This is a genomic window from Spirillospora sp. NPDC127506 (assembly GCF_040302145.1).
Classification (GTDB): domain Bacteria; phylum Actinomycetota; class Actinomycetes; order Streptosporangiales; family Streptosporangiaceae; genus Spirillospora.
Window position 1 is genome coordinate 1 of sequence record NZ_JBEORG010000001.1, and the last position, 115,343, is coordinate 115,343.

Sequence of the window (115,343 nt, forward strand, 5' to 3'; positions counted from 1 at the left end):
AGGCTCAGATCAACGGCTTGACGAACCGCCGGATGCGGGCCCGCATGTCCGGTGGTGTGAGAGGAGGGCCGGGCGACCCGGCCCTCCTACTCGATTCAGGGGGCGGTGGTCTCCAGCGCCGTGCAGCGCCAGCGCCCCCGCGTGTGCTCCAGCCGCAGCGCCAGCGCGTGGACCCGCCCCGACACGGCCGCCACGGCGACGGCCTCCGCCACCGCCGGCGACGGCCGCTGCACCCTGCTGGACAGCACCCGCGGCGGAGCGATCCGGCCGCCGCCCGCCCCCGGGCGCCCGTGCGGGGCGACCGCCCGGCACACCGCCGGGACGGCGACGAGCGACAGCTGATGCGCGGGCCGCATCCCCGCCAGCACCTCCACGACGAGCCGCACGGCCGCGTCGGCGACGGCCCGGACCTCTGCGTCCACCCCGTCCCCCGGCCGCACGACCCGCAGGCCGGGCGCGCGCACCGGCGCCGCCGCGGGCCGGAGCGCCAGCGCGCCCCGCGTATCGCCCACCGGCCGATACCGGATGATCCGAACCACCGAAGACGCGACCGGACGACGCCCCATGAAGACCTCCCGACTCGTTTATGAACAGGAGTCAGAAGGGCTCCGGAAAATACATCCTGACCACCTCCGGCCGCCCCCGTAACGCGTACGGCCGCCCCGGACCGAAGCCGCCCACCGCGTCCGTTTCGCCGCATGCACGTCAAAGGCGGCGGGACGCTGGGGGAACGTCCCGCCGCCTTTGGGAGCAGGTCCCGGACGGTGCGGGGAGTCCGGGACCTCGGGAGCCGGGCCGGTGGGCTGGCCGGCCCTGAGGGCGGGGCGCCGCGAATGAGGGGTGAGGGGTTCGCGGCGCCCCTGGGGGGAGGTCAGCCGGCCGGGGCCTCCTCGGGCTCGGCCGTGCCGCCCTTGCGGCGCCGCTTCTTCCCGTCCTTCTCGCCGCCCGCCAGCTCGGGGTCGGCGGCCGGGTCCGCGACGGTCGACTCCTCGCCTTCGGGTTCCCGGCCCGGCGTCGCGAAATTGAACTTCGCGATCAGGAACCTGAAGATGAAGTAGTAGATGAAGAAGTACAGGACGCCCATGCCGATGATCAGCCAGAGGCCCTCGGTGTTGTCCTTGCGGGCGTTCAGCAGCATGTCGATGAGGCCCGCGGAGAAGCCGAAGCCGAGCTGCGCGCCGGCCGCCTCCAGGATGGCCATCGAGATGCCGGTGAGCACGACGTGCACGCCGTACAGGACGGGCGCGACGAACATGAACGCGAACTCGATCGGCTCGGTGACGCCGGTGATGAACGCGGTGAGCGCGGCGGAGATCATGATGCCGCCGACCGCGGGCCGCCGGTGCTTGGGCGCCGCGTGCCAGATCGCGAGGGCGGCGCCCGGCAGGCCGAACATGATGACGGGGAAGAACCCGGCCAGGAAGCCGCCCGCGTTGGGGTCGCCCGCCAGGTACCGGTTGATCTCGCCGTGGACGGCGCCGTCCGGGCCGTTGTAGGTGCCGAACACGAACCAGATGAGCGAGTTCGGGATGTGGTGCAGGCCGAACGGCAGCAGCAGGCGGTTGATGACGCCGTAGATGCCGGCGCCCGCGGCGCCCGCCCCGGTGATCCAGTTGCCGGCGTCGGTGAGCCAGTTGCCGAACACCGGCCAGATGAAGCCGATCACGATGCCGAGCGCGAGGCCGGCGACCGCGGTGATGATCGGGACGAACCGGCGGCCGCCGAAGAACGCGAGCCAGGTCGGCAGCTTGATCCGGTAGTAGCGCTGGTAGAGCAGCGCCGCGATGACGCCCATCAGGATGCCGCCGAGCACGTCGGTCGGGTTCTTGGCGCCCCAGTCGATGACCTGGGCCTGCGCGCCGTCCGCGACCTTGGTGATGAGGACGTTGCCCTTGAGCTCGTCGCTGTGCGAGAACATGATCTTCGAGACCCGGTCGAAGACCAGGTAGCCGACCACGGCGGCGAGCGCCGTGGAGCCGTCGGACTTCTTGGCGAAGCCGATCGCCACGCCGACGGCGAAGAGCAGCGGCAGGGCGGCGAACAGCGCGTTGCCGGCCTCGCCGACGATCTCGGCGACGCGGTCCCAGCCGAGGCCGTCCGCGCCGAGCATGTCGGCCTGGCCGAAGCGCAGCAGCAGCGCGGCGGCCGGCAGGACGGCGATCGGCAGCATGAGGCTGCGGCCGATGCGCTGCAGCACCGCGAGGGTGCTCGACCCTCGGCGCGGTGCGGAGTCCACTGTTGTCGCAGTCATCGCGAGGTTCCTCCTCAGGGGGTTCAGGAGTGCGGCGGGGGGTTTCCGAGGGCCGTGTGGATCTGGTAGCGGTCCGCCCTGTAGGTCGACACGCCCAGCTCGGCGCACACACCTCCGGTGTACGAGCGGCGTTGCAGGAGCAGCACGGCACTGCCCCGGGGGATCTGCAGGTGCCTGGCGTCCGTGGCGTCGGCCAGGCTGGCGTCGATGGTCTGGTCGCCCGCGTCGAAGACCAGCCCGTACACCGCTTCGAGGACGCCGTACAGGGAGCGGTCGGCGAGCCGGCGGTCGAGCAGGTCGGGGGCGAGGGAGGCCAGGATGTGCGCCCGTTCGAGGGCCATGGGCTCCCCGTCGGCGGTACGGAGGCGTTCGATGACGTGGATCTCGGTGCCGGGTTCGACATCGAAGATCCGGGCGAGCCGCGCGTCGGCCGGGACGGTCCGGCGGTCGAGGTCGATCGCACCCGGCCGCAGCCCGCGGGCCAGCATGTCCTCGGTGAACGAGACGAGCCGCAGCGGCATCTCGATCTTGGGACGGGCGACGAAGGTGCCCTTCCCCGGGACGCGGTAGAGCCGCCCCTCGGAGACGAGCTGGTCGACGCCCTGCCGGACGGTCATGCGGGACAGTTCGTACCGGGCGCACAGCTCGCGCTCCGACGGGATCGGGGCGTCGACGGGCAGTTCCGCGCTCTCGATGAGGTCGAGCAGGATCGCGCGGAGCTGGAAGTACTTCGGTACGGGACTGTGCGGATCGATGGTGGTCACGGGGGTCCTCGATGGCCGGAGGCCGGATCGACGGGGTTCGTCGGGTTTCGACGGTTTCGGTGGACGATGGAGGACTAGACGGTATGGGTTTCGGTTCGTACTGGTCTAGGCCGGACTAGACCACAGGTCCGAAAGGCATGTCAATGCACGAATTTGTAACAACCCGATTACGTGCCGACGACGGACAAGATCGAAGAACCCGCAGGTCAGGGCGGCCTCGCGGACACGGCGTCCGGTTCGGTTCCGGCGCCGTGGCCGCTGTAGGCCGCCGTCCGAACCCGCGGCGCCGGGCCGCCGCCCGCGACGGTTCCGGTACCGGACGAGTTTCGCCTCGCATCTTCTTCTCCATCCGATTCGTGGAGTATGGTGCGTACTGGTCTAGTCCGGACTAGACCAGTTGAAGTCGGAGGAAGCGACCCGCGATCATCGCGTCACAGAGAGCGCGCACCCATGGCATCACTCCTGATCACCGCCGACCGCATGATCATCACCCCCGCGGGCAGTCCTACCCGCGTCGTCTCCCCGGGATACGTCCGGGTGGCGGACGGGGTGATCGCGGAGGCGGGCGAGGGCCGCCCGGCCGGCGAACCCGACGTCCGCCTCGCCGGCGGCCTGCTCGCGCCCGGCCTGGTCGACCTCCAGGTCAACGGCTTCTTCGGCCACGACATGGTGGACGCCGGCGAAGAGGGCTGGCGCACCGTCGTCTCCCGCCTCCCCGAGACGGGCGTGACCGCGTTCCTCCCCACCTTCATCACCGCGCCGGTCGAGACCCAGGCCGCCGCCCTCCGCCGCACCCGCGACCTCCTGCCGAAGCTGCCGGACGGGGCGCGCGTCCTCGGCGTCCACCTGGAGGGCCCGTTCCTGTCCGAGAAGCGCAAGGGCGCCCACAACGCCGAGTACCTCACCGACCCGGCGCCCGCGGCGATCGCGACCCTGCTGGAGACGGGCCTCGTCAAGCTGGTCACGCTCGCGCCCGAACGCAGCGGCGCGCTGGACGCGATCCGCGCGCTGACCGAGGCCGGCGTCCTGGTCAGCGTCGGGCACAGCGACGCGACCGCCGCGCAGGTCAGGGCCGCGGCCGACGCCGGCGCCCGTAAGGTGACCCACATCTTCAACGCGCAGACCGGCGTCCACCACCGCGACCCGGGCGTCGCCGTGCAGGCGCTCATCGACGACCGGCTCAGCCCCGGCCTCATCCTCGACCTGCACCACGTCGCGGCCGAGGTCGCGCGGCTGGTGTTCCGCGCCGCGCCGGGACGGGTCGTGCTCGTCACCGACGCCGCGGCGTCCGCCGGGATGCCGCCCGGCACCTACGACCTCGGCGGCGAGCCCATCACGATGCCCGAGCAGGGCCCGCCGCTGCGCGCCGACGGCACCATCGCGGGCTCCGCCCTGCGCCTGGACGAGGCGGTCGGCAACGCGATCGGCCTCGGCCTCGACCCGGCGACCGCGGTGGACGCCGCGACCCGGGTTCCGGCCGACCTCATCGGACGTTCCGACCTGGGCCGTATCGCGCCCGGCGCCGCCGCCGACCTCGTCTGGCTGGGACCGGACCATCGGGCGCGTACCACGTGGGTCAACGGGCACAAAGTCTTCGGAGGGGGATCATGACCAGTCAGATGCGCGCCGAGATCGGTGAGCAGCCGGACGCGCTGCGCCGGACGATCGACGCGCTCCTCCCGCGCACCGCCGACATCGCGGCGCTCGCGCGGGAGACCCGGCAGGTGCTGTTCATCGCCCGCGGGTCGTCCGACAACGCGGCGGTGTACGGGCGCTACCTGGTGGAGTCGCACGCCGGGCGGCTCGCCACCCTCGCCGCCCCCTCCATCGCGACGGCCTACAAGCGCAGGCTGGACCTGGACGGCGTGCTGGCCGTGGCGATCAGCCAGTCCGGCAAGACCGAGGAGATCGTCGAGACCCTCGACTGGGCGAAGGACTGCGGCGCCCGGACCGTCGCGGTCACCAACGGCGCCGGCTCCCCGCTCGCCGAGGCCGCCGAGGTCGCGCTGGTCACCGACGCGGGCGACGAGATCGCCGTCCCCGCCACCAAGACCTACACCACGCAGCTCGCCGCGCTGTCGGTGGTCGGCCTCGGGCTCGGCGCCGGCGTCGCCGTGGACGACCTGCGCCGCGTCCCCGACGAGGTCGCCCGGGTGATCGGGCTGACCGAGGCGTCCCCGGCGCTGCCGGAGATCGTCGAGGAGCTGGCGGGCGTCCCGGGCGCGGTCGTGTCCGGGCGCGGCATCGCGTTCGGCACCGCGCTGGAGCTGGCGCTGAAGATCAAGGAGGCGTGCTACCTGCACGCCATGGGCCTGTCGTACGCCGACCTGCTGCACGGTCCGATCGCGGTCGTGGACGCGCAGACGCCGGCGCTGCTGGTCGCCGCCGACTCCGGGCCGACGCTGCCCGGCACCGTCGCGCTGGCCAAGCGGGTCGTCGGCGCGGGCGCCCGCGCCTACGGCGTCGGCGGCGGCGCGGAGCTGGCGGGCGCCTGCTCGGCCGCGCTGCCCGGCCCCGCGCTGCCCGAGTGGCTGGCGCCGCTCGGCCTCATCGTCCCCGGCCAGATCATGGTCGAGCATCTGGCCCGCAGGCTCGGCGTCGACCCCGACGTCCCCCGGGGCCTGAACAAGGTCACGCAGACGGACTGACCACACGCGGACCGACCCGACCCACCCCCACGAGAGAAGAGAAGGACATGGACAAGGCCGAAGCCATCGTCGCGGCGCTGGGCGGCGCCGACAACATCATCGAGATCGAGCCCTGCGCGACCCGGCTGCGCACCGAGGTCGAGGACGCCGGCAAGGTCGACGAGGCGGCGCTGAAGCGGGCCGGCGCGCACGGCGTCATGCGCGCCGGCACGGTCGTGCAGGTCGTCGTGGGCCCCGAGGCCGACACCATCGCGACCGACATCGAGGACATCCTCGACTGACCCGGAGGGCCCTCTGATGACCCGAGTACTGTCCCCGGTCGCCGGCCGGGTCGTCGGCCTCGCCGGCGTCCCGGACCCGGTCTTCGCCCAGGCCATGGTGGGTCCGGGCACGGCGGTCGACCCCGAGCGCGGCGCCGGCCACGCCATCGCCCCCGTCACCGGGAAGATCATCAAGCTGCATCCGCACGCCTACGTGGTGGTGGACGACGAGGGCCACGGCGTCCTCGTCCACCTCGGCATCGACACCGTCAAGCTGAAGGGCGAGGGGTTCGAGCTGCTCGCCGCGGAGGGCGACGAGGTCACCGCCGGGCAGCCGATCGTCGGCTGGAACCCCGCGGTGATCGAGGCGGGCGGCCGCTCGCCGATCTGCGCGGTGGTCGCGCTGGACGCGAGCGCCGACGCCCTGTCGGACGTGGTGGAGTCGGGCGAGGTGACCGCGGGGGCCGAGCTCTTCACATGGAACTGAGCACATGGCGGTGATCGGCCTCGGCGCGGCGGTGTTCGACCTCGACGGCACCCTGATCGACACCGAACCGCGCAACCGCGCGATGTGGTCCCGGCTGTTCGACGCCCACGGCGTGCCCTACGACGACGCGCTCATCGCGTCGTTCGCGGGCAGGCGCGGGCTGGAGGTGCTCCGGGACCTCGCGCACCTGTTCCCCGGCCGGACGGTCGAGGAGCTGTTCGAGGAGGTCGTCTCCTACGAGTCGCTGCCGGGGATGCCGGCGGCGGCGCCCGTTCCCGGCGCGGTCGACCTGGTCCGGTCGCTGGCCGACGCGGGCGTCCCGCTCGCGGTGGTGACCTCCGGCCAGCGCCCGTACGCGGAGCGGCTGCTGGGCGAGCTGGGCGTCCGCGGCCTGCTCGACCTGGTGGTGACCGCCGGGGACGTCGTCACCGGCAAGCCGCATCCGGAGGGCTACCTGGCCGCCGCCCGCGACCTGGACGTCCCGCCGGAGGAGGCGGTCGGGTTCGAGGACGCCCCGGCGGGCGTGCGGGCCGTGAAGTCCGCGGGCATGACCTGCGTGGGCGTCATCACCACGCAGCCGGCGGGCGCGCTCGCCGAGGCCGACCATGTGGTGGCCGATTTTCAGGAAGTCGACGTCGTCCCGGGCCCGGCGCTGCGCGTGCCGGGGTCCGGGGCACAACTAAGTAGGAGTGAGCGGTGAGCGAGCGCAACGTCAAGATCGAATCCAGGGTGGGGCTGCACGCGCGGCCGGCGGCCCTGTTCGTGCAGACCGCGGCCAAGGCCCCGATGGACGTGACGGTGGCCAAGCGCGGCGGCGACCCGGTGAACGCCAAGAGCATCCTCGCGGTGCTGGGGCTGGACGCGCGGCACGGGGAGGAGATCGTCCTGTCCGCCGAGGGCGACGGCGCCGACGAGTTGCTCGACGCTCTGGAGAAGGTGCTGTCCACGCCGGAGCCCGAGGGGGCGTGACCGGTGCCGGAGGTATTGCGGGGCACGGGAGTCAGCCCGGGAGTGGGCGCCGGGCCGGTGCGCGGCATCGCCGGGGCCGTCCCCGAGCCGCCCGCCGGTGACCGGCACGGTGGCGACGCCGCCGCCGAGCGCGACACGGCGCTCGCCGCGCTGGAGGCCGTCGCCGCCGACCTTGAGGAGCGCGGGGAGCGCGCCGCCGCGGCCGGCAACACCGACGGCCGGGACGTGCTGGGCGCGCAGGCGATGATGGCGCGCGACCCGGGCCTCGCCGACGGCGTCCGCGCCAAGGTCGACGAGGGCCTGGCGGCGGCCCGCGCGGTGTTCGAGGCGTTCGGCGTCTACCGGGAGATGCTGGCCGGGGCGGGCGAGTACCTCGCGGCGCGGGTCGCCGACCTGGACGACATCCGCGACCGCGCCGTCGCCCGGCTGCTCGGGCTGCCGGTGCCCGGCGTCCCGGAGTCGGACGAGCCGTTCGTGCTCGTCGCCCGGGACCTCGCGCCGGCCGACACCGCCGTCCTCGACCCGGCGAAGGTCGTCGCGTTCGTCACCGAGGAGGGCGGGCCGACCAGCCACACCGCGATCATCGCCCGGACGATGGGCGTGCCCGCCGTCGTGGCGCTGCCGGGCGCGGCGTCGCTCGCCGACGGCACCCGCGTCCTGGTCGACGGCACCGCCGGGACCGTGCGCCTGGAGCCGTCCGAGGAGGAGGTGGCGGCGGCGCGTTCGGCGGCCGCCGCCCGCCATTCCGCACTCGCGGAGTTCACCGGGCCGGGCGGCACCGCGGACGGGCACGCCGTGCCCCTGCTGGCGAACATCGGCGGCCCGAAGGACCTGGAGGCGGCGCTGGAGAACGGCGCCGAGGGCGTCGGCCTGTACCGCACCGAGTTCCTGTTCCTGGACCGGTCGGCGCCGCCGTCCGACGCCGAGCAGGAGGAGGCGTACCGGAAGGTGCTGGAGGCGTTCCCAGGCGGCCGGGTGGTCGTCCGGACGCTCGACGCCGGCGCCGACAAGCCGCTCGCCTTCCTGCCCGCGCCCGGCGAGGAGCCGAACCCGGCGCTCGGCGAGCGCGGGGTGCGGATGTCGGTCCGGCACCCGGACGTGCTGGCCGCGCAGCTCGCCGCGCTGGCCCGCGCCGCGGCCGGCCTGACCGCCGAGCTGCAGGTCATGGCCCCGATGGTGACGGACGCCGAGGACGCCGCCTGGTTCGCGGCGCGGTGCCGGGAGGCCGGCATCGCGCATCCCGGCGTCATGATCGAGGTGCCCGCCGCCGCGCTCCGCGCCCGCGACGTCGCGGCGGAGGTGGAGTTCTTCAGCATCGGCACCAACGACCTCACCCAGTACGCGTGCGCGGCCGACCGGCAGGTCGGCGGCCTCGCCCGCCTCCAGGACCCGTGGCAGCCCGCCGTCCTCGACCTGGTCGCCCCCGCGGCCGGCGCGGGCGTCCCGTGCGGGGTGTGCGGCGAGGCGGCCGGCGACCCGGCGCTGGCGTGCGTGCTGGTCGGCCTCGGGGTGACGTCGCTGTCGATGAGCGCCCCGTCGCTCCCGCTGGTGCGCGCCGCCCTGGCCCGGCACACCCTCGACCAGTGCCGGCGGGCCGCGGAGGCGGCCCGCGCCGCCCGCACGGCGGAGCAGGCGCGCGCCGCGGCGCGCGCCCATCTCCCCGCGCTGGCCGACCTCGGCCTGTGACCGCCCGCCCGTGACGGCCGGGCGGTGACGGCCGGGCGGTGACGGCCGGGCGGTGACGGTCAGGAGGTGATCTGCCAGTAGGGGCCGGTCTTGTGGAGGGTGAAGCTCTCCGTGAGCAGCCCGCCCGGCCGGGCGGGCTCGCCCTTCCAGGCGAGGTCCTCGAAGCGGACGGTGTAGTCGCCCTCGCCCGGCCCCGGCTCGCAGACCGGGACGGTCACGCCGCGCAGCGCCGCGAGGTCCTGCGGGCGCAGCTTCGCGCGGGCCTGCGCGAAGCCGGTGCGGCACGCGGCGGGCCCGCCGAACACCCGCCGCTGGTACGCGGGGGTCAGGAAGGCGCAGGACTTGGGATTCCCGGCGGCGATGCCGCGCAGGTACCTGTAGAGCGCCAGCCGCGCCGGGAAGCTCTCCTTCGCGGACGTCGTCTCCCTCGTGACGACGAACTGCGAGTCGCCCGGCTCGGGGGTGAGCGGCGGCATCGTCACCTCGTCCCGCCCGCCGCATGCGCCCAGCAGCGGGAGCACGACCAGGACGGCGGCGAGAAGGGGGCGGACGGGCACGGAGACCTCCCGGGGGGAAGAAGGCGGCCCGATTTTCCCAGGAGGCGGCCGTCCGCGTCCATCGAACGCCCGGCTACGAGTAGCCCAGGCCGTAGCCGACCGGCTTGCCGCCCGCGGGCACGGGGAGCTTGCCCGACGGGGCGGCCGCGCCGCTCAGCACCTTGGCCAGCGCGTCGATGGAGACCGCGCCGGCGGAGTAGGCGGCGAGCGCCGCCGCCGCGCCGCCCGCCGCGTCGAGGTCGTAGGGGCGGCCGAGCGCGGCGACGACGACCGGCTTCGGGCCGAGCGCCCGGATGCGCGCGGCGGTCGCCGAGCCCGCGTTCCGGGTGGTCAGCACGGTGACGTCCGCGGAGCCGGGGGAGGCGGTCGCGACGCCCTGGCGGCGCAGCGCGGCCCGCAGCCGGTCGCCGCCCGGCCCGGTCACCGCGACCTTCTTGCCCTTCAGCGGCAGCAGCCCGCCCTTGTTGCGGACGAGGGTGATCGAATGCTCGGCGACCCGCCGGGCCGCCGCCTTGTGCGCGGGCGTGCCGATCGACGCGGCCGCCTTCGCCGGGTCGACGGCCGTCCCCTGGAACAGGCCGCGCCGCTGCTTGAGCCGGAGGATGCGGGTGACCGACTCGTCCAGCCGCTTCTCGGTGATCTTCCCGGACCGGACGGCCTTCACCACCGCCCGGTAGGCGCGCGGCAGGCTCGGCGGCATCAGCAGCTGGTCGGCGCCCGCGTTGATCGCCCGGACCGGGACGACGGCGTCGCCGTACTTCTCCCGCACGCCCGCCATCTGCAGCGAGTCCGTCGTGATGACGCCCCCGTAGCCGAGCTTGCCGCGCAGCAGCCCGGTCAGCACGGTCTTCGACAGCGTGGAGGGATCACCGGACCTGTCGAGCTTCGGGACGACGATGTGCGCGGTCATGATGACGTCCACGCCCGCCGCGATCGCGGCCTTGAACGGGGGCGCGTCGAGCCGCGCCCACTGCGCCGGCGAATGCCTGATCACCGGCAGGCCGGTGTGGCTGTCGACGGCGGTGTCGCCGTGCCCGGGGAAGTGCTTGACGGTCGCGGCGACACCGGCGTCCTGGTAGCCGCCGACCGCGCCGGTCACCATCGTGGAGGCCAGTGCCGGGTCGGCGCTGAACGAGCGCAGCCCGATCACCGGGTTGCGCGGGTTCACGTTGACGTCGGCGTCCGGGGCGTAGTCGAGGTTGATGCCGACCGCGCGCAGCTCGGCGCCGGTGACGCGGGCGGCGGCGCGCGCGTCGGCCGGGTTCCGGGTGGCGCCGAGCGCCATGTTGCCGGGGAACCGGGTGATGAACGGGGTGCGCGACACGATGCCCTGCTCCTCGTCCACCCCGAGCAGCAGCGGGATCTTCGACGCCTTCTGCAGCGCGTTCGACTGCGCGGCGGTGCGGGCGGGGGAGCCGAAGTTCTCCGGGAAGTAGATCAGCCCCCCGACGTGGTACTTCTTGATCTTCTGCAGCGCGTCGGCTCGGCTGGAGAACGCCGGGACGAACAGCTGGCCCACCTTCTCGGCGACGCTCATCCGCGCGACGCGGCCGGGGATCCAGGCGTCCGGCGGCGTCGTCCGGGCGGGCGGCGAGCCCGACGGCGCGCCGGATCCGGCGGACGGCTTCCGCCCGCCCTCGCCGCTCCCGCCGCCGCAGCCCGCGACCCCGCTGGCCAGCAGGGCCGCCGCCGCGAGCGCGAGGGGACGTGAAGCACGCACCTGACCAGGCCCCCGCGGGGTCTCGGTTCCTCGCTCGCAATCGGACGCCCGCGACGCTAGCCGCTCCCCGTCCCGGTGTCGACTCGATCTACGGCGGTCGGGCCGGCGCGCCACGCCCGTGATCGGTGGTCCCGCCGGACACGGCTCCCACGGGACCACTCTGACGGACCTTCTGCCACCGTGGTAACAGCTTGATCACGATGGACCCCGGATTCGCAGCGATCGCGGATCTGGTGGGGTCCATCGCGATGGACCCGGACGGCCACGGTGCCGTCCTCCGGGTGGCCTCCGCCGCTCGGGGCGGGACGGCTCAGCCGGGCAGGGGGTGGCCGAGGCGGCGCAGCGCCATCCCGGCCGCGCCGACGGCTCCGTCGCCGGCGCAGCGCGGCGCCTCGGCGAAGCGGTCGCGCAGCCCGGTGCGGACGGCGTCGGCGACGGGGCCTTCACGGAGCACCGAGCCGTGCATCACGACCGGTGCGCGGGGGTCGGACAGGGCCGGGCGCACCGCGTCGACGTCGCGCAGCAGCCACTGCGCGGCCTCCTCGGTGATGCGCCGGGCCACGGGATCGCCGGCGGCCGCCGCGGCGGCGACCACCGGGCCGAGCCGGCCCAGGGCCGCGGGCGGGCGGCCGTACACCTCCTTGATGATCGCCTGGGCGAGCCGGGGGTTGGGCGGGGTTCCGGGCAGTTCGGGATGCCCCGGCGGACCGGGGGCCGCCGGGTGTCCCGGCGGCCCCAGCGAGCCGCAGGGCCCGGTATGGCCCGGCGGACCGGCGCCGTCGCCGGACGGGGGATAGGGGACGGACGGGGGGCGGGGGTCGTCGGGGACCAGGACGGCGGTACCCGTCCCGCCCCCGCGGTGGGGCGCCCCTCCGGAGGCGAGCGACGCGGCCTGCGGCAGCACGGAGACGCCCGGCGGCGGCGCCGGCGGGGCGCCCGCCATGGCGAGCGCCCGCGGGCGGCGGGGTCTTCGCCGCTCCGCGTCGATCTCCGCGACCACGGTGGCGCCGAGCAGCGCGCGGGGGACCGAATCGGTGAGCAGGGTCGGGGAGCCGCGGCCGTCGTAGGCGGCGAGCGCCGCCCGGACGGCCTCCTTCCCGAGCCAGACCGCCGAACCCTCGTCCCCGACGAGCCAGCCGTAGCCGTCCGCGCGCTGCACGATCGCGCCGTCGCTGATGACCGCCGCGCCGGCGCCCGTGCCGGAGAACACCACGATGCCCTTGGGCTCGCTCGTTCCCGCGGCGAACGCCACCGCGATGTCGGTCACCACCGCGGGCGAGCCGCGCAGGCCGACCGCCTGCCATGCCTGCCGCGCCGCCGCGACGGCGGCGGGCCGGCCGGCGGAGCCGGCTCCGGCGATGCCGAACACGCCGGTGAGGATGTGGGTTCGGTCCAGGTCCCCGAGCGCCTCCCGCAGGGCGGTGGTCAGCGCCCCCGCGGTGTCGCCTCCGGAGTTGGGGTTGGCCCCCGGGCCGGTGCCGGAACCGGCCAGGGCACCCCCTAACGTCAGCACGACGCAGCGGGTCTTCGTGCCACCCGCGTCGATACCGACCACGTAAGGACCGGCCAAATGGGTCAACACATGGCGACCGTAGCCTTTTCTACCGTTGACGTGACATCCTGTGCGTAAGAAAATTTCCTCCATGAGGAAACCCATCGGCCCTGACCAGGGCCCCGAGCGGGGGATCACGGGGGAGCGCGGCGCGGCGCCGGAACAGGCGGCGTCCGGCCGGGACGCCACGCCGCTGAGCACCGTGGTGCGGGTCCGCTCGCTGCTGCCCTCGCTGCCCCCCGCCGAACGGCGCGTCGCGCAACGCGTCATCGACGACCCCGAAGGGGTCGCCAACTCCACCATCACCGAACTCGCCCAGACCTGCGGCACGTCCGAGACGACCGTCATCAGGTTCTGCCGCGCGATCGGGTTCCACGGCTACCCGGAGCTGCGGCTGACCCTCGCGACCGAGGCCGGGCGGGCGCAGAGCGCGTCCGGCGGCCGGGTCATCGGCAGCGACATCAGCCCCGACGACTCGCTGGAGCAGATCGTCGAGAAGGTGACGTTCGCCGACGCCCGGGCCGTCGAGGAGACCGCCGCGCAGCTCGACATCAAGACGCTGGAGCAGGTCGTGGACGCGGTCGTCGCCGCCGACCGGGTCGACGTCTACGGCGTCGGCGCGAGCGCGTTCGTCGCGGCCGACTTCCAGCAGAAGCTGCACCGCATCGGCCGGGTCTGCTCGGCCTGGTCGGACGCGCACATCATGCTCACCAGCGCGGCCGTCCTCGGCAACGGCGACGTGGCGATCGGCATCTCGCACACCGGCGCGACGGTGGAGACCATCGACGCGCTGGAGGTCGCCAAGACCAGGGGCGCGAAGACCGTCGCGCTCACCAACTTCCCGAAATCCCCGATAGCGGACGCGGCCGACCTGATCCTGACGACGGCCGCGCGGGAGACGACCTTCCGCTCCGGCGCCACCGCGAGCCGGCTGGCGCAGCTCACCGTGGTCGACTGCGTCTTCGTCGGAGTGGCGCAGCGCACCTACGGGCCGACCCGCAAGGCCCTGGAAGCCACATTCGAGGCGGTCCGCGGGCGGACCGTGCGACCCGACCGGAGGCGTCGGTGATCGATTGCGAGCTCCCCACCGAGGGCCGGAACCCCCGGACCCTCGACGTCGACACGCTGCCGACCATGGAGGTGCTGCGCCTGATCAACTCCGAGGACGCGACCGTGCCGATGGTCGTCGCGTCCGTCCTGCCGGAGGTCGCCCGGCTGGTGGACCTCGCCGTGGAATCGCTGCGCGGCGGCGGCCGCGTGCACTACTTCGGCGCCGGCACGTCCGGCCGGCTCGCGGTGCTGGACGCCGCCGAGCTGCCGCCGACGTTCGGCATCTGGGGGCGGGTGGTCGCCCACCACGCCGGCGGGCCGGGCGCGCTGTCCCAGGCGGTCTCCGACGTCGAGGACGACACCGACCTCGGCCGCCGGGACGCCCGCGACGTCCGGCCCGGCGACATCGCCATCGGGATCGCGGCGAGCGGCCGCACCCCGTACGTGGTGGAGGCGCTGCGCGCCTCCGCCGCGGTCGGGGCGCGCACCGCGCTGATCAGCTGCAACCCGCGCACGCCGTACGGGCACGAGGTGGAGGTGCACATCGCGCTCGCCACCGGCCCGGAGGTGATCAGCGGGTCCACCCGGATGAAGGCGGGCACGGCGACCAAGCTGGTGCTGAACTCCTTCTCCACCACGCTGATGATCAGGATGGGGCGCACCTACTCCAACCTGATGGTCAGCGTGAACGCGCTGAACTCCAAGCTGCGCGCCCGGCTGGTGCGCATCCTCACCGAGGCGACGGGCATGGACGCCCGCACCTGCGAGAACGCGCTGGCCGAGGCGGGGGGGAACACCCGCGTCGCGCTGGTCTCGCTGCTCGGCGAGGTGCCCGCGGCGCGCGCGACGACGGTGCTGGAGGAGACCGACGGCGGCGTCCGCGAGGCGCTGCAGAGGCTGCGCTCCGCCTGACCGTCCGTCCGGCCCGCCCCGGACGGGGTCACCGCCGACGGCCGGGACGCGGACGACCGGGGGACGACGACCGGGGGACGCGGACGACGGGGGGACACGACCGACGGGGTGAGCGCCGACCGCGGCGGGTCCGGGGAACGGCGAGACGGAGACCGGGGCCGCCCGCACGGACGCGCGGCGCGCCGCCCGCGGCCGTGCGGGGCGAGGAGACGGACCGGCGGGGGGAGACGCCGGCCGAAGGGGGTCCGTGATCATGCAGGCGCTCCCGCACGACGCATGATCACGGACGCCTCCCGGCGCGGACGTCCCCCCGGCCGCGGGTGCGTCCGCCCGGGGCGGCGTCAGCTCTCGTAGCGGCGCAGCTCCTGGCGGGCGACGGTGCGGACGTGCACCTCGTCCGGCCCGTCGAAGATCCGCATGGCGCGGACCCAGGAGTACATCGCGGCCAGCGGCGTGTCGTCGGACACCCCGGCGCCGCCGTGGACCTGGATCGCGCGGTCGAGCACCTGGTGGGCGATGCGCGGCACGACCACCTTGATCGCGGCGATCTCCGACCGGGCGCCCTTGGCCCCGTGCCCGTCGATCAGCCACGCGGTCTTCAGGGTGAGCAGCCGGGCCTGCTCGATCGCCATCCGCGACTCGGCGATCTGCTCGCGCACCACGCCCTGTGCGGCGAGCGGGCGGCCGAAGGCGACGCGGTCGACGGCGCGCCGGCACATCAGCTCCAGCGCCCGCTCCGCCATGCCGAGCGCCCGCATGCAGTGGTGGATGCGGCCCGGTCCGAGGCGCGCCTGCGCGATCATGAACCCGTCGCCCTCCTCCGCCAGCAGGTTCGACACCGGCACCCGCACGTTCTCGAAGACGATCTCCGAGTGGCCGTGCTGGTCCTGGTAGCCGAACACCGGCAGATGCCGGACGATCTTCACGCCGGGGGTGTCGCGCGGGACGAGCACCTGCGACTGCTGCCGGTGCGGGGGCCCGTCCGGGTCCGTCTTGCCCATCACGATGAAGATCTTGCAGCGCTCGTCGGCGGCGCCGGTGATGAACCACTTGCGGCCGTTGATCACGTACTCGTCGCCGTCCCGGACGATCGAGGTCGTGATGTTGGTGGCGTCGGAGCTCGCGACCTCGGGCTCGGTCATCGCGAACGCGCTGCGGATCTCGCCGTTCAGCAGCGGCTCCAGCCACCGGCGCTTCTGCTCGTCCGTCCCGAACATGTGCAGGACTTCCATGTTGCCGGTGTCGGGTGCGGCGCAGTTGACCGCCTCGGGCGCGAGGTCGGGGGAGCGCCCGGTCAGCTCGGCGAGCGTGGCGTACTCCAGGTTCGTCAGCCCGGACACGTCGGGCAGGAACAGGTTCCACAGGCCGCGCTCGCGCGCCTCGGCCTTCAGCTCCTCGACGACCGGCGGCAGCGCGTGCGGGTCGTGCTCGGCCCGCCACGCCGCGTACACCGGCTCCGCCGGGTAGACGAACCGGTCCATGAACTCCTGGAGGCGGTCCCGGTACTCGCGTGCCTTCGGGCTGAGTTCGAAGTCCATGGGCGGCATTCTGGCAGAACGGGATTCGGTTATCGGTGCCGGGATCGCCTACGATCGGGCCGTGCCCTCCGAACGACCGGTCAAAGCCGTGATCACCGACTGGGGCGGCGTGCTCACGTCCCCCCTCGCCGACGCCGTCGCCGCCTGGCTCGCCGCCGACCGCATCGACGCCGAGCGCTACAAGGACGTCATGCGCGCCTGGGTGAAGCAGGCCTACGACGGCGCCGGGACCAACCCCATCCACGGGCTGGAGGACGGCTCCCTCTCCGTGGCCGAGTTCGAGCGCCTCCTCGCCGCCGAGCTGGTCACCGTCGACGGCGGCCCGGTCGAGGCGGCGGGCCTCATCGCCCGCATGTTCGGCGCCTTCACCCCCGTCGAGCCGATGTACGACGCGCTCCGCGCGGCCCGCGCCGCCGGGACCCGCACCGCGCTGCTGTCCAACTCGTGGGGCAACGAGTACCCGCGCGACCTGTTCGCCGAACTGTTCGACGCCGTCGTGATCTCCGCCGAGGTCGGCATGCGCAAGCCCGACGAGCGGATCTTCCGGCACGCCCTGGACCTGCTCGGCCTGGACGCCGCCGAATGCGTGTTCATCGACGACATCGAGCACAACATCCGGGCCGCCGAGGCCCTCGGGATCCGCGGCATCCACCACACCCGCCCCGACACCACGATCGCCGAACTGCGCGGCCTCGGCCTCCTGCCCTGACGGTCTGGCAGACTGCTGACCGTCATGCGCGTCTACCTGCCGTCCACGCTCACGCTGCTCGCCGGCGTCCACGCCGCGCGGGAGATCGGCCCCGCGCCGCTCGCCGCGCACGCGGTCACGCCCGCGCTCCGCGAGTGGTACGCGAGCGGCGACCTGGAGGAGCTGGAGTATGCGGCGATGTCGGCCGCCGCCCGCGCCTCCCTCCGGCTGCTCGCCGCCGACCCGTCCGCCCCGCGCCGCCGCGTCGTGCTGGCCGCCGAGGTGCCGGACGACGCGATCAGCCGGTCGAACACCGACCCCGGCGACGGCGACCGCGCCCTGGTCGAGGTCTCCGCGGCCGTCCCGTGGAAGAAGATCGCCTCCGGCCACGTGGACGCCCCGGACGCCGCCCCCGACATCGCCGAGGCGGCCGCGGCGCTCGCCGCCGCCGACGCCGGCGACGACGACGCCCGCTTCACCGTGGACGGCGCCGAGGGCCACGAGCTCCTCTGGTACGCGACCCAGGAACTCCCCCACCTCCTCGGCTGACCCGGGTATTTCGCCCGCCCGCAGGCGGGTAGGTCCTTCGGCACGTCGACAACGCCGTCGGATTCCCAGGGAGTCGTGAGATGGACGCCGTCACCACCGTGCCGGCACCGGCGAACGAGCCGGTGAAGGGCTACGCGCCGGGGAGCCCGGAGCGCGCCGCGCTGGAGGCCAGGATCAAGGAGCTGGGCGGGACCCAGACCGAGCTGAGCATGACGATCGGGGGCGAGCGGCGCATGGGCGCGGGCACCCCGATCGACGTCGTGGAGCCGCACGACCACGGGCACGTCCTCGGCCGGATGGGCGACGCCACCGAGGTGGACGTGACCGAGGCGATCGTCGCGGCGGAGGAGGCCGCGCCCGCGTGGCGGGCCATGGCGTTCGAGGACCGCGCCGCGATCTTCCTGCGCGCCGCCGACCTGCTGTCCGGGCCGTGGCGGGCCACGCTGAACGCGGCGACGATCCTCGGCCAGTCCAAGTCGGTGCAGCAGGCCGAGATCGACGCCGCCTGCGAGCTGATCGACTTCTGGCGGTTCAACGTCGCCTACGCCCAGCAGATCCACGAGATGCAGCCGATTTCGCCGCCGGGCGTGTGGAACCGGCTGGAGTACCGGCCGCTGGAGGGGTTCGTCCTCGCCATCACCCCGTTCAACTTCACCGCGATCGCCGGGAACCTGCCGACCTCGGCCGCTCTCATGGGCAACGTCGTGGTCTGGAAGCCGTCCCCGACGCAGCAGCTCGCCGCGCACTTCACGATGCGCCTCCTGGAGGCCGCCGGCCTCCCGCCCGGCGTGATCAACATGGTGACCGGCAACGGCCGCGCCGTGTCCAACGTGGCGCTGCGCCACCCCGACCTCGCCGGCCTGCACTTCACCGGCTCGGTCGCCACGTTCCAGACCCTCTGGCGGACGATCGGCGAGAACATCGCCGGCTACCGGAGCTATCCCCGGATCGTCGGGGAGACCGGCGGCAAGGACTTCGTCGTCGCGCACCCCTCCGCCGACCCGGCCGTGCTGAAGACGGCCCTCGTCCGCGGCGCGTTCGAGTACCAGGGGCAGAAGTGCTCCGCCGCGTCCCGCGCCTACATCCCGCGCTCGGTCTGGGACCGGATGCGCGACGACTTCCTCGCCGAGACCGAGTCCCTCACCATGGGCAACGTCGCCGAGGACCTGTCCACGTTCATGGGCGCCGTCATCGACGACCGCGCGTTCGCCAAGCACCGCGCGGCCATCGACCGCGCGCGCGGCATCGACGGCATGAAGATCCTCGTGGGCGGCGAGCTGGACGACTCGCGCGGCTACTTCGTCCGGCCCACGGTGCTGGAGTCGTCCGACCCCACCGACGAGATCTTCACCCGCGAGTACTTCGGGCCGATCCTCGGCGTGCACGTCTACGACGACGGCGACTACGACCGGGTCCTGACCCAGATGGAGGGCGTCTCCGAGTACGGCCTGACCGGCGCCATAGTCGCCGACGACCGCGCTGCGATCGCCGAGGCCACCGAGAAGCTCCGCTTCGCCGCCGGCAACTTCTACATCAACGACAAGCCGACCGGCTCGATCGTGGGCCAGCAGCCGTTCGGCGGCGCCCGCGCGTCCGGCACCAACGACAAGGCCGGCTCGGTCTTCAACCTGACCCGCTGGACGAGCGTGCGCTCCATCAAGGAGACCTTCGTCCCGCCGACCGACTACCGCTACCCGCACATGGGCACCTGACGGCCCGTCCCGCGGCGCCGGGGGATTGCGGACGGGCCGGGGCGCTCCTCGGGGACGACGAGAACGGGGGCCCGCCCGCTTCCCGGCGCCCGCGGTTGCGGCGGGGGCGCGGAGGCCGGACGATAAGCTCGCTGACCGCCGCGGGTGCCGGGAACGGCGCCCGTCCACGCTCCTCCGACCGCGCATGGGAACGGGATGTCGACGCTGAACCGTCTGGTGCTGTGGAACATCGATCACACCCTGGTCGACGTCGGGCGGGTCACCAGGGACGCCTACGCCGAGGCGTTCCGGCGGACGATCGGGCGGCCGCTCGTCCGGCTCGCGCCGACCCCCGGCCGCACCGAGTCCGAGATCATTTTCGAGACCCTCGCGTTCAACGACGTCGTCACCACCGACGACCACCTGCCCGCGTTCTTCGACGCGCTCGCCGAGGCGTTCGCGTCCCGCCGCGAGGACCTGCGCGCCCACGGCCGCGTCCTCGCCGGGGCCGCGGAGGCCGTCGAGGCGCTCGCGCACGTGCCCGGGGTCGTCCAGTCCGTGCTGACCGGCTCCATCCAGCCGAACGCCATGCTGAAGGTCCGCGAGCTGGGCCTCGCCGACCGCCTCGACCTCGGCGCGGGCGGCTACGAGAACGGCGTCTACAGCAAGGCCGCCCTCCTCGAACTGGCCCGCACCCGCGCGGGCGAGCGGCACGGCACGGCCTACCCCGAGTCCGCGACGGTCTACATCGCCGACTCGCCCCGCGACGTCCAGGCCGCGCACATCGCCGGCTCGCCGATCATCGCGGTCGCCACCGGCAGCGCCACCGAGGCCGAGCTGCGCGCCGCCGGCGCCGAGACCGTCCTCGCCACCCTCGCCGACACGAAGGCCGTGGTCACCGCCGTCGCCGACCTGACCCGCCTCTGACCGCTACCAGGCGCGCCCCTCGGGCAGCGCGTCCAGGCCGGGCGCGGACAGGTGCAGCACCCGGTAGCGCTCCGCCCCGGCCGTGTCGGGCGCGGCGTCCCGCCAGAGGACGAACCGCATCAGCTGCCAGCGGTGCGGGTCGACGGCCAGGGCCGCGGTGTGCACGCCGTCGCGGCGGGCCAGCTCGGCGAGCTCGGCCACCTGCCCGTCCAGCCATCGGGCCATGGCCAGGCCGGTGCCGCCGGGGTCGGGCGGGGCGGGCACCGGGGTGAGGAGGCGCGAGGCCGCGGCGGGGGACGCGCCGCGGGCGGGCCCGGCGTGGCAGGCGACGCCGGTCCAGTGGTGCACGGCCGGCCGGCCGAAGTCCCGGATGATGTTCTGGAAGCCGCCGCCGGCGAGGAAGTGCGCCATCGCGCCGGTGTCGTTCCACAGGTAGAAGGGCGCGTACTGGTTGACCGGCGAGCCGTCCACGCCGCGCTCGCGGACGGCGTACGCCTTCAGTCCCAGGCCGGCGCGGTCGTCGAGGACGTGGCCGCCGTCGGCGACCCGCTTCCGGATGATCCGCATGTCGTAGTCGGCGGGCAGGGTGATCTCGTACTGCTTCGCGTACACGGGGGTGGTGCCTCCGGGTCGTCAGGCGGACGCGGTCGGAGCGCGGTACTCGGCGTCGGTCACCGCGCCGCCGCGTTCGGCTTCGGTGCCGTCCTCGGCGACCTCCTGGACGGCCAGGTGCGTCATGAACGCGCCGGGGGAGGCCCCGTGCCAGTGCCACTCGTCCGCCGCGATCCGCACGACGTCGCCGGGCCTGATGGTCCGCACCGGGCCGCCGCGGCGCTGCACGAGCCCGGTGCCGTCGGTGACGATCAGCACCTGGCCGAAGGGGTGCCGGTGCCACACCGTGCGGGCTCCCGGCGCGAACCGGACGGTGTCGACGCGGAGCCGCGACGGGCCTTCGGGGGCGGCGAGCTCATCGGCCCAGGCGTCCCCGGTGATCCACTCGGGCGGTGCGGCGGCGGTGGACGCCGGAGGCGACACGTGCACGCTGGTCTCCTTCACTTCCGTACGGACGGGGAGCAGGCGGCGAGCAGGCTCAGCGCCCCCGAGACCGCCTGCTCGAAAGGCTCGGTGGACCGGGCCGCGCGGGCCGCCACGTAGCCGCCCTGCAGCACGGCGACCAGGGTCGCGGCGGTGGCCCGGGGATCCAGCGCGGGGTCGAGCTCCCCGCGCTCGCGCCCCTCCGCGAGCACCTCGGCGACGCGGTCCCGCAGCCAGGACAGGGTCGCCTCGACCGGCGCCCGCAGGCCCGGATCGGCCATGACCTCCGGGTCCTGGGTGAGGCGGCCGATGGGGCAGCCCTTCAGCACGTCCCGCTCCCTGCGCAGGTACGCGGTGATCCGCTCCACGGCCGTGCCGGGGCCGGCGAACTGCTCCTCGGCCATGGCGCGCATCTCCTCGGCGGTGCGCGAGATCGCCGCGAGCGCCAGCGCCCGCTTGCCGGAGAAGTGGTGGTACATGCTCCCCTGGCCGACGCCCGCCCGCCGCTGGATCGCGCTGGGGCTCGTCCCGGTGTAGCCGCGCTCCCACAGCAGGTCGCGCGTGCATTCGATGAGCCGATCGGCGGAACTCATGCTGTACATACTAGTAGGTACAGCAGCATGTGGGAAACCCGGACGGCCCGGGGTGCGATCATGTGGCCCGGCGATGTTGCGCCGACCAGCGGTTTCGGCGTGCGATGGGGTGGCCGCCGGGCGGGTACGCAAGGGGGCCCGGGGAAGTTGCGCGGTGCGCCGGGGCGGGCCGATATTGGGATGGCCGCGCGCCGTGGCGCGGCGGGAAGGGAGAACGATGGCCGGTGGGGTTTCCGAGGGTTCGGTGCTGTGGGAGCCGTCGGAGGAGGTCGTCGCGAACGCGCGGGTGACCCGGTTCGTCCACTGGCTGTGGGAGCGGGGCGTCCGCGCCGAGTCCTACGACGAGCTGTGGCGCTGGTCGGTCACCGAGGTCGACGCGTTCTGGGACGCGATCTGGTCGTACTTCGACGTCGTCGGCGAGCGCGGTGACGGCCCCGTCCGGACCGGCGGCCCCATGCCGGTGGACGGCCTCAGGTGGTTCCCCGGCGCGACCCTCAACTACGCGGCGAACGCGCTGCGGCGGGCGGAGGAGACGCCCGACGCGACCGCGGTGGTCTTCCGGTCGGAGGCCGGCGGGCACCGGACGCTGTCGTACCGGGAGCTGGCGCTGCACGTCGCGGAAGTCCGCGCGGGCCTCGCCGAGCTGGGCGTCGGCAAGGGCGACCGCGTCGCCGCCTACATCCCGAACATCCCCGAGGCGCTGATCTGCTTCCTGGCGACGGCGTCGCTCGGCGCGATCTGGTCGTCGTGCTCGCCCGACTTCGGGTCGTCCTCGGTCATCGACCGGTTCGCGCAGATCGAGCCGAAGGTCCTGATCGCCGTGGACGGCTACGCCTACAACGGCAAGCGGTTCGACCGGCGGGACGTGGTGAAGGAGATCGAGGCCGCGCTGCCGAGCCTGGCCGCCACGGTGCTGGTCCCCTACCTCGACCCCGCCGCGGCCCCCGACGGCCTGCGCGTCGGCATGCACTACGGTGAGCTGCCCCGCCCCGGCCACGACGCGCTGGAGTTCGAGGACGTCCCGTTCGACCACCCGCTGTGGGTCGTGTACTCGTCCGGCACGACGGGCCTGCCCAAGCCGATCGTGCACGGGCACGGCGGCGTGGTGCTCGAACACCTCAAGGCCCTGTCGTTCCACCAGGACCTCGGCCCCGAGGACGTGTTCTTCTGGTTCACCACCACCGGCTGGATGATGTGGAACTACCTCATCGGCGGCCTCCTGGTGGGCTCCGCCATCGTCATGTACGACGGCGCCCCGCTCGACCTGTGGTCGCTGGCCGCCGAGAACGGCGTCACCTACATGGGCGTCGGCGCGCCCTACATCACCGCGTCCGCCAAGGAGGGCCGCCGTCCCGGCGAGGAGCACGACCTGTCGGGCCTGCGCGGCATCGGCTCCACCGGCTCGCCGCTGCCGCCGGAGGGCTTCGCGTGGGTGTACGAGGCCGTCGGCAAGGACCTCCTGCTCGGCTCGTTCTCCGGCGGCACCGACCTGTGCACCGGCTTCGTCGGCCCGTCGCCGCTGCTGCCGCTGCGCGCCGGCGTCATCCAGTGCCGCGGCCTCGGCGCCAAGGTCGAGGCGTTCGGCGAGGACGGCAAGCCGGTCGTGGACGAGGTCGGCGAGCTGGTCATCACCGAGCCGATGCCCTCGATGCCCGTCTTCTTCTGGAACGACGAGAGCGGCGACCGCTACCGCGACTCCTACTTCGACATGTTCCCGGGCGTGTGGCGGCACGGCGACTGGATCAAGATCCTTCCGGACGGCGGCTGCGTCATCTACGGCCGCTCCGACTCCACCCTCAACCGCGGCGGAGTCCGCATGGGCACCGCCGACTTCTACCGCGTCGTCGAGGCGTTCGACGAGATCACCGACAGCCTGGTCATCGACACCGGCCGCCTCGGCCAGGAGGGCCGCCTGCTCCTGTACGTCCAGCTCGCCGAGGGCGCGGCGCTGACCGACGAGCTGGTGCGGGACCTGCGGCGGGAGATCCGCTCGGCGCTGTCGCCGCGGCACGTCCCGGACGAGATCACCGCCGTCCCCGGCATCCCGCGCACGCTGTCCGGCAAGAAGCTGGAGGTCCCCGTCCGCAAGATCCTCCAGGGCACCCCGGTCGACAAGGCCGCCAACCGCGACTCCATGGCCAACCCCGAGGTGCTCACCCACTTCACGCCGTAGTCGCCCCTCCGTCCGAGCGCCCCGGCCGCCCGGCCGGCGAACACGGTCGGTTTCACTTCTGTGACACCTGGCGCGGCCGCGCCGCTGTGAGAAGTAACGCCATTAGGGTGGTTCCACGGTCAGATCGCTCCGTAAGGTCGCAGGATCGGGTGAACTTCCCTCGGGTCTCGGGCGTCACACTGTCGGAGGGTGATCCGGGCCCGAACGACGCGGCTCGTCGGTCGAGAGAGGGACGGTTCCACGCATGGAGGTTGGGGCGCTGCGGTCCGGAGATCCGGATCGGCTGGGGTCGTACGCCCTGATCGGCCGGGTGGGCGAAGGCGGTCAGGGCACGGTGTTCCTCGGTGCGGCCGAGGACGGCCGGCAGGTCGCGATCAAGCTGCTGCACGCCGATCTGACGTCCGACGACAAGGCGCGCAGCCGGTTCCTGCGCGAGCTGGAGGTCGCCAAGCGGGTCGCGCCGTTCTGCACCGCCCAGGTGATCGACGCCGACGTGGACGGCGACCGGCCCTACATCGTCAGCGAGTACGTGCGCGGGCCGTCGCTGAACCAGCACGTCCTCGACGAGGGCCCGCTCGACGGCGCCGCCCTCGACCGGCTCGCCGTCGGCACCGCGACCGCGCTCGCCGCCATCCACCAGGCCAAGATCGTCCACCGCGACTTCAAGCCGCACAACGTGCTGCTCGGCCCGGACGGCCCGCGCGTCATCGACTTCGGCGTGGCCCGCGCGATCAGCGCCGGCACCACCCTCACCAGCCGGGTGATCGGCACCCCGTCCTACATGGCGCCCGAGCAGATCAGCGGGGACGAGGTCGGCACCCCCGCGGACGTGTTCTGCTGGGCCGCGACGCTGGTGTTCGCGGCGACCGGGGAGCCCCCGTTCGGGCAGGACACCATCCCCGCGGTGATCAACCGGATCCTGCACGAGGAGCCCGACCTCGGCGACCTCGACGGGTCGCTGCGCGAACTCGTCCTCGACTGCCTGGAGAAGGTGCCGGAGCAGCGGCCCGGCGCCCGCCAGGTGCTGATGCGGCTGCTCGGGCACGAGGAGGCCGCGGCCCCGGCGCGGCCCGCGGCCCGGTCCGGCGACACCGACGAGACCGCGATGCTCGCGGCCGGCTCCGTGCGGGCCGCCGAGGCCGCCGACGCCGAGGTCTTCGAGCCGGACCCGGTGTTCGGCGACGACCCCGTCTTCGACGACGCCGACCAGGACGGCCACGTCTTCCGCGACCCGGAGGCGTCCCCGGCGGCCGCCGCCTTCCACGACGCGGGCCTGCCCGACGACGCGGACCCGGCGGGCGACGACGACGGCCGGCCGCCCGCGTCCGCCGAGTGGGGCGCCGACACCACGCTGCCGCCCGACCTCGTCGTGGTCGGCGAAGGCGGCGGGGGCGGGCTGCGGCGCGCGCTCGCCGGGTCCGGGCGCTCCGCCCTGCTGGCCGGGGCGGCCGCGCTGTTCGTCGCGGTCGTGGTGGTCTCCTCCGTGCTCGTGCTCGGCGCCGGGGACAAGGGCAAGGCGGGGCAGAAGGTCAGCGACCCGAGCGCGCCGCCCGGGTCGAGCAGCGTCATGCCGAGCATGGCGCCGCCGGCGACGCACTCGCCCGCGGAGCAGTCGACCTCGCCCGGCTACACGCAGAACCCGACGGGCAGCGCGTCCCCGACGGGCAGCACGACGCCGTCCGGTTCGCCGACCCCGTCCGACTCGCCGGCCCAGCCGACGCCGACGAAGTCGACGACCAAGCCCGGGACGACGCCTCCGGAGACCCCGCCGGAGACCCCGTCCGACCCGTCCAACCCGCCCGGGACGCCGGGCACCGGCGGCGCCGGCGGCACCGACGGCCAGACCACCGGCTGACCCGGCACCGGCGGGCAGCGGCGGACGGCGGCGGCCGGCAGGCGCCGGCCGGCCGCGGGCCAGGCCGGCCGGGCGGCGGCCGGCGTCCCGTCGGATCCGTCCGGCATGGGAACCGGCGCGCGGGCCCGGCGGGCTGGCAGGGTGGCATAGGCCACGATGACCTTGCTGCATAGCAGGTCGGCTTTGCGGCGATTCCTGGCTACGCTCGTGCAGTGAGCGGCGCCACAACGAGGTGGCGAGAGGTCTCAAGGGGAGTTGTTGATGAGCGGCATGCTCGATCAAGCGAAGGACGACCTGCTCAGGCGGGCCGCTGAGACGTGCGCGCAGCGCCCGGGGGCGCGCGGCGGGGACGTGGAGGAGGACTTCGAGTACCTCCGGCTCTACTACCGGCAGGTTGCCCACGAGGACCTGATGGCGCGGGACCCGGCCGACATCTGCGGCCCGGCGATGGCGCACCGGTCCCTCGGCGAGGAGCGGCCGCAGGGGCGCGCGAAGGTGCGCGTCTTCACGCCGACGCTGGAGGAGTACGGCTGGGACCCCGGCCACACGGTCGTGCAGGTCGTCACCGACGACATGCCGTTCCTGGTCGACTCGGTGACGATGGAGCTGACCCGGCACCAGCTCACCACGCACCTGATCGTCCACCCGCTGCTCGGCGTGGACCGCGACGTCGCGGGCCACCTGAAGGCGTTCCGCCACAAGCTCGACAGCGACGCCGACGTCGACGAGTCGTGGATCCACATCGAGGTCGACCGCACCAGCGACCGCGCCGCCCTGGACGCCCTGGAGAAGGACCTCCTGCGCGTCCTTCAGGACGTCAGGGTCGCCTACGAGGACGAGCCCAAGATGCGCGCCCGCGCCGGCGAGATCGCCCGGGCGATCCAGGAGAAGCGGCCCCCGCTGCCGGACAAGGAGATCGACGAGGGCGTCGAGCTGCTCGACTGGCTGGCCGACGGGCACTTCACCTTCCTCGGCTACCGCGACTACACGCTCACCGACGACGGCACCGCCCTGCGCCCCGAGCCGGGCACCGGCCTCGGCATCCTGCGCAGCGACAAGCGCGAGTCCGACAGCTTCGCCGCGCTGCCGCCCGAGGTCCGCGAGCGGGCCACGGAGAAGCACCTGCTGGTGCTCACGAAGGCGAACTCGCGCTCCACCGTCCACCGCCCCCTGTACCTCGACTACATCGGGGTGAAGAAGTTCGACGAGTCCGGCGAGGTCGTCGGCGAGCGCCGCTTCCTCGGCCTGTTCACGCACGTCGCCTACAGCGAGTCGATCGCGCACGTGCCCGTCCTGAAGCGCAAGCTGGACGAGGTGCTGGAGCGCGCCGGGTTCACCCCCGACAGCTACGACGGCCAGGACCTCATCGAGGTGCTGGAGAGCTACCCGCGCGACGAGCTGTTCCAGATCTCCGTCGACGACCTGCTGAAGATCTCGCTCGGCGTGCTCCGGCTCCGCGAGCGCCGCCAGCTGAAGCTGTTCCTCCGCAAGGACCTGTACGGGCGCTTCATGTCGTGCATGGTGTACCTGCCGCGCGACCGCTACACCACCAAGGTCCGGCTGCGCATCCAGGCCCTGCTGAAGGAGGCGTTCAACGGCGTCAGCGTCGACTACAGCGCGAACGTGACCGAGTCCCTGCTGGCGCGGCTGCACGTCGTCGTCCGCGGCGAGCGCGGCCGCCCGCTGCCGGACGTGGACGTCGCCGAGCTGGAGGAGCGGCTCGCGAACGCCACCCGCTCCTGGGAGGACGACCTCGCCGACGCCATCGTCGAGCAGTGCGGCGAGGAGCGCTCCGGCACGCTCGGCCGCGCGTTCGGCGAGGCGTTCCCCGAGGGCTACAAGGCCGACTTCCCCGCCCGCACCGCCGTCGCCGACCTGCGCCGCCTCGACGAGCTCACCGGGGAGGGCGACACCTCCATCAACCTGTACGAGCCGTACAGCGCGGAGCCGGGCGAGCGGCGGCTGAAGATCTACCGGCTGGGCGAGCCGATCTCGCTGTCCCGGGTGCTGCCGCTGCTGCAGAACATGGGCGTCGAGGTGGTGGACGAGCGCCCCTACGAGATCGTCACCTCCGACGGCCGCCGGTTCTGGATCTACGACCTCGGGCTGCGGTACGTCCCGCCGGAGGACGTCCCCGAAGAGGCCATCAAGGACCTGTTCCAGGACGCGTTCACCGCGCTGTGGCGCGGCGACATCGAGAACGACGGGTTCAACGCGCTCGTCCTGCACGTCGGGCTGAACTGGCGCGAGGCGATGATCCTGCGCGCCTACGCGCTGTACCTGCGGCAGACCGGCATGACGTTCTCCAAGCGGTACGTCGAGCAGGTGCTGCTGCGCAACGCCGCCATCACCCGGCTGATCGTCCGGCTGTGGGAGTCGCGCCTCGACCCGACCCTGCAGGGCGGCGAGGAGGAGCGCAGCGCCGGCATCGCCGAGGAGATCACCGGCAAGCTCGACGACGTCGCCAGCCTCGACGAGGACCGCATCCTGCGCGCCTACCTCGCGCTCGTCCAGGCGACCCTGCGCACGAACCACTACCAGGGCAAGCCGTACCTGGCGATGAAGTTCGACCCGGCGCGGATCCCCGACCTGCCGCAGCCGAGGCCCATGTACGAGATCTTCGTGTACTCCCCGAAGGTCGAGGGCGTCCACCTGCGGTTCGGGGCGGTCGCGCGCGGCGGCCTCCGCTGGTCGGACCGCCGCGAGGACTTCCGCACCGAGATCCTCGGCCTGGTCAAGGCGCAGGCGGTGAAGAACACCGTCATCGTCCCGGCGGGCGCGAAGGGCGGCTTCGTCGGCAAGCAGCTCCCCGACCCGTCCGTCGACCGCGAGGCGTGGCAGAAGGCCGGCATCGCCTGCTACAAGGACTTCATCTCCGGGCTGCTCGACCTCACCGACAACCTCGTGGACGGCAAGGTCGTCCCGCCGCCGAACGTCGTCCGGCACGACGGCGACGACACCTACATGGTCGTCGCCGCCGACAAGGGCACCGCGACGTTCTCCGACATCGCCAACGGCGTCGCCGCCGAGTACGGGTTCTGGCTCGGCGACGCGTTCGCGTCCGGCGGGTCCGTCGGCTACGACCACAAGGCGATGGGCATCACCGCCCGCGGCGCCTGGGAGTCGGTCAAGTACCACTTCCGCTCGCTCGGCAAGGACGTCCAGAGCGAGGACTTCACCGTCGTCGGCATCGGCGACATGTCCGGGGACGTGTTCGGCAACGGGATGCTGCTCTCCGAGCACATCCGGCTCGTCGCCGCGTTCGACCACCGGCACATCTTCGTCGACCCCGACCCGGACGCGGCCGCCTCGTTCGCCGAGCGCCGCCGCCTGTTCGAGCTGCCGCGCAGCAGCTGGGCCGACTACGACACCGCGCTGATCTCCAAGGGCGGCGGGATCTTCCCCCGCACCGCCAAGTCGATCCAGGTCACCCCGCAGATGCGGGCGGCGCTCGGCATCGAGGACGGGGTGAAGGCGCTCACCCCGTACGAGCTGATCCGGGCCGTCCTCAAGGCGCCGGTCGACCTGCTGTGGAACGGCGGCATCGGCACCTACGTCAAGTCGTCCATCGAGAGCAACGCCGACGTCGGCGACAAGGCCAACGACCCGGTCCGGGTGAACGGCGCCGAGCTGCGCTGCAAGGTCGTCGGCGAGGGCGGCAACCTCGGCGTCACCCAGCTCGGCCGCATAGAGTTCGCGCGCGGCGGCGGCATCATCAACACCGACTTCATCGACAACTCCGCCGGCGTCGACACCTCCGACCACGAGGTCAACATCAAGATCCTGCTCGACCAGGTCGTGCGGGACGGCGAGCTGACCGGCAAGCAGCGCGACGCCCTGCTCTACGAGATGACCGACGAGGTCGGGCGGCTCGTCCTGCGCGACAACTACGCGCAGAACGTCGTGCTCGCCGCGTCCCGCGCGCAGGCGCCCGCGATGCTGCACGTCCACGCCCGGTACATGCGCAAGCTGGAGCGCGACGGCCGGCTGAAGCGGGACCTGGAGTTCCTGCCGGACGACAAGGCGCTCGCGGAGCGGCGGCAGTCCGGGCACGGCCTCACCGGCCCCGAGTTCTCCGTCCTGCTCGCCTACGCCAAGCTCGCGCTGGACGCCGAGATCGTCGCCTCCGACCTGCCCGACGACCCCTACCTGGAGTCGTGGCTGGTGGAGTACTTCCCGACCCCGCTGCGCGAGCGGTTCCGCCGCTACATGGACCGGCACCCCCTGCGCCGCGAGATCATCACCACGGCCGTGGTGAACGACGTGGTGAACGCGAGCGGCTCCACGTTCGTGTTCCGGATGAACGAGGAGACGGGCGCGTCGTCGCCCGACATCGCCCGCGCCTACCTGGTCGCCCGCGAGGTGTTCCAGATGCCGCGCTTCCGGGCCGCGGTGGAGGGCCTCTCCCACCAGGTGGAGGAGTCCACGCAGATCGCGATGCTGCTGGAGGCGCGCAAGCTGACCGAGCGCGCCGCCCGCTGGCTGCTGCACAACCGGCGGCCCCCGTTCGACATACAGGAGAGCATCGACTTCTTCAGCGGCGGCGCGGCGACCCTCGGCGCGCAGGTCTCGAAGCTGCTCGTCGGCCTCGACCTGGCCGCGTTCGAGCAGCGCCGCGACGGCTTCGCCGAGCTCGGGGTGCCGGACGAGCTGGCCGAGCAGTGCGCCGCGTTCGTGCCCGCCTACTCCACGTTCGACCTGGTGGGGGTCGCGCACGACACGGGCCGCCCGGTGGAGGAGGTCGCCGAGGTCTACTTCGACCTGGCGGACCGCCTCCAGCTGTCCCGGCTCCGGGAGCGGATCATCGCGCTGCCGCGCGACGACAAGTGGCGCACGCTGGCCCGCTCCGCGCTCCGCGACGACCTGTACGCGGCGCACTCGGCCCTCACCAGGGACGTCCTGATCACCAGCGAGCCCGGCGGCCGTCCCGAGCAGCGCCTGATCCACTGGGCGGAGAAGAACAAGCCGGCCGTCCAGCGCGCCCAGCAGACGCTGAGCGAGATCTGGGAGAGCGACAGCTTCGACCTCGCCACCCTGTCGGTGGCCCTGGGCGCGATCCGCACCCTGGTCACGGCCAGCTCGCTGCCTTCCAAGGAAGCCTGAGAGCCCTCCGGCGCCCGTCCCGTTCGCTCGGGGCGGGCGCCGGGTGCCTTCAGCGGGCGGCCGTCAGGGAGACCGACTCGCCGAGGACGCGGGCCTTGCCGGAGGGCGGCGCGTACCCGATGGCCAGCCACTGCCAGGACGTGCGAAGCGTCTTGCCCGGCTTGTCGTCGTTCTTGTCCAGGTAGTCGCGGACCTCCGCCGGAAGGGTGTCGTCCGCGCCGCCGGTGAGCGTCTGCTCCTGCTTCAGCCCGTACCAGACCAGCGACCCGCCGTCCTTGGTCCGCAGGGCGTAGGACGGGCCGGGGCCGGGCGTGAACCCGCCGGGCTCGGACGTCCAGTCGCCGATCTTCTTCGCCCGGGCGTTCCGCGAGTAGGCGTCGGGGACCACGGCGCTTTCGTCGCCGCTCGCGAGGTACTTCGCGTGCGCGGCCGGCAGGCCGCGGTCGGGCGCCGGCACCGCGTACCCCTCCTCGTCGTACGCGAGCTGCGGCGGCTGCCCCTGGAACGTCAGCCAGTGCGCGGCGCGCCAGCCGTCCCCCTTCTTCGCCTTCACGAAGACCCCGAGGATCTGCTGCTCCCCGCCGGCCGACCGCTCCAGCGCCGCGACGCCGAACCACTTGGGGAAACCGTCCAGGCGCGGCACGTAGAACACGGGGTTCGCCAGCGAGATCTCCGCCGTCTTGGGCAATTTCCCGTAGGTGTGCACCCGGGCGCCGACCGGGGCCTCCAGCGCACCCGTCACGGCCTCGCGCCACTGCCGCTCGTCACCCGAGGTGATGGCCTCGTTGTGCCGCGCCGTCCAGTCCTTGAGGACGTCGAGCGACTCGCCGGCCGTCACGGCGGGCTCGCCGCTCGGCTCCTTCGCGCCCGTCGCGGCGTCCGGCGCCGGCCGGGAGCACCCGGCCGCCGCGAGCAGGAGCGCGGCCACGGCCACGTGACGCACACGGAGCACGGCCCACCTCAGCGGACGAGTTCGTCGGACTTGCCGCGCCAGTCTAGAGCTTCGCGGAAGCCCAGGCCGAGACGCCGGGGAGGTGACCCGCCGGGTGCCGGGCGGCCCGCGCAGCGGTCGGAAGGCGGGGCCGCCCGGCACCCGGCGGAGTTCAGGCGCCGTGCACGGCGACGGCCTTGCGGTACATGCCGCTGACCGCGGCGCGGCCCTTGGCGGGAACGGTGGCCAGGTACTGCACGAGGACGGTCGTGTCCATGCGCGTCTTGGCGGCCCTGGCCGGGGCGAGCCCGACGAGATCCCCGCTGACCGCCAGCCTGCCCCGTTTCGCCGCGGAGTACGCCTCGTTCTGCTTCAGGACGTACCAGACGACCGCCCCGCGGTCCTTGGTGCGCAGCGCGAACACCTGGTACGGCGCGGGGGAGAACCGGGACGACAGCGTGACGCCGCGGCCCGCCAGCGCCTGCTCGCCCTGTTTGAGCGCCTTGTATGTCTCGTTGGTCTTCGCCCCGTCGGCCAGCAGCGCGGCGCCGGACGCGCGCGGACCGTCGGTGAGCAGCGCGGCGTGCGCCTGCGGCAGCTTCGCGGGCGCGACCGCGAGGTCCTTCGCGGCGGGGTCGACCGGTGCGGCGTACCCCTCCGGGTCGAGGGCGATCTCGCGCAGCGTCGGCGCGGACGGGTACGGGTCGGCCGCCAGCAGCCACGGCGCCCCCGCCTTGGCCTGCGTGAACAGCATCGCGTGCCGTACCGCCCGGTCGCCCTCGCCGGTGACGGTGTCGGCCGCGAACCAGTGCGGGTAGCCGGTGAGCCGCGGGATGTAGAACGCGGTGTCGCTGAAGGCCAGCTTCGGCGGGCGCCGCCGGACGGCCCGCCGGAGCTTCAGCGCGGCCGCGTCCATCGACAGCTGCGGGTCGGCCTCGACCGCGCGCAGCGCCTTGCCGCTGAGCCGCCTCCCCGCGCGGTTCGCCCCGTGCGCGTAGGACGCGAGCACCTGCTGCGCCTGCGCCGCGGTCAGCGCGGGCGCCCCCCTGGGCTTCGCGGCCTCGGCGGCGGAGCCGCCGGAGCAGCCCGCGGCGAGCGCCGCGGCGAGCAGGCCGGGCAGGAGGATCGGAACGAGTGTGCGTGCCATGAGGCCCCCGAATGGCGACGGTGATCCGGACCACGCGCCATCCTCGCAGAGTGACCGCGCAGTCACTCTGTGAATGCGAAACTCCGCGGAAGGTCACCGGCGGCCGCCGTGGGTCGGGCCGGGCCGGGCCGGGTCGGGCACGGGCCGGGCCGGGTCGGGCACGGGCCGGGCCGGGCCGGGGGCCGGGCGGCGGTCAGGCCGCGGGGGTCAGGAGGCCGTCTCCCGCTGCCGCATCCAGCGGATCTCGGCCTCGATGAACTCGTCGATGTCGCCGTCCAGCACCGCGGAGGGGTTGCCCGCCTCGACGCCGGTGCGCAGGTCCTTGACGATCTGGTACGGGTGCAGCACGTAGTTGCGGATCTGCGTGCCCCAGCTGCTCGTCCCCTCGCCGCGCAGCTCGGACATCTTCTCCGCCTCCTCCTGGCGCTTGCGCTCCAGGAGCTTGGCCTGCAGGACGTTCATGGCCGTGGCCTTGTTCTGCAGCTGGCTGCGCTCGTTCTGGCAGGACACGACGATCCCGGTCGGGATGTGGGTGATCCGCACCGCCGAGTCGGTCGTGTTGACGCCCTGGCCGCCCGGCCCGGACGACCGGTACACGTCCACCCGCAGGTCGTTCTCGTCGATGTCGACGTGGTCGCTCTGCTCGACCACGGGGACGACGTCCAGGCCGGCGAACGACGTCTGCCGGCGGCCCTGGTTGTCGAACGGGGAGATCCGCACCAGCCGGTGCGTGCCGTGCTCGCCGCGCAGCGTCCCGTACGCGTAGGGGGCCTTCACCGTGAACGTGGTCGACTTGATCCCGGCCTCTTCGGCGTAGGACGTCTCGTAGACCTCGGTGGGGTAGCCGTGCCGCTCGGCCCAGCGCAGGTACATCCGCTGGAGCTGCTCGGCCCAGTCGGCCGCGTCGACGCCGCCGGCCTGCGCGTTGATGGTGATCAGCGCCTCGCGCGAGTCGTACTCGCCCGACATGAGCGTGCGCACTTCCAGCTGCTGGATGGCCTTGTGCAGCGCCGCGAGCTCCTCGTCGGCCTCGGCCCGGGTATCGGCGTCGTCCATCTCGCGGGCCAGCTCGTACAGCGTGGCGGCGTCGTCCAGCCGCTGGCGCAGGCCCTCGACCCGGTTCAGCTCGCTCTCCAGGTGCGAGAGGCGCCGGGTCACCGATTGGGCGCGCTCCTGGTCGCTCCACAGGTCGGGGTCGGCCGACTGCTCGCGCAGCTCGGCGATGTCGCGGCGCATGCCGTCGAGGTCCAGCACCTGCTCGATGCTGGTGAGCGTCGCGCCGAGCTCCTTGAGCTGCTCTTCCGGATCCATGGCTGCCACGCTCCGAGCTTATCGCCGTCCCGGCAGTGCTCATCGCCGTCCCGACGCCGCCTGGTCGCGGGGGCAATATCATGTGGATGGCAGAATCACGGGCCGAGGAGGTCGGCCGAGGACGGCCGGCATTGATTCCGGTCCGGGGGACGGGTCTTTGCACAGGTTCCTGCGGGTGATCGCGGTCGCGGTGCCGCTCATCCTGGCGCTCACGGCCGCGGGCTGCGCCGAGGGCGAGTCGCGGGCGCGGCCCACCGTCAGCGTGCCCGAGACGTCGCCGCCCGCCCCGGTGCCGCTGACCCCGGACGTCGCGGAGCAGGCGTTCCGCACCTATGTCACCGACGAGGACGTGGCCCGCGCCGCCGGCGACGAGCGGCTGGCGCTCACCTGGACGTCCGACGGCCAGTCCCAGCTCACCGCCGCCGAGTTCCGCAAGGCCGCCTACGACGGCGACCCCGTGCGGCGGTTCGCCTACGGCAAGCCGAAGCTGTACGTTCCGAAACTGAAGGACGGCACCTACCCGCAGTGGTTCGTGGTGTCGGTCGAGCGCTCGGTGATGGGCAAGCCCAGGAGCGAGCACAGGGTGCTGATGGCGTTCGTCCTGCGCGGGCAGTCCGACCGCTGGAAGCTCACCCTCGCCACGGAGCTCCAGAAGAAGGCCAAGGAGCCGAAGGTCGCGATCGGCGACGACGGGTACGCGGAGGCGCTCAGCACCGACGACACGTCCCTGCTGATCCGCCCCCGCGACGTCGGCGGGATCCAGGCGACGATCGCCGCGGAAGGCGGCGGCAGCGTCGCCGCCAAGGTGATGAAGTCGAGCGACGTGACGACCGGCTTCTACCGGGACGACAAGCGCGCGAAGAAGAAGGCCAAGAAGAAGGACTTCAAGCTCCAGGTCGTCTACACGGCGACGCCGTTCCCCTACTTCGGGCTGCGGACGGAGAGCGGCGGCGGCCTCGTCATCTACTCGCTGTTCCGCAACACCGCGCTGGCCGGCGAAGACCCGGACGCCCCCAAGCCGGAGATCCCCGAGGACGCCGAGCACCTCCTGGACGGGACGGTCGAGGGCAACGAGGTCGACACGACCACGACGCTGCACTTCGCCGCCTACGACCCGCCGAAGGCGAAGAAGGGCAAGGCGCAGGCCAAGGCGCACATGATCGCCGACGCCGGCGCGGTCACCAAGGCCGCGACGCCCCCGCTCAAGAAGCCCTGACGGGCCGCGGGCCCGGCGGTACGGCTCAGCCGTACATGCGGCGCAGGACGAGCGCGGCGAACAGCAGGGCGACCAGCGCGGCCAGGACGAGCGCGGGCGGGATGGACGGACCGTGCCGGTGCATCTCCGACCGGGCGGCCCGGCACGTGGGGCAGCGCCCTTCGACCACCGGGTTCGAGCAGTGAGCGCAGATCAGGTGTTCGCAGCTCATGTCGTGGGCCCCAATCTCCCGGATCGGCGTGCGGGTCCGTGCGGGGAAGCGTCCGCTTCTTCGGTGTCCGTCCACTTATTAGGTATCTTTCGCCATCATCCAGCGTAGCCGGACTGTATGGTCGTTCCGGCAAGTCCGGGACCTGGACGGTAGGAATACGGCCGGACGTCGGGAGACGGATCACATGGCACTGATCGGACGGAACGCACCGATCGGGCTGAGTGACGCCCTCGAAAGCCCGTACCGCGCCGAGTGGGACGAGGTAGTTCCCGGTCCCCTCTACACTGCTCGAAGGCTCCGCGTCCCACCCGGTCGTGAAGCCGGGCGGCGCAGGCAAGTGCTCACGGACGCGTCCGTGGCCGCGGGCCGGGCCGCTCCCCAACCCCTACAGCGAACCGCCGTGATGCAGCCGTGATCCATTTCGACAACGTCACCAAGGTCTACCCGAGCCAGAACCGGCCCGCCCTGCAGCATGTGAACGTCGCCATCGAGAAGGGCGAGTTCCTGTTCCTGGTGGGTCCGTCCGGCTCCGGCAAGTCGACCTTCCTGCGCCTCATCCTGAAGGAGGAGCGTCCTTCCCAGGGTCACGTGCACGTGGCGGGCAAGGACCTGAGCAGGCTCAGCAACTGGAAGGTGCCGCACCTGCGCCGCAGGATCGGCTGCGTCTTCCAGGACTTCCGCCTCCTGCCCAACAAGAACGTCTTCGAGAACGTCGCGTTCGCCCTCGAGGTGATCGGCAAGCCGCGGCGCTTCATCGGCAAGGTCGTCCCCGAGGTCATCGACCTGGTCGGCCTGGAGGGCAAGGCCCACCGGATGCCGGACGAGCTGTCCGGCGGCGAGCAGCAGCGCGTCGCGATCGCGCGGGCGTTCGTCAACCGGCCGATGATCCTGCTGGCGGACGAGCCCACCGGGAACATCGACCCGGCCACCTCGATCGGCATCATGAAGGTTCTGGACCGCATCAACCGGACCGGCACCACCGTCGTCATGGCCACCCACGACGCCGCGATCGTCGACGCGTTCCGCAAGCGCGTCGTCGAGCTGGAGGACGGCCGCGTCGTCCGCGACCAGTCCCGCGGCGTGTACGGCCAGGCGTACTGACCATCTGAACCAACGATTCCCGCCGGGGCGTACGACAGCCAGAAGGCGGGGACCGCCCGCATCGGGCCGCGTTTCCTCGTGAGGCCGCCCGGGCCCCGGGCGGACCAAAGGCGATCAAGGACAGCGAGGCATGCGCGTACAGTTCGTTCTCCAGGAGATCTGGATCGGTCTCCGCAGGAACATGACGATGACGATCTCCCTCGTCATCACCGTCGCCATCGCCATGGCGCTCTTCGGCACCGGGCTGCTCCTGCGGCAGCAGGTCGACGCGTCCAAGAGCTACTGGTACGACAAGATCGAGGTCTCGATCTTCCTGTGCGCCAAGACGAGCTCCAACCCCAGCTGCCAGAAGCAGGACGTCACCGACCAGCAGCGGCAGACGCTCAAGGCGAGCCTGGAGAAGATGCCGCAGGTCTCCAACGTCGAGTACGAGAACAAGCAGCAGGCGTACGAGCGGTTCAAGGACCGCTTCTCCGGCTCGCCGGGCTTCGTGGAGAGCACCCGCGAGGGCGACATCCCCGACTCGTTCCGGGTCAAGCTGCGCAACCCCGAGGAGTACAAGGCGGTCGCGCAGGCGATGCTCGGCCAGCCCGGCGTCGACACGGTGATCAACGAGCAGGAGATCCTGAAGCGGTTCTTCCGGATCCTGAACGGCCTGCAGGTGGCCGCGCTGACGATCGCGCTGATCCAGGTGATCGCCGCGGTGATGCTGGTCGGCAACACCGTCCGGCTGTCGGCGTTCAACCGGCGCCGCGAGACCGGCATCATGCGGCTGGTCGGCGCGTCCAACACCTACATCCAGATGCCGTTCATCCTGGAGGGCGCCATCGCCGGCCTGATCGGCGGCATGTTCGCCTCGATCCTGCTGGTCTTCAGCAAGAAACTGCTGATCGACCGATTGGCCGGGGACGTCCAGCTGGTCAGCCAGCTCGGCTGGAGCACGGTGATAGCCGTCATCATCGTGTCGATCTGCTTCGGTGTGCTGCTCTGCGCCGTCGCATCGTTCCTGACGCTGCGCAGATACCTGAAGATCTGACGTGCTGAGCCGATCCGGGCGGAGTGCCCGGTCCGGGCGGTCCGTCCGCCCTACACTTGCCGCATGTCCAGGTCCGCGTCGCCCCTGAACCCGTGCCTCCGCTGAGGAGGCGGCCGGGACGGACGCTGCGCGGGCTGGCCGTCGCGGCGGCGATCGTCTGCGCCTACGCCCTCGGGGTGGTGAGCGGCTCCGGCTCGCAGCGGCACACGGCCGTCGCGGGCGGCGGGTCCGTGCTGGACGAGGCCGCGACGGAGATCGGCCGCCGGGCCGCGAAACCGGTCGGCCGCGGCGAGCTCGACCGGGCCGCCATAGAAGGCATGCTGCGCGGCCTCGGCGACAAGTGGGCGCACTACTACCCGGCCCATGAGTACGACGACGTCGAAGGGCGGCTGACCGGCCGCTACAGCGGCGTCGGGCTGTGGCTCGGCGGCTCGGGCGCCGGAGGCCGCGTGCTGGTCGCCAGCGTCCAGCCGGGAACGCCCGCAGCGCGCGCCGGAGTCCGCGCCGGGGACGCGGTCACCGCCGTCGGGGGCAGGTCCGTCGCCGGCTGGAACATGTCGCGCGTGGCGGAGGCGCTGCGCGGACGTCCCGACGAGTCCGTCGAACTGACCGTCGAGCGCGGCCGTCGAACCAAGCGGTTCCATCTCGTCCGCACACCGGTCCCCGGGGGAGACGTCACCGTGACCGATCTTCCGGAGCACGCGCGCCTGATCCGCGTCGGCGCATTCACGCACGGGACGGGACGGGAGGTCCGCGCCGCCGTCACCGGGCGGTCGCCGTCCGGCAGGCCGTCCGGCGGCGTCCTGCTGGATCTGCGCGGCAACCCCGGCGGGCTGCTGGACGAGGCGGTCGAGACGGCGTCGTCCTTCCTCTCCTCCGGCCCGGTCGTCACCTACGAGCCGCGCGGCAGGCCGGCGCAGCGGCGGACGGTCACCTCGCCCGGCGACCCGGACGTCCCGCTCGTGGTGCTCGTCGACGCCGGCACCGCGAGCGCCGCGGAGATCGTCGCGGGTTCCCTGCGCGACCGGGACCGCGCGGTGATCGTAGGATCGCGTACATACGGGAAGGGCTCGGTCCAGGAGCCGATCGAGCTCGCCGACGGGTCGGTCATCGAGCTGACCGTCGGTCGCTACCGCACCCCGGGCGGCCGTAACCTCGACGGGGTCGGGATCGAGCCGGACGTGGCGGTGTCCGCCGACCGCCCGCCGGAGGCGGCCGAGCGGCGCGCCCGGACGGTGCTGCGCGGCCTCCACGCGACCGTGCTCGACAGACGAACGCCGGACAAGGACTGAGGACGTGGCACGGGACACCGGGCGCAAGAAGGACAAGAAGGACACCGGGCGGAAGCTCATCGCCCAGAACAAGCGCGCCCGCTACGACTACCACATCGACGACACGTGGGAGGCGGGCATGGTGCTGATGGGCACCGAGGTCAAGGCGCTCCGCGCCGGGCGCGCCTCCCTCGTCGACGGCTACGCGCACGTGATGGACGGGGAGGTGTGGCTGGAGAACGTCCACATCCCCGAGTACACCCAGGGCACCTGGACGAACCACGCGCCCCGCCGGCGCCGCAAGCTGCTGCTGCACAAGCGCGAGATCCAGAAGATCATCGCCAAGTCGTCCGAGCCGGGCTGGACGCTGATCCCGCTCTCCCTGTACTTCAAGGACGGCAAGGCCAAGGTCGAGATCGGCCTCGCTCGTGGTAAGAAGTCCTACGACAAGCGCCAGGCCATCGCCAAGCGGGAAGCCGACCGCGAGATGCAGAAGGCGGCGGCGGCCCGGTTCAGGAGACGGTGAAGGGTGTCGATGAAGAACCGAGGCCGGCGGGGCGGACCGCCCAGGATCCCCCGGCGGGCGATCGCCGTCGCGGGCGGCGCCCTGATCGCCTGCGGCGCCGTCGGCGCGAGCATGATGCCGGGCGCCCTCGCCGAGCCGTCCGCGATGCCGGCCGTCCGCGACTTCCTGATCGCCTGGCAGGTCGGCAACTACGAGGCGGCCGCCGCGCGCACGACCGGCGCCGACAAGGAGGAGGTCGCCGACGCCCTCGCCCGCGTCCGCCAGCAGCTCGACGCGGCGTCGCTGCGGCTGGCCCTCGGCACCGAGGTGGAGGGCAGCGACGTCGACCAGATCGTCAAGAAGGGCGACGAGGCCGACGCGCGCTTCACCGTCAAGATCGACCTCGGTGAGAACGGCCAGCCGTGGGAGTACCCCGGCCTCATGCATCTGCGGCGCGTCGGCGGCGAGTGGAAGGTCGTCTGGAGCCCGTCCATCATCAACACCAAGCTGAAGCCGGGGCAGCGGCTCGCCGTGGTGACCGAGGTGCCGAAGCGCGCCCCCATCACCGACACGCGGGGCCGCCCCGTGCTGCGCGAGGTCGGCGCCTACAACGTCGGCGTGTACCCCGGCCAGCTCGCCGACCCGCAGAAGACGCTGGAGCAGCTCGCCAAGCAGACCAAGATGGACGGCGGGCGCCGCCTCGACGCCGAACGCCTCCTCGGCCGCGTCCGGTCCGCCCCGCCGCAGGACTTCCTGCCCCTGCTGACCCTCCAGGTGCCCGCGCACAACGCGCTCGTCCGGCGGCTCAACGCCATCCCGGGCCTGCAGCTCCGCCAGATCCGGGCGCCGATCGCGCCCGCCTACGCGCCGGAGCTCATCGGCGAACTCGGCCCCGCCACCGCCGACCGGCTCCAGCAGGTCGGCGCCCCGTACCAGCCGGGCGACACGATCGGAGTCAGCGGCATCCAGCTGCTGCAGCAGCGCCGCCTCGCCGGAACCCCCACCGTCCGCGTCGTCGCGCAGGACGAGACGGGCAAGAACACCGAGGAGCTGCGCTCCTGGCCGGGCCAGGAGCCGAAGGGCGTCCAGACCACCCTCGACCCCGCCTACCAGGCCCGCGCCGACTTCACGCTCCGGGCGCTGCCGTACCCGGCGTCCATGGTGGTGGTGCGGCCGAGCACCGGCGAGGTCCTCGCCGTGTCCAACCACGGGACGAACGGCGAGAACCGCGCCTTCGAGGGCCACTACCCGCCCGGCCTGACGTTCGGGATCGTGTCCGCGGAGGCCCTGTTCTCCCAGGCCGGCCTGGACGACGGCACCAAGACCACCTGCCCGGGCACCGTCACCGTCGGCGGCAAGACGTTCGCGAACCGGGCGGGCGGCGAGGGCTCCCTCGCCAACGCGTTCGCCGCGTCGTGCAAGACGTCCCTCGCGCAGCTCAGCGGCAAGCTCGACGCGCAGGCCCTCGTCCGGGAGGCCGCCCAGTTCGGCATCGGCAAGGACTGGGGCCTCATCGTCCCCGCGTTCACCGGTTCCGTGCCCACCCCCGCCAACGACGGCGAGAAGGCCGCCACGATGGTCGGCGAGAGCGGCGTCGAGGTGAGCCCCCTCGCCATGGCCCTCGTGGCCGCCGCCGCGCAGAACGGCACCTGGAAGCCCCCGTACGTCCTCAAGGACCAGGACATCACGAAGACCGTCCAGGCGCCGGCGCCGCAGTCCCTGCAGTCGGAGTCGATCGCCAGCCTGAAGCGCGTCCTGAACCGCACCGCGACCCGCGGCAACGCGAAGTCCGCCCGCGTCTCCGGCGACGTCGTCGGCGTCGCCGCCCTCGCCACCTACGTGCGCGGCGGCGACAACAAGACCGTCTCCTGGTTCGTCGGCTCCGCCGGCGACCGCGCCTTCGCCATCGCCGTCGAAGGCCGCGTCAACACCGCCAAGCTCGCCGCCAAGTTCCTGACCGGCCACTCCTGATTTGAGAATCTCTTTACACGCCGGACGCAACCATCCGCCCGCCCCCGGACGTCATTACGGGTGACTGAGACACCGCTTGGGGGGTTGCGGACTCAGTCGCCGTGATGAGACCAGAGCCTCGTCTCGGGGGAGGCTCTGCCGTCCGGACCGGCCCGACCCTGCCGGTCGACCCCGGTGGGCACCGCGCCCACCGGGGCTCACGGTCGTCTGCGGGGATTAACGTTGCCCGCGGGCGCGTTACCCTAGTAACGTCATCGTGCGGACGTCCTCGGACGCCCGCTTTGACAACTGAACATGGGGGTGACCGGCTTCGACTTCGGTCGTTCGAGCCAGGGGAAGCGGGTCGAGGGTTGCTGTCGTGACCTCGTAAATCCTGTGACAGCAAACAAATAACTGCCAACAAGAAGCAGTCCGAGTTCGCCCTCGCCGCCTGAGCGAGGAGCGAACTCTGTCAGCCCGGGAGCGTCTCCGGCCCGGGACCTGGCATCGTAAGGAGACTCCACCTACCGACCCGGTCGCGGGGCCGGTAGGGAAACCCAACAGCGACTGAGCCCGTCGGCGACACGCCTGCGTGAGCGCCGGGGCTGAGAAAACGCCAAGCAGGCTGCACCCGGAGAAGCCCTGACTCATCACCGAAGGACGCGGGTTCGATTCCCGCCACCTCCACTCTGGACGACGTGTGTTCGGCGACCGCCGAGCACACGTCGTTTTGTTATGCCATCCGAAAGGCGCCCCTAGCCCCCGACGCAGGGACTCCGCCCCCGCCTTCTCCCGGCTGAGCCCATCGCCCACCCTGCGGCAACAACGCGGCGAGGCCACAGCAGACACCGGAACCCGTATGCCGGGTCCACGTCCGGGACAGCTGGTCGCGGTGCTCTCGGCGGTGGGCGTGCTGGCCGGGGTCGGATAGGCGCTAGATTTCGCGGGTGAGCGTGTTGGGGGTGGGCACCCGCGTGGCGGTCCGGCAGGTCCGGCCGGACGACGAGGCGCGGTTCATCGAACTGGCGCGCGCCAGCGCCGTGTTCCACCGGCCGTGGGTCAAGCTGCCCGAGTCGTCGGCGCACTTCGCGGACTATCTGGCGCGGTTCGACCAGGTCTCCGCGGTGGGGATGGTCATCTGCCTGCGCGAGGGCGGAGATCTCGTCGGGACCGTCAACATCAACGGGATCGTCCGCGGGTGCTACCAGCGCGGCATGATCGGGTATGCGGCCTTCCTGCCCTACGCGGGGCGGGGATACATGAGCGAAGGGGTCGGGCTCGCGGTCGCGTACGCCTTCGAGGAACTGGGGCTGCACCGGGTGGAGGCGGACATCCAGCCGGAGAACGTCGCGTCCGTCAAGCTTGTCCGGCGGCTCGGGTTCCGCAAGGAGGGGTTCTCGCCGCAGTTCATCAAGATCGACGGGGTGTGGCGGGACCACGAGCGGTGGGCCCGTACGGCCGATCATGTTTAGCGATCTTGCAAACCAGACATATCAGTACGGAATGGCTCCGGGTCGTTGATCTCAGCGGGAGGCCGGCAGGTGGGCGTCCGCAGCGGCGAACCCGGCACGGAGTGGCCCAGCGGCTTGGACGTGCGCGGTCTCCTGGAAAGCGGGTGGCGGCCCACGCCGATCCGCGACTTCATCCTCAAGGTGCACAGCCGCTGCAACCTGGCGTGCGACTACTGCTACATGTACGAGATGGCCGACCAGGGATGGCGGCGGCAGCCGCGGCGGATGTCGCGGCAGGTCCTCGAATGGACGGCGCAGCGCATCGCCGAGCATGCCCGGACGAACCTGTTATCGAAGGTCGAGGTCGTCCTGCACGGCGGGGAGCCGCTGCTCGCCGGTGTGGAGCATCTGCGACATGCGATCGAAGTCCTGTTGGCTGCTTGCGAGCCGGATGTGCGCGTCGGCTTCAGTGTGCAGACCAACGGCGTCCTGCTCGATGAGCTGTTCCTCGATCTCTTCGCCGAGTACGACGTCTCGGTGGGCGTGAGCGTGGACGGTGACGAAGAGGGGCATGACCGGCACCGGCGCCGCGCCGACGGCCGCGGCAGCTACCGTGCGGTGCGGGACGGGCTTGAGAGCCTCACCCGGCCGCGGTACCGGCATCTGTTCGGCGGCCTGCTGAGCACGGTCGAACTGCGCAACGACCCGATCGCCACCTACGAGTCGCTGCTGTCCTTCGGGCCGCCCGGCATGGACTTCCTGCTGCCGCACGGGAACTGGGACACGCCCCCGCCGGGACGTCCGCCGGACGAGTCGACGCCCTACGGGGACTGGCTCATCGCCATCTTCGACCGCTGGTACGGCGGGGAGGCCGCGGAGGTGCGGATCCGGTTGTTCAGCGAGATCATCCGGTTGTTGTTCGGCCGGATGTCGGCGAGCGAGGCAGTCGGGTTGTCCCCGGTGGCCGTGGCCGTCGTCGAGACCAATGGCGAGATCGAGCAGGTCGACTCGCTGAAGTCCGCCTATGAAGGGGCCGCGGGTACGCGGCTGCACGTTTCCCGCGACCCGTTCGACGCCGTCCTGTCGCTGCCGTCGGTCGCGGCGCGGCAGATCGGTCGGCGGGCGCTGTCGGAGCAGTGCCTGGCCTGCCCGGCGCACGAGGTCTGCGGAGGCGGTCTCTACCCGCACCGGTACCGGTCGGGCACCGGGTTCCGCAATCCCTCGGTCTACTGCCGTGACCTGTTCAAACTGATCAGCCACATCCGGGACGTGATCGGCCGCGAACTGGCCGCCGAGCCCGTGGGCGCGGCGGGCCGGGTCTAGATCGGCGGCGGGTCGAAGTCGGCGTCCAGCCGGCGTCCCTCCAGGAAGACCTGTGCGTCCGGGTGGTCGAGGGTGAGAGTGCGGCGGTAGCCCTCCTTGGTGGCGGAGAACAGCTCTTCGGCTTCGTCGTCCCTTCCGAGGTCGCGCAGGCTCGCGACATTGTTCGCGGCGGCCGTCAGGGTCATCGGGTGCTCCTCGCCCAGGAGTTCGCGGAGCCGCCGATGGCTGCCCGAGCCGAGCCGGTACGCCGCTTCCGTCTCCCCGATGGCGGCCAGGTCGCTGGTCAGGTTCACGGCGACCGTGAGGGAGTAGTGGTGGTCGCGCCCCAGCTTCTGCTCCAGGGCCGCGAGCGCCTCCTCGTTGATCTTTCTTGCGACCCCGGCGTCGCCGGTGACCCGCCGTAGGACGGCCAGATTCCCCGCGCAGGCGTGATTGTAGGGATGCCCGGTCGAGTAAATGCGCGGATAGCGGCGGACGGTGTCTTCCGCGAGCACCAGTGCCTCTTGGAACTGGCCCATCGTCCGCCGGATGTTCGCCAGGCAGATCGCTGCCGCCAGCGTGTCGGGATGGTCCAGCCCGAAGATTCTCACGTAGCGCTGATGGACTTCCTCGGCGAGTTCGAGGGCGCGGTTGTAGTCGCCGGCCCTTCGCCAGGCGATGGATAGATCCTTGCCGGCCCGCAATGTCCATGCGTGGTCGGGACCCAGTTGCTCGATGCCGTAGGCGTAGGCGTCCTCGCCGATGTCGCAGGCTTCGGCATAGTCCCCACCGAGCCGTACCGCTCTCGCCATCCCGGTGTAGATGTTCAGGTATGACGCCGGGTCAGCGGATGGATCGCTCTCTGCGCGCACTCCGCGGATCACTGTTTCGAGGAGTGTCCGGGCGTTCAGGTAGTCGCTCCGGAGACCGTAGTCGAGTGCCAGGCTGTTGACGGCGCGCCAGGTGTTCCAGTCCTGTTCTCCGAACTTCGACTCGAAGCGGCGCAGCGCCTCTTCGTCCATCTCGTGGGCCTGCAGGAAGTCACCGCTCGCTCTGAGGTCCGCGGCTCGTCCGCGTAGAGCACGCAGCGTCGTGTCGTGGTCGGGGCCGAGTGCCTTCTCCGCGGCGCTGAGCGTTTCGACGTTGTGCTCGGCCGCCTCATCGTACTGGCCGAGCTCGCGCAGAAGGTTGCCCAATTGCACTCGCAGGCTCAGGACGTCCTCGTGGTCACTGCCGGAAGTGGCGCTCCACTCTTCGATGAACGACTCAACGAAGCTCTGGGCCGAAACATAGTCGGCCGACGCGTACAGATAACGAACCATGTTGAGCGCGAGTGCGCGGACCTCCGGGGCTTGGCATTGCGCCACTCCAGCTGGCCCGAAATGCCCGAGAGCGTTCAGGTAGGTGTCCCAATTCTTCGCATCGGCCGGCTCGGACGGGGTATAGCCGGCCAGGAGCAGATGGACCCCGTGGCGGAGCCGCTCCTGTTCCGCTTCCGGCAGCTCGTCGCGGACGAGAGCCTGGATCAGGCGGTGTACCTGCAACGTCCGAGCGGGGATGTCCAGCCTGGCAAGTGCGAAGCGTCCGAGTTCACCGATGGCACGGCCCAGCCTGATCGGGTCCGCGATGAGTGCGGAGAGCTGCGGGCTCAGACCGGGGACGACCTTGCTGAAAGCGTCTCGTGGAATCGGTTCCGGGCCGAAGAACGCGCAGTAGCGCAGCAGGTCCAGCGCTTCGGGGAGCTTCTCCTCCAGGCTGGCGACCGACAGCGCCCAGGCGGCCGTCATCGATGCGGGGTACTCGCTCGGCTTTCCCTGGGAGAGCAACTGACTCGTACGCTCCGTCAGGAGCCGCAGGTACTCCGATACCGAGATGCCGGTCTCGGTGTGGAGCGCACCCGCCTGTTCCAGGGCGAGCGGAAGGTCGCCGAGTTCCTCGGCGAGCCGGTCCGCGTCCTCCGGGGAGATGCCCCTCGGTACTCGTCTGATGAGGAATTCCACGCTCTCCTTGCGGGTGAAGACGTCGATCGGAAGGGCATCGACGACGCCCGCCCAGCGGTGGTTGCGCGACGTGATCAGGACGTGCCCGGGCCCTTGGGGGAGGATGTCCGTCAGTTGCTCCGGCTCGTCCGCGTTGTCGAAGATCAACAGCCAGTTGGTGTAGGGCTCTCCCCGGCGCAGCGCCTCGAGCACCGCGTTGGCGGCGTCCTCGACACCGCTCACCGAGGCGGACGGCAGCCCGAGGTGCGGCGCCAGACTGGCGAGGGACGACCGCACGAGGACGGCCTGGTCGGCCGGGATCCACCAGACGAGGTCGTAGTCGGATTGGTACCGGTGGGCGTACTCCACCGCCATCTGCGTCTTTCCCACGCCGCCGAGGCCGTGCAAGGCGTGCGGCAGCACCGCCGTGACCCGGCCACCGAGGCCGTCGTGCAGTCGTGCGAGCAGATCCGTGCGGCCGGTGAAGTTCTTGTTCCGGGGAGGGACCTTCCCCCAGACCTGAGGAATCTTGGGCGATGGGTCCGTCTGTGAACTGTGCACTCGATCCCCCTGCGCCATGCCGATGCCCGCCGGGGCACAGTGCATTACGACGTGGTCAAGGAATTCTTTTCAACGAAGATAGTGTAATGAAGCTGATCGTTCCATACTGTGTCATGTGACACGCTGATCGGATACGTGTTTTCGGATCTCCGTTATCATTGTTTCTTGTTGTCCGCATAGCGTTTGCGCACCATTTCGGGCCCCTGGCGTCCGCAGCGAATTCCTGAGATCATGTCAGTGGTCGGCCCCGCCGTTGTGGCCGAGGACGTCATGTCGACGCATTCCGCATCGCCGGCGCAGAGGAGACGTTGATGCCGCAGACCACCAGTGATGCCACTCGTCCCTTCAAGCTCCCGAGGGAACGACTGGCCGCCGCGTCCAGTTCACGCCGCGATCCGCGCCTTGACTGGGTGAACGACGAACTCGACGGGCCGAATGCGTCCGCTGGATTCGACAACAGGTTCCACCGCCACATGGGCCGGCGTCCGGCAGGGATTCGCGCGGCTGATCGGCTCCGGGTGATGACCACCGCTCCGATGTGATCGGTTCGGCGGCCGTTTGGGATCGGCGCCACTGGGAAGCCACGATGGGTTAGTCTCTTGGGACTTGGGCCTCGTGACCCGATGCCGTAGAAGATCTCCAGCGGATACCCGCTCATGGGGGCGGAAAGATGACCGCGCTAGCTCCTCCGGACGGACAGCGTCCCTTCGTGGGCGAGGGTGCGTTCGGCGAGCAGGATGCGGGGCTCTTCCACGGCAGGGAATGCGAGCAGGTCCGGGTCGCCGGGATGTGGCGGCAGAGCCGGCTCTCCGTGCTTCACGGCGGAGCCGGCGTCGGCAAGACCTCACTGTTGTGCGCCGGCGTCATCTCGCAGATGAGGGTCGAGGGCGCCCATGTGCTGCCAGTGGCGAGCGTCGCGCACCGGCCGGCCTTCCCCGTGGCGGCGCTGTCGGAGCACAACGCCTTCCGGCTCGCCGTGCTCTCCTCGTGGTACCCCCGCGCATCACCGGTCACCATCTCCGAATTGACGGTGGGCGCCTTCCTGCGGAGGCACCGGCAGAGCGACCGGTCCGGTCGCAGGCTTCCGGTGCTCGGAGCCATCGACGGGGCGGAGGCGCTGCTGCGCACGTCCGGACGGCACGAAGACCAGCGCCTCCGCTTCCTGGAGGAGCTCGCGGCGGCCATGAAGGAGATACCCGACCTGCATCTGCTGCTCGTCGTGCGTGAGGACGCGGTCGGCGAGGCCGTGGAGCTTGCGGGCTTGCTCGGCCATGCGCAGCCCGAGCTCTGTTCCCTCGAGCAGTTCGGCCCAGAGGCGGCGCGTGCGGCCGTCACGGAACCGCTCAAGCGTGCCCGGGGTTCCGGAGAAGCCGTCGCGCACGCGCTGGTGCGGGAACTCCGGACGGTACGGATGGCGAGCCGTGTCCAGCGAACGGCGCGGCTGAGCCCCGCGCTGCTGCAACTGGTGTGCGCGCACCTCTGGGGGGACCTGCCCGGCGACGCCGATATCCCGGCGGAGCGCCTGCGTGCGGAGGTCAACCGTGTGCTGGCGGATTTCTGCGCGCACACCCTCACGATGATCGCCGCCGATCACAGCGTCCCGGCCTCTACCGTGCTCTCGTGGTTTCGTTCCGCGTTCGGCGGGCCGCAGGGACGTGCCGGCATTCCGGAGCACCGCCTGTGCGAGGACGTGCCCAGGGCGGTCGTCGACGCGGCTCAGGACTACCACCTCATCCGCGCCAGGCTCCGCGGCGAGGAGCGGTGCTTCGAATTGCAGCATCCCAGGCTGATCGAGCCGATCCGCGACCTCGGCGAGGCAGCGGTCCCCATCCACCGGCCGGGGCCCTCGGTGCGCCTGCGGCAGGCCCGGCTGGCGCTGTCCGCCGGTGATCTCGAACTCGCCCGGCGGCACGCCGAGGCGGTCACCAGGGCCTGCGGCGAGGGCGAGCTCCGGCTGCTCGCCGACGCGCTGACGTTCCTCGGCGACGTCGCCTGCGAGCGAGAGGACGCCGAGGCGGCTCTCGGGCACTACCGCGAGGCGGCGACCATCCTGGAGGCCGTCCCGGACAACGCCGCGGTCGGCTGGCGCCTGGCCGGAATCGGCCGCGTCCTGCTGGCGAGCGACCCGAGTGCGGCGGTGCGGTACCTGCAGGCCGCGGTGAGCAGGCTCCCGCAGGAACTGTCGGTCCAGACCGCCCTCGGGAAGGCGCTGCTGGACTGCGGGCGGATGCGCGCGGCCCGTGCGGTGTTCGAGGACGTCCTCGGCCGTGACAGCAGGAACCGCGAGGCGCTCAGCGCCAAGCGCGCCATGACCGGGATCGGTTGATCCGTTGTGGTGAACCGCCGAACAGCGGATTTCGTAGGTCACTCACGACGGGGACACGCCGCCGCAGGCGACCGCGTCCCGCTACTGGCCAGTCACCTATCGCAATGGGCGCAGAACAATCGAAGGCCCAGGCGATCGTACCGAAGGCCGCCATTCTGGGGCCTTCTTCCTGAAGAAAACATGGCTATCCCGAGAAGATGATATAAGTCTCGGCTAGATAGCATGATATCGAGGCGCATGTTGTCTGGTTTGGACCCTTTTCAGGTATATGGGGTCCGGTGTCTGTTTGATGACCATAGGAGCGCCGGATTTGCGCGCGCTAGGGAGTGCAATCGGTGCCCACTGCTCCATCGACCCTCCACATCGGACCTGACCGCCCGCCCCGGCGGTCATTGTGGAAGGTGCTGGTGCGGCGCCGGGATTTTGCTATTATTTCCGGCGCATCGGCGGTCTCGCAGCTCGGCTCGATGACCGTGGCGGCCGCCGGTCCGCTGCTCGCCCTCTCCCTCACCGGATCCCCGGTCGTGGCGGGATGCGTCACCGCCGCGAGTGCGTTGCCGGAACTCCTGCTCCAGGTGCCGGCGGGGCTGCTGGTCGACAGGTTCGACCGCCGCCGGGTGATGTGGTGGAGCCAGACGGTGCGGGTGGTCTTCGCGGTCGTCACCTGCCTGTCCCTGGCGTGGTGCGACTGGGCCGCCATCCTGATCATCATGGCGTTGGTCGACGCCTCCTGCATGGTCTTCTACGAAGTGGCCGAGATCGCCACCGTTCCGAACCTCGTGCCGGCGAGGTCGCTGAAGGCCGCGATCGGAAGCAATGAAGCCAAGCTCAACGCGTCGATGGTCCTCGGCCGCCCCTTAGGCGGCGCGTTGCTCGCGGTCAGCGCGCTGGCCCCCTGGGTCGTGGCGGCGTGCACCTCGCTGTTCCCGATCTTCGGCCTGCTGTTCACCGGGCCGCCGAGACGACGAAGACTCCGCGCGCTCGTGGCAGCCGCGTACCACCGCCTGCGCGGGGCGAGGGTCGCGGGCCGCGACTTTCCGCCCGGTGCTCCGGCCTCCCCGGCCGGAGCGGAGCAGCCGCCGGCTGAAGACGCGGGAGCCGCCGACTCCGAGGCGTATGTGCCGATGTTCAGAGACATACTCGGCCAGGTCGTCCACGATCGCTTCTCCCGCGCGGTGCTGGCGGTCTGCGTCCTGGCGAACTTCCTTTTTCAAGTCGTCGTGCTCCTACAGATCTTTTTGGCCGAACGCCAGGGTATGCCCAGCTACCTGGTCGGCTTGATGCTTTCTTGCTCGGGCCTCGGAGGCGTCGCCGGTGCGGCCCTGTCGCCCAGGCTGCTTCGCGATAAAAGACCCTCCGTCAGGTCGATATTCTTTTGCGCACTCATCTGGATTCCCCTGGCCGCGGCGGCCACCCTTCCGCAGAATCCGGTGCTGGGATTGGTGATGTGGGGATTGGGCAGTGTGGTCGGCGTTTACATCAACGTGGCGCTCAGGGCTCACCAGGCCGAGTTCTTTCCCAACGGGCAGTTCGGCAGGGTCATCGGCATCACTCGTTTCCTGAGTGTCGGCGCGGTGGCGCTGGGGGCCTTCAGCGGTGGCTGGATCATCCGCTTGCTCGACGTCCATGGAACCGCGCTCTTCGTCAGCGGGATGTTCGGCGCGATCCCCGTGGTGCTCATCGTCCTCCACTTCCAGGTTCTGCCGGACTTCCTCGGACGGTGCGCGACGGTCGCCTGGTCCCCCAGGGACGCGGACCCTGCGCCGCTCGCGGACGCGGAGAGCCGGGGCGGTGCTCTGGTGAACTCATCGGCGCCGGCCGGGCATCGCTGACCGGCTTCGGCAGCGGGGTGGCCGCCCGCGGGCGGGCCGCGAGATGCTGTCGGAAGTGTGTCTCAGGACGCAGTGCGCGACGGTTCGTGCGTCGTAGTGTGTCGCTCGGTTCGTGAGGCCACTGAGCGGTCGGCAGGCGACCATCCGTCGTATGCGCGGCGGGGCGGAGGCGGAGCGTTTGATCACGTCGCTGAACGTTGAGGATCAGCATCGGCTCGTCGAGGCGATCCTGCGCGTCGACGCGATGAGCGTCCAGCGGGAGCGGGCCGTCCACGTGGAGGCGCTGGAGCGCGACCTTGGGCACCGCCTGCCCTATGTGCACCACGACAAGGAAATGCTCGACGTGTGGGCGCTGGTCAACGCCCTGCTCACGTATCCGGGAGCGGCGCACGCCCTCGTGCGGATCCTGAAGACCTTCTACCCCAACAGCCTGCCGGTGCGGGCGCTCGGCGACCTCGTCGCCGAGCTGCTTCCGGAGCCTTGGCTCGACCGGGTCGAGCGGCGCGAACTCCACGAGCTGATCACATCCTTGGAACGGACGGAGCCGGGCCTCTCGCATCTCGGCAGGTTCCCGGTGTTCTACCGGCGGGTGATCGGGCCCGCCTGGCCGCGGCTCGACCGGGACATGCGCGACCTCCATGAGGTCGTCGCCCTCCTGGAGGAGATGCCCGCGGGTCGCGACGGCGTCCCGCCGCTGCTGCTGTTCGTGAGCGATCTCGCCGAGTCCGCGGGGTATCCGACCGCGCCGGCGTTCCGGGACTGGGTGCGCCGGCAGGTGGCGGCGCAGGGTCTCAACGGTGCGGTCCTCCAGCGAGGCCGGACGCCCGAGTTGATGCGGGCCGAACCCGAGCCGTCAGAGAACTACTTGATCATCGAGTGCATGCCGGACGCGCTGGAGGAAGATCGGTATCTCGTCACCGCGTGGCTCCAGGTGGGCCGCGAGCCCGGCAGCACGCTTGAGTGCGGGGATGAGGCGCTGCCGCTCAGCCGAATACCGGAGTTATTGGAGCGGCTGCTCACCTCGGAGAGCTCCGTGGTCGGCCGGCCCAGCCCCGATCTGACGATCGAGTTCCTGCTGCCCCGCGCTCTGCTGGACCATCCGGTCGAGCAGTTCAAGATCAATATCGCCGGGTTGGAGCATCGCATCGGCATCCGTTACCCCGTGGTCGTGCGCAGCCTCGACCGGATGCGCTTCGCCGAGCTCCACCACGACTGGCGGCACAAGTGGGGCTGGCTGTGCGGGCACTCGGACGACGCGCCGGTCTGCCTGCTGACCCGTCCCGGCGAATACGACAGAGAGGAGCTGTTCTCCAGGCTGTCCGGGGCGTCCGCGGCCGTCCTCGCGCTGGCCTTCCCGCCATGGGCCCGAGCGGAGGACGAGCCGGACGAGCACTGGGTGGGCCTGGTCGCCGGCATCCCCGTCGTCGCGTGGTGCCGGGACGGCCGCGACCCCGCCCAGTTCGCCAGGGAGGTCAAGGGTCTGCTGGCGGCGGACGTGATGAAGCTGCCGCGGCGGACGATGGAACTTCGCCGGCAGGCGCTGTCGGGCGGCCCCGACGGCTCCGGCCCCGGCCATCTCGGACTGAATCTGACCCTCGTGTTCGACGATGCCGACCGCATTCCCGAGCCGTACGTGCGGCTCCGCCCACCCGCCTAGCACCATCCCTCCGGAAGGCGCCCATGACGACAGAACCAGAGACCGGTGGCCTCAATGGCGACTGGCGCATCTACCGGGGCGACAGCAGCCCGCACGACCGGGTGCGGCAACTCCCGCCGCCCCCACCGTGGCGCCGGTTCAGCTCCGTGGACTCCGGTGACGGGCGCCTGCAGAGGCAATTGCAGCAGGCGATCTCCTACCGGCCGGACGAGTCTGTCGTCGACAGGGTCAACGCGGCGATTCTGCTGAGACGGCCGCTGTTGGTGATGGGCAAGCCGGGATCGGGCAAATCCACCCTGGCCTACAACGTCGCCTACGAACTGGGGCTCGGCTCAGTCCTGTACTGGTCGATCACGAGCAACACGACGCTGCAGGACGGGCTCTACGACTACGACGCCATCGGCCGGCTGCACGAGACCAGCCTGCACGGCGCGGGCGGCCGGGCGGAGCCGGCGGAGCCGCCCGACATCGGGCGCTACATCCGGCTCGGCCCGCTCGGCACGGCGCTGCTGCCCGGCGACCTGCCCCGCGTTCTCCTCATCGACGAGCTGGACAAGAGCAACATCGACTTGCCGAACGACCTGCTGAACGTCTTCGAAGAGGGCCGGTTCGACATCGTGGAGCTGCAGCGGCTGCCCGAGGAGCAGTCGCGCATCCACGTGATGACCCACGACGGCGGCCCGCGCGTGCCGATCGACCGCGGCGAGGTGCGGTGCGAGAACTTCCCCATCGTCATCATCACCAGCAACGGGGAGCGTGAGTTCCCGCCCGCGTTCCTGCGCCGGTGCGTCCGGCTGGTGATCGAGCCGCCGGACCGGGACAGGCTCGCCGAGATCATCGAGGCGCATCTCGGCCCGGACGCCCGCTCCGTGAGCGACGAGCTGATCGAGCAGTTCCTCGCCCGCCGCGCCGACGGAGCCCTCGCCACCGACCAGCTCCTCAACGCCGTCTACCTCGCGACGTCCGGGAGCAGACCGCCCGAGACGAAGCTGCAGGAGATCCTCGAAACCGTGCTCCGGCCCATCGAGAGGCCCGGCGCGGGATGATCGGGCGGCTCGTCGAGGCCCTCCAGGCGCTCGACCCGCAGCCCACGGCGGAGGAGGTCGCGGACGCGCTCTGGCTCGCCGACTGGTTCCGGAAGCACGAGGGCCCGACACACTCGGCGGCGGGCGGCTCCCGGGAACCGGCCGAGGGCGGGTCTCCCGGTCCAGCACCGCCGCCGGCCCCGCCGCCGGAGTCCTCGCCTGCGCCGGAACGCGACCCGGCGCCGCCGCGGACGGTGGAGGCGGGCATCTACCTGACCGGGCAGAACGTCCCGGCCACCGCGTTTCCCGTCCGCATGCCCGCCATGCCGGCCATCTCGCGGCCTTTGTCGCTCGTCCGCGCGCTTCGCCCGCTGCGGACGACGGTGCCGTCGGTGACGCGCAGGCACCTGAACGAGACCGCGACCGCGCAGCGCATCGCCGAGACCGGGGTGCTGGAAACCGTCATGGTGCCGGCGCAGGAGCGACGGTACGAATTGGCCCTCGTCGCGGATGTCGGCCCGTCGATGGTCGTGTGGCGGCAGACGGTCGATGAGCTGGAACTGCTGCTGCAGCAGCTCGGCGCGTTCCGCGACGTGCGGACGTGGTACCTGGACACGGATACCCGACGGCTGTCCCTGCGCACCGGCTCGGCGTCCGGCGTCGGCGCCGAGCGCGATCCTGACGAGCTGATCGACCCGACGCGCCGGCGCCTCGTCCTGGTCGTCAGCGACTGCATCGGCGCGGCCTGGCAGGACGGCCGGGCCGCCGCGCTGCTCGACCGGTGGGGCCGCGCCGGCACCGTCGCGATCGTCCAGCCGCTGCCGCAGCGGCTGTGGTGGCGGACCGCCGCCGCGATCGAACCCGTGCGGTTCGGCGCGTCCGGTCCGGCGGCGGCCAACGAACGGCTCACGGTGACGCGGGCGGCGATGCGGCTTCCCGACGACCGCCCGCTGGGCATCGCGATTCCGGTTGTCGAGCTGAGCGACCGCTGGCTGCGGTCGTGGGCGGGCATGGTCGCCCGCGGCGGCCGGAACGTCATGGGGGCCGCGCTGTTCACCGGCCGCCCGGCGGTGTCTCCGCCGCCCGCCGAAACGGACGCGCTCTCCGCCGAAATGCGGGTCAAGCAGTTCCGGGCATCGTCGTCGCCGGCGGCGTTCAAGCTCGCGACCTTCCTCGCGGCCGCACCGTTGCGGCTGCCCGTCATGCGCCTGGTCCAGCAGGCGATGCTTCCCACCTCGGCTTCGGCCGACCTGGCCGAGGTGTTCCTGAGCGGTCTGCTGCGGATGGTCGAACGCCCGTCCGACGGGCGTGCGGAGGAGATCGCCTACGAATTCCATGACGGCGTCCGGGAAATCCTGCTGCAGGGCCTGCGCCGCCGCGAGGTGTTTCAGGTGCTGCGCGCGGTGTGGGATGTCGTCCGCGACCGGCTCGGCTCATCGCTGGACTTCCCCGCCTTCCTCGCCGCGGCGCGGCGAGGAGAGGCGCAGCTGCCGCCCGACCTGCCGTTCGCGCAGGTGGCGGCGCAGGCACTGGCGGGGCTCGGCGGGCCGTACCGGCAGATGGCGAAACAGCTGACGAGCGGTGCCGCCTCCGTCCCCGACACGGTTGCCGGCGAAGACTTCGACGGTGCCGACGCCGTGCTTCCGTCCTCCGTGGCGCCGACTGCGGAGCCCGCGCCGGTACCGCGCAGGTGGCTGCCGGGCCGCAATCCCGACTTCATCGGACGCGACCGGCTGCTCACCGAGCTTCGGACGGCCTTGCAGGGCGGCATGGCCGCGCTCTTGCCGCATTCGGAGTTCGGCATGGGTGGAGAAGGCAAGTCCAACCTCGCGCTCGAGTACGCCTACCGCCATGCCGACGACTATGACCTGGTGTGGTGGATTCCGGCCGAGCAGGAGACGTCGGCACGCGCGGCGCTGGCGCAGTTGGCCCGCGAGCTCGGCCTGCCGATGAGCGACGACATCAAGGAGGTCGTCGACGGCGTCCTGCGTGCGCTGCGCGCCGGGCGGCCCTATGGTCGCTGGCTGCTGATCTACGACAACGCACAGGACCCGGATCAGCTCGTCCCGCTGACTCCGCAGGCGCTCGACGGACCGGGGCGGGACCTCGGGCCGCACCGCCACGTCCTGGTGACCTCGCGCGACCGCGGTTGGGAGCGCCACGCGTCCGCGGTGGACGTGGGGGTCTTCGAACGGCCGGAGAGCATCGCCCTGCTCCGGCGCGTGGTGCCGCGCCTGTCGGAGACCGAGGCCGACATGCTCTCGGAGCGCGTAGGCGATCTTCCTTTGGCGGTCCACCAGGCGGCGGCATGGCAGGCCGTCACCGACGGGACCGTCGAGGACTATCTGCGACTCTTCGACCGGCGTCTGACCGACATCGCCTCGGCGGACTCGTCCGGTGACGATTTCCCGGAATCGCTGGCGGCGGGTGTGAGCCTGAACCTCGATCTGCTTCAGGACGAGGACCCCGTCGCCTGGGCGCTGCTGGAGCTGTGGGCCGTCTTCGGTCCCGAGCCGGTGTCCTGCAGGCTGCTGGGGGCGGGTGCGTCGGCCGCGCTCCCCGCCCAACTCGCGGAGCTGCTGGCCGAGGAGACAGGGCTGCGGGAAACGATGCGCGCGATCGCCCGGTTCTCTCTTGCCCGCTTCGATGAGGAGGCGGAGACGCTCCAGATCCACCGCCTCGTCCGCGCCATCCTCAACGACCGTCTCGGCGAGGACGGGCGCCATCGGGTCCAGGCACATGTGCACGCGATCCTCGCCGCCGCCACTCCTGTAGGAGAGCCGGAGGAGGAGTCGACCTGGGAACTCAGATCCGAGATCACCCCCCACGTCGTCCCATCCGGGGTATTCGACGCTGACGGTTCCGACATCCGGGATGTCGGCGTCGACCAGGCGAAGTACCTGTACCAGTCCGGGGATTTCGAGGGCAGCCGGAGGCTGGCGGTGATCGCACTGGACCGCTGGCTGGAACGGTATGGACCCGACGACGACGCGGTCCTGGACATTTCACGTGTACTGGCGAACGCATTGCGGGGCCTGGGCGACAGCAGATCGGCAGCCAAGCTCAGCGAGGAGAATCTCACGCGGACGCGCACGAAGTTCGGCGTCGATCACCTTCAGGCCCTTTTTGCGGCGGCGGGATTCAGTGCCGACCTGCGCTTCCTCGGCGACTTCCGCCGGGCCTACGAGGTCGATATGGACGCCTGGCGCCGCATGCGCCAACTGCGCGGGAGGGGTTCGGCCGATGCGCGGCTGGCTGCTGCCAATCTTGCGGTCGACCTGCGCATCTTGGGTAGGTTCCAGGAGGCCTACGACATCGACATGGAGGTCTGGCGAAGCCCGGAGCAGTCCTACCGGCAGCGGTTCCGCGCCACTCATCACCTCGCCCGAGATCTGCACGCGCTGGGCCAGTACGACCGGGCCTACGATCTGCAGGCCGAGAGCCTGGCCAATCTGCGGCCCGTCCTCGGTCCTGGGCATTCGCTCGTTCTGCAGGCGAAGATGAGCCACGCCGGCACCTTGCGGAAGCTGGGACGCATGGAAGAGGCGCATCGCCTGGCCACCGAAACGTTCGCCGCGCATGTCCGCCGGTTCGGCGAATACCATCCGAATACGCTGGCCAGCAAGGTCAGCCTGGCACTCGCCACCAGCGCGCTCGGGCGGCCCGGCGAGGCCCTGCCCCTCATCGACGACGCGCTGGACTGCTATCGCCAGGTGATGGGGGATGGTCATCCCTTCGTACACGTCTGTGCGATCAACAGGGCGGTCGTACTGCGGCGGCTGGCAGACGCCTACGCGGCGCAGGAGTCCGACCAGGCCGCGCTCTCCGCCCTCGAAGCCGGGGTCCTCGGACCGGACCACTACTACGCGCTGTGCGCCGCTGTGGGGCTGGCTCACGACTACTACCTGCTCGGCGAGATGGAGGCAGCGGTCCGGCTTCTCACCGAGGCGCGGGTCAAGATGATCGGCTTGCTCGGCGAGCGGCATCCCTACTCGCTCGCCGTCACTCTCAATCTGGGACGTGTGCGCACTGCCATGGAAGACGATGCGCCCGACACGGCCCAGGCCCTGGCCTCGCTGGCGCGCATGCTCGGCCGGGAGCATCCGGAGGTGCTCGCCGTCGAACGGGGCGAGATGCTGGAATGCGACATCGAGCCCACGGCCCTTTAGGGATCGGTGGTCCGGACGGATCAGTTGCTTCTCGTGGGCTGAGCGCGGGCAAGATCGCGCTGGAGGGTCCGTCCGATGTGTTCGATCAGTTTCATCAGGTCCGGGCAGTACACGGACGGGTTGAGATAGCCGCTGCCCTCCCGGTAGCGGTGCGCGTACGCGCCGCCGCCGCAGATGTCGCGCACCCCGCACGTCTCGCAGGTGGGCGCCAGCGCCGCTCGGCCGATCTGCCGCGCGACCACACCCGGATGCCACAGCGCCTCGTCGAAGCTGTGGTCGAAGACGTTGAGACCTGTCTCGGGCGCCCCCGCGTAAGAGGTCTTCAGCGAATCGACCTGCTGGAGCGTCCCGTCAGTGTCGACGACGAGCATGGCCACCGGCGACAGCCCGACGTTCTCGCTCTGGCTCTGCCCACCGAGCAGGACATTCATGATCTCCTCGAACATCCGTACGCCGGTTTCCTTGCGCGGAGTGTGGTACCAGCGGTCGAACACCGTGATGAGCCACTCGGCGTAGGGTGTGCCGCCTCCCTCCACAGGGCGCCGGGGCGGCGGGGCGCTCCAGGTTCCGTGAGGGAGCAGGAAGTCGATGCGGGGCGGACCGGTTTCCAAAAGTGCTTCGTACGTTCGGATCGGATCATTGTCGAGGTCCACCGTGCAGAGGAGGCCTCGGTACAGCCGCCGGTGCGAGCCCGCGAGCCGGTTCAGCCCGCGCATGACGTCGGAGTGGCTGCCGCGCCCGTTGGCGCGGAGCCTGTGCCGGTCGTGGCCGTCGCGGTCGCCGTCGAGGCTGACCGATACGCCCACATCGTGCTCGTCGAGCATCGCCAGCATCGCGTCGGTGAGCAGCACCCCGTTCGTCTGAATGCTCACCTCGACGTCGCACGACGGCGGCATTGCGGCGCGGAACTGTTCAACGGCGCCGGCAATGGCGGCCTCTCCGGCCAGCAGCGGCTCGCCTCCGTGAAGGACGATCGAAACGTCTTCGAGCAAATGGTCGCTGACATGCTCCGCGACCCTTGCGGTCGTCGCGGCCAGGACCTCGGGGGCCATCGCGGTCGGCCGCGTACGCCACGTCTGGTCCGCGCTCTCGTAGACGTAGCAATAGTCGCAGGCGAGATTGCAGCGGCCGTGGATCTTGAGAACGAACTCCGCGAACGGCATGGGTTGCCATCCACCGGCTTTGAGTGCGGGAACGTCGAGGCCCTGTAGGGGCCATTCGGCAGGTTCAGGCTCGGGCATCAGACGAGGTTGTCGAACCCGGCCAGGACGCGGCGCGGGTTGCTGAGCTCCTCGTAGGCGCGCCGGAGGGCGGAGGTCAGGACCGTCCCTGTGGAGCGCTCGAGGATGTCCAGCTCGCGGTTGGGGAGTGGGGTCTGGCTGGGGGACGCGAAGTCGATGGATTCTGCTGCGCTGTGGTGAGTGGCCGGCATGGTCATCTCCCTTTCTCGTTCAGCGATCGGAGAATGCGTCGCCGTTCCTCTGACGGCTGACGCGCACCTCCTGGGATGACGCGCCGATCATAAGGACGCGGGGCCACGCATGCTGATCCGTCGAAAACGCGCCGTTGTTCTGCTTCTGCCCTACCGGGGCCATTGTCCTCGGTTGGTCGCGGCTGCGCTTATGAAGCGGCCTTCCGGCGGATCTGGAGTCCTTCGCGGTCGACCGTCATCTTGTTGTCGAAGACCGCTCGGATCGGCCGCGGGATGGTGCGCTCTGCGACGGCGCGGTTTACGGCGAGACTCGGCACCGATTCGTCGTCCAGTTCCGCGGAGGCGAGGTCGTGGAGGGTCGGCGGGGTCCAGTCGAAGGAAGCTGCGGGATCGCTGGACTCTGATGTGCTGCCATGAGTGTCCGGCACGGCCGTCTCCCCCTCTTATCCCGTATAGCGGAAATGCGTCGCGCTCCCTCGTCGGGGCAGGGGCATCAGCCTAGTCGCGACGCGACGATCATACGGATCCATGGTCCGCGCGCACGTCGATCCGCGGAAGACGCGCCGCCGATTTTTTCGCTGCGTCCCGCCGGGCCGTTGTCCTTGGTCGGCCGAAGCTGGATTTCGTTGTCGATCCGGTCCGGGAGGTGCTGCTCCTGGCGGACGAGTCTCAGGTAGGGAGCCCTGGCGGTTCTCATGGACGGGGCGGAGGCGCGCAGGTCGCGCGGGGTGCGGGAAGGGGCGCGGTGGTGGGGTTGGGCCGTGGAAGCGGGGTGGAATGTGATGGTTGACGCATTTTCCTTGCCGGGGTCGGTTGAGGGTTGCAGAGTGGGATCGGCGGCGAGCGGCGGTGAGGTGCCTGTGATGGAGGCCATGCGCCCGGGGCGGGGGAGATGGCGGCCGGAGGGAATGTGCTCGTTCCTCGTCTGCGACATCGCCGGGTTCAGTGACGCCTCGCGCGGCGATCCGGTGCGGGTCCGGGTGCGGAAGTCGATGTACGAGGGGCTCGACCGGAGCCTGGCGGGGGCCGGGCTGCGGCTGGACGACTGCTATCACGAGGACCGCGGGGACGGGGTGATGGTCGTCATGCCGCCGGACGTGAAGACGGAGCTGCTGCTCACGGCGGTGGTCGGCCGGCTGCGGGCGGAGGTGCGGCATCACAACGAGGCGGCGAGCGAGGTCGCGCGGATGCGGCTGCGGGTGGCGGTCAACGTCGGTGAGGCCGAGGCGGACGGGCGGGGGATCGTCAGCACGGCGCTGACGCACGCGTTCCGGCTGCTGGACGCGGCGCCGCTGAAGGAGGCGGTCGCCAAGGCCGAGACCGGGATCGCGCTGATCGTGTCGCGGCGGGTGTACGAGGATGTGGTGCGGCACGGCCGGGGGCTCGTCGATCCGGGCGACTACTACCAGGTCCAGGTGAAGGTGAAGGAGACCTGCGACGACGCCTGGATCATGGTGCCCGGGGCGCGGCCCGGCCGGGTTCCCGCGGTGCCCGAGGAGAAGGAGCCCGCGGCGGAGGGGTGCGAGGCGTATCCGGCGGACGTGCCGGTGGCCGAGCTGTTCCGGGTCGTGGACGGCCTGCTGGAGATCCCCCGGCTGCGGGCCGAGCGGGGGCGGGACCAGCTGGTGGCGGCGCTGTCGCTGGAGATCGCCGGGGCGGTTCCGCGGTCGGCGGAGGCGCGCGCCGACCTGTACGCCATCGTCCGGACGTGCCTGGACTACGCGGGCGGCCTGCAGCAGTTGCTTCAGGCCGTGCAGGGGTTCGTGGGCGAGTCGATGGCGGTGCGGAGGGTGAAGCAGACGATCGCCCGGTCGCTGCTGTCGCCCCGGGACGACGCCTGGTCGTGATCAGGGCTTGGTGATCGTGGCCATGGCGCGGTCGGGTTCCCAGTGCGCTCGCAGGGAGGTGATCCGGCCGTCCTCGTCGACCTTGTAGATGAGGACGCAGTCGATGGTCATGGTGGAGCCGTCGGCCATGGTGGTCGTGATCGTGGCGACGTTGGCGCAGCAGTCGCCGTTGGCGAACGAGTCGGCGATCGTGAAGCGGAAGCCGGCGATCGTGGAGATGAAGTCGTCCCAGAAGGCGGTGATGCCGTCGATGCCTCGGTGGCCGTTGCCCGAGGGGTCCAGGAAGGACGGGCCCACGGGGTCTTCGATGAGGGCGTCGGGGGCGAAGAGGTCCAGCCAGTCCTGCTTGCGGCCCTCGGCGACGGCGGTCATGGACGCGCGGGCGGCGCGGCGGGCCGGGTGGCCGGTGTCGGGCGCGTGCCACGAAATGGCGTCTGAAACGTGTTCTTGTTTCACGGGTTCACCTTCGCGATGACGGTCTCGGCGAAGCGTTCGAGGTGCTCGATCTTCTTGGCCAGGGGCTGCGTGTCGGGGCCCTTGGCGTAGGGCATCCGGAACCCGACGATCACGTCGGTGACGCCCTTGTCGGCCAGGCGCTTGACGCCGTCGGGCGTGTAGGCGTCCATCGAGATCACGTGGATCTCGAAGGGGGCGCCGGCCTTCCCCTCCTGCTTGCGGATGTCGTCCAGCCTGCCCAGGAGGGCGTCCAGGTCGTCGCCGCCGGCGTGCATCCAGCCGTCCCCGCGGACGACGGCGCGGCGCAGCGCCGGCTCGCTGTGCCCGCCGACCAGGATCGGGAAGGGGCGCGCGGGCGCCATCTTGATCGCCGGGATGTCGAAGTGCTCGCCGTGGAACTCGAAGTACTCGCCGGTGCTGAGGCCGCGCAGGATGTCGATCGCCTCGTCCATCCGCTTGCCGCGCCGCTCCCACGGGACGCCCATCACCTGGAAGTCCTCCGGCCACGGGCTGAGGCCGACGCCCAGGCCGAGCCTGCCGCCGGTCATGCAGGCGATGGACGTGGCCTGCTTCGCGACCAGCACGGGCGGCCGGATGGGGAGCTTGAGGACGAACGGCGTGAAGCGCAGCGTCGTGGTCACCGCGCCGAGGGCCGCGATGAGGGTGAACGTCTCGATGAAGGGCTTGTCCTCCAGGAAGTCCCTCTTGCCGTCCGCGGTGTAGGGGTAGGTCGAGTCGGACTCCTTCGGATACACGAGCGAGTCGGCGATCGACATGCTCGTGTAGCCCGCGGCCTCGGCCGCCTTGGCCAGCGGCACGTAGAACGACGGGTCGGTCATGGCCTCGGCGTAGGTGAACCTCATGCCCAGATACTAGAACCCGTTCTAGTTCTGTGCCAGGGGCGGCGGCCGCCTTGCCGGGGGTTCGCCGCGGGTGGTTCGGTGGGGGCATGGGGAGGATCGCGATTGTGACCGGCGGGACGTCCGGGATCGGGAAGGAGGTCGCGCGGGGGCTGGCGCGGGCCGGGTACCTGGTCGGGATCGTCTGCCGGAACGAGCTGCGCGCGGCCGCGACGGTGGAGGAGCTGGCGCGGGACGTCCCGGGCGCGCAGGTCGAGACCTTCATCGCCGACCTCTCGGTGCAGATGGACGTCCGGCGGGTGGCGGCGTCGCTGGAGGAGCGGTTCGACCACCTGGACGTGCTCGTCGGCAATGCCGGGGTGCACCTGCTGCGCGCCAAGGTCAGCGCGGACGGCCACGACCGCATGATCGCGACGAACCACCTGGGGCCGTTCCTGCTGACGAACCTGCTGCTGGGGCTGCTGGAGAAGGGCGCGCCGTCGCGGGTCGTGATCGTCGCGTCGGAGGCGCACCGGCGGGCCGGCCGGTTCGACGTGGAGCGGCTGGCGGAGCCGGGGTCCTACGGGCCGCTGGAGTCGATGCGGGTCTACGGGCGGTCCAAGCTGCTCAACATCCTGTTCGCGCAGGAGCTCGCGCGGCGGATGGAGGGCAGCGGGGTGACGGTCGACGCCGTCTGCCCCGGGGCCGTCGCGACGGGGCTGTTCAGGGACGTGCCCGGCGGCGGGCGGATCGGCTCGCTGCTGTCGCGCACCCCGCTCATGCGGACGCCGGCGCAGGGCGCGCGGCCTGTGCTGCGGCTCGCGCTGGACGAGCGGCACGAGGGACGCACCGGCGGCTTCCACAGCTCGACGCCGGGCGCCGGGCTGCTGCCGGTCGCGGGCGCGCTGAAGGACCCGGAACTGCGGCGGGCGGTCTGGGATCGGTCCGCCCGTCTCGTGGGGCTGCCCGTATAGGGTCTGGGTGCGTGAACCCACCGCACCCCCGGAACGCGCCGCCGGTGCCTGCGAAACCGTCCGCGCTCAAGGATCTGTTCTCCGGCGCCGGCTATCTGGCGCGCGGCATCGGATGGACGGCGCGGCACCCGGCGCAGTGGCTGTTCGGGCTGATCCCCGCGCTGATCGTGCTGGCCGTGTACGCGGCGGCGCTGGTCTTCCTGGCGTTCCAGATCGACGATCTCGCCGCGTGGACGACGGGCTTCGCCGACGGCTGGGCGGACGCGGCCCGCACGTCCGCCCGGGTCGTCGCAGGCGTCGCGATCTACGGGTCCGCCCTGTTCCTGGCGATGATCACGTTCACCGCGGTGACGCTGCTGGTCGGCGACCCCTTCTACCAGGCCATCGCGGTCCGGGTGGAGGAGTCGCGGGGCGGCGCGCCGCCGGAGCCGGACGTCCCGCTGCTCGTCCAGCTCGGGCGGGCGATCAAGGACACGCTGGTCATCGGGGCGATCGCGCTGGCGTTCGCGGTCGTGTTCTTCGCGTGCGGGTTCCTGCCCGTGGTGGGGCAGACGGTCGTCCCGGTGGTCGCGGCGCTCGTGTCCGGCTACTTCCTCGCGGGTGAGCTGACCTCGATCGCGCTGGAGCGGCGCGGCGTCCTCCGCAAGGAGCGGTTCGCGCGGATGAGGGCCGACCGGCCGCTCGTCGTGGGATTCGGCGCGACGACTTTTGTGGTGTTCCTCATTCCGCTGGGCGCGGTGCTCGCGATGCCGGGGGCGGTGGCCGGGGCCACGCTGCTGGCCAGGGAGCGCCTGGCGGACGACCCGCTGGTCACAGCGGGTGACGGCGGAGTGGCGAGCCATCACTGAGGTGATGTGAAGATGTGTCCCGAGCGTGATTGCGGGCGGAATGCCCACTCCTGATCTTCGCGTAACGTGTGCCGCATGTCCGATCAGGGGGAGCGCGGTGTGCGCTGGACCGACATGAACGAGAGCGAACCGCGGGACGGGTTCCGGCAGGGGCCCGGCACCGGTGATCCGACCGGTCCGCAGGTGGTCTTCCCCGAGCCCGAGTCTCCCGAGGTGCCCATGCCCGCGCCGACCGATCCCGCCGACACCGGCGAGGACGCAGGGTCGCACGACGTCTGGGGCAGGGTCGAGCAGCCCCAGGCCCAGCCCCAGTCCCAGCCTCCGGCCTCCTCCCAGGAGTCCGGCGACCGCGACGCCGACGACGTCAAGGTCGCGCCCGTCTCCGAGGACGAGCCCGTCCCCGAGGGCGCGTACGCCCCTGAGGGGGCGCCGGCCTCCGAGGAGGACGCGCCCCAGTGGGAGGGGTCGCTGTTCGACGAGGGGGCGGGCGACTCCAACTACGTCCCGGCCGTCCCGACCGGGTCGGGGCAGCCCGCGAAGCCGGGCAAGCCGAGCAGCGGCAACTGGCAGATGCCCGAGTGGATGGCGAACGAGGAGTCCGCCGACGCCAAGCTCGGCGGTTCGCCGGACCCGTCCCGGGACGTGCTGGACGACTCGGGCGGCCGGTCCCGGCTGATCCTCTTCGGCGGCGTCGGGCTGCTGCTCGTCGCGCTGATCGCGGCCGGCGCCGTCTACCTCACCAGGGGCGGCGGCGACGACGAGCCCGCGGAGCCGGCCGGCAACGCCGACAAGCGGTCGGCGGCCGAGCAGTCCGAGGAGGCGCAGCCGCAGCTGCCGCCGGACAAGCCGCTCACCAGGTTCGCCGGCACGCCGAGCCGGATGCTCGGCATGGTGAAGGACGCCCACTCCGGTCTCGCCTACCCGCGGCTCGCGGCGCCCTGGCAGGTGCCCACGAAGAAGAACAAGCTGGGCACGTCGGGGTGGTCCGGGCAGCAGATCCTGGTGACGGAGCGGCACGGGCAGCAGATCTGGTACGGCCAGCTGCTCACCGGCACGCTGCACCCGGGCCTGATGGGCGCCTACCAGGGCCCGGAGAGCGTGAAGAACACCGCCGCCCTGGTCGCGCAGAGCTACGAGGCGCAGTACTACGCGTTCCCGCACAAGACGGCGCCGCTGGCGTCGCAGGCGCTGACCGTCGGCGGGCGCAAGGGCTGGCTGATCGCCTCCTACCTGACCTACCGGCGGGACGGGATCCGGGCGACCGGCGAGATCGTCGCCACCGCGGTGGTCGACACCGGCCGCGAGGCCCCGGCCGTGGTGTTCGCGTCGATGCCGAACACGCACAAGAAGCGCTGGCCGGACCTCAACGAGTTCTTCACCCACCTGAAGATCGCGTCCTGACAAACCGAATGCCGTTCTAATAGGCTGTGGCCCACGTCCGAGAAGAGGTGGGTCATGGCGATCGGGTTGACCGAGGAGCACGAGGCGCTCGCCGCGTCGGTGCGCGGGTTCGCGGAGCGGAACATCACCGCGGAGAAGGTGCGGGAGGGCGACGCCGGGCTCTGGCCCGCCCTCGCCGCCCAGGGCTTCCCGGGCGTGCACCTCCCCGAGCCCCTCGGCGACGGGTTCGGCCTCGTCGAGCAGGCCGTCGTGCTGGAGGAGCTCGGCCGGGCGCTCGCCCCCGGCCCGTACACGCCGACGGTGCTGGCGGCCACGATCCTGAACGCGGCCGGAAGCGACGTGCACGGGCTCACCGGCGGCACCGCGGCCGGGGCGGTCGGGCTCTCGGGCGCCCTGGAGCGGGACGGCTCCACCGTCTCCGGCACGGTCCAGCCGGTGCTGGGCGCGCCGCTCGCCGACGTGTTCGTGCTCCGCGCCGGTGACGGCTGGGTCGTCCTCTTCAAAGACGACGTCGCAGTGGAGCCGCTGGAGTCCCTCGACATCACGCGTCCCGTGGGGAAGGTCACCGCCGACCGGGTGGCCATCCCCGAGGAGCGCTTCCTCGGCGCCGTGGACGGACGGGCCTTCGCCACCGTCCTGCTGGGCGCGGAGGCGTGCGGTGTGGCGGGGCGCGCGCTGGACGACGCGGTCGCCTACGCCAAGCTCCGCGAGCAGTTCGGGCGTCCGATCGGCCAGTTCCAGGGCGTCAAGCACAAGTGCGCCCGGATGCTCATCGCGGTCGAGCGCGCCAGGGCCGCCGTGTGGGACGCGGCGCGCGCGCTGGACGAGCCCGAGGAGCAGCGCGCCTACGCGCTCGGAGTCGCCGCGGTGCTTGCGGCCGACGCGGCGGTCACCTGCGCTGAGGGCAACATCCAGGTCCACGGAGGCATCGGCTACACCTACGAGCACGACGCCCACCTCGTCTACCGGCGGGCCCTGACGCTCCGCGCGCTGCTGGGCCGGGCCAGTGAGCACCGGGCGGAGGTCGCCGCGCTCGCCGTGCGGGGCGTCCGGCGGCCGATGAGCGTCGAGCTGGACGAGGACGCCGAGCCCGTCCGCGAGGAGATCCGCGCCCGCGTCGCCGAGCTGGCCGCGATGGAGCCCCTCGAACAGCGCGCGGCGATGGCGGAGGGCGGCTGGGTGACGCCGCACCTGCCGAAGCCGTGGGGGCGGGGCGCCGGGCCGCTGGAGCAGATCGTCATCCAGCAGGAGCTGAAGGCGCCGAAGGTGCGCCCGGTGCCGCTGATGATCGGGGCCTGGGTGGTCCCGTCGCTGGTCCAGTACGGGACGCCGGAGCAGCAGGAGCGGTTCCTGCCGCCGACGCTGCGCGGCGAGCTGATCTGGTGCCAGCTGTTCTCCGAGCCGGGCGCGGGCTCCGACCTCGCCGGGCTGCGCACCCGCGCGGAGCGCGCCGAGGGCGGCTGGACGATCACCGGCCAGAAGATCTGGACGTCGCTCGCCCGCGACGCGCAGTGGGGCATCTGCATCGCCCGCACCGACCCCGGCCGGCCCAAGCACGACGGCATCACCTACTTCCTCGTCGACATGAAGTCGCCGGGCATCGAGATCCGCCCGCTGCGCGAATGCACCGGCGACGCCGTGTTCAACGAGGTGTTCCTGGACGGCGTGTTCGTGCCGGACGACCTCGTCGTCGGCCCCGTCAACGCCGGCTGGCGGGTCGCCCGCACCACGCTCGCCAACGAGCGCGTCGGCCTGACCAGCAGCTTCCAGCTCGGCGGCGACCTGCCGAAGCTGCTCGACCTCGCCGCCGGGCTCGGCCTGGACGGCGACCCGGTCGTCCGGGACGGCCTCGGCCGGCTCGCCTGCGACGAGCACTCGTTCAACCTGCTCGGCCTCCGCGCCACGCTGAAGCAGCTGTCGGGCACCGACCCGGGCGCCACCGCGAACGTCCGGAAGCTGGTGGCGATGGAGCACGGCCAGCAGGTCACCGAGTTCGGGTTCACGCTCCTCGGCGAGGAGGGCGCGCTGACCGGCGGATGGAAGGACGACCTGCGCGCCCGCTGGACCCGGTACCTGCTGGCGTCCCGCGCCATGAGCATCGGCGGCGGCACCACCGAGGTCAACCTGAACGTGATCGGCGAGCGCATCCTCGGCCTGCCCCGGGACCCCGAGCCGGCGCGGTAGCCGCGCGGGTCGGGTAGCGTCCAGGCTCGACATGGGGGAGCGGGCCAGTTGACTGAGCGGACGCGGCACCTGGTGGCCGCGCTGACCGGGCTGGGGCTCGGGCTTGCGGCACTCGGGCCGGGGCTCGCGCCCGGGTTCGTGCTGTCGTACGACATGGTGTTCGTGCCCGACCCCGCGTTCACGGCGATGACGTTCGGGCTGACGGGGACCGTCCCCCGGCACGTCCCGAGCGACGCGTTCGCCACCGCGCTCGCCGCCGCCGTGCCCGCGGACGCCGCGCAGAAGCTCGTCCTGCTGGCGATCTTCGTGATGGCGTGCACGGCGGCGGCGTCGCTGGTGCCGTCCCGCCGCATGCCGCCGCGCCTCGCCGCCGGGGTCTGCTACGCCTGGAACCCGTTCGTCGCCGAACGGCTCCTCCTCGGCCAGTGGGCCCTGCTCCTCGGCTACGCGGCCCTGCCCTGGGTGGTGGCGGCCGCCGCCCGCACGGCCGAGCCCGGCGGCACCCGCCGCCTCGTCCGCACCCTGCTTCCCGCCGCCGTCGGCGGGTTCGCGGCGCTGACCGTCACCGGCATCACCGCCCTGACCGTCGCGCTGACGACCGCCCGGTGGAGACGCCGGCCCCCTCCGGGGCCGGGGGAACGGCCCGTGCCCGCGCGCCCCGGAGGCTCCGCGCCGCTCGCCGCGGCGGCGCGGGTCGCCGCGGCCGTGGGAGTCCTGAGCCTGCCGTGGCTGGTCCCCGGGGTGCTGCGGCCGGCGGGGCTGCCGGCGGACGGGGAGGCCGTCGGCCTGTTCGCCGCCAGGGCGGACACCCCGTTCGGGACGCTCGGCAGCCTCCTCCTGCTCGGCGGCGTGTGGAACGGCGAGACGGTGCCGGACGGCTACGGGGCGCCGGTGACCGCGACGATCTGGCTGCTCGTCGTGGTCGTCGCGCTCGCCGCCTACCGGCGATGGGGCCGGGGCCCGGTGTGGTGGCGCGGCGCCGCGGTCGCCGCCGCCGCCGGCTTCGCGGTCGCGGCGCTGGGCGCGGTCGCCGCTCCCGTCCTCGAAGGGCTCGTCGGCCTGTGGCCGGGGTTCGCCGTGCTGCGGGACGGCCAGCAGTACGCGGCGCCGCTCGCCGTCGTCGTCGCGGTCGGGCTCGGCGCGGCCGCCGACCGGGCCGCCGAGGCGAGATGGCCGGGGGTGGCCGCCGCGGCGATGGCCGTGCCGGTGTTCCTGCTGCCGACGCTGGCGTGGGGTGCGGCGGGCGAACTGCGGGCCGTCCACTACCCGGACGACTGGGCGCGGGCCAGGCAGATCATCGACCGCGATCCCGCGCCGGGCGACGTGCTGGTGCTGCCGTGGGCGTCGTACCGGAGCTACCCCTGGAACCACGGCCGCCGCGTGCTCGACCCGCTGCCCCGCTACCTGCACGGCCGGCACGTCATCGCGGACGACGCCGTCACCGTGGACGGCACGACCGTCCCGCCCGAGGACCCGAGGGCCGTCCGGCTCGCCCCCGCCGCGAAGACCGGGGCGCCCGCCGCCGCGACCCTCCGCGACGCGGGCGTACGGTACGTCGTCGTCGACGCGGAGACCGGCGCGGTCCGGCCGTCCGGCCCGGCCACCGAGGTGCTGCACGGCGCCGACCTGGCCGTCTACCGGATCGATGGGGCCGCCGAGGCGCCCGGGGAACGCGTGCCGGCAGCGCCCGTCGCGGCCGCCTGGGGCATCATGAGTCTGGTCGTTTTCTGGTCAATTCTGGGCGCACGTATTACTCTGAGCCTTCCGTTACTCGGCAGTATCAAGGCCCGCAGCCCCCATCACCGACGAAGGACCCCCTGATGCGCATCGCCATCGCCGCGTTGGTCGGCGTTCTGCTCGCCGCCGGAGCGTCGTTCGGCACGGTACAGCTCGTGAACGCCTCCCAGAAGGACCCGGTCATCAAGCCGTTGTACAACTACGGCTCCCGCTGACCTGTAGGCCCTGATGGGGACCTGGCGTGACGGCCGCACCCTCCTGGAGATCGTCGTTCCCGCCTACAACGAGGCCGACAGGCTTCCGGCGGGGCTGGCCCTCCTGTGCGACAAGCTCGACGGCCTTCCCCTGCGGGCGGAGGTCATCGTCGTCGACAACGCCAGCACCGACGGGACGGCCGACGTGGTCCGCGGGTGGGACGGTCCGGTACCGGTGCGGCTGGTGCGCTGCGAACGCCGGGGCAAGGGAGCGGCGGTCCGGGCAGGGCTGCTGGAGACGCGGGCCCCGTACGTGGGGTTCATGGACGCCGATATGGCAACAGACCTCGCCGCGCTGGACGAAGCCATCGTCCTGCTGCGCGAGGGCCGCCCGGTCGTGGTCGGGTCAAGGCGCCACGGTCGGTCGGTCGTCCAGGGATACGCGCTGCCGATCAGGAGACTCGGCGCCATCACGTTCAACCGGATCGTCCGCGACCTCGTGGGCGGCATCCAGGACACCCAGTGCGGGTTCAAGTTCTTCGACGGGCCGCTCGGGCGCGCCGCCGCCGAAGAGCTCCGCACGGTCGGGTTCTCGTTCGACGTCGAGCTGCTGGCCCACTGCGTGCGGCGGGGGGCGTCCGTGACGGCGATCCCGGTGGTCTGGCGCGACCGCCCGGGGTCGACGTTCTCGGTGCGGCGCCACTCGCTCCAGTGCCTGCTGGACCTCGCACGCATCCGCGCACGCGCCGGTCTCCGCATGCCCGGCGTCCCGGCGGCGCCGAACATCCCCGTCGCGCCCGTCCGGTCGGTCCCGGCCGACTCGAAGCTCCCCGAGCCGCGGCCGGTGCCGGTCACCGCCTCCGAGAAGGCGCCGGCGCCGAGCGCCAAGACGGGATGAGCGCGGATCTGCGGCTGGCGGTCGTCAACTGGCGGGATCCCGGGCACCCCGCCGCGGGCGGTGCGGAACGCTACGCCTGGGAGCTGGCCCGCAGGTTCGCCGAACGGGGGGACCGCGTCCACTATGTGACGTGCAGGGCGCCCGGCCGGCGGCGCAGGGAACGGGCCGGCGGCGTGGAGTTCGTGCGCCTCGGCGGCCGGTTCACCGTCTACCCGCTCGTCCTGCTGTGGATGCTGGCCCACCGCCGCCGCTTCGACGCGGTCGTCGACTGCCAGAACGGCATCCCGTTCTTCACACCGTGGGTGCTGCCGCGCCGGGTCCCCGTGTTCTGCGTCGTCCACCATGTGCACGACGCGCAGTTCGGCCTGTACTTCCCCCGATGGCTGGCCTGGCTCGGGCAGATGCTGGAGGGGCCCGTGAGCCGCTGGACGTACCGGCGGCACGCGTTCGTGGTCGTCTCGCCGTCCACGCTGCGCGCCGTCCGGGAGCGGCTGGGGTGGACGGGGGCCGCGCACATCGTCCACAACGGCTCGTCGGTCGCCGAACCCGGCGGCGCGGTCCCGGCACCCGCCGGAGACCCCGATCTGGTGTGCGTGACGCGGCTCGTCCCGCACAAGCGCCCGCATCTGCTGCTCGACCTCGCGCAGAGCCTCGCCGAGACGCGGCCCGGGCTGAAGCTCCACATCGTGGGGGACGGCCCCGAAGCGCCCGCCCTGAAGGCCGCCATCAGCGCGCGTGGCCTGGACGGCACCGTCATCGCGCACGGGTACGTGGCCGAGAACGTCAAGGCGGCCCTGGTCGCGCGCGCCGACCTGCACCTCAGCACGTCCCAGCGCGAGGGCTGGGGGCTCAGCGTGATCGAGGCCGCGGCCCTGGGCGTCCCGACCGTCGCCTACGACGTGGACGGCCTGCGCGACGCGGTGCGCGACGGCGCCACCGGATGGCTCGTCCGCGACGGCGACGACCTGGCCGCTGTCGTCGAACGCGCTCTCAAGGAACTCGACGACCCCGCGCAGCGCGAGCGCACGGCCGCGGAATGCCGGAGGTGGGCGGCGGAGTTCGACTGGGCCCGCACCGCCGACCGGATGCGCGGCCTGATCGGTACCGCCGTCCGCGAAGCGCGCCGCCGCGGGTACTTTGGCGGACACCCTGGCTGACGTCCCGGGGGAGCACAGAGAGGGGCAGAGGGCGAGCATGGCCGTGGGAGAGGCGAATCCGCCCCGCGCCGGCGCGTCCCGCCCGCCCGGCCCCGGCGGGCCGGACGGCTGGGACGCCGCCGCGCGGCTGCGGGAGCGGCTGCGCGTGCTGGCGTGCTGCCTCGCGCTGACCGCGATCGCGTTCGGCACCCGGCCCGGCGCCATCCTCGCCGACACCAAGATCGACATGGCGGTGAACCCGCTCGGGTTCCTCGGCCGCGCCCTCCACCTGTGGGATCCCGAGCAGTTCGGCCAGCTGCAGAACCAGGCCGTCGGCTACCTGTTCCCGATGGGGCCGTTCTTCGCGCTCGGCGACGTGCTCGGCATGCCCGCGTGGATCACCCAGCGGTTCTGGCTGTCGCTGCTGATGTGCCTCGCCTTCACCGGCACCTGGCGGCTGGCCGGGCGGCTCGGCATCGGCGGGACGGGGCGGGACGGGCAGTGGACCCGGCTGTTCGCCGCGACGGCGTACGCGCTCGCGCCGAACGGGCTGGCCACCCTCGGCCAGATCTCCTCGGAGTACCTGCCGGTCGCGATGCTGCCGTGGATCGTCCTGCCGCTGGTCGCCGCGGCGTCCGGCGAGTGCGGCCGGCTCCGGGCCGCGGCGCGGTCCGGGCTCGCCGTCGCCTGCTGCGGCGGCATCAACGCGACCGCGACCGTCGCCGTCCTCGTCGTCCCGTTCCTGTACATCGTGACGCGGCCGCGCGGGTCGCTCCGCGTCCGGCTGCTCGCCTGGTGGTCGGCGGCGGTGGGCGCCGCGACCGCGTGGTGGCTGGCGCCGCTGCTGCTCACCGGCACGTACGGGTTCTCCTGGCTGACCTACACCGAGAAGGCGGAGACGACCACCGGGCCGACCGGCCTGATCAACGTGCTGCGCGGCGCGGAGCGCTGGGTCAACTACCTGATCGTCGACGGCCAGGTCTGGTGGCCGGTCGGGCACGGCCTCTCGCTCAGCCCGGTGCCGATCGTCTGCACCGGCGCCGTCGCCGCCCTCGGCCTCGCCGGGCTGCTCGCCCGGCTGCTGCCGGAGCGGACGTTCCTGCTGCTCACCCTGCTGACCGGGCTCGCGATCGTGTCCATGGGCCACATCAGCGACATCCCCGGCCCGTTCGCCGCCGAGCTCCGCGACCTGCTCGACGGCCCGCTCGCGCCGCTGCGCAACCTGCACAAGTTCGACGCGGTCGTCCGGCTGCCGCTCGCGTTCGGGCTCGCCCACCTGCTCACCGCGGCCGGCCGCCACCTGCGGGACCGCAGGTCCCGCGACGCGCGCGTGCGCGGCCTGACCGCCGGGACCGGCCCGGCGTTCGGCATGGCGCCGCGGTCGCTGCTCAGCCTGCCGGTCGCCGCCGCCGTCGCGCTCGGCGGTGTCGGCCTCACCGCCGTCTCGCACGGCCTGTCCGGGCCCGGCGACTTCAAGGAGGTGCCGAAGTACTGGCGGGACGCCGCCTCGTGGATCAACGCGCGGGCCGGGCAGCAGGGCGTGCTCGCCGTCCCCGGCGCGGCGTTCGGCGAGTACCTGTGGGGCCGGCCGATGGACGACATCGTCCAGCCGCTGCTGACCGCCCGGTGGGGCGTCCGGCAGCTGGTCCCCGCCGGGTCGCCGGGCTACACGCGGGCGCTCGACGCCATCGACCTGCAGGTGCGGTCCGGGCAGGGGTCGCCGGGGCTCAGCGCGTTCCTCGGCCGGATGGGCGTCCGGTACGTGCTGGTCCGCAACGACCTGCGGCGGGAGACGCTGCGCGGCGCCTGGCCCGCCCGCCTCCACCAGGCCCTGGACGGCTCGCCCGGCCTGCGGAAGGTCGCCTCGTTCGGCCCGCCCCTCGGCGGCGGCAACCAGGACGCGGTGACCGACTTCGACCAGAGGTACCCGCCGCTGGAGGTGTACGAGGTCGAGGGCGCCGCCGGCGTCGCGACCCTGACCGGCGCGGCCGACCCCGTCCGCGTGTACGGCGGGCCGGAGTCGCTGCTCGCCATGGCCGACGACGGCGCGCTGCCGGACGGTCCCGTCCTGCTGGACGACGACGCCCCCGACCTCGGCGGCACTCCGGTCGTGGCCGACTCGCCCCGGCTGCTGCGGCGCGACTTCGGCGAGCTGCACCAGACCTCCCCGACGATGTCCGCGGCGCGCAGCGGCGAGGCCGCCGACGTCCTCGACACCGGCTGGAAGCGGTACACCACCCACGTGACCTACGGCGGCGGCGTCCGCGACGTCACGGCGTCCACGTCGGCCGCCGGCGACGACGCGATCCCGCAGTCCCGCGATCCCGGGGACACCCCCTACGCCGCGTTCGACGGGGACCGGCTGACCGCCTGGCGGACGGGCGGCTGGAACGGGCCGGCCGGGCAGTGGCTCCGCGTCGACTTCGACCGCGCCCGCGACGTCCGGGACCTGACCGCCACGTTCGTGCAGAACACCGCGCTCGGGCCGCCGGTCGCCCGCGTCGCCGTCGAGACCGAGAACGGCAGCCTGGAGCAGGACGTCCGGCAGAGCGCGAACCCGCAGCCGCTCGACGCGCCCGACGGCCCGACCCGCTGGCTGCGGCTGCGCATCACCCGGCTCGCCTCCGAGCCGATCGTCCCGGCGTTCGCCGCCGCGGCGATCGCGGAGGTGTCGATCGGCGGCGTGACGCCGACCCGCACCTACACGATGCCCGCGCCGCGCGGGCTCGACCGGCCCGCCTCCTACGTGATGAGCCGGGCGCCGGGCGCGGCGGACGAATGCATGAGGGGCGGCGCGCGGTGGGTGTGCTCGCCGTCCCTCGGCTCCGGCGACGAGGAGGGCGCGGGCTTCGACCGGACGTTCACCTCGGCGGTGACCGGCAAGGCGCCCGTCACCGGGACGGCGGTCCTCGCCGACCAGCGGCTCATCGACCGGTACACGGCCGTCCACGGGCAGCCGGTCGTCACCGCCAGCTCCACCCTGTCCGGGCACCCCGCCGACCAGCCGCGGTCCGGCTTCGACGGCGACCCGGCGACGTCCTGGATCTCCGCGGAGCGGGACGCGGAGCCGACCTACTCGGTGCGGTGGCACGGCCGGGAGCGGGTGTCCGCGCTGACGGTCGTCCGCCCGCCCGGCGCCGCGGGCCCGATCCGGCTGCGGGTCGAGGGCGCGGACGGCCAGATCCGCGAGGGCCTGTCGGACGGCAAGGGCAGGCTCTCGTTCGCGCCGATGTCCACCGACCGGCTGACGATCACCTTCTTCCGCGACGGCCGGACCCAGCCCGTCCAGCTCGCGGAGCTGACCATCCCCGGGGTGAAGCCGTTCCCGGACGTGCACACCTACCCGCTGGAGCTCCCGTGCGGATACGGCCCCAAGCTGCAGGTCGGCCCGCCCGCGGACCAGGCCGGCCAGACCGCCGCCCAGACCGGCGGGGCCGGCGCCGGCCGGGCGGGCGGTGGCCAGGGCACGATGATCCAGACGAAGGCGACCGGGACGCTCGGCGACCTCCTCGCCGGCCGGCCGCTCCGGTTCAGCGCCTGCAAGCAGGCCGTGCTCACCAAGGGCCAGAACCGCCTCGCGTCGGTGCCGTTCGACGGCTACCGCATCGACACCGTCACGGTCGGGACCAGGCCCGGCCCCGACGCCGCCGCCGCGCCGCCGCAGGAGGTCAAGGTCATCAGCTGGGGCTCCAGCTCCCGCAGGCTGGAGGTCGACGCCGCCGCCGCCTCGTTCCTCACCGTGAACGAGAACTTCAACACCGGCTGGCACGCGACGACCGCCGGCGGCACCGAGCTGCGGGCCGTCCGGCTGGACGGGTGGAAGCAGGGCTGGCTCGTCCCCAAGGGCACCAGCGGCGTCGTCGAGCTGACCTACACGCCCGACCAGGCTCAGCGGATCGCCGTCGTCGCCGGCCTCAACCTGCTCCTCGTCCTGCTGATCGTCGCGCTGTGGCCCGGCCCCGCCCGCGGCCGGCGGCCCGACCCGCGCGCCAGGGTCGCCGGGACCGGCTGGCCCGCGTGGGCGGCGATCGGGCTCGCCGCCGTGCTCGGCGGCTGGATCGCCGGGGTGCCGGGCGCCGCGGTCGCCCTCGGCGTCGCGGTCCTGTGCGGCTGGGCCCGCACCCGCGACTCCGCCGTCCTGCGCGCGCTCGCCTCCCCGTGGCCGATCGGGCTCGCCATGCTCGCCGGCGCCGGCTGCATCGCCGCCGGGATGCGGCTCCACCTGCTCGACAACCCGGCCGCCCCGTCCGGCCCGCTCGGCGACATCGCGCCGCAGCTGCTCGGGCTCGCCGTCGTCGGGCGCGTCGCGGTCGAGCTGTGGCGGCCGAAGCCGCGCGGCGGCGGCGACTCCGGCGGGCGGATCCCGCTCAGCTGGACGGCACCCGGGCAGGGGCCGGGCGGGCCCGGTCCCGGCGCCGGGCCAGCCGCTGGACCGGCCACTCCACCAGGTGGTAGCTCAGGGTCCCCGCTGCGATGGACGCCGCCCCCAGCAGCGGCAGATCCGTCGCGACGTCCCCCCGGAAACCCCGGTCCGTCGCGTCGTACCAGGAAACGATGATCAGCAGCTGCCAGGCGAACACGCCGTAGGAGATCCGGCCGAGGAACCGCATCACCCGGTTGCCGAGGATCGCGCCGAGCGCGGGCTGCCCGGCGGGCGCCAGCGCGACCGGCGCGACCAGCGCCGCCGCGGACAGCCCGAACACGACCAGGTGCAGCACGGACGTCCAGAACGCGTCCGGCGTCTGCAGGCTGAGCGGGCCCGCCGCCGGCGTCGCCGCCACCACGTACAGCATCGCCGCCGCGACCCAGCACGCCGCCCACGAGTCCGACACGGCCCGGCACAGCGCCGCGACCGGGCGCCGCTCGTCCAGCCGCGCCCACACCGTCACCACCGCGAGCGCCATCCCGGTCGCGAACCAGACGAAGTACCGCGGCAGCCACAGCCCCATCTCGCCGTGCCGTTCGGGGACGAACATGGCGGCCGTCCAGGGGAACGACAGTGACGCGTAGACGCCGATGCCGATCAGGAGCCGCCTGGCCCGGACGCCGACGTCGTGGCTGCGCGTGCGGCGCGCGTACCAGGCGAGGACCGCCGCGGTGAACGGGAGCGTCGCATACCAGGCGACCTCGACGACGAGGCTCCAGAACTGCCCGAGCTCCGCCGGGCCCAGGGGCCCGTTCCACCACGGATCGGGCAGGTAGGTCTGCGTGAGGGTGAGCAGCGACGCCCACGTGACCGGGTCGCCGATGTGGTCGCGTCCCGCCGTGGCCATGAAGACCGCGATCACCGCCCAGTAGGCGGGCATGATGCGCAGCACCCGCTTGCGCAGGTACGCGGCCGTGCGCGGGGCCGCCCTGCCGTCCAGCGCCGCCGCGGCCCACGGCCGGTAGAGCAGCAGCCCGGACAGCGCGAAGAAGATCGGCACGCCGATCTGGCCGCCGTTGAACAGCCACCGCGGCCCGTTCGGGTTGGTGGTGGACCCGGCCGCGCCCGCGACGTGGAAGACGAGTACGGCGAGCGCGGCCACGGCGCGCAGCCCGTCGATCGTGTCCTGGCGCCCGGAGATCGGCGGCGGAGCCGGCCGCGCCGCGGTCCTCACCGGTCCCTCTTCCGCAGGACGAGGAGCAGGTTCCAGGTCGCGATCTCGCGCAGCCCCGGGACGCGGACGACGCCCTCCGCCCAGCGCGGGTGGTAGCGGGGCAGCGCGTCCAGGACCCGCACGTCGTCGCGCCGCCGCGCCCACGCCAGCGCCGCCGACACCGACACCGGGTGCAGGTTGCGGCCGAACCGGTTCTTCGGCGGCCGCCCGGTCCGGCGCTCGTACCAGCGGGCGGCCCGGTCGCCGCCCAGGTAGTGCCACGGCGAGGTCTCGTGCCCGCCCCACGGGGACAGCCAGTTGGTGAACGACAGGAAGACCGTCCCGCCCGGCCTCGTCACCCGCACCATCTCCTCGCCCATGCGCCACGGGTCGGGGACGTGCTCCAGCACGTTGGACGAGAAGCACACGTCGGCGGACCCCGTCCGGAACGGCAGGGCCAGCGCGCTCGCGACGAGCCGGTTCGCCTCGCGGCCGCCGTGCGCGGTCAGCTCCCCGAGGTCGTGGTCGATCCCGGTGCAGCGCGCGCCGGCGGCGGCCAGCGCCCGCGCGAAGAACCCGAAGCCCGTCCCCACGTCGATGACGGTCGCGCCCCGCAGGTCCGTGTACGACCCGAGCTGCGCGACGGTGTCCCGCGCCATCACGTCGTAGAAGTACTCCGGATCGCTGCGCTCCCGGCGGAACGCGGTCAGCAGCCGCACCGACCGCGCCAGCGTCGCGCAGTGCCGCGGGACGGGCGGGAGCCCGCCGTGCGCGGCCCGCGTGTGCGCCGCAGGCTGATCGTGTGCCGCCGCGGTCAATGATCACCTCGCCTGTGTCGGGGCACCGGGGTAACGCGGAGCTTACCGGCCGGTACGGGGGCAGGGCAGCCACTCCGCCGGTCCGTGCGGCCATCCCGGGGCGAGAGTGACGTCCGCGGGGTCGAATGCCTACTCTTATTGGACGCGCGGTATCAGGGGTCCTGTAGGGTAACTCGGACATGCCGGACCCGGCCTCTTGGCCGTTGACGATGACGACGGCAGTCCCGGAGGTGTTCATGCGGCGACCGGTCGGCCTGGTCCTGATCGGCCTCGGTGCCTTCTTCCTCGCGCTCGCGCCGCTGGTCCGCTTCTACGTGGCCGACCAGGTGGTCGTCGCGCCGCTGAACCGCTACCAGGTGACGCTGCTGCAGTCGAAGGACTCCACGTACTTCGACCAGGCGGACCTGAAGACGAAGACCGGCGTCACGCTGCTGGCCAAGAACACCGTCCGCGGCGATGTCCGCGCCAACGAGGGCGACGACGACATCGCGGTCTGGGACTCCACGACCAACATCTACGACGAGGCCCAACCGGACAAGCCCATCCAGATCCAGGGCTTCCGCATCGCCTTCGACCGCCGGACGGGGCGGCTGGTCAACTGCTGCGGCGTCAACGTCGACGGCGACAACACCGTCCGGATGTCCGGCTACGGGCTGCTGTTCCCGATCGCGAACGTCCACAAGCGCGACTACCCGTTCTTCGACATGACGACCAAGCAGTCGGCGCCGATGCAGTTCGGCGCCGTCGAGAAGGTCCACGGGCTCACGACCTACCGGTTCACCCAGACGATCCCGCTGACGAAGACGGCCGCGCTCGACACCAAGCTGCCCGCGAAGATGCTGGGGCTGCCGGAGGACGCCGGGAACCAGAAGGTCGACCGCTACACCGAGGCGTACAACACGGTCTGGGTCGACCCGCGCACCGGCATCCCGGTGAAGCACCGCGACAACATCCGCAGCACCGTCCAGACGGCGGACGGCAAGGGGCGGATGATCGTCGCCCAGGCCGACCTGATCACGGTCGACAAGGACCAGAAGGCCCTGGTCGACCTGGCGAACAAGACCGCGCTGCAGATCGACCTGGTGCGCAGCTACATCCCGGCCGGCTCGGTCCTCCTCGGCCTCATCCTCCTGTTCGTCGGCGGCTTCCTCGGCCTGGCGCGGCGCGAGCCGCCGCCGATCGAGGCGCCCCGCCGCCCCGACGGCAAGTTCGGCGACATGACCCCGCCCGGCCCGCCGCGGCCCCCGCGCCCGCCCGCCGCCCCGGCTCCGGCCCCGGACCCGGCGCCGCCGGCCCGCCGCCCGGCACCGGGCAGCCAGCGCCAGCGGCGCAAGGCCGCCGGCCCCTCCAGACGCCGCTGACCCGCCCGCCCCACGGCCCGCGCCCCCCGGCGCGGGCCGTTCCGGCATGCCCGCACGGCGTATCGCTGATACGCGTTCTAGTCCGGCGCGATGGTGATCCCTTGTATCGGGCTGTGCCGAGTTTGGTAAGTAGAACCTGTTGCAGTTTTGTGGATGCGCGCTTAGGGTCGAAGCTGTGCGGACACGAGTCACCGAACTATTCGGCATCGAGTACCCGATCTTTGCGTTCAGTCACTGCCGCGACGTCGTCGCGGCGGTGAGCCGCGCCGGCGGCATGGGCGTCCTCGGCGCCCTGCACTTCACCCCCGAGGAGCTCGAACTCGAGCTCAAGTGGCTCGACGAGAACGTCGGCGGCAAGCCCTACGGCGTGGACGTCGTCATGCCCGCCAAGTACGAGGGCGCCGACGTGGGCGACGCCGAGGAGCTGCTCGGCAAGCTGCAGGGCATGATCCCGGCCGAGCACAAGAAGTTCCTGGAGGACCTGCTCGCCGAGCACGGCGTCGACCCGCCGTCCGAGAAGGCCGGCAAGGCGCTGCTCGGCTGGACGGACGTGACCGCGCGGCCGCAGGTCGAGGTGGCGCTCAAGCACCCGATCGCGCTGCTCGCGAACGCGCTCGGCCCGCCCCCGGCGGACGTCGTCGAGCAGGCGCACCGGCACGGCGTGAAGGTCGCGGGTCTGGCCTCCAACGCCCGGCACGCCCGCAAGCAGGTCGAGGTGGGCGTCGACATCATCGTCGCGCAGGGCACCGAGGCCGGCGGCCACACCGGCGACGTGGCGACGATGGTGCTGATCCCCGAGGTGGTCGACGCGGTCGGCGAGGACACCATCGTGCTGGCCGCGGGCGGCATCGGCCGGGGCCGCCAGATGGCCGCGGGCATGGCCCTCGGCGCCGACGGCGTGTGGACGGGCTCGATCTGGCTGACCGTCGACGAGGCCGACACCCCCGAGCGCGCCCTGCCGAAGCTGCTCAACGCCACGTCCCGGGACACCGTCCGGTCCCGCGCGTGGACGGGCAAGCCCGCCCGCTTCCTGAAGACGGCGTGGACGGAGGCGTGGGAGAGCGAGAAGTCGCCCGGCTACCTGCCGATGCCCATGCAGTTCATGCTGATCGCGGACGCCCTGCCGCGCATCCAGCGGTCCGGCGACGGCGAGCTGGTCACCTTCCCGGTCGGCCAGATCGTCGGCTCGATGAACCAGATCAAGCCGGCCGCCCAGGTCGTCTACGACCTCATCGACGAGTACGTCGAGGCCGTCGAGCGCCTCAACACGATCACCGACGCCTGAGCCCCCTCGATGAGAGGCCCCGGCCGCGCCCTCCCCTCAGGCGCGGCCGGGGCCTCACCAGGTACCGCGCGCGATGCCGGCGACCGGCCGGCGCATGCCGCCCCGGCCGGACACGAAGGCCCTACTTGCCGTGGTAGACGGCGGGGCGCTTCTCCCGGAAGGCGCGGGAGCCCTCCTTGGCGTCCTCGGAGCCGATGACCGGCCAGCCGATCTCGTCGGAGATCTTGAGGGCCTCCTCCTCCGGGAGGTGGGCGGTCTCGCGGTAGGTGCGCAGGATGCCCTGGACGGCGAGGGGGCCGCACTCGGCGATCTGGGCGGCGAGCTCGCGGGCCGCGGCGAGGGCCTGCCCGGACGGGACGATCTTGTTGATCAGGCCCATGGCGAGGGCCTCCTGCGGGGTCACCGAGCGGGCGGTGAGCAGGATGTCCATCGCGTTGGCGTAGCCGATCTGGCGGGGGAGGCGGATCGCGGAGCCGCCCATCGGGAACAGGCCGCGCTTCGCCTCGTACAGGCCGAGCGTCGCGTCCTCGGCGACGACGCGCAGGTCGGTGCCGACGAGGAGTTCGGTGCCGCCGGCGACCGCGTAGCCCTCGATGGCGCAGATGAGCGGCTTGGTCGGCTGGCCCTCGCGCAGCAGGCCCTTCCAGTGGAAGTTCGGAATCTGCGCCATGCGCTCCCGCACGCGGGGGTCCGACGGCTGCTGCCCCATGGCCTTCAGGTCGGCGCCGGCGCAGAACGTCCCCTCGGCCCCGGTGAGGATGCCGACCCGGACCTCCGGCGTGTCCGACATGTAGGCCCAGGCGTCGGCGAGGCCGACCAGCATCGACGAGCTGAGCGCGTTGCGCGCCTCGGGCCGGTTCATCGTGACGATGACGACGTGGCCGTCCCGCTCGACGATGCAGTGCTCGGTGCTGATCGGCAGCCGTTCCGCCATGGTTCCTCCAGCTCAGATGTCAAACGAGAACAGATTCTAGTTAAGCAGCTGCCCGACCGGTAGGGGTTGAACTGCAAAACGAGAACGTGATCTACTTTGGCTGCCGGGCACCGTGGTGTGTCGGCGCTCACATGTGGTCACGTAGGGAGATCCGATGGGGTCATTGGGCTTCTGGCGGCTGGCGCAGGCGGATCCCGGGTGGGTCGCCGCCGTCGATCCGGACGGGACGGAGTACTCCGCGGGCGATCTGCTGGCCCGCTCGAACCGGCTCGTGCACGGGCTGCGCGCGCTGGGGCTGGAGAAGGGCGACGGCATCTGCGGGCTCGTCCCGAACGGCGTGGACGGCCTCGTCCTGTACCTGGCGGCGCTCCAGGCCGGCTGGTACTACACGCCGATCAACTGGCACCTGACCGGGCCGGAGATCGGCTACATCGTCTCCGACAGCGAGGCCAAGGCGTTCTTCGTCCACGAGCGGTACGCCCGGGAGGGCGTGCGCGCGGGTGAGGAGATCGAGGCCCGCCGGCGGTTCGCGTTCGGCGACGTCGAGGGCTTCCGCCCGTACGCCGAACTCGTCGACGGGCAGCCCGACACGCTGCCGGACGACCGCACCAACGGCGCCACGATGCACTACACGTCCGGGACGACGGGGCGGCCGAAGGGCGTCAAGCGGGCGCTGCTCGGCATCGACCCCGACGACAGCGCCGAGCTGATGACGTTCCTGCTCGCCCTGTTCGGCATCCCGCCGGGCCTCCCCGCCGGAGGCGAGCACCAGGCCCATCTGATCACCTCGCCGAACTACCACACGGCCGTCACCCAGTTCGGCGGCACCGCCCTGCAGATGGGCCACACGCTCGTCTACATGGACAAGTGGGACGCCGAGGACACCCTCAGAGTGATCCAAGAGCACCGCGTGAGCAACACCCACATGGTCCCGACGCACTTCAAGCGGCTGCTGGCGCTGCCCGAGGACGTCCGGTCCCGGTACGACGTGTCGAGCATGAAGTGGGCGATCCACGCGGCGGCGCCGTGCCCGGTGCCGATCAAGCAGCAGATGCTCGACTGGTGGGGCGACTGCATCTGGGAGTACTACGCGGCGACCGAGGGCGGCGGGACGATCGCGAGCCCGGAGGACTGGCGCGCCCACCCCGGCACGGTCGGCAAGGCGTGGCCGATCAGCGAGCTGCTCATCGTGGACGACGACGGCAACCCGGTCCCGGCCGGGACGCACGGCACGATCTACATGAAGATGGCCGGCGTCGAGTTCGAGTACAAGGGCGACCGGGAGAAGACGGAGAAGAACCGCCTCCGCAAAGACCCGGGGGATGCGGGGGGCCGGCCCCCCTCGATAGGCGGGGACTACTTCACCGTCGGCGACATCGGCTACCTCACCGAGGACGGCTTCCTGTTCCTGTCCGACCGCAAGGCCGACATGATCATCTCGGGCGGCGCGAACATCTACCCGGCCGAGATCGAGAACGAGATCATCCTGCATCCGAAGGTCGCCGACGTCGCGGTGTTCGGCATCCCGGACGAGGAGTGGGGCGAGCAGATCAAGGCCGTGGTCGAGCCGGCCGAGGGCGTCGAGCCCGGCGACGGGCTCGCCGCCGAGATCCTCGCCTCCCTGGAGGGGCGGCTCGCGAAGATGAAGTGGCCGAAGTCCATCGACTTCATCGAGACGATGCCGCGCGAGCCCAACGGCAAGCTCCTCAAGCGCAAGCTGCGGGACCCGTACTGGAAGGACCGCGACAGTGCCATCTGACGCCCCGAACCACGTCGTCGCGTTCCCCGGCGGCTACACCCGCTCGGTCGGCCCGGTCATCGGCCGGTTCCTCAGCGAGCTGCGCGACGGCCGGATGGTCGGCGTCCGGACGGCGGGCGGCAGGGTGCTCGTCCCGCCGCAGGAGTGCGACCCGGAGACCGGCGAGGACGTCACGGACGAGTTCGTCGAGGTCGGGCCCGCCGGCACCGTCACGACCTGGTCGTGGGTGCCGCGCCCTGCGAAGGGGCACCCGTTCGACCGGCCGTTCGCGTGGGCGCTGGTCCGCCCGGACGGCGCCGACACCGCGCTGCTGCACGCCCTCGACCTCGGCGTCTTCGACGCCGGCGCCGCGCCGCCGAGGTTCCTGAAGACCGGGATGCGGGTGCGGCCGAAGTACCGCGCGGAGCGCACCGGGACGATCACCGACATCGAGTGCTTCCTGCCCGAGGTCACGATGATCAACTCGCCGGCGGCGCTGGAGTACCGGCTCAAGGGCGGCCGGGCGCTCGGCCGGTTCCTGGAGGGGATCTCCGAGGGCCGGATCATCGGGCACCGCTGCCCGGTGTGCGAGAAGGTCATCGTGCCGATGAAGGGGTTCTGCCCGCGCGACGGCGTGCCCACGTCGGAGGAGGTGGAGCTGCCCGACACCGGCACCCTCACCACCTTCGCGGTCAACAACATCCCCGACCCGCGCGCGCCCGAGGTGCCGTTCGTGTCCGGCTACGTCCTGCTGGACGGCGCCGGGCTGACGATGCTGACGCTGATCGCGGGCGTCCCGGCCGACCAGGTGCGGATGGGCATGCGGGTGAAGGCGGCGTGGCGGCCCCGCGAGGAGTGGGACCGGTCGATGGCCAACATCAAGTGGTTCGAGCCGATCGACGAGCCCGACGTCCCCTTCGAAGAGATCAAGGACTTCATGTGATGCGTGATGTCGCAGTCGTCGCGTTCGCACAGACCCGGCACAGCGCCGAGGACCAGGGGATCGCGGAGACCGAGCTGGTCCTGCCGGTGATCAACGAGATCAAGGAGCGGACCGGGCTGTCCCGCTTCGGCTTCACCTGCTCGGGCTCCTGCGACTACCTGCAGGGCGCGCCGTTCGCGTTCGTGTCCGCGCTCGACACGCTGGGCGCGTGGCCGCCGATCTCCGAGAGCCACGTCGAGATGGACGGCGCGTGGGCGCTGTACGAGGCGTGGGTGAAGCTGCAGCTCGGCCAGATCGACACCGCGCTGGTGTACGGGTTCGGCAAGTCGTCGCAGGGCGACCTCCGCGCGATCATGACTCAGCAGCTCGACCCGTACCACCTGGCGCCGCTCGGCGTCGACCAGGTGTCGATGGCCGCCATGCAGGCCCGCGCCTACATGGAGAAGTCGGGCGTGAAGGAGGACGACCTGCGGGCCGTCGCCGCGCGGTCCCGGGCGGCCGGCCGGGAGAACCCGTTCGCGCTGCACCTGCCCGACCCGGAGGGCTCCGCCGATGAGCAGGACTACGACGCGGCGCCGCTGCACCGCTACGACGTCGCGCCCGTCACCGACGGCGCGGCGGCGATCGTCCTCGCCGCCGGCGACCGGGCGCGGGAGCTGTGCGAGCGGCCCGCGTGGATCACCGGCATCGACCACCGCACCGAGCCGCACGCGCTCGGCGTCCGCGACCTGACCCGCTCCGAGGCCGCCCGCATCGCGGGGGAGAAGGCCGGCGCGGCGGGGGTCGAGGTCGCCGAGTTGCACGCGCAGTTCAGCCACGAGGAGCTGATCCTGCGCGAGGCGCTCGGCCTGGACGAGGGCGTGGCCGTCAACCCGTCGGGCGGGGCGCTGTCGGCGAACCCGGTGATGGCGGCGGGCCTCATCCGGATCGGCGAGGCCGCGTCCCGCATCCACGACGGGACGGCGTCCCGGGCGCTCGGGCACGCCGCGTCCGGCCCCTGCCTCCAGCAGAACCTCGTCTGCGTCATGTCGGGAGAGAACGATGGCTAACCGCTGCGCGATCATCGGCGTCGGGCAGACCGAGTACCGGACCAGGCGGCTGGACGTGTCGATGGCGGGCCTGCTCCGCCAGGCGGCCCGGCGCGCCCTGGAGGACGCCGGGCTGACCTGGAAGGACATCGACGCCGTCGTGGTCGGCAAGGCGCCCGACCTGTTCGAGGGCGTCGTGATGCCGGAGCTGTTCCTCGCCGACGCGCTCGGCGCGACCGGCAAGCCGCTGCTGCGGGTGCACACGGCCGGCTCGGTCGGCGGGTCCACGGCGATCGTGGCGGCGAACCTGATCCAGTCGGGGGTGCACGAGCGGGTCCTCACGATCGCGTGGGAGAAGCAGTCGGAGTCGAACGCGACGTGGGCGCTGACGGTGAACGGGCCGTTCACGACCTCGCTGGTCGTCGGGGCCGGCGGCTACTTCGCGCCGCACATCCGCGCCTACATGGCGCGGGCCGGCGCGCCCGGCCACATCGGGACGCTGGTCGCGGTCAAGGACCGGCAGAACGCGCTGCGGAACCCGTACGCGCACCTGAAGATCCCCGGCATCTCCCGCGAGATGGTCGAGTCGACGCCGATGCTGTGGGAGCCGATCCGCTACCTGGAGACGTGCCCGTCGTCGGACGGCGCGTGCGCGATGGTGCTGGCGTCGGAGGACGCGGCGAAGCAGGCCCCGAACCCGCCCGCCTGGGTGCACGGCACGGCGATGCGCTCGGAGCCGATGCAGTTCGCCGGCCGCGACAGCGTCAGCCCGCAGGGCGGCAAGGACGCGGCGGCCGACGTGTACCGGCAGGCGGGCATCAGCGACCCGCGCGGCGAGCTCGACTGCGCCGAGGTGTACGTCCCGTTCTCCTGGTATGAGCCGATGTGGCTGGAGAACCTCGGGTTCTGCGGCGACGGCGAGGGCTGGAAGCTCACCGAGGCGGGCGCGACGGCGTTCGACGGCGACATCCCGTGGAACCCGTCCGGCGGAGTGCTGTCGTCCAACCCGATCGGCGCGTCCGGGATGATCCGGTTCGCGGAGGCCGCGCTGCAGGTGCGCGGGATGGCCGGCGAGCACCAGGTGGACGGCGCGCGCCGCGCGCTCGGCCACGCCTACGGCGGCGGCGCCCAGTTCTTCGCGATGTGGATCGTCGGCAGCGACAAACCGTGATTCTCTCAAGCAAAGGCGCGAACACCCCCTGTTGCCTTCTGGGGGCGGCCCCAGACCCCGAAAGGGACGTCCGATGGAGTACAACCACGCTGACCTGTTCGAGGGAGTCGCGGACGCGATCGGGGACCGTGTCGCCCTGATCTGCGGCGATAGGCGGCTCACGTACGCCGAGCTGGACGAGCACGCGAACCGGCTCGCGCACCATCTGCAGGACGCGGGCGTCCGGCCCGGCCAGCACGTCGCCGTCCAGCTCTACAACGGCGTCGAGTACGCGGCCGCGCTGCTGGCCGCGCTGAAGATCCGCGCCGTGCCGATCAACGTCAACTACCGGTACGTGGAGAGCGAGCTGCTCTACGTGTACCGGGACTCCGACAGCGTCGCGCTGCTGTACGACGTGGAGTTCGAGGACCGGGTCGCCGCGGCCGTCCCGGAGGCGCCCGAGCTGCGGCACCTCGTCGCGGTGGGCGGCGAGCCGTCCATCCCGGGCGCGGTCGCCTACGACGACGCGCTGAAGGACGCCGACGGCACGCGCGGCTTCCCGGCGCGGTCCGGCGACGACCTCTACATCATCTACACCGGCGGGACGACCGGGATGCCCAAGGGCGTCATGTGGACGACCGAGCAGATCATCTTCGCGTTCTGGAACCCGACGGTGCCGCGCCCGTCGAAGCCCGAGGACATCGTCGAGCACGCCCGCAACTCCGGCCCGCTGACCATGATGCCGGTGGCGCCGCTGATGCACGGCGCCGCGCAGGTCGCCACGTTCATCGCCTGGTTCATGGGCGCGACGCTCGTGTACGTCCGCAAGTTCGACGCGGCCGAGGTGTGGCGGACGATCGAGCGGGAGAAGGTCAACTCGCTGACGATCACCGGGGACGCGATGGCGATCCCGATGGCGGACGAGCTGGCGCGCGGCGGCTACGACACGTCCTCGCTGTTCGCCTACGTCTCCACCGGCGCGATCTTCACCGGGACGGTCCGCGAGCGCATCCAGGAGCTGCTGCCGAACGTGATGATCCTGGACCGGTTCGGGTCGACCGAGTCGGGCTCCACGGCCGAGGCGGTCGCCGGCTCGACCCCGGAGAAGGGCCTGCGGTTCGCGCCGGACGTCGAGAACGTCACCGTGCTGGACGACGCGCTCCAGCCGGTCAAGCCGGGGTCGGGCGTCATCGGGCAGGTCGCCCGCACCGGTCACATCGCGCTCGGCTACTACAACGACCCGGAGAAGACGGCGAAGACGTTCCCGGTGGTGGACGGCAGGCGCTGGCTGCTCACGGGCGACATCGCGACCGTCGAGGAGGACGGGTCGATCGCCGTGTACGGGCGCGGCTCCCAGGCGATCAACACCGGCGGGGAGAAGGTGTTCCCGGAGGAGGTCGAGGCCGTCCTCAAGGGGCACCCGGCCGTGTACGACGCGGTCGTGACGGGCATCCCGGACGAGCGCTGGGGGAACCGCGTCGCGGCGGTGATCCAGCCGTCCGGCGGCGTGCCGTCCTCCGCGGACCTGGACGCGCACTGCCGCCGCCGGTTGTCGGGCTACAAGGTGCCGCGCGTCTACGCGTTCGTCGAGGAGATGAAGCGGTCGCCGGCCGGGAAGGCGGACTACCGGTGGGCCAAGCAGGTGGCGGAGGAGGCGAGGTAGCGGGCGCTCGCTACAGGTCGGCCCCGAACCTTCGTGGGATCCGGGGCCAGGAGCGGGACCTCTGTTAGTGGTCCTAACGACTCCATGGTAGGGGCGGCCCGGGAGTGCTTTGATCATGAGCGGGTGAGTCGTGCGCCACACGCCGCCGCGGTCCCGGTGGTCCTGGCCGAATGCGGCCACTAAGCTCTCCAATGACGAGACGACGAGGGGGAGGGCGGCGTGTCGACCCCGGACCGCGACCGGCTGGACGATCTGCAGCGGGACATGCAGCGCAGCACCATGTTCACCGTCCTGCTGCATCACGCCACCGCGAGCAAGGCGGGCCTGAACGTCACCGACGCGCAGTGCGTGAGCGCGCTGGTGCTGGACGGCCCGCAGACCCCCGGGCAGCTCGCGCAGCTCATGGGGATCACGACCGGCGGCGCCATCACCGCCGTCATCGACCGGCTGGAGCGCGCCGGATACGTCAAGCGCACCCGCGACCCCGACGACCGCCGCCGCGTGATCGTCGAGCTGGTCGAGGACAACGTCGCCGAGTTCGGCCGCTACTTCGAGCCGATCTCCCGCGCCTTCCGCGAGCGCCTCGGCGCCTACAGCGACGAGGAGCTCGCCGTCCTGCGGCGCTGGATCCGGGAGAACAACGCGGCGATGCCCGGCGTCATCGAGGAGATCCGGAACCTCCCGCCCCGTTGAGGCGGCCGCGCAGCAGGTCCAGGAGGGTCGTCCGGACGTCGGCGAGCGGGCGGCCGGGCTGCAGCGCGCGCCAGTCGAGCGCGACGGTCAGCACCATGCCGAACACGGCGGACGCGGCGGTCCCGGTGTCGAGGTCGGCGCGCAGGTCCCCGGCGGCGACCGCGTCCCGCAGCACGTCCGCGATGACCTCGACGGCGCGTTCCCGGATCAGCCGGGCGGTGCGCTGCCAGTCCCCGCCGGACCGCCACGTCTCGGCGATCAGCAGCCGCGCGAACGACTCGTGCTCGCCGATGAACGCCAGCTCGGCGGCGACGACGGCCTCCAGCGCGTCCAGCGGCGCCTTTCCGGCCGCGGCGTCGCGCAGCGCGGCGGCGAGCCGGTCCACCCCGTGCTCCAGCAGCGCCGCGAACAGCGCCGCCTTGCTGCCGAAGTTGTAGTAGACGGTGCCCTTGGCGACCCCGGCCCGCTCGGCGATCTGGTCGACGGTGGTGGCCGCGAGCCCGCTCTCGGCGATCAGCTCGATCGCCGCGCCGAACAGCTTCTCCCTGGTCGCGCTGCGCGCCACGTCCCCGCCTCCTAGAGCTTCAGCGCCGGGTGCAGGCGCTTCATCGTCCAGACCCGGTTGTGCCGGACGGCGCGGGCGGTGAGCGCGAGCCCGCCGGCCAGGAACGCGACCAGCACCGCACAACCCTGCCACACCGGCGTCAGCGGCCCGCCGACGATCAGGTGCCGGACGCCGTCCACCACCCACGACATCGGCAGGTACGGCCGGATCAGCTGGAAGAAGCGGGGGCTGGTCTCGATCGGGTACGTGCCGGCCGCCGAGGTGAGCTGCAGCATCAGCAGCGCCAGCGCGATGATCCGGCCGATCGGCCCGAACCGGGCGTTCGCCCACTGGATCACGGCGAGGAACGCGGCGGACGCGAGCGCGAGGAACGCGACGAGCCCCGGCCAGTGCTCCGCCCGCAGCCCGAGGGCCAGGTGCAGCACGGCCAGGACGACGCACGCCTGCGCCGCCCCGATCAGCGCGGCGGGCAGCCACCCGGCGAGCGCGACGCGGCGCCCGGGCGCGGTGCCCGCCATCGCGCGCGGGTTCAGCGGGCGCAGCAGCATGTAGATGATCATGCCGCCGACCCAGAGGGACAGCGGTACGAAGAACGGCGCGAACCCGGTCCCGTAGTTCGCCGCCTTGTTGTCGGTGGTGCCGGCGAGCCGCACCGGGTCGCTCATCATGCCGGCCCGCGCGGCCCGCTCCGCGCCGCTGTAGGCGGGCACCCGCCGGGCGCCCTCGTCCAGCCCGGCCGCGAGCCTGCCGCTTCCGGCGGAGATCTGCGCGAGCGCGGTCTCCAGCGTCACCGCGCCGCCCGACAGCCGGCCGAGCCCGCCGCGCAGCTCGCCGGCGCCGTCCGACAGCGCGCCGAGCCCGCCGGTGAGCCGGGACGACCCGGCGAGGAGCCGCCCGGCTCCCTCGTTGACCCGCTGGGTGCCGGCGTTGAGCCGGTCCACGTCCCGGCGGGCCTTGTCGACCTTGGCGGCCAGCCCGGGGGCCTCTTCGGCGATCCTGCGGGCGGCGCGCCCGACCGTCCGCGCGTCCGCCGCGACCTCGCGCAGCTCGCCCGCGTGCTCGCGGACGTACCCGTCCACGTCCTTGGCCGCGGTGACGACCTGGGCCGCGGCACGGGTGAGGTCCTGCCGGACATTCGCCGGGATCTCCGGATGCGCGGCGAGGTACGCCTCCAGCTCGGCCTGCGCCTTCTCGGCCCGGTCCACCGCGGCACCGGTCCGCGCGGGCAGCCGCCCGGCCCCGTCCGCCAGGGCGTCCGCGCCCCGCGCGACCGCGAGCGCGGCCCGCCGGATCTCCGGCGCGTTCTCCCGCAGCAGGGGGACGAGCGTGCCGCTCGCGCGGTCGACGGTGGCGGTGAGCTTCCGCATGCCGGCCGCGACCTGGACGGTCCCGTCGTGCAGTTCGCCCAGCCCGGACGTCAGCTCACCGCTGCCGGACCGTGCCTCGTCTATGCCGCCCTTGAGCCGGCCCGCGCCCGCCTCCGCCCGCCCGGCGCCTTCGGCGAGCTTGCCGGCCCCGTCCTCCGCCTGCCCGGCGCCCTCGGCCAGCCGGCCCGCCCCGTCGGCCGCCTCGCCCAGTTCACCGTGCAGCCTGCCGAACGAGAGGAAGATCCGGTCGAAGTAGCCGCGCACGGCCTCGCTGCCCGCGGCCGCGCTGATCTCCTTGAACGCGGCCTGCGCGAGCGTGCCCACGACGTAGTTGTTGGCGTCGTTCATCCGCAGCCGCAGCCCGGCGGGCGCCGGAGCGCCGTCCTCGGACGGCGACGCGATCCGGGCGCTGAAGTCGGGCGGGATCGTCAGCGACATGTAGTACTTCCCCGACCGCACGCCCTTCTCGGCCTCCTCCGCCGACACGGTCCGCCAGCCGAAGACCTTGCGCTTCCGCAGCTCGTCGGCGAGGTCGGCCCCCGCGTGCACCGGCTTCCCGTCCGCGGTGGCGCCCCGGTCCTGGACGACCAGCGCCACCGGCACGTGCTGGAGCCGGGCGTAGGGGTCCCAGAAGGACCACAGGTAGAGCCCCGCGTAGAGCAGGGGGAGCAAGACGAGCCCGGCGAGCGCGATGCGGGTCAGCCGGTTGCGCTGGAAACGGCGCAGCTCCAGACCACCGGACGTCAACGCGGGAAGCCTCATTCGGGGGGATCTCCCAACTAGAGCGAAAGGTCGTGCGCGGCCAGGCCCTCGGCGGGCCCGGCGTCATGGCAGGCGGCGATGACGGTGACTCCGGCGGCCGCGATGCCGGCGAGCCGCCGCCACAGCTCCCGCTGCCCATCGGCGGGCAGCCCTTCGCCGACGTCGTCGAGCAGGAGCAGGCCGGGCTCGCCCACGAGCGCCAGCGCGGCCCCGAGCAGCTGCGCCTCGTCCGGTGCGAGTTCCTCGGCGAGCGTGCCCGGATCGAGCTCCAGGCCGACCCGCCGCAACGCCCGCCGCCTGCGGGCCTCCCGCCCCCGGAACCCGCCGAGGACGCCCTCGCGCAGCGCCAGCGCCTCGTTCAGGTGCTCCCGCACGGTCAGCGCCGGGTCGAGCTCGGTGACCCCCGGCACGATGCCGAGCGCGGCCACCCGCTGGACGTCCCCCGGCCTGGTGAACCCGCCGACGGCGACCGTGCCCTCGCTCGCCCGCATCCGCCCGCCGAGCGTCAGCAGCAGGGCCGTCCGCCCGCTCCCGGCGATGCCGCTGACGGCGACCAGGGAGCCGCCCGGCACGTCCAGGTCCACCCCGCGGAACGCCCACCCGCGAGGGCCCCGGACGCCCAGCCCGCGAGCGCGGACGCTCAGGCCGGGCGAACCGGCCCCGGGACGGCCCCCGCCAGTCCCGGAGCCGGCCGGGCCGGGTCCGGAGACGGCCGCGGCGGTCCCCCCGGCCGCGGCGGCCGTCCCCGGAGTCTGGTGCTCGGGCGTCATCGCGGCCTCCGGAGGCTAGATTTGAACTGACCGGTCAGTACAAACCTAGCCGCGTCCGGAACCTCGCGAGTCCGCCGAGGCGGTGACATCTGACACGTGACCGCTACGCCCCAGGTCACACAGGTTCTATATGGTGACTTGCATCACATTGCCGGATTCGCGGCAGTACTCCTGGGCGCACCGTCCGGTCTGCCCGACGACCTGCGCGGCGGCGTCGCCGGGCCCGGCTGCGCCGCCGCCGGACGCACGGCGGCCGGCCCGCGGGGGCGCGGGCCGGCCGGGTGCGCTGCGATGGTCAGGCGGTGGCGTTCGCCAGTGAGGTGTACGGGGTGAACTTCGCGTAGGACTCGAAGACGGCCGTGTTCTTGCCGGCGGCGGACGGCAGTCCCGCGCGGAAGTCGGCGACCGCGTTGAGGATGCCGTTCCAGCCGCAGCCGGACGACTTCGGCACCGCGAACGCGTTGTCGACGAGCGTCGAGGCGATCACGCCGTCGCCCACCGGGTGCGCCGGTGTGCCGGAGATGGGCTGGTTCGGCGGGGGCGGGCTCGTCGTCCCGAAGGTCAGGTTGAGCACGATCGGGTCCGCGGTGCTCCCGATGTAGCAGGTGTCGCCGAGCAGCGGGTTGATCGTCTTGATCTTGAGCCGCAGGCGGAGCGCGATCTGGCCCTCGGGGGCCAGCTCCGGGTCGGCGGCCATCTCGGGCTGCGCGCTGATCTGCAGGAGGGGGATGATGTCGGTCCCCTCGATGCCGAGGACGCCGCCCTTGACCCGCTGCGGCTCGGCCCGCATGGGGCCGAAGACGCTGTAGCCCTCGAACGTCACCGGGTCGAACCCGGTCGCCCACGTCATCTTGATCGGCTGGGTGATCTCCTGGTCGATGGAGCCGATCTGGAGCCGGCCGCCGCCGATGACCGTCACGTTGCACTGCCAGAACGTCAGGTCGGCGTCCGGCGGCAGCTCGCTCACGGCCGGGCAGTCGGCGAAGTCGAGGCCGGGCGGGACGTCCGCGGCGGCCGGCCCGGACAGGCCCGTGAGGGCCAGCGCCGTGAGGCCCGCGCCGGCCACCGCCGCGGCGGCGCGCCGCATGAAGGGTGTTCTCATCGTGTCAACTCCTGGGGAGGGATCGAGGCCCGCGCCCCTCCGGCGGGGAGGAGCGGCGCGGGCCGGTGGCGGCTCGCCTGGCCGTGTCCGGGTCACGGAGCGGGGGTTCACGGCGCGGCGGGCCGGGCTAGGAGAGTTCGGTGTAGGGCTTGAAGCTCGCGTACTGCTTGAAGATCGCCGTGTTGTTCCCGGCCGCGGACGGCAGGCCGGCGTACAGGTTGACCAGCCAGTTCTCCAGGCCGAGGTCGAGGCCGCACTTGTCGGCGCGCGGCACCGCGAACGCGTTGTCGACCACGGTCGTCTTCAGCACGACCGGGTTCGTGCTCACGACGACCGGCGGCTCGCCGGAGATGGGGGTGTTCGGCGGCGGCGGGTTGGTGGTGCCGATGCCGAGTTGCAGCGCGATCGGGGCGGAGCTCGACCCGATGCTGCACCGCGACCCGAGCAGCGGGTTCTGCACGCTCACCGTCAGGTTCAGGTTGAGCTTGCCGCCGTCGGTGTTGAGGCCGCCGGCGTACTTCGGCTGCGCGTAGATGGCCGTGACGAACGGGTCGCCGAAAAGGCCCGGCTGGACGAGGAACTTGCTCGCCTTGAACGAGCCGAAGACCGTCTTCGGCTCGTAGGTGACGGGATCGAAGCCGTTGGCGTAGACGAGGGTGATCGGGGACTCGATCGTCGTCTCGATCGAGCCGAGCTTGAACGTCCCGCCGTAGGTGACGGCGATGTTGCACTGCCAGAACTGCGGGTCGGCGTCCGCGGGCAGGTCCGGGCACGCGGAGAAGTCGAAGTCGGGCAGCGTGTCGGCGGAGGCGGCGGGCGCGGCGGCGACGGCGCCGAGCAGGCTTCCGGCGAGGGTGAGGGCGGCGGTGCCGGCCGCCAGCCGGCGGCGGAGGCTGATGCGCATGGGGACTCCCGGCTGAGGGTGGGACGGGCCGCCGTCGCGGGCGGCCCGTCCCGGTGGGGTGGGTTCGATCGGGGAACGGGGGTCAGCGGACGCGGATCAGGCGCCGAGCTCCAGGTCGGCGCCGCCCGGGTCGGTGACGATCTGGAAGTTGCCGTTGGCCGACGCCGACGCCGGGCAGACCGAGTCGCCGGAGATGAACTGCAGCGACTGGCCGGCCAGCTTGCCCTGCCCGTGCGGGTTGGACGGCTCCGGCTTGTTCGAGTTGGACGGGTTGTAGACGTCGATGCTCAGCGGCGTCGACGTCGTCAGGCCGTAGTGGCACTCCACGCCCATGAGTCCCCAGTCGGGGAGGTCCAGGATGGCCTTGACGTCCACGGCCGAGTTCGGCGCGTCGATGACGATCTTGCCGTCGCGCCCGCCGCTGACGGGGTCGTGGTCGACGTGGCCGCCGATGTAGGGCAGCCCCGTCGCGGTGACGGTGGTGGTGCCGTGGCGGTTGTTCGTGCAGCCGGAGATCGACACGCTGTTGAGCTTCCCGTCGGTGCCGTCGTACTTGGTGTAGGCGCCGAGGCTCGCGCTGGTGCAGGTGTTGATGATGGGGCCGAGGAAGCTGTTGCCGGCCAGCGTCACGTTGCCCAGGTTGGTGCCGAGGACGTCGCCGGTGTACGGGGCGCCGCCGGAGGTGATGGTGGCGGACGCGAACGCGGTGCCCGTCATTCCGAAGAGCAACGCGGCGGATCCCACAATGGGAATGGCGATTTTGCCGAGCTTTCTCATGCTGCCTCTTTCGGGGGGTGGGAGACATGTGCACGACGTCCGGACGGCCTGGGCCCGTGACCGCGCCGGGGAACGTCGCGGCAACCGGGACAGAACCATGAATGATGGCGTTCATCAAGGGGCGGGCCATTCCGGCGGGGCGCTCGACCGGTTTTCAGCTACCGGGTTACCGGCCCGGCCGGTGTCCGAATAGGGCCCCGCGGCCGTGTGACCGCGGTCACGCTCCGCAGCGGCGGCGGGCGAACGCGCAGCGTGCCGGGGTGACCGGCCGGCGGCCCGGGAGTTGACTCGGCGGTCATTTCGGCCCGGGTTCCCGTTGGCCGGATCCGGCCACGTCTTGACCGGCTCGCCGTGCCGCCGGCATTGCTGGCTTCACCTGGAGGAACGCCTCATGGCCCGGCCGGGAGGGGAGGGCGGCGCGACTCCGGCCGGACCACGGGCGCACCCATGGAACACGCCGGCGTGTCCCGAAATTGCGCGCTCCCCGTCAAATGTGAAGAGGCGTCGGACCGCTATTCGGGACGCGCCGCGTCCGGGCCCCAGCGGTCGGAGTCGGGGAGCGCGAACGTGTGCAGCAGGCCGTCCAGCAGCTCCGGCAGGCGGGCGGTCTCGCCCCGGGAGATCCGCGCGTAGGCGACCTGGTAGATGCCGCCGACGACCGTCTCCGCGAGCAGCTCCGGGCTCGGGTAGTGCGGGAATAGCTCGTGCATGTTGTCGGTCACGACCTGCGCGAACGCGGCCAGCGTCTGGTCCCGGCGGGCCGCCGCGACCGGTCCGGCCGACAGCGCCTCGATCACGCACATCCGGGCGGCGACCGGGTGCGCGGCGAGGTAGCGCAGGAACGCGCCGACGCCCGCGCGGACCCGGCTGAGCGCGTCCGGCTCGTCCCGGTAGGCGTCCACGACGCTGTCCATCATCAGCTCGACTTCGCGGTCGTAGGCCCGCAGAAAAGCGTCGTCCTTGTTCTTGAAATGGACATAGAACGTGGCCCGTGAAACTCCCGCATTGGCGATGATGGAATCAACGGTCAGCGAGCGGTACCCCTCGGTGCCGGCGATTTCGACGACGGCGGAGAGAATGCGCGACATCTGGTGGCCGGCGACGTAGTCCCGGGACAGCCGGTGCCGGCCCGAGGGGAGCCGCCGGAGTTCGCCCACGCCGTCCCGTTCCATCACCGCTCCCCGCACTCGCGATACGCCGACGTGCGGATCGTCTCACGACGCGCGGAGCGCCCACACCCCTCAGCGGACGGCGATGACGGCGGAGCCGTGGCCGAACAGGCCCTGGTTCACCGCGATGCCCGCCCGCGCGCCCTCGACCTGGCGGCCCTCGGCCCGCCCGCGGAGCTGCCAGGTCAGCTCGCACACCTGGGCGATCGCCTGCGCCGGGATCGCCTCGCCGAACGAGGCGAGACCGCCGCTCGGGTTCACCGGGATGCGGCCGCCGAGCGCCGTGGCGCCGGACCGGAGCAGCTCCTCCGCGCCGCCCGGCTCGCACAGCCCGATGTCCTCGTACCAGTCGAGTTCGAGCGCGGTGGACAGGTCGTACACCTCGGCGAGCGACAGGTCCCCGGGGCCGAGGCCGGCCTCCTCGTAGGCGGCGTGCGCGATCGCGGAGCGGAACGGCCGCTCCGGGACGGCGGCGGCCATCGCCGAGTCCGTCGCGAAGTCGGGCAGGTCCAGGACGGTCTTCGGGAACGTCGGCGTGACCGTCGAGACCGCCGGGATGCGCACCGGGTCGGCCACGCCGTGCCGCCGCGCGAACTCCAGCGACGTCAGGACGAGCGCGGCGCCGCCGTCGCTGGTCGCGCAGATGTCCAGGAGGCGCAGCGGGTCGGCGACGACGGCGGACTCGCGGACGTCCTCCGGCGTGACCTCCTTGCGGTAGCGGGCGTTCGGGTTGGACAGGCCGTGCCGCGCGTTCTTCACCTTGACGGCGGCGAAGTCGTCGAGCGTGGCGCCGTACATGGCCATCCGGCGGCGCGCGTACAGCGCGAAGTAGATGGGGTTGGTCGCGCCCAGGAGCCGGAACCGCAGCCAGTCCGGGTCGTCCGGCCGGTCGCCGCCGACCGGCTTGAAGAAGCCCTTCGGCGCGGCGTCGGCGCCGACGACCAGCGCGACGTCGCACAGGCCCGCGAGGATCTGCGCGCGCGCCGTGCTGATGGCCTGCGCCCCGGAGGCGCACGCGGCGTAGCAGCTGGACACCCGCGCGCCCGACCAGCCGAGCGCCTGCGCGAACGTGGCGCCCGCGATGAACCCCGGGTACCCGTTCCGGATGGTGTCGGCGCCCGACACGTACTGGACGTCCGTCCAGGAGAGCCCGGCGTCGGCGAGCGCGGCCCGCGCCGCGGCGAGCCCGTACTCGACGAAGTTGCGGCCCCATTTGCCCCACGGGTGCATCCCCGCGCCGAGGACGGCGATGTCGCGACTCACTTGACGGGCCTCCACATCCAGACGGTGTACTCGGCCTCGTCGTCCTCGTACAGGACGCCTTCGGTCAGCTCGACCTCCATGCCGACCTCCAGGTCGTCGACGGTGAGGCCGGGGACGACCTGGCCGAGAACGACCATGCGCTCGGCGTCGAGCTCCACGGCGGCGACCGCGTACGGCACGAACGGGTCGGGGGAGACGTACGGGGGCGGCGGCTTGTAGCGCGAGTCGGCGTAGGACCAGACGCGCCCGCGCGCCGACAGCGCGTACGGCTCCAGCTCCGAGCCGTCCTTCGGCCCCGTGCAGCCGGGGTTGCGGCACGCCAGCTCGTTGCGCGGGAAGTACGGCGTCCCGCACGACGAGCAGCGGGTGCCGAGCAGCCGGACGCCGCCGTCCTCGGTGGTGTACCAGCCCTCGACGGCCGGGCGGCGCTCCTTGGGTGTGCTCACGCGGGTGGTGGTCACGCGGCCCCTCCTCGTGTCTCGCGGCGCAGCGTAACAACCGGGCGATCGGTGGAAAGGGCGTGCGTCCGGTGAGCGGGACCGAACCCGCGGGGCAGCTAACTGACTCGTCAGTCACTTCGCTACAGTGAACCGAGTCGGATTCTGCCCATTGCCGCCCACCGGGGTGGGAGCGAGTAGGGAGCGCGCGGATGCGGACTGGTCTTGAGGGAAGGACGGCCCTGGTCACCGGGGCGTCCCGGGGCATCGGGAAGGCGATCGCGGCGGCGTTCGCGGCCGAGGGCGCCAACGTGGTCATCTCCTCCCGCAAGCAGGAGGCGCTCGACGAGGTCGCCAAGGAGATCAGCGCCGCGAGCCCCGGCGCCGGGGTGCTCGCCAAGGCGGCGCACGTCGGCCACGCCGACGAGGCCGCCGCCTGCGTGGAGGCCGCCGCCGCCGAGTTCGGCGGCATCGACATCCTGGTCAACAACGCCGGGACGAACCCCTACTTCGGGCCGATGGCCGACATCGAGCCCGCCGCCGCGGCCAAGACCGTCGAGGTCAACCAGTTCGCGATCGTCCAGTGGACGCAGCTCGCGCTGAAGGCGGGCCTCGCCGAGGGCGGCGGCGCCATCATCAACATCGCCTCCGTCGGCGGCATGATCACTGAGCACGGCATCGGCTACTACAACGCCACCAAGGCCGCCGTGATCCACCTCAGCCGCCAGTTCGCGATGGAGCTGGCGCCCGCGGTGCGGGTGAACTGCATCGCCCCCGGCCTGGTCAAGACCCACCTCGCCCGGGCGCTGTGGGAGCCGAACGAGGCGCAGATCAGCGAGCACATGCCGCTCAAGCGGCTCGGCGAGCCCGAGGACATCGCGCACGCGGCCGTGTTCCTCGCGGGCGACGCCTCGTCCTGGATGACCGGGCAGACCCTCGTCGTGGACGGCGGCGCCACCATCCGCGCGTCGGTCGCCTAGGAGGCCCGCATGTCACGCTGGGGACTGACCATTCCGATGACCGGGCTCCCGCTGGCCGAGCACCGCGAGCTGGTCGCCGAACTGTCCGCGCTCGGCTACACCGACGCCTGGTCCGCCGAGACGAACGGCACCGACGCGTTCACCCCGCTGGCGCTCGCCTCCCAGTGGGGCCCGGAGCTGCGCCTCGGCCCCGCGATCGTCCCGGTCTACACGCGCGGGCCCGCGTTGCTGGCCCAGCACGCCGCCACCCTCGCGGACCTCGCGCCCGGGCGGTTCGTGCTCGGCATCGGCACCTCGTCCGACACGATCGTGCAGCGCTGGAACGGCATCCCGTTCGAGGAGCCGTACAAGCGCGTGCGCGACACGCTGCGCTTCCTCCGCAAGGCCCTGGCGGGGGAGAAGGTGAAGGAGGAGTACGACACCTTCGCCGTCAAGGGGTTCAAGCTCGACAACGCGCCGGCGGCGCCGCCGCCGATCGTCCTCGCGGCGCTGCGCCCCGGCATGCTGCGGCTCGCCGCCCGGGAGGCCGACGGGGCGATCACCAACTGGCTCGCGCCGAAGGACGTCCGGACGGTGCGCGGGGTGATCGGCGACGAGCCCGAGCTGATCGCGCGGCTGTTCGTCTGCCCGACGGACAACGCCGAGGAGGCGCGCGCGATCGGCCGCTGGATGATCGCCGCGTACATGACGGTCCCGGTCTACAGGGCGTTCCACGAGTGGCTCGGGCGCGGTGCGGCGCTGGCGCCGATGAACGAGGCGTGGGCCGCCGGCGACCGCAAGAAGGCCCTGGAGGTCATCCCGGACGAGGTCGTCGACGACCTGATCGTGCACGGGTCGCCCGCGGCGTGCCGGGCCCGGGTCCGCGAGTACGTGGACAGCGGCCTGACCACGCCGGTCCTCGCGGTCGTCCCCGGCGGCGGGCTGTCCCCGGCGGAGGCGGTGCGGGCGCTCGCCCCGAGCGCGGGCTGACGCCGGACCGGGCCGCGATCCGATGTTTGCCGCGATGGCGATCGGGGAGGGTGGGGCAGATCCGTAACGCAACGACAGACGTGAGGAGAGCGGATCGTGCTCACCCTGACGAGCGGTGCCGTTCAGGTCATCCGGACGGTGACCGCCAACCCGGAGCTTCCGCCGGAGACCGGCATCCGCATCGAGTCCGGGATCGACGGCTCGGACGCCCTGCGGCTCTCGGTCGCCCCCGCGCCCGAGGCCGGAGACCAGGTGGTCGAGGAGGAGGGTGCCAAGGTGTACCTGGAGGCCGCGGTCGCCGAGCTGCTCAACGACAAGACCCTTGACGCACAGGTCGACCCGCAGGGCGACGTGGCGTTCACCATTGCCGAGGGGACGGGGGGGATCCCTACCTGACTTGCGGCCGGAACCCCGGGCGCCTCGCCGGGCGTACCGGGGTTCCCGCCTGTGAGCGTGTTCTGTGAGCGTGTTCTGTGAGCGTGTTCTGTCAGCGCATCGCCGCGACGACGGCGACGACGGCGAACACGAATGCCGCCGTGGTGAGGATCATGAAAGCCGCGATCACCGCGCAGGCGAGGCCCCGCGGCTGGTCGCGCCAGGTTCCGTAGCGGTCGCGCACCTGCCGGTCCAGTTCTTCCCGGGACGGCCGTCCCGCGTCCGGGGGGTCGGGCGAAGGCGGGGTCGTCACGGCCTTCAGTTTGGCAGATCCCGTGTCAGCCGAAGGACGGATGCGGGCCGAGCGCCCAGTACTCGTAGAGGCCGTAGCCGGTGGCGGCGCCGGCGGGCTGCGCGCCGTCCAGGTACTCGAAACGGCCGACCGCGTCGACCATTCCCCACATGCGGGCGGCGTCGTCCGGTTTGCGGGTGTCGTAGGTGACGCCCTGCACCTTGAGGTCGGGCCCCTGGTACATGCCGTGCTTCCAGCCGGGTTCCAGCCCGTACCCCGTGCCCACCATCAGGTGGACGGGCAGGATCGGGGTCGCCTTCACCTCGAAGGGCTCCCCGCCCGGCGGCGCGAACCGGAGCGTGGCGGTCACCACGTCGCGGGTGCCTTCGGCGTACACAGGACGGTATTCGGGACGCCCCAGGTACTCGGCCTCACGGTCGGGCCAGACGCGGGTGGCCTCTTCCAGGACGCGGCGGCCCTTCTCGTCTTCCTGCACGATGCAGAGGATCGAGTGGTCCTCGAACTGGATCGGCGTGTACAGCCAGTAGAACGTTCCGGCGTTCTTGACCTGGATGCCCGGCGGCTCCGGCTCGCCCACGGGACGGATGCCCCACGACCGGTCCCGTGAGCCCCACCAGTGGTCGGGAGTGACCTCGATGGTCTCGCCCTCCACCGTGATGGTGCCCGTCCAACGGCCGGTCTGCGCGAGACGCCGCGAGTCGAAGACGACGCGCTCCTGCCAGCGCAGGTAGTGCGGAGGCTCCAGCGTGGCGGGGATCGACCCCTCCCAGGCGAGGTCGAACGACAGGCCGTGCTCGTTCTCGTCCAGGACGACCCTGAGCCGCTTCAAACCCTCGATGACCTCCACTCGGAAGGGCCCGACCGTGGTGTCCATGCGGTCGTTCCCCAGCTCGCGCGACGCCCGGACCACCTTGTGCAGCGGCCCGCGCCGCGCGAGCGCGAACGCGTCCATCACCCCGAGGTTCGGGTATTGCCCGACGCCGATGAGCATCATCATCTCGTCCGAGCAGGGGTGGACGTTGAAGTAGTACCGGTCGTAGAAGTTGCGGTCGGACGTGGTGACGTGCCGCATCACCTCGGGCGCCTGGTGGATCGGGTAGTCGTCGAGGGGCGAGAGCGTCACCGGCCGGCCTCCAGGATGCGCGCGAGCAGCTGCGTGCAGTTGTTGTTGTAGGGGAAGTCGGAGGTCCCGTCGATCCAGCCGAAGTCGATCATCGCCTGCCCGATCCGCGCCATGATCACCGAGAACTTGAAGCCGGACAGGATCTCGTAGTACGCCATGTGCCGCATCGGGCGCCCGAGCAGCTCCTCGTAGCGGGCGACGGTCTCCGCGGGGGACGGGAAGCCGTCCAGCCGGGCGGCGCCGACGCCCTCGCTGTGGTGCCGGTCCAGGAACAGGAACCAGGCGAGGTCCTCCTCGGGCGCGCCGAGCGCCGCGGTCTCCCAGTCCAGGACGGCCTTCGGCGCGCCCGCCTGGAAGATCACGTTGCCGATGCGGGAGTCGCCCCACAGGACGGCGGGCTCGTCCGGCTCCTCGGGGCGGTTCGCCTTCAGCCAGTCCAGCGCCTTGAGCGCGGTCTCCTGCGGCCCGTCGTAGGCCCAGTGGAGGTAGTGCTCGTAGTAGTTCAGCCGCTGGTCGATGCCGGGCGCGCCCCATCGCGGCCGGTCGAGGAAGTCCAGGCCCAGCTCCGCGACGTCCAGCCGGTGCAGGACCGCCATGATCTCCAGCGTGGACCACCACATCGCCGCCCGCTCGTCCGGCGCGACCTCTGTCACCCAGCCGCCCATGTGGTAGGGCGGCATGTCGGTCGGGACGCGGCCGTCGACCCGCCCCATCACGAAGAACGGGGCGCCGAGCACGTCCGCGGACGGCTCGTACCAGCGGATCGGCGGCACCGGGACGGGCGTCCGCTCGTCCAGGATCCGCATCAGCCGGTGCTCGTCCGCGAACCGGGGCTCGGGGAAGACCTGGTACTCGGTGGGCGCGACCCGCGCGACGAACGGTTCCCGCCTGCTCTGCCCGCCGTCGGTCCACTCGGCGTCGAACATGAGCGTCTCGTTGGAGAATCCGCTGGTCTGCGGGGTGTCCACGTGGGGGATCCGGACGCCGGGCAGATGCCGTCCGAGCCACTCCGCCAGGGCGCTTCTGGTGACCTCGGGATCGCGTTGGTCGGGAACGGGCATCGCCGCCTCCTTGCGCCGAACCAAAGTAGAACGTGTTCTATCAAGCTGCCGGGGGGCGGTCAATGGGGGCGGCGCCCCCGACGTGCGAACATGGCCGGATGCGTCTCACCAAGCTCGGGCATGCCTGCGTCCAGATCAGCGAGGACGACCGCACGATCGTCATCGACCCCGGCTCCTTCAGCGGCGCGTCCGGCGCGCTGGCCGCCGCCGACGCCGTGCTGATCACGCACGAGCACTTCGACCACTACGACGGCGGCGCGCTGCGCGCCGCGATGGCCGAGCGGCCGTCCCTGGAGGTCTGGACGTCCCGCGCCGTCGCCGAGGACCTCGCCGATCTCGGCGGGCGCGTCCACCAGGTCGGCCACGGCGACTCCGTGACGATCGCCGGCTTCGAGGTGCACGTCCACGGCGAGGAGCACGAGCTGCTCCACCCGGACGTCCCGCCCATCCCGAACGTGGGTTTCCTGGTGAACGGCGAGGTCTTCCACCCGGGCGACGCGCTCACCGTCCCGTCCGAGCCGGTCCCGACCCTGTGCCTCCCCGGCAACGCGCCCTGGCTGAAGGTCCCGGAGCTGTTCTCCTACACGCGCGAGGTCGATCCCGGTCGCGCCTTCGTCATCCATGACGGCCTGCTGAACGACATCGGCCTCCAGGTGATGCAGACCGCCGTGACCAGGGCCGGCAACGAGCTGGGCAAGGAGTTCCGCCGCCTGACCCCCGGCACGACGGTCGATCTGGCGGCGAAGTGAACCAGGCCACCACCCCTCGGCCCATCCAGGCCGTGTTCTTCGACATCGGCGAGACCCTCATCAACGAGGGGGAGATCTACGGGCGCTGGGCCGACTGGCTCGGCGTGCCGCGGCACACGTTCCTGGCCAAGCTGGGGGCGGTGCTCGCGCTGGGCGGCAGCCACATGGATCTCTTCGAATACTTCCGGCCGGGGTTCGACCTCGAAGAGGAGGAGCGGCGCCGGGCCGAGGCGGGCGTCCCCAACGGGTTCGGGGCGGACGACCTCTACCCGGACGCGCGGGCGTGCCTGTCCGCGCTGCGCGACCAGGGGCTCTACGTCGGGATCGCGGGCAACCAGCCGGTCGCGGCGGCGGAGCAGATGGCGGCGCTCGGGCTGGACGCGGACGTCATCGGCATCTCCGGCGTGTGGGGCATCAGCAAGCCGTCCCACGAGTTCTTCGAGCGCTGCGCCCAGCTCGCGGATGTGCTGCCCGACCGGGTCCTGTACGTGGGGGACCGCATCGACAACGACGTCCGCCCGGCCTTGGAGTACGGGATGCGGGCGGCGTTCCTGCGGCGCGGCCCCTGGGGGCACATCCAGCAGGACGACGACGCGCTGCGCGAGTGCCTGTTCGTCCTGGACGACCTCGCCGGCCTGCCGAAGCTCGTCGCCGAGTACAACGCCCCTTAGAGCTCCCTTAGGGGACGTCCCGTAATCCCCGAGTATGGCCTGGAAACGGGACGAACGGCGGATGTGGCGGGCGCCTCCCGGCTCGTAGCGTGAGGAACGTGGCCGCGAGAATCCGCGGCCGTGTTCACCACTCGACGAATCGGGGAGAGAAGAACCCATGAACGGCCTATACCGTCCGCGCAACGATCGGATGATCGCGGGTGTCTGCGCCGGCCTCGCGCGCCGGTTCGGCATGACCCCCGGGACCGTCCGGCTGCTCTTCGTGCTGTCGTGCCTGCTGCCGGGCCCGCAGTTCGTCGTCTACCTGGTCCTGTGGGTCATGATGCCGAACGAGGACAGCCGGGTCGCGTCCCCCCGGTAGTCCAAGATCATCGATAGCGCTCGACCGGGCCCGCGCTTGGGTGTTAGATCGGGGCACCACCATCGGACCTTTTCCGGCGTCCCGTAGCCGATGCGGGGACCGCCCGGTATGAAGGTGTCCGTCCCCGTCGTGGGAAGGGAAGGAGCCGCGGTGCCCGAACAGGCCCCGGGTCCCGGCCGGAGCGGCCGGCCCGGCCCGGCGACCGGGCCGTCCGGCGGACCCGGCGAGGGAGCCGCCGCGCGCGAGGCCGAGTACGCGGCGCGGCTGCTGGGATTCCTGCGCGACCTGGCGCGGGCCCGGCGGCGGCCGTCCCGCGACCTCGCCGACCACGACCACGTCCACTGGCTCGCCGGCCTGCCCGGCGACGTCTACGTGGAGGCGGACGCCGGCCCCGGCGACGTGCTGTTCAGCGTCCCGGTCATCCCGCTCACGCCGCCCGTCGTGCTGGACGAGTTCGACGGGTGGCTCGGGCTCCGCAACTGGTACCGGATCCTGCGGGAGCTGGCCGACGAGGAGGTCGTGCTGGCGACCGGCCTGCTGTCGTGGCGCCCGGCCGTCCACGACCATCTGCTGAGCACGCCCGTCCGGATCGTCGTCGACGACCGGACCGAACGCATCGACGTCGTGCTCACGGGCCACACGACACTGCGCGACCGGGACCTGCTGTCCGGGCATCCCGGCTTCCGGCCCGCCGGCTGGATCGCCGACGCCGTCCAGGCCGGGCAGGGCTTCGGGCTGAACACGTCCGTCGGAGACGTCCTCCGCAAATGGTCCCAGGTGGCGCTCACCACCCCCGCCGACTACCGCGAGGACTGGACGCCCGGCACCGACGCCGTCTCACCCGCCCCGCGCGTCCGGCTGGCGCCCGCCCTGGTCGTCCGGCGGCCGGGCCGCGCCGCGATCGCCGACCACCACGCCGCGCTGCTGAGCCTGCTGCCGCGCGGCGTCCCGGAGGGGCTGGCGCGGCTCGTGTCCGGCAAACCGCAGGTCATGCACGTGCCGGAACGCGCGCCGGAGACCATTCCCGACCTGCTCGCCGGGCTGCTCCCGCGCGGCCACCGGGTGCTCGTCGCCACCTCCGGGCCCGCCGCCTCCGCCGCGCTCCGCGCCGCCCTGCCGGAGGACCTCGCCGCCCTCGCCGCGACCGACCGCGCCACGGCCGCCCAGATCGTGGAGGCGCTCCGCACGGCGGAGCCCGACGCCGAGGCGGCGGCCGAACGCGAGAGGGCCGCCGAGCGGCGCGTCGACGAGCTCGCCCGGCGCGTCGACGACGCGGCGGGCGAGCCGGCGCCGGACCGCCGCGACGAGGACCCCGAGCTGTCCTGGCTGCCCGTCCGCCCGGACATGCCGCCGACCCCGCCGATCTCCCGGTCCGAGGCCGCCGAACTGGTCGTCCTCCTCGCGGAGGAGAGCCCCGAACGCAAGGCCCGCACGGCGCAGCGCGACGTCGACCCGGGCGCGCTGCCGAGCGCCGCCTACGTCCGCACCCTGATCGAGGCGGAGATCGCCGCCGCCGAACGCGCCGAGCGCGCCAAGACGGACCTGTCCCGGCGCCTCCGCGACGGCGACCCCACCCTCCTCGCCCGCCTGGACGGCGACGCCTCCGTCGTCGCCGCCGCGCTGCACGACCTCGGCCTGGACGGGCACCCGAGCGGCTGGAACCCCGCCGACCTCGCCGCCCGCGCCTTCGGGGACGCGCTCGCCGAGCGCCGCCCGCTCATCTGGGCCCGCGTGTCGGAGATGACGTCCCGCGCCCAGTGGGCCGAACGCGCGCTCGCCGAGCTCGGCGCCCACCGCGTCGACCTGCCCGCGGACGCCGACCTGCGCGGCCTCGCCGCGGCCGCCCAGGACCTGCGCGCCCACCTGGCCGGCGGCGGCACGCTGAAGCGCGGCCCGCTGCGCTCCGCCGCCCAGCGGCAGGCCGAGCCGCTCCTCACCACCGTCACCGTGGACGGCGCCGCGCCCACCACGCCCGAGCTGCTCGACCTCGTCCACACCGACCTCATGGTGCGGATCACCTGCCGGGAGCTCCAGTACGTGTGGGAGGCGGCGGGCATCTCCTTCCCGGCCGACCTGCCGCCCGCCGAACGCGTCGCCCGGTTCGTCCGCGCCCACGCCCGCCTCGCCCGCGTCGGCGAGGCCATGCGCGCCATCGACTCGACGCGCCGCCTCCTGGAGCGCAACGGCTTCGCCATCGTCCTGGAGCACCCGGTCCAGTGGCACACCTACGCCTCCGACCTCCGCAACGCCCTCGAAGGTCTCGGCGTCAACCGCGCCGGGGCCGACCTCGACGCCCTCCGCGACTCGATAGCCCCCGCCGGCGCCGACGATCCCCCCGAACTGGCCGCCGCCGTCGAGGCCATCGACGCCCGCGACGCCGCCGCCTACGGCCGCGCCCTCGGCGCCCTCGCCGAGGCCCGCCACGAGCGCTCCCTCCAGATCCGCTGCGACGAGCTGCTCGCCCGCGTCCGCGCCGTCCACCCCGACCTCGCCAACCTCATGATCGCCACGGACGGCGACGAGGCGTGGCAGGCCCGCACCCGCCGCTGGGACGACGCCTGGGCGTGGGCGCGCCGCGCCGGCACCGCCCCGCCCGCCGCCGACCGCGCCCGCGCCGAGCTGGCCGCCGCCGAGGAGGAGCTCGACGCGGCCCGCGCCGCCCACACCGGAGCCCGGGCCTGGACGGCCGCCGTCGCCCTCGCCGACGTCCCCGCCTGGATCCTCCCGCTCTGGCGGATCCCGGACGTCCTCCCGCCCACCCCCGACTCGTTCGACGTCGTCATCGTCGACGGTGAGCACGAGGCCGGCGCGGAAGCCCTCTTCCTGCTCTGGCTGGCCCCCCGCGCCATCCTCGTCGGGCCCGCGGGCGCGGACCTGCCGGCCCCCGAAGGGCCGCTTCCCGCCACCCGCCTCCCGTCCCACCTCCACGAGGCGATCACACCGACGACCCCGCTCTTCAGGGCTCTGACCCACCCTGTACCGGCTTCCCCGCGCGACACCGTCCCCGACCCCGGCACCAAGACCACGCCTCCTCGGCCGGCGGCCGCGCCCCCGCCTGGCACCGCGCCACCGCCTGCCGCCGCGCCCCCGCCTGCCGCCGCGCCCCGGCCGCGTCCGCCCGGACCCGAGCCGCGCCCCGCCGCGCCGGCTCCGCGCGCGCCCGCGCAGGGGCCGGCCGTCCGCCGCCCCGACGAACGGCACGCGCCGTCCCCGGCACCGCGCGGCGACGTCCCAGGACGCGCTCCTCAACCGGCCCCGCGACCGCAAGCCCTGCCCCCGGTTCCGGAGCAGCCGCCTGCCGCCGCGCCCCAGCGCCTGGACGCACCCGGCCGGAGCGCACCGCCCCCGCGTCCGAGCACCCCGGCGCCCGCCCCGAGCGCGGAGGCCCGGCAGGCGGAGGCGACCCGCGAGCCGCGTCCGCCCGCGCCGGTCCGCCCGCACGAGGAGGGAGGCGGCCCGGTGCCCGGGGCGAGCCGGCCGCCGGCGCGCCCCCGCACTCCTCCGCCTCCCGTCCCTCCGCCTGCCGCCGAAGAGCGGCCGCCGGAGCCCCGGCCTCCCGTGCGGCGGCCCGCGAATGCCCCGCCGCGCAGGCTGGACGCGCCACGGCTCGATCCCCGCGAGGACGAGCCGCATGAGGGCGCGCCGCATGAGAGCGGCCTACCGCCCCGGCGGCTGGACGCCGTGAACCGGGCGCCGCACGCCGAGGAGCCGGGCCGTGCCCCGCCGCCCCGGCGGCTGGACGCGGCAGGACGGGACCGGCCCGAAACCCGGGGCGAGCCGGAGCCGTCCGACATCCCCTCGATCTGGGGCAGGCCCGGCGCGAGACCGCCGGAGCCCCCGGCGCCTCCGGAGCCCCAGGCACCGCCTGAGCCGCAGGCGTCGCCGGAGCCGGCGGAGACGCGGGAGCCGGCGCGGAAGGCGGCTCCCGCGCAGGTCCGGCGCGGGCAGTCCATCGCCGGCTACAAGCGCCCCGAGCTGGTCGAGATCGTCGGACGCATCGCCGAACGCGAACCCGACCTCACCGATGACCAGATCGTCGAGCTGGTCGCGCGGCTCCTCGACTGCCCCGAGGACGAGGCGCTCCTCGTCGGCGCCCGGCTCCGCTTCGCCGTCCAGATGTACCGCCAGCGGCCCCGCTGACCGCGGAGAGGCGCCGTGCACAGCCCGGAATCGGTGAAGGCGCTGCAGGAGCGGGCGGCCCGCGCCCAGCCGGCGGAACGCGTCGAGGACGTCGGCGGATGGTGGCTGCGCCTCGCGCCGGAATGCTCGTGGTGGGTGGGAACGGTCCTGCCGCACGGCGGCGCCGGCCCGGACGACGTGCGCCGCAGGGTCGCCGAAGCGGAGGAGTTCTATGCCGCACGCGGTGCGGCTCCGCATTTTCAGATCACTCCGCGGGTGTGCCCGGAAGGGCTCGACGGCGTTCTCGGCGCCCGCGGTTATCGCCGGCACAGCTCGGTGTCGCTGCGGGTCGCGCCGACCGCCCGCGTTGCGGGACGGGCACCGGCGCCGCGGGTCCGGCTGGACGAGCGGCCGACGCGCGCGTGGTTCGCGGTCTGGCAGGCGGTGAACGGCGATTCCCCGGCCGAATGGGACATGCTCGGCCGCGTGGACCTGCCGTCCGCCTACGCGTCCGCGCTGGCCGGCGGCGGGGTCGTCGCCGTCGGGCGCGCGGTCGCCGAGGCGGGGTGGGCGGGTGTTTTCAGCATGGCGACTCTTCCCCGTGCGCGCGGAAAAGGCGCCGCCCGCAGCGTGCTCGCCGCGTTGGCGGACTGGGCCGCCGAAAATGGAGCCGACCGCATGTATCTCCAGGTCGAGCACCGCAATGTTCCGGCTTTGCGGCTCTACGGGCGGGCGGGCTTCACCGGGATTTCCACCTACCACTACCGGAGCGTTGACGGTCGCTTTGGACGGTCCGAACGTGATCGCGGCGGCCGGGGTTCATAAGAGGACAAGGCACCTCGCTGAATTCGCACACCAATGTCAGTGGATGTCTGTACAAATGTCATGTGACGGAGTGGGACGAGGAGGCGCTGGCGCGGTTGCGGGCCGCCGCTCATACCGGCGACGGGGACGCCGGGGTGCTTCGAGGGCGTCCGCTCCGACCGGTGCTCCAATACGCGGGCGATGTGCTCATCGCCGCGCTCGCCAAGGGCGGGGCCGATGCGCGGCTGGCTCGCGAATGCCTCGCCGAACTGCGCGAACGCAATTCTCCCGGCGACGCCGAACTGGCCGCCGAACTCGCCGCCGCGCTCGGCGAGCGTCCCGCCGGACCGCTCGCCCCGCTGCCCGTCGATCTCGGGGCCGTGGCCGCGGCGATGGACGGCGGCGACCAGGTCCTCGACCTGGCGCGCGGCGACGTCCTGCACTCCGACGACCTCCCTCCCGCCGGCGAGGCCGGCGAGCCGTGGGGGAGCGGGAGGTGGCTGCCGATCCCGCCGGCCGTCCTGCCGGAAGGGGAGGACGCCCGGCGCGGAGCGGCCCGCAGGTGGCTCGCCGGCGAGGGCTACCGGCCCGTCCCCCGCCGCCTCTAGAGGGCGCCTCTAGGAACCGGGCCGCACCAGCGGGAACGGGATCGTCTCGCGGATGCTGCGCCCCGTCAGGGTGATCAGGAGGCGGTCGATGCCCATGCCCATGCCCCCGGCCGGCGGCATCGCGTACTCCAGCGCGCGCAGGAAGTCCTCGTCGAGCTCCATGGCCTCCGGATCGCCGCCCGCCGCCTGCAGCGACTGCTCGGTGAGCCGCCTGCGCTGCAGGATCGGGTCGATCAGCTCGGAGTAGGCGGTGCCCAGTTCGAGGCCGAACACGATCAGGTCCCATTTCTCGGCGAGCCGCGGGTCCGCCCGGTGGGGGCGGGTCAGCGGGGACGTCTCCGCCGGGTAGTCGCGCACGAACGTCGGCGCCGTCAGGTCCTCCTCGACGAGGGCCTCGAACAGCTCCTGGACGATCTTGCCCTGCCCCCACTGCGGGTCGAAGTTCACCCCGAGGCGCTCCGCGAACCCCTGCACGGCCGCGAGGGAGGTGCCGGGCGTGACCTCCTCGCCGAGGGCCTTCGACACCGACTCGTAGACGGTGATCTCCTGCCACGGCTCGGCGAGGTCGTACTCGACGCCGTCCCGGACGACGACGGTGGTGCCGAGGGCGGCCAGCGCGGCGTCCACGACGAGGGAGCGGGTCAGCGCCGCCATCGTGTCGTAGTCGCCGTACGGCTCGTACGCCTCCAGCATCGTGAACTCGGGGTTGTGCTTCGGCGAGACGCCCTCGTTGCGGAAGTTGCGGTTCAGCTCGTAGACGCGCCCGACACCGCCGACCAGGAGGCGCTTCAGGTACAGCTCGGGCGCGATCCGCAGGTAGAGCTGCATGTTGTAGGCGTTGATGCGGGTCGTGAACGGCCGCGCGGCGGCGCCGCCGTGGACGGGCTGCAGCATCGGCGTCTCGACCTCGAGGTAGCCGCGGGCGCGCAGCCCGTCGCGCACGGCGGCGATGGCGTCGCCGCGCATCCGCAGCATCCGGCGGGACTCGTCGTTGACGATGAAGTCGACGTACCGCTGCCGGACGCGGGCCTCCGGATCCGACAGCCCGGAGCGCTTGTTCGGCAGCGGGCGCAGGCATTTCGCCGCCAGCGTCCACGAGGAGGCGAGCACCGACAGCTCCCCGCGCCGCGAGGTGGCGATCTCGCCGCGCACGCCCACCTGGTCGCCGAGGTCGATCAGCGCCTTCCAGTGCCGCAGCGACTCCTCGCCGAGCGCGTCGGCGGTCAGCATGACCTGCAGGTCGCCGGTCTCGTCCCGCAGCGTGACGAAGATCAGCCGGCCGTGCTCGCGGGCGAGGACGACCCGCCCCGCGATCGCCGCGGACACGCCGGTGCGGGTGTCGGGGGCCAGGTCCGGGAACCGGGCGCGGACGTCGGCGGTGACGTCGGTGCGTTCGCAGCCGAGCGCGTAGGGCTCCATCCCGGCGGCCCGGATCTGGTCGAGCTTGGCGTGCCGCACCCGCTCCTGCTCCGACAGCCGCCGCTGCGGGGCGCGCGCCGCGTCCGCCGCCTCCTCGATCTCGCGGATCTTGTCGACCAGCTCCGTGGACGGGACCATGGCGGCGGCCCGGTCCAGCTTCGGGCGGTTCAGGCTCGGCAGGAACCCCTCGGCCCGCGCGTAGGCGAGGCCCAGCCGGATCAGGTGCCGGCCCTGCGTGTAGCAGATGAAGCGGGGCCGCCAGTCCGGCAGGTACTTGGCGTTCGACAGGTACAGCGATTCGAGCTGCCAGAACTTCGACGCGAACGACAGGAAGCGGTAGTAGAGCCGCGCGACCGGCCCGGCCCCGATCTGGGAGCCGCGCTCGAACGCCGACCGCAGCATCGCGAAGTTCAGCGAGAGCTGCTGCGCGCCGACGGCGGCGGCCTTCTCCGCGAGCTTGGCGACCATGTACTCGTTCAGGCCGTTCTCGGCGAGCCGGTCGCGGCGCATCAGGTCGAGCGACAGCCCGGCCCGCCCCCACGGGACGAAGCTGAGCAGCCCGCGCAGCTCCCCGTGCGCGTCGAACGCCTCGACCATGACGCAGCGCCCGTCGGTGGGGTCGCCGAGCCGGCCGAGCGCCATGGAGAAGCCGCGCTCGGTCTCCTCGCCGCGCCACGCGTCGGCGCTGCGGATCAGCTTGGCCATCTCCCAGCCGGGGATCTGCGAGTGCCGCCGGATCCGGATCGTGTACCCGGCCCGCTCCACCCGCCGGACGGCCTGCCGGACCTGCCGCATCTCGCGCCCGTCGAGGTTGAAGTCGGTGAGGTCGATGATCGCCTCGTCGCCGAGTTCGAGCGCGTCGAACCCGTGCCGCTTGTAGATGTGGGCGGCGCGCTCGCCGACGCTGACCGCGCCGGGGATCCACGCGTGGGCGCGGCACTCCTCCAGCCACGCCTCGATCGCCTGGTCCCACGATTCGGGATCGCCGAGCGGGTCGCCGCTGGCCAGCGAGACCGAACCCTCCACCCGGTAGGCGATGGCCGCCTTACCGTTCGGTGCGACCATGACGTCCTTGTCGCGGCGCAGCGCGAAGTAGCCGAGCGAGTCCTGGTCGCCGTACTCGGCGAGCAGGGCGCGCGCCGCGAGCTCCTCGCCGGGGGACAGGACGGGGTCGCGCCGCCCCGGCTTGAACAGCGCCCAGAACGTGGCGATCAGCAGCCCGGTGCCGAGGACCCACAGGATCGCGTCCACCCAGAACGGCACCGACACGTCGATCGGCTTGCCGGTGACGCGCGGCCCGAGGACGGTCTGCGAGATCGCGTACAGCGGGTGCGTCCAGAAGTCGCCGCTTGAGTTCCGGTCGGTGACGGTGACGAGGAACGTGCCGATTCCGCAGGTCACGACCAGGAGGCTGGTGAAGACGAGGGTCGCGAGCCGGCGGTTGGCGCGGTCGGGCAGCGTGGTGAACTGCCCGCGCGCGGCGATCAGCAGGCCGAGCACGGCGAGGTACACGCCGGCCGTGACGATCAGCCCGATGGGCGTGGAGATCTCCGGGTTGATCAGCGTCGTCAGGACGGCGGTGACCGCGAGCGCGGTGGGCAGGCAGAAGATCAGGACGAGGATCCGCCAGGCCGCCTTCTTGCGCCGCCGGACGCCCATCGACAGCAGGATCCACAGCAGCCCGATGGGCACGCTGGGGAACCAGCCGAGGTACCCGATCCAGCGCAGCGCCCAGATATCGGCTATCTCGAGGATGAGACCATAGGAGACCCACGCGAGCAGCGACAGGATCCCGGAGAGTCGGGTGTACCAGAAGAAGATCGTGGGCGCGGCCTGGATCAGCCGGTCCCACTCGCCCCGCAGGCCGCCCTGCGGGCCTCTGTCGGTCATGGTCCCCCGGTCCGGGTGTGGTATGGGCCTCTCCTTTTTACCGGCTGTCACGTCGACCACGCTTTCGTCCGCGCCCGTCCGCCCGGCGAACCTGGGGTGCGTGCCGGACGTCGTACGGGTAGGGGGATGCTGCTTGCAAGCTCGGTCCAAGGTTGTCAGCAAAAGTCGATATGGTCGCGGATATGCCAAATGAACCCACCGGTGAGCGGTTGCTCGCCCGCCGCTACCGCCTGGTGACCCAGGTCGGGCGAGGCGGCATGGGGACGGTCTGGCAGGCGCACGATGAGGTCCTCGGTCGCGACGTTGCGGTGAAGGAGGTCATCCTCCCGCATGGTCTCACCGATGAGGAACGCGCCGTGCACCACAAGCGCACGTTCCGTGAGGCCCGCACCGCCGCGCGGCTCGGCCATCCCGGCGTCGTCACGGTCTACGACGTCGTCGAGGAGGACGGGCGGCCCTGGATCATCATGGAGCTGATCAAGGCGCGCTCCCTGGACCAGGTGATCAAGCAGGAGGGGCCGCTGGAGCCGCGCCGCGCCGCCGAGATCGGCCGGCAGATGCTCGCCGCGCTGCACGCCGCGCACGGCGCCGGCGTCCTGCACCGCGACGTCAAGCCGAGCAACGTGCTGATCACCGGTACCGGGCGGATGGGCGAGCGCGCGGTCCTCACCGACTTCGGCATCGCGACCGCGTCCGGCGACGCCACGCTCACCCAGACCGGCCTGGTGATGGGTTCGCCCGCATACATCGCGCCCGAGCGCGCGCGGGGCCGCGTCGCCGGCCCCGCGTCCGACCTGTGGTCGCTCGGCGTCACCCTCTACGCGATGCTGCACGGCCGGTCGCCCTTCGAGCGGCCCGAGCCGATGGCCGCGCTGGTCGCGGTGATCTCCGAGGAGCCGGAGCCGCCGGAGAAGGGCGGCCGGCTCATCCCGGTCATCGAGGGGCTGCTGCGCAAGAACCCCGACCAGCGGATGGACGCGATCGAGGCCGGCGCGCTGCTGGACGACATCGTCCGCCAGGAGACCGTCGACACCCAGCGCACGATGGCCGTCGAGTTCTCCATGGACGAGCTGGCGAGCCCCGAGACCACCGTCCAGGACTCCTCCTACCGGTCGCAGCCGTACGCGGAGGCGTACGCCGAGCCGTACCCGGAGACCTACGCGCCCGACCAGCCGCTCCCGGACGAGATGGACGGCTCCGAAGGGCGCCCCGGCACCCCCGCGGCCGCCGCCGCGGCGGACCCGGAGGCCCGCCCGGACCAGCTGACCAGCCTGGACCTGCCCGCCGCCAGAACGCGCGCGGCCGACCCGGCGAACCCGGGCGAGACCGCGCCGGACCCCGACCGGGCCGGCTCCTGGCGGTCCAGCCCGCGCACGCAGCCCGCCGGGGCCGTGGCCGCCGAGCAGGGGCCGCCCGAGCCGCCGGGGCCGGCCACGCACTTCCCGCCGACGACGCACCCGGCCGTGCGCCCCGCGCTGACCGCCAACCGCAACGTGCTGATCGTCGCCGCGATCGTGCTGGTCGTCATCGTGGTGGTCGCGGGCATCGCCTTCGCCAACGGCGGGGGCGGGAAGAAGAAGGGCGCGAGCGCGCCGCCGGAGGGCGGCACGACGCCGTCCGCCCCGGCCGCGTCCGCCAAGCCGAGCGGCTCGCCGGCC

The 115,343-nt window shown here is 72.6% G+C and carries 93 protein-coding genes, 1 other RNA gene and 1 pseudogene (1 of these 95 running past the window's edge); 59 read left to right on the forward strand and 36 right to left on the reverse strand.

Annotation, left to right across the window (positions count from 1 at the left end):
* Positions 1-95: 95 nt before the first annotated feature.
* From ABTW95_RS00005 to ABTW95_RS00015, 3 genes are all read right to left on the reverse strand, one after another.
* Positions 96-512, reverse strand: a complete 417-nt coding sequence (locus tag ABTW95_RS00005) for an Rv3235 family protein (protein WP_396448848.1) — start codon at positions 510-512, stop codon at positions 96-98.
* A 359-nt stretch (positions 513-871) separates the two neighbouring features.
* The gene (locus ABTW95_RS00010) at positions 872-2,251 is read right to left on the reverse strand and encodes a PTS transporter subunit EIIC (RefSeq protein ID WP_396448849.1); all 1,380 of its coding nucleotides are present in this window, start codon (positions 2,249-2,251) and stop codon (positions 872-874) included.
* A gap of 23 nt (positions 2,252-2,274) precedes the next feature.
* The gene (locus ABTW95_RS00015; RefSeq protein WP_396448850.1) at positions 2,275-3,015 is read right to left on the reverse strand and encodes a GntR family transcriptional regulator; all 741 of its coding nucleotides are present in this window, start codon (positions 3,013-3,015) and stop codon (positions 2,275-2,277) included.
* Between the two features lie 450 nt (positions 3,016-3,465).
* On the opposite strand from ABTW95_RS00015, the gene nagA reads away from it, so the two are divergent.
* The 7 genes from nagA to ptsP are packed head-to-tail and all read left to right on the forward strand — an operon-like array spanning position 3,466 to position 9,065.
* A complete protein-coding gene (gene nagA / locus ABTW95_RS00020; RefSeq protein ID WP_500223271.1) occupies positions 3,466-4,626 on the forward strand; it encodes an N-acetylglucosamine-6-phosphate deacetylase in 1,161 nt (386 codons plus the stop codon).
* Positions 4,623-5,663 (forward strand): SIS domain-containing protein, encoded by a 1,041-nt coding sequence (locus ABTW95_RS00025; RefSeq protein ID WP_500223273.1) that lies wholly within the window; start codon positions 4,623-4,625, stop codon positions 5,661-5,663. The genes nagA and ABTW95_RS00025 overlap by 4 nt, the downstream gene beginning before the upstream one ends.
* Positions 5,660-5,944, forward strand: coding sequence for a PTS sugar transporter subunit IIB (locus tag ABTW95_RS00030; RefSeq protein WP_396448884.1), 285 nt, complete (start codon positions 5,660-5,662; stop codon positions 5,942-5,944). Before ABTW95_RS00025 ends, ABTW95_RS00030 begins: the two co-directional genes overlap by 4 nt.
* 16 nt (positions 5,945-5,960) lie before the next feature.
* On the forward strand, positions 5,961-6,410 hold the full coding sequence (locus tag ABTW95_RS00035) for a PTS sugar transporter subunit IIA (protein ID WP_396454359.1): 450 nt from the start codon (positions 5,961-5,963) through the stop codon (positions 6,408-6,410).
* A gap of 4 nt (positions 6,411-6,414) precedes the next feature.
* The gene (locus ABTW95_RS00040; protein ID WP_396454360.1) at positions 6,415-7,110 is read left to right on the forward strand and encodes an HAD family hydrolase; all 696 of its coding nucleotides are present in this window, start codon (positions 6,415-6,417) and stop codon (positions 7,108-7,110) included.
* Entirely contained in the window at positions 7,107-7,379 is a 273-nt protein-coding gene (locus ABTW95_RS00045; RefSeq protein WP_396448855.1) for an HPr family phosphocarrier protein, read from the forward strand. The genes ABTW95_RS00040 and ABTW95_RS00045 overlap by 4 nt, the downstream gene beginning before the upstream one ends.
* 3 nt (positions 7,380-7,382) lie before the next feature.
* The gene (ptsP, locus tag ABTW95_RS00050; protein WP_396448856.1) at positions 7,383-9,065 is read left to right on the forward strand and encodes a phosphoenolpyruvate--protein phosphotransferase; all 1,683 of its coding nucleotides are present in this window, start codon (positions 7,383-7,385) and stop codon (positions 9,063-9,065) included.
* 59 nt (positions 9,066-9,124) lie between these two features.
* On the opposite strand, the gene ABTW95_RS00055 is transcribed toward ptsP, so the two are convergent.
* The 3 genes from ABTW95_RS00055 to ABTW95_RS00065 form a co-directional block, all read right to left on the reverse strand.
* Complete coding sequence (locus ABTW95_RS00055) at positions 9,125-9,622, reverse strand: hypothetical protein (RefSeq protein WP_500223277.1); 498 nt, start codon at positions 9,620-9,622, stop codon at positions 9,125-9,127.
* A 73-nt stretch (positions 9,623-9,695) separates the two neighbouring features.
* Complete coding sequence (locus tag ABTW95_RS00060) at positions 9,696-11,342, reverse strand: glycoside hydrolase family 3 protein (protein ID WP_500223279.1); 1,647 nt, start codon at positions 11,340-11,342, stop codon at positions 9,696-9,698.
* Positions 11,343-11,652: 310 nt separating this feature from the next.
* Positions 11,653-12,924: an N-acetylglucosamine kinase gene (locus ABTW95_RS00065; protein ID WP_500223281.1), complete on the reverse strand. Its 1,272-nt coding sequence runs from the start codon at positions 12,922-12,924 to the stop codon at positions 11,653-11,655.
* Between the two features lie 61 nt (positions 12,925-12,985).
* Here ABTW95_RS00065 and ABTW95_RS00070 point away from each other — a divergent pair, with 61 nt between their 5' ends.
* Both ABTW95_RS00070 and ABTW95_RS00075 read left to right on the forward strand, forming a co-directional pair.
* A complete protein-coding gene (locus tag ABTW95_RS00070; RefSeq protein WP_500223282.1) occupies positions 12,986-13,963 on the forward strand; it encodes a MurR/RpiR family transcriptional regulator in 978 nt (325 codons plus the stop codon).
* Positions 13,960-14,856 carry an N-acetylmuramic acid 6-phosphate etherase gene (locus ABTW95_RS00075; RefSeq protein WP_396448861.1) on the forward strand — a complete coding sequence of 299 codons (897 nt, stop codon included), beginning with the start codon at positions 13,960-13,962 and terminating at the stop codon, positions 14,854-14,856. The genes ABTW95_RS00070 and ABTW95_RS00075 overlap by 4 nt, the downstream gene beginning before the upstream one ends.
* A gap of 341 nt (positions 14,857-15,197) precedes the next feature.
* On the opposite strand, the gene ABTW95_RS00080 is transcribed toward ABTW95_RS00075, so the two are convergent.
* Entirely contained in the window at positions 15,198-16,394 is a 1,197-nt protein-coding gene (locus ABTW95_RS00080; RefSeq protein WP_500223285.1) for an acyl-CoA dehydrogenase family protein, read from the reverse strand.
* Positions 16,395-16,455: 61 nt separating this feature from the next.
* On the opposite strand from ABTW95_RS00080, the gene ABTW95_RS00085 reads away from it, so the two are divergent.
* From ABTW95_RS00085 to ABTW95_RS00100, 4 genes are all read left to right on the forward strand, one after another.
* A complete protein-coding gene (locus ABTW95_RS00085) occupies positions 16,456-17,103 on the forward strand; it encodes an HAD family hydrolase (protein ID WP_396448863.1) in 648 nt (215 codons plus the stop codon).
* 24 nt (positions 17,104-17,127) lie between these two features.
* A complete protein-coding gene (locus ABTW95_RS00090; protein WP_396448864.1) occupies positions 17,128-17,631 on the forward strand; it encodes a DUF6912 family protein in 504 nt (167 codons plus the stop codon).
* 80 nt (positions 17,632-17,711) lie between these two features.
* Positions 17,712-19,343, forward strand: coding sequence for an L-glutamate gamma-semialdehyde dehydrogenase (gene pruA, locus ABTW95_RS00095; protein WP_396448865.1), 1,632 nt, complete (start codon positions 17,712-17,714; stop codon positions 19,341-19,343).
* Positions 19,344-19,538: 195 nt separating this feature from the next.
* Positions 19,539-20,249, forward strand: a complete 711-nt coding sequence (locus tag ABTW95_RS00100) for an HAD family hydrolase (protein ID WP_500223288.1) — start codon at positions 19,539-19,541, stop codon at positions 20,247-20,249.
* Positions 20,250-20,252: 3 nt separating this feature from the next.
* On the opposite strand, the gene ABTW95_RS00105 is transcribed toward ABTW95_RS00100, so the two are convergent.
* Genes ABTW95_RS00105 through ABTW95_RS00115 form a run of 3 tightly spaced genes read right to left on the reverse strand, consistent with a single transcriptional unit; the run spans position 20,253 to position 21,877 of the window.
* Positions 20,253-20,861 (reverse strand): DUF4865 family protein, encoded by a 609-nt coding sequence (locus ABTW95_RS00105; RefSeq protein WP_396454361.1) that lies wholly within the window; start codon positions 20,859-20,861, stop codon positions 20,253-20,255.
* A gap of 21 nt (positions 20,862-20,882) precedes the next feature.
* Positions 20,883-21,290, reverse strand: coding sequence for a (R)-mandelonitrile lyase (locus ABTW95_RS00110; protein WP_500223290.1), 408 nt, complete (start codon positions 21,288-21,290; stop codon positions 20,883-20,885).
* A gap of 11 nt (positions 21,291-21,301) precedes the next feature.
* Positions 21,302-21,877, reverse strand: coding sequence for a TetR/AcrR family transcriptional regulator (locus ABTW95_RS00115; protein WP_500223291.1), 576 nt, complete (start codon positions 21,875-21,877; stop codon positions 21,302-21,304).
* Positions 21,878-22,094: 217 nt separating this feature from the next.
* On the opposite strand from ABTW95_RS00115, the gene ABTW95_RS00120 reads away from it, so the two are divergent.
* From ABTW95_RS00120 to ABTW95_RS00130, 3 genes are all read left to right on the forward strand, one after another.
* Complete coding sequence (locus tag ABTW95_RS00120) at positions 22,095-24,050, forward strand: acetoacetate--CoA ligase (RefSeq protein ID WP_396448870.1); 1,956 nt, start codon at positions 22,095-22,097, stop codon at positions 24,048-24,050.
* A gap of 244 nt (positions 24,051-24,294) precedes the next feature.
* A complete protein-coding gene (locus tag ABTW95_RS00125; protein WP_396448871.1) occupies positions 24,295-25,905 on the forward strand; it encodes a serine/threonine-protein kinase in 1,611 nt (536 codons plus the stop codon).
* 261 nt (positions 25,906-26,166) lie between these two features.
* Positions 26,167-31,008, forward strand: a complete 4,842-nt coding sequence (locus ABTW95_RS00130; protein WP_396454363.1) for an NAD-glutamate dehydrogenase — start codon at positions 26,167-26,169, stop codon at positions 31,006-31,008.
* A 49-nt stretch (positions 31,009-31,057) separates the two neighbouring features.
* Here ABTW95_RS00130 and ABTW95_RS00135 read toward each other — a convergent pair whose 3' ends face one another.
* The 3 genes from ABTW95_RS00135 to prfB form a co-directional block, all read right to left on the reverse strand.
* Positions 31,058-31,960, reverse strand: a complete 903-nt coding sequence (locus ABTW95_RS00135; protein ID WP_500223293.1) for a DUF8094 domain-containing protein — start codon at positions 31,958-31,960, stop codon at positions 31,058-31,060.
* A 151-nt stretch (positions 31,961-32,111) separates the two neighbouring features.
* Positions 32,112-33,086, reverse strand: coding sequence for a DUF8094 domain-containing protein (locus ABTW95_RS00140; protein ID WP_500223295.1), 975 nt, complete (start codon positions 33,084-33,086; stop codon positions 32,112-32,114).
* A 207-nt stretch (positions 33,087-33,293) separates the two neighbouring features.
* A complete protein-coding gene (gene prfB / locus ABTW95_RS00145; protein WP_396448875.1) occupies positions 33,294-34,406 on the reverse strand; it encodes a peptide chain release factor 2 in 1,113 nt (370 codons plus the stop codon).
* Positions 34,407-34,554: 148 nt separating this feature from the next.
* Between prfB and ABTW95_RS00150 the strand changes: the two genes are divergently transcribed.
* Positions 34,555-35,613 (forward strand): DUF8094 domain-containing protein, encoded by a 1,059-nt coding sequence (locus ABTW95_RS00150; RefSeq protein ID WP_500223296.1) that lies wholly within the window; start codon positions 34,555-34,557, stop codon positions 35,611-35,613.
* A 25-nt stretch (positions 35,614-35,638) separates the two neighbouring features.
* Here ABTW95_RS00150 and ABTW95_RS00155 read toward each other — a convergent pair whose 3' ends face one another.
* Entirely contained in the window at positions 35,639-35,824 is a 186-nt protein-coding gene (locus tag ABTW95_RS00155; RefSeq protein ID WP_500223298.1) for a hypothetical protein, read from the reverse strand.
* A 411-nt stretch (positions 35,825-36,235) separates the two neighbouring features.
* Here ABTW95_RS00155 and ftsE point away from each other — a divergent pair, with 411 nt between their 5' ends.
* The 8 genes from ftsE (at position 36,236) to ABTW95_RS00195 (ending at position 44,461) form a co-directional block, all read left to right on the forward strand.
* Positions 36,236-36,925: a cell division ATP-binding protein FtsE gene (gene ftsE / locus ABTW95_RS00160; RefSeq protein ID WP_021597771.1), complete on the forward strand. Its 690-nt coding sequence runs from the start codon at positions 36,236-36,238 to the stop codon at positions 36,923-36,925.
* Positions 36,926-37,055: 130 nt separating this feature from the next.
* Complete coding sequence (gene ftsX / locus ABTW95_RS00165) at positions 37,056-37,961, forward strand: permease-like cell division protein FtsX (protein WP_396448878.1); 906 nt, start codon at positions 37,056-37,058, stop codon at positions 37,959-37,961.
* Positions 37,962-38,053: 92 nt separating this feature from the next.
* On the forward strand, positions 38,054-39,253 hold the full coding sequence (locus ABTW95_RS00170; protein WP_500223301.1) for a S41 family peptidase: 1,200 nt from the start codon (positions 38,054-38,056) through the stop codon (positions 39,251-39,253).
* Between the two features lie 4 nt (positions 39,254-39,257).
* Positions 39,258-39,758 (forward strand): SsrA-binding protein SmpB, encoded by a 501-nt coding sequence (gene smpB / locus ABTW95_RS00175; protein WP_396448880.1) that lies wholly within the window; start codon positions 39,258-39,260, stop codon positions 39,756-39,758.
* A 9-nt stretch (positions 39,759-39,767) separates the two neighbouring features.
* A complete protein-coding gene (locus ABTW95_RS00180) occupies positions 39,768-41,708 on the forward strand; it encodes a penicillin-binding transpeptidase domain-containing protein (protein WP_500223302.1) in 1,941 nt (646 codons plus the stop codon).
* Between the two features lie 296 nt (positions 41,709-42,004).
* Positions 42,005-42,377: a transfer-messenger RNA gene (ssrA, locus tag ABTW95_RS00185) on the forward strand.
* 257 nt (positions 42,378-42,634) lie between these two features.
* Complete coding sequence (locus tag ABTW95_RS00190) at positions 42,635-43,159, forward strand: GNAT family N-acetyltransferase (RefSeq protein WP_396448882.1); 525 nt, start codon at positions 42,635-42,637, stop codon at positions 43,157-43,159.
* Between the two features lie 69 nt (positions 43,160-43,228).
* Positions 43,229-44,461 carry an FxsB family cyclophane-forming radical SAM/SPASM peptide maturase gene (locus ABTW95_RS00195; RefSeq protein WP_396448883.1) on the forward strand — a complete coding sequence of 411 codons (1,233 nt, stop codon included), beginning with the start codon at positions 43,229-43,231 and terminating at the stop codon, positions 44,459-44,461.
* Here the strand turns inward: ABTW95_RS00195 and fxsT (ABTW95_RS00200) are convergent.
* Entirely contained in the window at positions 44,458-46,980 is a 2,523-nt protein-coding gene (fxsT, locus tag ABTW95_RS00200; RefSeq protein WP_500223304.1) for an FxSxx-COOH system tetratricopeptide repeat protein, read from the reverse strand. The genes ABTW95_RS00195 and fxsT (ABTW95_RS00200) overlap by 4 nt on opposite strands.
* Positions 46,981-47,291: 311 nt before the next feature.
* On the opposite strand from fxsT (ABTW95_RS00200), the gene ABTW95_RS00205 reads away from it, so the two are divergent.
* The 6 genes from ABTW95_RS00205 (at position 47,292) to fxsT (ABTW95_RS00230) (ending at position 57,989) form a co-directional block, all read left to right on the forward strand.
* Positions 47,292-47,522 carry a hypothetical protein gene (locus ABTW95_RS00205; protein WP_396455179.1) on the forward strand — a complete coding sequence of 77 codons (231 nt, stop codon included), beginning with the start codon at positions 47,292-47,294 and terminating at the stop codon, positions 47,520-47,522.
* A 167-nt stretch (positions 47,523-47,689) separates the two neighbouring features.
* Positions 47,690-49,306 (forward strand): tetratricopeptide repeat protein, encoded by a 1,617-nt coding sequence (locus ABTW95_RS00210; RefSeq protein ID WP_500223305.1) that lies wholly within the window; start codon positions 47,690-47,692, stop codon positions 49,304-49,306.
* A gap of 401 nt (positions 49,307-49,707) precedes the next feature.
* Positions 49,708-51,138: an MFS transporter gene (locus ABTW95_RS00215; protein ID WP_500223307.1), complete on the forward strand. Its 1,431-nt coding sequence runs from the start codon at positions 49,708-49,710 to the stop codon at positions 51,136-51,138.
* A gap of 151 nt (positions 51,139-51,289) precedes the next feature.
* Entirely contained in the window at positions 51,290-52,795 is a 1,506-nt protein-coding gene (locus ABTW95_RS00220) for a VMAP-C domain-containing protein (protein WP_500223309.1), read from the forward strand.
* 23 nt (positions 52,796-52,818) lie between these two features.
* The gene (locus ABTW95_RS00225; protein WP_396449816.1) at positions 52,819-53,841 is read left to right on the forward strand and encodes an AAA family ATPase; all 1,023 of its coding nucleotides are present in this window, start codon (positions 52,819-52,821) and stop codon (positions 53,839-53,841) included.
* The gene (fxsT, locus tag ABTW95_RS00230) at positions 53,838-57,989 is read left to right on the forward strand and encodes an FxSxx-COOH system tetratricopeptide repeat protein (protein WP_500223311.1); all 4,152 of its coding nucleotides are present in this window, start codon (positions 53,838-53,840) and stop codon (positions 57,987-57,989) included. Before ABTW95_RS00225 ends, fxsT (ABTW95_RS00230) begins: the two co-directional genes overlap by 4 nt.
* A 20-nt stretch (positions 57,990-58,009) precedes the next feature.
* On the opposite strand, the gene ABTW95_RS00235 is transcribed toward fxsT (ABTW95_RS00230), so the two are convergent.
* From ABTW95_RS00235 to ABTW95_RS00245, 3 genes are all read right to left on the reverse strand, one after another.
* Positions 58,010-59,230 carry an FxsB family cyclophane-forming radical SAM/SPASM peptide maturase gene (locus tag ABTW95_RS00235; RefSeq protein ID WP_500223313.1) on the reverse strand — a complete coding sequence of 407 codons (1,221 nt, stop codon included), beginning with the start codon at positions 59,228-59,230 and terminating at the stop codon, positions 58,010-58,012.
* The gene (locus ABTW95_RS00240; protein ID WP_396449813.1) at positions 59,230-59,421 is read right to left on the reverse strand and encodes a hypothetical protein; all 192 of its coding nucleotides are present in this window, start codon (positions 59,419-59,421) and stop codon (positions 59,230-59,232) included. Before ABTW95_RS00240 ends, ABTW95_RS00235 begins: the two co-directional genes overlap by 1 nt.
* A gap of 188 nt (positions 59,422-59,609) precedes the next feature.
* Positions 59,610-59,849: a hypothetical protein gene (locus ABTW95_RS00245; RefSeq protein ID WP_396449812.1), complete on the reverse strand. Its 240-nt coding sequence runs from the start codon at positions 59,847-59,849 to the stop codon at positions 59,610-59,612.
* Positions 59,850-60,284: 435 nt separating this feature from the next.
* Between ABTW95_RS00245 and ABTW95_RS00250 the strand changes: the two genes are divergently transcribed.
* Entirely contained in the window at positions 60,285-61,268 is a 984-nt protein-coding gene (locus tag ABTW95_RS00250) for an effector-associated domain 2-containing protein (protein WP_500223316.1), read from the forward strand.
* Here the strand turns inward: ABTW95_RS00250 and ABTW95_RS00255 are convergent, their stop codons facing one another.
* Positions 61,269-61,724, reverse strand: coding sequence for a nuclear transport factor 2 family protein (locus tag ABTW95_RS00255; protein ID WP_500223318.1), 456 nt, complete (start codon positions 61,722-61,724; stop codon positions 61,269-61,271). It abuts the gene before it with no gap.
* Complete coding sequence (locus tag ABTW95_RS00260) at positions 61,721-62,587, reverse strand: TIGR03619 family F420-dependent LLM class oxidoreductase (protein ID WP_500223320.1); 867 nt, start codon at positions 62,585-62,587, stop codon at positions 61,721-61,723. The genes ABTW95_RS00255 and ABTW95_RS00260 overlap by 4 nt, the downstream gene beginning before the upstream one ends.
* Positions 62,588-62,673: 86 nt before the next feature.
* Here ABTW95_RS00260 and ABTW95_RS00265 point away from each other — a divergent pair, with 86 nt between their 5' ends.
* From ABTW95_RS00265 to ABTW95_RS00305, 9 genes are all read left to right on the forward strand, one after another.
* The gene (locus ABTW95_RS00265) at positions 62,674-63,537 is read left to right on the forward strand and encodes an SDR family NAD(P)-dependent oxidoreductase (RefSeq protein ID WP_500223324.1); all 864 of its coding nucleotides are present in this window, start codon (positions 62,674-62,676) and stop codon (positions 63,535-63,537) included.
* Between the two features lie 11 nt (positions 63,538-63,548).
* Complete coding sequence (locus ABTW95_RS00270; protein WP_500223326.1) at positions 63,549-64,385, forward strand: EI24 domain-containing protein; 837 nt, start codon at positions 63,549-63,551, stop codon at positions 64,383-64,385.
* Between the two features lie 75 nt (positions 64,386-64,460).
* Positions 64,461-65,786 carry a flagellar basal body-associated FliL family protein gene (locus tag ABTW95_RS00275; RefSeq protein WP_500223327.1) on the forward strand — a complete coding sequence of 442 codons (1,326 nt, stop codon included), beginning with the start codon at positions 64,461-64,463 and terminating at the stop codon, positions 65,784-65,786.
* 54 nt (positions 65,787-65,840) lie between these two features.
* Positions 65,841-67,970, forward strand: coding sequence for an acyl-CoA dehydrogenase family protein (locus ABTW95_RS00280; protein WP_500223329.1), 2,130 nt, complete (start codon positions 65,841-65,843; stop codon positions 67,968-67,970).
* A 48-nt stretch (positions 67,971-68,018) separates the two neighbouring features.
* The gene (locus tag ABTW95_RS00285) at positions 68,019-69,791 is read left to right on the forward strand and encodes an MmpA family trehalose lipid delivery protein (protein ID WP_500223331.1); all 1,773 of its coding nucleotides are present in this window, start codon (positions 68,019-68,021) and stop codon (positions 69,789-69,791) included.
* A complete protein-coding gene (locus ABTW95_RS00290; protein WP_396449803.1) occupies positions 69,791-69,922 on the forward strand; it encodes a hypothetical protein in 132 nt (43 codons plus the stop codon). The genes ABTW95_RS00285 and ABTW95_RS00290 overlap by 1 nt, the downstream gene beginning before the upstream one ends.
* 13 nt (positions 69,923-69,935) lie before the next feature.
* Positions 69,936-70,799 (forward strand): glycosyltransferase, encoded by an 864-nt coding sequence (locus tag ABTW95_RS00295; RefSeq protein ID WP_396449802.1) that lies wholly within the window; start codon positions 69,936-69,938, stop codon positions 70,797-70,799.
* Positions 70,796-71,956 carry a glycosyltransferase family 4 protein gene (locus tag ABTW95_RS00300; protein WP_500223334.1) on the forward strand — a complete coding sequence of 387 codons (1,161 nt, stop codon included), beginning with the start codon at positions 70,796-70,798 and terminating at the stop codon, positions 71,954-71,956. Before ABTW95_RS00295 ends, ABTW95_RS00300 begins: the two co-directional genes overlap by 4 nt.
* A gap of 37 nt (positions 71,957-71,993) precedes the next feature.
* Positions 71,994-76,493, forward strand: a complete 4,500-nt coding sequence (locus ABTW95_RS00305; protein WP_500223336.1) for an alpha-(1->3)-arabinofuranosyltransferase domain-containing protein — start codon at positions 71,994-71,996, stop codon at positions 76,491-76,493.
* Positions 76,494-76,509: 16 nt separating this feature from the next.
* On the opposite strand, the pseudogene ABTW95_RS00310 reads toward ABTW95_RS00305, so the two are convergent.
* Both ABTW95_RS00310 and ABTW95_RS00315 read right to left on the reverse strand, forming a co-directional pair.
* A pseudogene (locus ABTW95_RS00310) lies at positions 76,510-77,535 on the reverse strand (acyltransferase family protein); the annotation flags it as partial.
* Positions 77,532-78,245: a class I SAM-dependent methyltransferase gene (locus ABTW95_RS00315; protein WP_396449820.1), complete on the reverse strand. Its 714-nt coding sequence runs from the start codon at positions 78,243-78,245 to the stop codon at positions 77,532-77,534. The gene ABTW95_RS00315 and the pseudogene ABTW95_RS00310, both read right to left, overlap by 4 nt.
* Positions 78,246-78,541: 296 nt before the next feature.
* On the opposite strand from ABTW95_RS00315, the gene pgfA reads away from it, so the two are divergent.
* Both pgfA and ABTW95_RS00325 read left to right on the forward strand, forming a co-directional pair.
* Entirely contained in the window at positions 78,542-79,693 is a 1,152-nt protein-coding gene (pgfA, locus tag ABTW95_RS00320) for a cell envelope lipid trafficking protein PgfA (RefSeq protein WP_500223338.1), read from the forward strand.
* Between the two features lie 175 nt (positions 79,694-79,868).
* The gene (locus ABTW95_RS00325) at positions 79,869-80,978 is read left to right on the forward strand and encodes an NAD(P)H-dependent flavin oxidoreductase (protein ID WP_396447751.1); all 1,110 of its coding nucleotides are present in this window, start codon (positions 79,869-79,871) and stop codon (positions 80,976-80,978) included.
* A gap of 121 nt (positions 80,979-81,099) precedes the next feature.
* Here ABTW95_RS00325 and ABTW95_RS00330 read toward each other — a convergent pair whose 3' ends face one another.
* Positions 81,100-81,912: a crotonase/enoyl-CoA hydratase family protein gene (locus ABTW95_RS00330; protein WP_396447752.1), complete on the reverse strand. Its 813-nt coding sequence runs from the start codon at positions 81,910-81,912 to the stop codon at positions 81,100-81,102.
* Between the two features lie 154 nt (positions 81,913-82,066).
* Between ABTW95_RS00330 and ABTW95_RS00335 the strand changes: the two genes are divergently transcribed.
* The 6 genes from ABTW95_RS00335 to ABTW95_RS00360 all read left to right on the forward strand — a co-directional run bounded on the left by ABTW95_RS00335 (position 82,067) and on the right by ABTW95_RS00360 (position 89,127).
* Entirely contained in the window at positions 82,067-83,671 is a 1,605-nt protein-coding gene (locus ABTW95_RS00335) for an acyl-CoA synthetase (RefSeq protein WP_500223341.1), read from the forward strand.
* Positions 83,661-84,593 (forward strand): Zn-ribbon domain-containing OB-fold protein, encoded by a 933-nt coding sequence (locus ABTW95_RS00340; RefSeq protein ID WP_396447754.1) that lies wholly within the window; start codon positions 83,661-83,663, stop codon positions 84,591-84,593. Before ABTW95_RS00335 ends, ABTW95_RS00340 begins: the two co-directional genes overlap by 11 nt.
* Positions 84,593-85,642 (forward strand): thiolase family protein, encoded by a 1,050-nt coding sequence (locus ABTW95_RS00345; RefSeq protein ID WP_396447756.1) that lies wholly within the window; start codon positions 84,593-84,595, stop codon positions 85,640-85,642. The genes ABTW95_RS00340 and ABTW95_RS00345 overlap by 1 nt, the downstream gene beginning before the upstream one ends.
* Positions 85,635-86,792, forward strand: a complete 1,158-nt coding sequence (locus ABTW95_RS00350) for a thiolase family protein (RefSeq protein WP_396447757.1) — start codon at positions 85,635-85,637, stop codon at positions 86,790-86,792. The genes ABTW95_RS00345 and ABTW95_RS00350 overlap by 8 nt, the downstream gene beginning before the upstream one ends.
* Positions 86,793-86,865: 73 nt before the next feature.
* Positions 86,866-88,434 carry an acyl-CoA synthetase gene (locus tag ABTW95_RS00355; RefSeq protein WP_396447758.1) on the forward strand — a complete coding sequence of 523 codons (1,569 nt, stop codon included), beginning with the start codon at positions 86,866-86,868 and terminating at the stop codon, positions 88,432-88,434.
* A 219-nt stretch (positions 88,435-88,653) separates the two neighbouring features.
* Positions 88,654-89,127 (forward strand): MarR family winged helix-turn-helix transcriptional regulator, encoded by a 474-nt coding sequence (locus ABTW95_RS00360; RefSeq protein WP_396454236.1) that lies wholly within the window; start codon positions 88,654-88,656, stop codon positions 89,125-89,127.
* On the opposite strand, the gene ABTW95_RS00365 is transcribed toward ABTW95_RS00360, so the two are convergent.
* From ABTW95_RS00365 to ABTW95_RS00405, 9 genes are all read right to left on the reverse strand, one after another.
* On the reverse strand, positions 89,093-89,692 hold the full coding sequence (locus ABTW95_RS00365) for a TetR/AcrR family transcriptional regulator (protein ID WP_500223344.1): 600 nt from the start codon (positions 89,690-89,692) through the stop codon (positions 89,093-89,095). The genes ABTW95_RS00360 and ABTW95_RS00365 overlap by 35 nt on opposite strands.
* Positions 89,693-89,703: 11 nt before the next feature.
* Positions 89,704-91,806, reverse strand: a complete 2,103-nt coding sequence (locus tag ABTW95_RS00370; protein ID WP_500223346.1) for a YhgE/Pip family protein — start codon at positions 91,804-91,806, stop codon at positions 89,704-89,706.
* A 32-nt stretch (positions 91,807-91,838) separates the two neighbouring features.
* Complete coding sequence (locus tag ABTW95_RS00375) at positions 91,839-92,405, reverse strand: ATP-binding cassette domain-containing protein (RefSeq protein WP_500223348.1); 567 nt, start codon at positions 92,403-92,405, stop codon at positions 91,839-91,841.
* A 481-nt stretch (positions 92,406-92,886) separates the two neighbouring features.
* The gene (locus ABTW95_RS00380) at positions 92,887-93,693 is read right to left on the reverse strand and encodes a hypothetical protein (protein ID WP_500223349.1); all 807 of its coding nucleotides are present in this window, start codon (positions 93,691-93,693) and stop codon (positions 92,887-92,889) included.
* Between the two features lie 127 nt (positions 93,694-93,820).
* Positions 93,821-94,597 carry a hypothetical protein gene (locus ABTW95_RS00385; RefSeq protein WP_500223351.1) on the reverse strand — a complete coding sequence of 259 codons (777 nt, stop codon included), beginning with the start codon at positions 94,595-94,597 and terminating at the stop codon, positions 93,821-93,823.
* A 96-nt stretch (positions 94,598-94,693) separates the two neighbouring features.
* Positions 94,694-95,326, reverse strand: a complete 633-nt coding sequence (locus ABTW95_RS00390; RefSeq protein ID WP_500223353.1) for a hypothetical protein — start codon at positions 95,324-95,326, stop codon at positions 94,694-94,696.
* Positions 95,327-95,886: 560 nt separating this feature from the next.
* Complete coding sequence (locus ABTW95_RS00395) at positions 95,887-96,546, reverse strand: TetR/AcrR family transcriptional regulator (RefSeq protein ID WP_396447766.1); 660 nt, start codon at positions 96,544-96,546, stop codon at positions 95,887-95,889.
* Positions 96,547-96,615: 69 nt separating this feature from the next.
* The gene (locus tag ABTW95_RS00400; protein WP_500223875.1) at positions 96,616-97,773 is read right to left on the reverse strand and encodes a lipid-transfer protein; all 1,158 of its coding nucleotides are present in this window, start codon (positions 97,771-97,773) and stop codon (positions 96,616-96,618) included.
* Between the two features lie 29 nt (positions 97,774-97,802).
* Positions 97,803-98,267, reverse strand: coding sequence for a Zn-ribbon domain-containing OB-fold protein (locus tag ABTW95_RS00405; protein ID WP_396447767.1), 465 nt, complete (start codon positions 98,265-98,267; stop codon positions 97,803-97,805).
* Between the two features lie 188 nt (positions 98,268-98,455).
* On the opposite strand from ABTW95_RS00405, the gene ABTW95_RS00410 reads away from it, so the two are divergent.
* The 3 genes from ABTW95_RS00410 to ABTW95_RS00420 all read left to right on the forward strand — a co-directional run bounded on the left by ABTW95_RS00410 (position 98,456) and on the right by ABTW95_RS00420 (position 100,588).
* The gene (locus ABTW95_RS00410) at positions 98,456-99,223 is read left to right on the forward strand and encodes an SDR family oxidoreductase (RefSeq protein WP_396447769.1); all 768 of its coding nucleotides are present in this window, start codon (positions 98,456-98,458) and stop codon (positions 99,221-99,223) included.
* 9 nt (positions 99,224-99,232) lie between these two features.
* A complete protein-coding gene (locus tag ABTW95_RS00415) occupies positions 99,233-100,192 on the forward strand; it encodes an LLM class F420-dependent oxidoreductase (RefSeq protein ID WP_500223356.1) in 960 nt (319 codons plus the stop codon).
* 96 nt (positions 100,193-100,288) lie between these two features.
* Positions 100,289-100,588: a Fe-S cluster assembly protein HesB gene (locus tag ABTW95_RS00420; RefSeq protein WP_396447772.1), complete on the forward strand. Its 300-nt coding sequence runs from the start codon at positions 100,289-100,291 to the stop codon at positions 100,586-100,588.
* 91 nt (positions 100,589-100,679) lie between these two features.
* Here the strand turns inward: ABTW95_RS00420 and ABTW95_RS00425 are convergent, their stop codons facing one another.
* The 3 genes from ABTW95_RS00425 to ABTW95_RS00435 are packed head-to-tail and all read right to left on the reverse strand — an operon-like array spanning position 100,680 to position 103,064.
* Positions 100,680-100,880: a hypothetical protein gene (locus tag ABTW95_RS00425; RefSeq protein WP_396447773.1), complete on the reverse strand. Its 201-nt coding sequence runs from the start codon at positions 100,878-100,880 to the stop codon at positions 100,680-100,682.
* A gap of 25 nt (positions 100,881-100,905) precedes the next feature.
* Entirely contained in the window at positions 100,906-102,003 is a 1,098-nt protein-coding gene (locus tag ABTW95_RS00430) for an Rv3169 family protein (protein ID WP_500223359.1), read from the reverse strand.
* Positions 102,000-103,064, reverse strand: a complete 1,065-nt coding sequence (locus ABTW95_RS00435; protein WP_500223360.1) for a phosphotransferase family protein — start codon at positions 103,062-103,064, stop codon at positions 102,000-102,002. Before ABTW95_RS00435 ends, ABTW95_RS00430 begins: the two co-directional genes overlap by 4 nt.
* 98 nt (positions 103,065-103,162) lie before the next feature.
* Between ABTW95_RS00435 and ABTW95_RS00440 the strand changes: the two genes are divergently transcribed.
* The 6 genes from ABTW95_RS00440 to ABTW95_RS00465 all read left to right on the forward strand — a co-directional run bounded on the left by ABTW95_RS00440 (position 103,163) and on the right by ABTW95_RS00465 (position 110,376).
* A complete protein-coding gene (locus tag ABTW95_RS00440) occupies positions 103,163-103,813 on the forward strand; it encodes an MBL fold metallo-hydrolase (RefSeq protein ID WP_500223362.1) in 651 nt (216 codons plus the stop codon).
* A complete protein-coding gene (locus ABTW95_RS00445; RefSeq protein WP_500223364.1) occupies positions 103,810-104,484 on the forward strand; it encodes an HAD family hydrolase in 675 nt (224 codons plus the stop codon). Before ABTW95_RS00440 ends, ABTW95_RS00445 begins: the two co-directional genes overlap by 4 nt.
* Positions 104,485-104,641: 157 nt before the next feature.
* A complete protein-coding gene (locus tag ABTW95_RS00450) occupies positions 104,642-104,845 on the forward strand; it encodes a PspC domain-containing protein (RefSeq protein WP_396447779.1) in 204 nt (67 codons plus the stop codon).
* Positions 104,846-104,995: 150 nt separating this feature from the next.
* Positions 104,996-108,985 (forward strand): hypothetical protein, encoded by a 3,990-nt coding sequence (locus ABTW95_RS00455; RefSeq protein ID WP_500223366.1) that lies wholly within the window; start codon positions 104,996-104,998, stop codon positions 108,983-108,985.
* A gap of 15 nt (positions 108,986-109,000) precedes the next feature.
* Positions 109,001-109,789 carry a GNAT family N-acetyltransferase gene (locus ABTW95_RS00460; RefSeq protein ID WP_500223368.1) on the forward strand — a complete coding sequence of 263 codons (789 nt, stop codon included), beginning with the start codon at positions 109,001-109,003 and terminating at the stop codon, positions 109,787-109,789.
* A 62-nt stretch (positions 109,790-109,851) separates the two neighbouring features.
* Entirely contained in the window at positions 109,852-110,376 is a 525-nt protein-coding gene (locus ABTW95_RS00465) for a hypothetical protein (RefSeq protein ID WP_500223370.1), read from the forward strand.
* A gap of 9 nt (positions 110,377-110,385) precedes the next feature.
* On the opposite strand, the gene lysX is transcribed toward ABTW95_RS00465, so the two are convergent.
* Positions 110,386-113,685 carry a bifunctional lysylphosphatidylglycerol synthetase/lysine--tRNA ligase LysX gene (gene lysX / locus ABTW95_RS00470; protein ID WP_500223371.1) on the reverse strand — a complete coding sequence of 1,100 codons (3,300 nt, stop codon included), beginning with the start codon at positions 113,683-113,685 and terminating at the stop codon, positions 110,386-110,388.
* 182 nt (positions 113,686-113,867) lie between these two features.
* On the opposite strand from lysX, the gene ABTW95_RS00475 reads away from it, so the two are divergent.
* Positions 113,868-115,343, forward strand: the 5' portion of a protein-coding gene (locus ABTW95_RS00475) for a serine/threonine-protein kinase (protein WP_500223373.1). It continues 483 nt past the right edge of the window; 1,476 of the gene's 1,959 nt are visible here — the first part of the coding sequence; its start codon is at positions 113,868-113,870; its stop codon lies off the right edge, out of view.

Coding starts and splice junctions, on each gene's coding strand:
- ABTW95_RS00010 (WP_396448849.1), bottom strand. CDS start 2,251: ATGACTGCGACAACAGTGGACTCCGCACCGCGCCGAGGGTCGAGCACC.
- nagA (WP_500223271.1), top strand. CDS start 3,466: ATGGCATCACTCCTGATCACCGCCGACCGCATGATCATCACCCCCGCG.
- ABTW95_RS00025 (WP_500223273.1), top strand. CDS start 4,623: ATGACCAGTCAGATGCGCGCCGAGATCGGTGAGCAGCCGGACGCGCTG.
- ABTW95_RS00035 (WP_396454359.1), top strand. CDS start 5,961: ATGACCCGAGTACTGTCCCCGGTCGCCGGCCGGGTCGTCGGCCTCGCC.
- ABTW95_RS00040 (WP_396454360.1), top strand. CDS start 6,415: ATGGCGGTGATCGGCCTCGGCGCGGCGGTGTTCGACCTCGACGGCACC.
- ABTW95_RS00070 (WP_500223282.1), top strand. CDS start 12,986: ATGAGGAAACCCATCGGCCCTGACCAGGGCCCCGAGCGGGGGATCACG.
- ABTW95_RS00080 (WP_500223285.1), bottom strand. CDS start 16,394: ATGGACTTCGAACTCAGCCCGAAGGCACGCGAGTACCGGGACCGCCTC.
- ABTW95_RS00090 (WP_396448864.1), top strand. CDS start 17,128: ATGCGCGTCTACCTGCCGTCCACGCTCACGCTGCTCGCCGGCGTCCAC.
- pruA (WP_396448865.1), top strand. CDS start 17,712: ATGGACGCCGTCACCACCGTGCCGGCACCGGCGAACGAGCCGGTGAAG.
- ABTW95_RS00100 (WP_500223288.1), top strand. CDS start 19,539: ATGTCGACGCTGAACCGTCTGGTGCTGTGGAACATCGATCACACCCTG.
- ABTW95_RS00115 (WP_500223291.1), bottom strand. CDS start 21,877: ATGAGTTCCGCCGATCGGCTCATCGAATGCACGCGCGACCTGCTGTGG.
- ABTW95_RS00120 (WP_396448870.1), top strand. CDS start 22,095: ATGGCCGGTGGGGTTTCCGAGGGTTCGGTGCTGTGGGAGCCGTCGGAG.
- ABTW95_RS00125 (WP_396448871.1), top strand. CDS start 24,295: ATGGAGGTTGGGGCGCTGCGGTCCGGAGATCCGGATCGGCTGGGGTCG.
- ABTW95_RS00130 (WP_396454363.1), top strand. CDS start 26,167: ATGAGCGGCATGCTCGATCAAGCGAAGGACGACCTGCTCAGGCGGGCC.
- ABTW95_RS00140 (WP_500223295.1), bottom strand. CDS start 33,086: ATGGCACGCACACTCGTTCCGATCCTCCTGCCCGGCCTGCTCGCCGCG.
- ABTW95_RS00155 (WP_500223298.1), bottom strand. CDS start 35,824: ATGAGCTGCGAACACCTGATCTGCGCTCACTGCTCGAACCCGGTGGTC.
- ftsX (WP_396448878.1), top strand. CDS start 37,056: ATGCGCGTACAGTTCGTTCTCCAGGAGATCTGGATCGGTCTCCGCAGG.
- ABTW95_RS00180 (WP_500223302.1), top strand. CDS start 39,768: ATGAAGAACCGAGGCCGGCGGGGCGGACCGCCCAGGATCCCCCGGCGG.
- ABTW95_RS00205 (WP_396455179.1), top strand. CDS start 47,292: ATGCCGCAGACCACCAGTGATGCCACTCGTCCCTTCAAGCTCCCGAGG.
- ABTW95_RS00220 (WP_500223309.1), top strand. CDS start 51,290: ATGCGCGGCGGGGCGGAGGCGGAGCGTTTGATCACGTCGCTGAACGTT.
- ABTW95_RS00225 (WP_396449816.1), top strand. CDS start 52,819: ATGACGACAGAACCAGAGACCGGTGGCCTCAATGGCGACTGGCGCATC.
- fxsT (WP_500223311.1), top strand. CDS start 53,838: ATGATCGGGCGGCTCGTCGAGGCCCTCCAGGCGCTCGACCCGCAGCCC.
- ABTW95_RS00235 (WP_500223313.1), bottom strand. CDS start 59,230: ATGCCCGAGCCTGAACCTGCCGAATGGCCCCTACAGGGCCTCGACGTT.
- ABTW95_RS00240 (WP_396449813.1), bottom strand. CDS start 59,421: ATGCCGGCCACTCACCACAGCGCAGCAGAATCCATCGACTTCGCGTCC.
- ABTW95_RS00250 (WP_500223316.1), top strand. CDS start 60,285: ATGGAGGCCATGCGCCCGGGGCGGGGGAGATGGCGGCCGGAGGGAATG.
- ABTW95_RS00260 (WP_500223320.1), bottom strand. CDS start 62,587: ATGAGGTTCACCTACGCCGAGGCCATGACCGACCCGTCGTTCTACGTG.
- ABTW95_RS00265 (WP_500223324.1), top strand. CDS start 62,674: ATGGGGAGGATCGCGATTGTGACCGGCGGGACGTCCGGGATCGGGAAG.
- ABTW95_RS00275 (WP_500223327.1), top strand. CDS start 64,461: ATGTCCGATCAGGGGGAGCGCGGTGTGCGCTGGACCGACATGAACGAG.
- ABTW95_RS00280 (WP_500223329.1), top strand. CDS start 65,841: ATGGCGATCGGGTTGACCGAGGAGCACGAGGCGCTCGCCGCGTCGGTG.
- ABTW95_RS00290 (WP_396449803.1), top strand. CDS start 69,791: ATGCGCATCGCCATCGCCGCGTTGGTCGGCGTTCTGCTCGCCGCCGGA.
- ABTW95_RS00295 (WP_396449802.1), top strand. CDS start 69,936: ATGGGGACCTGGCGTGACGGCCGCACCCTCCTGGAGATCGTCGTTCCC.
- ABTW95_RS00300 (WP_500223334.1), top strand. CDS start 70,796: ATGAGCGCGGATCTGCGGCTGGCGGTCGTCAACTGGCGGGATCCCGGG.
- ABTW95_RS00305 (WP_500223336.1), top strand. CDS start 71,994: ATGGCCGTGGGAGAGGCGAATCCGCCCCGCGCCGGCGCGTCCCGCCCG.
- pgfA (WP_500223338.1), top strand. CDS start 78,542: ATGACGACGGCAGTCCCGGAGGTGTTCATGCGGCGACCGGTCGGCCTG.
- ABTW95_RS00330 (WP_396447752.1), bottom strand. CDS start 81,912: ATGGCGGAACGGCTGCCGATCAGCACCGAGCACTGCATCGTCGAGCGG.
- ABTW95_RS00335 (WP_500223341.1), top strand. CDS start 82,067: ATGGGGTCATTGGGCTTCTGGCGGCTGGCGCAGGCGGATCCCGGGTGG.
- ABTW95_RS00345 (WP_396447756.1), top strand. CDS start 84,593: ATGCGTGATGTCGCAGTCGTCGCGTTCGCACAGACCCGGCACAGCGCC.
- ABTW95_RS00350 (WP_396447757.1), top strand. CDS start 85,635: ATGGCTAACCGCTGCGCGATCATCGGCGTCGGGCAGACCGAGTACCGG.
- ABTW95_RS00355 (WP_396447758.1), top strand. CDS start 86,866: ATGGAGTACAACCACGCTGACCTGTTCGAGGGAGTCGCGGACGCGATC.
- ABTW95_RS00380 (WP_500223349.1), bottom strand. CDS start 93,693: ATGAGAACACCCTTCATGCGGCGCGCCGCCGCGGCGGTGGCCGGCGCG.
- ABTW95_RS00385 (WP_500223351.1), bottom strand. CDS start 94,597: ATGCGCATCAGCCTCCGCCGCCGGCTGGCGGCCGGCACCGCCGCCCTC.
- ABTW95_RS00395 (WP_396447766.1), bottom strand. CDS start 96,546: ATGGAACGGGACGGCGTGGGCGAACTCCGGCGGCTCCCCTCGGGCCGG.
- ABTW95_RS00400 (WP_500223875.1), bottom strand. CDS start 97,773: ATGCACCCGTGGGGCAAATGGGGCCGCAACTTCGTCGAGTACGGGCTC.
- ABTW95_RS00410 (WP_396447769.1), top strand. CDS start 98,456: ATGCGGACTGGTCTTGAGGGAAGGACGGCCCTGGTCACCGGGGCGTCC.
- ABTW95_RS00415 (WP_500223356.1), top strand. CDS start 99,233: ATGTCACGCTGGGGACTGACCATTCCGATGACCGGGCTCCCGCTGGCC.
- ABTW95_RS00435 (WP_500223360.1), bottom strand. CDS start 103,064: ATGCCCGTTCCCGACCAACGCGATCCCGAGGTCACCAGAAGCGCCCTG.
- ABTW95_RS00440 (WP_500223362.1), top strand. CDS start 103,163: ATGCGTCTCACCAAGCTCGGGCATGCCTGCGTCCAGATCAGCGAGGAC.
- ABTW95_RS00450 (WP_396447779.1), top strand. CDS start 104,642: ATGAACGGCCTATACCGTCCGCGCAACGATCGGATGATCGCGGGTGTC.
- lysX (WP_500223371.1), bottom strand. CDS start 113,685: ATGACCGACAGAGGCCCGCAGGGCGGCCTGCGGGGCGAGTGGGACCGG.